Annotated in this window: 93 protein-coding genes, 1 other RNA gene, 5 pseudogenes, 1 riboswitch and 2 other annotated features; of the genes and pseudogenes, 10 read left to right on the top strand and 89 right to left on the bottom strand. The window is 46.6% G+C overall.

The features are described from left to right. Nucleotides 1-210: 210 nt before the first annotated feature. The 33 genes and pseudogenes from H2C83_RS00005 to H2C83_RS00165 form a co-directional block, all read right to left on the bottom strand. Nucleotides 211-489: a hypothetical protein gene (locus tag H2C83_RS00005; RefSeq protein WP_181736518.1), complete on the bottom strand. Its 279-nt coding sequence runs from the start codon at nt 487-489 to the stop codon at nt 211-213. Between the two features lie 120 nt (nt 490-609). Then, nucleotides 610-1,026: RNase P RNA component class A (rnpB, locus tag H2C83_RS00010), an RNA gene on the bottom strand. A gap of 66 nt (nt 1,027-1,092) precedes the next feature. Beyond that, nucleotides 1,093-2,217, bottom strand: a complete 1,125-nt coding sequence (locus tag H2C83_RS00015) for a Nif3-like dinuclear metal center hexameric protein (RefSeq protein WP_246333653.1) — start codon at nt 2,215-2,217, stop codon at nt 1,093-1,095. Beyond that, complete coding sequence (locus H2C83_RS00020) at nt 2,175-2,918, bottom strand: tRNA (adenine(22)-N(1))-methyltransferase (protein ID WP_181736520.1); 744 nt, start codon at nt 2,916-2,918, stop codon at nt 2,175-2,177. Before H2C83_RS00020 ends, H2C83_RS00015 begins: the two co-directional genes overlap by 43 nt. A gap of 13 nt (nt 2,919-2,931) precedes the next feature. Then, the gene (locus H2C83_RS00025) at nt 2,932-3,093 is read right to left on the bottom strand and encodes a hypothetical protein (RefSeq protein ID WP_181736522.1); all 162 of its coding nucleotides are present in this window, start codon (nt 3,091-3,093) and stop codon (nt 2,932-2,934) included. Nucleotides 3,094-3,167: 74 nt separating this feature from the next. Beyond that, nucleotides 3,168-4,631, bottom strand: coding sequence for a M1 family metallopeptidase (locus H2C83_RS00030; protein ID WP_181736524.1), 1,464 nt, complete (start codon nt 4,629-4,631; stop codon nt 3,168-3,170). A gap of 129 nt (nt 4,632-4,760) precedes the next feature. After that, nucleotides 4,761-5,878: pseudogene (hppD, locus tag H2C83_RS00035) on the bottom strand (4-hydroxyphenylpyruvate dioxygenase). 74 nt (nt 5,879-5,952) lie between these two features. Further along, nucleotides 5,953-6,567: a GNAT family N-acetyltransferase gene (locus H2C83_RS00040; RefSeq protein ID WP_220183925.1), complete on the bottom strand. Its 615-nt coding sequence runs from the start codon at nt 6,565-6,567 to the stop codon at nt 5,953-5,955. A 138-nt stretch (nt 6,568-6,705) separates the two neighbouring features. Next, nucleotides 6,706-8,334, bottom strand: a complete 1,629-nt coding sequence (locus H2C83_RS00045) for an AMP-binding protein (protein WP_181736681.1) — start codon at nt 8,332-8,334, stop codon at nt 6,706-6,708. Between the two features lie 35 nt (nt 8,335-8,369). After that, the gene (locus tag H2C83_RS00050; protein ID WP_181736526.1) at nt 8,370-9,509 is read right to left on the bottom strand and encodes an acyl-CoA dehydrogenase; all 1,140 of its coding nucleotides are present in this window, start codon (nt 9,507-9,509) and stop codon (nt 8,370-8,372) included. Nucleotides 9,510-9,710: 201 nt separating this feature from the next. Continuing rightward, nucleotides 9,711-10,832 carry an RNA polymerase sigma factor RpoD gene (rpoD, locus tag H2C83_RS00055; protein ID WP_181736528.1) on the bottom strand — a complete coding sequence of 374 codons (1,122 nt, stop codon included), beginning with the start codon at nt 10,830-10,832 and terminating at the stop codon, nt 9,711-9,713. A 29-nt stretch (nt 10,833-10,861) separates the two neighbouring features. Next, a complete protein-coding gene (dnaG, locus tag H2C83_RS00060) occupies nt 10,862-12,703 on the bottom strand; it encodes a DNA primase (protein WP_181736530.1) in 1,842 nt (613 codons plus the stop codon). A gap of 374 nt (nt 12,704-13,077) precedes the next feature. After that, complete coding sequence (gene ppdK / locus H2C83_RS00065) at nt 13,078-15,723, bottom strand: pyruvate, phosphate dikinase (protein ID WP_181736532.1); 2,646 nt, start codon at nt 15,721-15,723, stop codon at nt 13,078-13,080. Further along, nucleotides 15,720-16,541, bottom strand: a complete 822-nt coding sequence (locus H2C83_RS00070; protein WP_181736534.1) for a pyruvate, water dikinase regulatory protein — start codon at nt 16,539-16,541, stop codon at nt 15,720-15,722. The genes ppdK and H2C83_RS00070 overlap by 4 nt, the downstream gene beginning before the upstream one ends. 34 nt (nt 16,542-16,575) lie before the next feature. Continuing rightward, nucleotides 16,576-17,205 (bottom strand): transcriptional regulator CcpN, encoded by a 630-nt coding sequence (ccpN, locus tag H2C83_RS00075; RefSeq protein WP_181736683.1) that lies wholly within the window; start codon nt 17,203-17,205, stop codon nt 16,576-16,578. A 613-nt stretch (nt 17,206-17,818) separates the two neighbouring features. Beyond that, entirely contained in the window at nt 17,819-19,897 is a 2,079-nt protein-coding gene (glyS, locus tag H2C83_RS00080; protein ID WP_181736536.1) for a glycine--tRNA ligase subunit beta, read from the bottom strand. After that, nucleotides 19,890-20,780: a glycine--tRNA ligase subunit alpha gene (gene glyQ, locus H2C83_RS00085; RefSeq protein ID WP_181736538.1), complete on the bottom strand. Its 891-nt coding sequence runs from the start codon at nt 20,778-20,780 to the stop codon at nt 19,890-19,892. Before glyQ ends, glyS begins: the two co-directional genes overlap by 8 nt. Nucleotides 20,781-21,105: 325 nt before the next feature. Beyond that, on the bottom strand, nt 21,106-21,849 hold the full coding sequence (gene recO / locus H2C83_RS00090; RefSeq protein WP_181736540.1) for a DNA repair protein RecO: 744 nt from the start codon (nt 21,847-21,849) through the stop codon (nt 21,106-21,108). 25 nt (nt 21,850-21,874) lie between these two features. Beyond that, on the bottom strand, nt 21,875-22,009 hold the full coding sequence (locus H2C83_RS00095; protein WP_181736543.1) for a YqzL family protein: 135 nt from the start codon (nt 22,007-22,009) through the stop codon (nt 21,875-21,877). Nucleotides 22,010-22,111: 102 nt separating this feature from the next. Next, complete coding sequence (gene era, locus H2C83_RS00100) at nt 22,112-23,071, bottom strand: GTPase Era (RefSeq protein WP_181736545.1); 960 nt, start codon at nt 23,069-23,071, stop codon at nt 22,112-22,114. A 101-nt stretch (nt 23,072-23,172) separates the two neighbouring features. Further along, nucleotides 23,173-23,862 carry a diacylglycerol kinase family protein gene (locus H2C83_RS00105; RefSeq protein WP_181736547.1) on the bottom strand — a complete coding sequence of 230 codons (690 nt, stop codon included), beginning with the start codon at nt 23,860-23,862 and terminating at the stop codon, nt 23,173-23,175. Between the two features lie 16 nt (nt 23,863-23,878). Next, nucleotides 23,879-24,352: an rRNA maturation RNase YbeY gene (gene ybeY / locus H2C83_RS00110; protein ID WP_181736549.1), complete on the bottom strand. Its 474-nt coding sequence runs from the start codon at nt 24,350-24,352 to the stop codon at nt 23,879-23,881. Next, the gene (locus H2C83_RS00115; protein ID WP_181736551.1) at nt 24,349-26,490 is read right to left on the bottom strand and encodes an HD family phosphohydrolase; all 2,142 of its coding nucleotides are present in this window, start codon (nt 26,488-26,490) and stop codon (nt 24,349-24,351) included. The genes ybeY and H2C83_RS00115 overlap by 4 nt, the downstream gene beginning before the upstream one ends. A gap of 13 nt (nt 26,491-26,503) precedes the next feature. Then, the gene (locus tag H2C83_RS00120; protein WP_220183926.1) at nt 26,504-27,487 is read right to left on the bottom strand and encodes a PhoH family protein; all 984 of its coding nucleotides are present in this window, start codon (nt 27,485-27,487) and stop codon (nt 26,504-26,506) included. 4 nt (nt 27,488-27,491) lie between these two features. Next, nucleotides 27,492-28,703 (bottom strand): sporulation protein YqfD, encoded by a 1,212-nt coding sequence (gene yqfD, locus H2C83_RS00125; RefSeq protein WP_181736553.1) that lies wholly within the window; start codon nt 28,701-28,703, stop codon nt 27,492-27,494. Between the two features lie 15 nt (nt 28,704-28,718). Then, nucleotides 28,719-29,015 (bottom strand): YabP/YqfC family sporulation protein, encoded by a 297-nt coding sequence (locus tag H2C83_RS00130; protein ID WP_181736555.1) that lies wholly within the window; start codon nt 29,013-29,015, stop codon nt 28,719-28,721. An 89-nt stretch (nt 29,016-29,104) separates the two neighbouring features. After that, complete coding sequence (locus H2C83_RS00135; RefSeq protein WP_312853812.1) at nt 29,105-29,296, bottom strand: alpha/beta-type small acid-soluble spore protein; 192 nt, start codon at nt 29,294-29,296, stop codon at nt 29,105-29,107. Between the two features lie 143 nt (nt 29,297-29,439). Then, nucleotides 29,440-29,601, bottom strand: coding sequence for a hypothetical protein (locus H2C83_RS00140; RefSeq protein WP_181736559.1), 162 nt, complete (start codon nt 29,599-29,601; stop codon nt 29,440-29,442). Then, nucleotides 29,601-30,554: a flotillin-like protein FloA gene (floA, locus tag H2C83_RS00145; protein ID WP_181736561.1), complete on the bottom strand. Its 954-nt coding sequence runs from the start codon at nt 30,552-30,554 to the stop codon at nt 29,601-29,603. Before floA ends, H2C83_RS00140 begins: the two co-directional genes overlap by 1 nt. A gap of 30 nt (nt 30,555-30,584) precedes the next feature. Then, a complete protein-coding gene (locus H2C83_RS00150) occupies nt 30,585-31,247 on the bottom strand; it encodes an NfeD family protein (RefSeq protein ID WP_246333659.1) in 663 nt (220 codons plus the stop codon). Nucleotides 31,248-31,312: 65 nt separating this feature from the next. Continuing rightward, complete coding sequence (locus H2C83_RS00155; protein ID WP_181736565.1) at nt 31,313-31,756, bottom strand: GatB/YqeY domain-containing protein; 444 nt, start codon at nt 31,754-31,756, stop codon at nt 31,313-31,315. A gap of 14 nt (nt 31,757-31,770) precedes the next feature. Continuing rightward, complete coding sequence (gene rpsU, locus H2C83_RS00160) at nt 31,771-31,944, bottom strand: 30S ribosomal protein S21 (RefSeq protein WP_181736567.1); 174 nt, start codon at nt 31,942-31,944, stop codon at nt 31,771-31,773. A 268-nt stretch (nt 31,945-32,212) separates the two neighbouring features. Further along, nucleotides 32,213-32,557, bottom strand: coding sequence for a histidine triad nucleotide-binding protein (locus tag H2C83_RS00165; RefSeq protein ID WP_181736568.1), 345 nt, complete (start codon nt 32,555-32,557; stop codon nt 32,213-32,215). Between the two features lie 96 nt (nt 32,558-32,653). Here H2C83_RS00165 and H2C83_RS00170 point away from each other — a divergent pair, with 96 nt between their 5' ends. Beyond that, nucleotides 32,654-33,046: a hypothetical protein gene (locus H2C83_RS00170; protein WP_181736570.1), complete on the top strand. Its 393-nt coding sequence runs from the start codon at nt 32,654-32,656 to the stop codon at nt 33,044-33,046. A gap of 106 nt (nt 33,047-33,152) precedes the next feature. After that, on the top strand, nt 33,153-34,097 hold the full coding sequence (locus tag H2C83_RS00175) for a Na/Pi cotransporter family protein (RefSeq protein WP_181736572.1): 945 nt from the start codon (nt 33,153-33,155) through the stop codon (nt 34,095-34,097). Here H2C83_RS00175 and H2C83_RS00180 read toward each other — a convergent pair. From H2C83_RS00180 to gpr, 14 genes are all read right to left on the bottom strand, one after another. Next, a complete protein-coding gene (locus tag H2C83_RS00180) occupies nt 34,094-34,534 on the bottom strand; it encodes an NUDIX hydrolase (protein ID WP_181736686.1) in 441 nt (146 codons plus the stop codon). The two genes, H2C83_RS00175 and H2C83_RS00180, sit on opposite strands and share 4 nt — an antisense overlap. A 72-nt stretch (nt 34,535-34,606) precedes the next feature. Beyond that, nucleotides 34,607-35,953, bottom strand: a complete 1,347-nt coding sequence (gene mtaB / locus H2C83_RS00185; protein ID WP_181736575.1) for a tRNA (N(6)-L-threonylcarbamoyladenosine(37)-C(2))-methylthiotransferase MtaB — start codon at nt 35,951-35,953, stop codon at nt 34,607-34,609. A 1-nt stretch (nt 35,954) separates the two neighbouring features. After that, nucleotides 35,955-36,695 (bottom strand): 16S rRNA (uracil(1498)-N(3))-methyltransferase, encoded by a 741-nt coding sequence (locus H2C83_RS00190; RefSeq protein ID WP_181736576.1) that lies wholly within the window; start codon nt 36,693-36,695, stop codon nt 35,955-35,957. Between the two features lie 17 nt (nt 36,696-36,712). Further along, nucleotides 36,713-37,657: a 50S ribosomal protein L11 methyltransferase gene (gene prmA / locus H2C83_RS00195; protein WP_181736579.1), complete on the bottom strand. Its 945-nt coding sequence runs from the start codon at nt 37,655-37,657 to the stop codon at nt 36,713-36,715. A gap of 59 nt (nt 37,658-37,716) precedes the next feature. Then, nucleotides 37,717-38,835, bottom strand: a complete 1,119-nt coding sequence (gene dnaJ / locus H2C83_RS00200) for a molecular chaperone DnaJ (RefSeq protein ID WP_181736581.1) — start codon at nt 38,833-38,835, stop codon at nt 37,717-37,719. Nucleotides 38,836-38,957: 122 nt separating this feature from the next. Beyond that, on the bottom strand, nt 38,958-40,805 hold the full coding sequence (dnaK, locus tag H2C83_RS00205; protein WP_181736582.1) for a molecular chaperone DnaK: 1,848 nt from the start codon (nt 40,803-40,805) through the stop codon (nt 38,958-38,960). A 45-nt stretch (nt 40,806-40,850) separates the two neighbouring features. Continuing rightward, a complete protein-coding gene (gene grpE, locus H2C83_RS00210; RefSeq protein ID WP_181736584.1) occupies nt 40,851-41,465 on the bottom strand; it encodes a nucleotide exchange factor GrpE in 615 nt (204 codons plus the stop codon). Nucleotides 41,466-41,499: 34 nt separating this feature from the next. Then, on the bottom strand, nt 41,500-43,026 hold the full coding sequence (locus H2C83_RS00215; protein ID WP_312853813.1) for a TCP-1/cpn60 chaperonin family protein: 1,527 nt from the start codon (nt 43,024-43,026) through the stop codon (nt 41,500-41,502). A gap of 83 nt (nt 43,027-43,109) precedes the next feature. Next, nucleotides 43,110-44,144, bottom strand: a complete 1,035-nt coding sequence (hrcA, locus tag H2C83_RS00220; protein WP_181736586.1) for a heat-inducible transcriptional repressor HrcA — start codon at nt 44,142-44,144, stop codon at nt 43,110-43,112. Nucleotides 44,145-44,237: 93 nt separating this feature from the next. Further along, nucleotides 44,238-45,389, bottom strand: coding sequence for a radical SAM family heme chaperone HemW (gene hemW / locus H2C83_RS00225; protein ID WP_181736588.1), 1,152 nt, complete (start codon nt 45,387-45,389; stop codon nt 44,238-44,240). 56 nt (nt 45,390-45,445) lie between these two features. Then, a complete protein-coding gene (lepA, locus tag H2C83_RS00230; RefSeq protein WP_181736590.1) occupies nt 45,446-47,263 on the bottom strand; it encodes a translation elongation factor 4 in 1,818 nt (605 codons plus the stop codon). 137 nt (nt 47,264-47,400) lie between these two features. Continuing rightward, nucleotides 47,401-47,754 (bottom strand): DUF3679 domain-containing protein, encoded by a 354-nt coding sequence (locus H2C83_RS00235; protein ID WP_181736592.1) that lies wholly within the window; start codon nt 47,752-47,754, stop codon nt 47,401-47,403. A gap of 22 nt (nt 47,755-47,776) precedes the next feature. Then, the gene (gene spoIIP, locus H2C83_RS00240) at nt 47,777-48,913 is read right to left on the bottom strand and encodes a stage II sporulation protein P (protein ID WP_181736594.1); all 1,137 of its coding nucleotides are present in this window, start codon (nt 48,911-48,913) and stop codon (nt 47,777-47,779) included. Nucleotides 48,914-49,129: 216 nt separating this feature from the next. Next, complete coding sequence (gpr, locus tag H2C83_RS00245) at nt 49,130-50,239, bottom strand: GPR endopeptidase (RefSeq protein WP_181736596.1); 1,110 nt, start codon at nt 50,237-50,239, stop codon at nt 49,130-49,132. Between the two features lie 156 nt (nt 50,240-50,395). Here gpr and rpsT point away from each other — a divergent pair, with 156 nt between their 5' ends. Further along, complete coding sequence (gene rpsT / locus H2C83_RS00250) at nt 50,396-50,662, top strand: 30S ribosomal protein S20 (RefSeq protein ID WP_181736598.1); 267 nt, start codon at nt 50,396-50,398, stop codon at nt 50,660-50,662. Between the two features lie 81 nt (nt 50,663-50,743). On the opposite strand, the gene trpS is transcribed toward rpsT, so the two are convergent. The 8 genes from trpS to H2C83_RS00290 form a co-directional block, all read right to left on the bottom strand. Next, entirely contained in the window at nt 50,744-51,721 is a 978-nt protein-coding gene (gene trpS / locus H2C83_RS00255; RefSeq protein WP_181736600.1) for a tryptophan--tRNA ligase, read from the bottom strand. Nucleotides 51,722-51,762: 41 nt separating this feature from the next. Further along, nucleotides 51,763-51,986, bottom strand: a binding site (T-box leader). A gap of 187 nt (nt 51,987-52,173) precedes the next feature. Continuing rightward, a complete protein-coding gene (gene holA, locus H2C83_RS00260; protein WP_181736602.1) occupies nt 52,174-53,196 on the bottom strand; it encodes a DNA polymerase III subunit delta in 1,023 nt (340 codons plus the stop codon). A gap of 17 nt (nt 53,197-53,213) precedes the next feature. After that, nucleotides 53,214-53,891: an anti-sigma factor gene (locus tag H2C83_RS00265; RefSeq protein WP_181736604.1), complete on the bottom strand. Its 678-nt coding sequence runs from the start codon at nt 53,889-53,891 to the stop codon at nt 53,214-53,216. After that, nucleotides 53,873-54,430: an RNA polymerase sigma factor gene (locus H2C83_RS00270; RefSeq protein WP_181736606.1), complete on the bottom strand. Its 558-nt coding sequence runs from the start codon at nt 54,428-54,430 to the stop codon at nt 53,873-53,875. The genes H2C83_RS00265 and H2C83_RS00270 overlap by 19 nt, the downstream gene beginning before the upstream one ends. A gap of 121 nt (nt 54,431-54,551) precedes the next feature. Then, a complete protein-coding gene (locus tag H2C83_RS00275; protein WP_181736608.1) occupies nt 54,552-56,945 on the bottom strand; it encodes a DNA internalization-related competence protein ComEC/Rec2 in 2,394 nt (797 codons plus the stop codon). A 230-nt stretch (nt 56,946-57,175) separates the two neighbouring features. Further along, nucleotides 57,176-57,733 (bottom strand): dCTP deaminase, encoded by a 558-nt coding sequence (gene dcd / locus H2C83_RS00280; protein ID WP_181736610.1) that lies wholly within the window; start codon nt 57,731-57,733, stop codon nt 57,176-57,178. Between the two features lie 88 nt (nt 57,734-57,821). Further along, entirely contained in the window at nt 57,822-58,982 is a 1,161-nt protein-coding gene (locus H2C83_RS00285) for an aminotransferase class I/II-fold pyridoxal phosphate-dependent enzyme (RefSeq protein ID WP_181736612.1), read from the bottom strand. A gap of 14 nt (nt 58,983-58,996) precedes the next feature. Beyond that, nucleotides 58,997-60,151 (bottom strand): aminotransferase class I/II-fold pyridoxal phosphate-dependent enzyme, encoded by a 1,155-nt coding sequence (locus tag H2C83_RS00290; RefSeq protein WP_181736615.1) that lies wholly within the window; start codon nt 60,149-60,151, stop codon nt 58,997-58,999. 88 nt (nt 60,152-60,239) lie between these two features. After that, a riboswitch (SAM riboswitch) is annotated at nt 60,240-60,352 on the bottom strand. Between the two features lie 176 nt (nt 60,353-60,528). Here H2C83_RS00290 and H2C83_RS00295 point away from each other — a divergent pair. Continuing rightward, nucleotides 60,529-61,722: an ornithine--oxo-acid transaminase gene (locus tag H2C83_RS00295; RefSeq protein WP_181736616.1), complete on the top strand. Its 1,194-nt coding sequence runs from the start codon at nt 60,529-60,531 to the stop codon at nt 61,720-61,722. A gap of 51 nt (nt 61,723-61,773) precedes the next feature. On the opposite strand, the gene H2C83_RS00300 is transcribed toward H2C83_RS00295, so the two are convergent. The 16 genes and pseudogenes from H2C83_RS00300 to H2C83_RS00360 all read right to left on the bottom strand — a co-directional run bounded on the left by H2C83_RS00300 (nt 61,774) and on the right by H2C83_RS00360 (nt 73,659). Continuing rightward, entirely contained in the window at nt 61,774-62,421 is a 648-nt protein-coding gene (locus H2C83_RS00300) for a helix-hairpin-helix domain-containing protein (RefSeq protein ID WP_181736619.1), read from the bottom strand. Nucleotides 62,422-62,522: 101 nt separating this feature from the next. Then, nucleotides 62,523-62,858 carry a PEP-utilizing enzyme gene (locus H2C83_RS17530; RefSeq protein WP_312853817.1) on the bottom strand — a complete coding sequence of 112 codons (336 nt, stop codon included), beginning with the start codon at nt 62,856-62,858 and terminating at the stop codon, nt 62,523-62,525. Continuing rightward, complete coding sequence (locus H2C83_RS17535; protein ID WP_246333654.1) at nt 62,812-63,120, bottom strand: hypothetical protein; 309 nt, start codon at nt 63,118-63,120, stop codon at nt 62,812-62,814. Before H2C83_RS17535 ends, H2C83_RS17530 begins: the two co-directional genes overlap by 47 nt. A gap of 11 nt (nt 63,121-63,131) precedes the next feature. Next, nucleotides 63,132-63,908 (bottom strand): PEP/pyruvate-binding domain-containing protein, encoded by a 777-nt coding sequence (locus tag H2C83_RS17540; RefSeq protein WP_246333655.1) that lies wholly within the window; start codon nt 63,906-63,908, stop codon nt 63,132-63,134. Between the two features lies 1 nt (nt 63,909). After that, complete coding sequence (locus H2C83_RS00310) at nt 63,910-64,533, bottom strand: TetR/AcrR family transcriptional regulator (protein ID WP_181736620.1); 624 nt, start codon at nt 64,531-64,533, stop codon at nt 63,910-63,912. Between the two features lie 43 nt (nt 64,534-64,576). Next, nucleotides 64,577-64,831 (bottom strand): transposase, encoded by a 255-nt coding sequence (locus tag H2C83_RS18405; RefSeq protein ID WP_376766321.1) that lies wholly within the window; start codon nt 64,829-64,831, stop codon nt 64,577-64,579. Beyond that, nucleotides 64,828-65,555: pseudogene (locus H2C83_RS00315) on the bottom strand (transposase). The gene H2C83_RS18405 and the pseudogene H2C83_RS00315 overlap by 4 nt, the downstream one beginning before the upstream one ends. Before the next feature lie 392 nt (nt 65,556-65,947). Further along, nucleotides 65,948-66,262, bottom strand: a pseudogene (locus tag H2C83_RS18410) (transposase); the annotation flags it as partial. A 176-nt stretch (nt 66,263-66,438) separates the two neighbouring features. Then, nucleotides 66,439-68,901, bottom strand: a complete 2,463-nt coding sequence (gene leuS, locus H2C83_RS00325) for a leucine--tRNA ligase (RefSeq protein WP_181736625.1) — start codon at nt 68,899-68,901, stop codon at nt 66,439-66,441. Between the two features lie 73 nt (nt 68,902-68,974). Beyond that, nucleotides 68,975-69,206, bottom strand: a binding site (T-box leader). Nucleotides 69,207-69,332: 126 nt separating this feature from the next. Further along, the gene (gene rsfS, locus H2C83_RS00330) at nt 69,333-69,674 is read right to left on the bottom strand and encodes a ribosome silencing factor (protein ID WP_181736627.1); all 342 of its coding nucleotides are present in this window, start codon (nt 69,672-69,674) and stop codon (nt 69,333-69,335) included. Further along, nucleotides 69,671-70,261 (bottom strand): bis(5'-nucleosyl)-tetraphosphatase (symmetrical) YqeK, encoded by a 591-nt coding sequence (yqeK, locus tag H2C83_RS00335; protein WP_181736629.1) that lies wholly within the window; start codon nt 70,259-70,261, stop codon nt 69,671-69,673. Before yqeK ends, rsfS begins: the two co-directional genes overlap by 4 nt. Continuing rightward, nucleotides 70,251-70,835, bottom strand: a complete 585-nt coding sequence (locus tag H2C83_RS00340; RefSeq protein ID WP_181736631.1) for a nicotinate-nucleotide adenylyltransferase — start codon at nt 70,833-70,835, stop codon at nt 70,251-70,253. Before H2C83_RS00340 ends, yqeK begins: the two co-directional genes overlap by 11 nt. Nucleotides 70,836-70,852: 17 nt before the next feature. Further along, entirely contained in the window at nt 70,853-71,698 is an 846-nt protein-coding gene (aroE, locus tag H2C83_RS00345; RefSeq protein WP_312853814.1) for a shikimate dehydrogenase, read from the bottom strand. Nucleotides 71,699-71,722: 24 nt separating this feature from the next. After that, the gene (yqeH, locus tag H2C83_RS00350) at nt 71,723-72,856 is read right to left on the bottom strand and encodes a ribosome biogenesis GTPase YqeH (RefSeq protein ID WP_246333656.1); all 1,134 of its coding nucleotides are present in this window, start codon (nt 72,854-72,856) and stop codon (nt 71,723-71,725) included. Then, nucleotides 72,853-73,371 carry a YqeG family HAD IIIA-type phosphatase gene (locus tag H2C83_RS00355; RefSeq protein ID WP_181736635.1) on the bottom strand — a complete coding sequence of 173 codons (519 nt, stop codon included), beginning with the start codon at nt 73,369-73,371 and terminating at the stop codon, nt 72,853-72,855. The genes yqeH and H2C83_RS00355 overlap by 4 nt, the downstream gene beginning before the upstream one ends. Nucleotides 73,372-73,491: 120 nt before the next feature. After that, the gene (locus H2C83_RS00360; protein ID WP_181736638.1) at nt 73,492-73,659 is read right to left on the bottom strand and encodes a hypothetical protein; all 168 of its coding nucleotides are present in this window, start codon (nt 73,657-73,659) and stop codon (nt 73,492-73,494) included. A gap of 181 nt (nt 73,660-73,840) precedes the next feature. Here H2C83_RS00360 and H2C83_RS00365 point away from each other — a divergent pair, with 181 nt between their 5' ends. Further along, nucleotides 73,841-75,073, top strand: a complete 1,233-nt coding sequence (locus H2C83_RS00365; RefSeq protein WP_181736640.1) for an MFS transporter — start codon at nt 73,841-73,843, stop codon at nt 75,071-75,073. A 112-nt stretch (nt 75,074-75,185) separates the two neighbouring features. Here H2C83_RS00365 and H2C83_RS00370 read toward each other — a convergent pair whose 3' ends face one another. The 3 genes and pseudogenes from H2C83_RS00370 to H2C83_RS00380 form a co-directional block, all read right to left on the bottom strand. Further along, nucleotides 75,186-75,773: a DedA family protein gene (locus tag H2C83_RS00370; protein ID WP_181736642.1), complete on the bottom strand. Its 588-nt coding sequence runs from the start codon at nt 75,771-75,773 to the stop codon at nt 75,186-75,188. A gap of 154 nt (nt 75,774-75,927) precedes the next feature. Continuing rightward, a pseudogene (locus H2C83_RS00375) lies at nt 75,928-76,228 on the bottom strand (OsmC family protein). Nucleotides 76,229-76,339: 111 nt separating this feature from the next. Beyond that, nucleotides 76,340-77,437 carry a M24 family metallopeptidase gene (locus tag H2C83_RS00380; RefSeq protein WP_181736644.1) on the bottom strand — a complete coding sequence of 366 codons (1,098 nt, stop codon included), beginning with the start codon at nt 77,435-77,437 and terminating at the stop codon, nt 76,340-76,342. 278 nt (nt 77,438-77,715) lie between these two features. Here H2C83_RS00380 and H2C83_RS00385 point away from each other — a divergent pair, with 278 nt between their 5' ends. Next, a complete protein-coding gene (locus H2C83_RS00385; RefSeq protein ID WP_181736646.1) occupies nt 77,716-77,901 on the top strand; it encodes a hypothetical protein in 186 nt (61 codons plus the stop codon). Nucleotides 77,902-78,495: 594 nt separating this feature from the next. On the opposite strand, the gene H2C83_RS00390 is transcribed toward H2C83_RS00385, so the two are convergent. Beyond that, nucleotides 78,496-79,668 carry a pyridoxal phosphate-dependent aminotransferase gene (locus H2C83_RS00390; protein WP_181736648.1) on the bottom strand — a complete coding sequence of 391 codons (1,173 nt, stop codon included), beginning with the start codon at nt 79,666-79,668 and terminating at the stop codon, nt 78,496-78,498. Nucleotides 79,669-79,764: 96 nt separating this feature from the next. On the opposite strand from H2C83_RS00390, the gene H2C83_RS00395 reads away from it, so the two are divergent. Then, complete coding sequence (locus H2C83_RS00395; protein ID WP_181736650.1) at nt 79,765-80,547, top strand: carbon-nitrogen family hydrolase; 783 nt, start codon at nt 79,765-79,767, stop codon at nt 80,545-80,547. Nucleotides 80,548-80,604: 57 nt separating this feature from the next. Here the strand turns inward: H2C83_RS00395 and H2C83_RS00400 are convergent, their stop codons facing one another. Next, complete coding sequence (locus H2C83_RS00400; protein ID WP_281364060.1) at nt 80,605-81,387, bottom strand: aldo/keto reductase; 783 nt, start codon at nt 81,385-81,387, stop codon at nt 80,605-80,607. A 286-nt stretch (nt 81,388-81,673) separates the two neighbouring features. On the opposite strand from H2C83_RS00400, the gene H2C83_RS00405 reads away from it, so the two are divergent. After that, nucleotides 81,674-81,901 (top strand): hypothetical protein, encoded by a 228-nt coding sequence (locus H2C83_RS00405; protein ID WP_181736654.1) that lies wholly within the window; start codon nt 81,674-81,676, stop codon nt 81,899-81,901. A gap of 74 nt (nt 81,902-81,975) precedes the next feature. Here the strand turns inward: H2C83_RS00405 and H2C83_RS00410 are convergent, their stop codons facing one another. Beyond that, the gene (locus H2C83_RS00410; protein WP_181736656.1) at nt 81,976-83,007 is read right to left on the bottom strand and encodes an acyltransferase; all 1,032 of its coding nucleotides are present in this window, start codon (nt 83,005-83,007) and stop codon (nt 81,976-81,978) included. Nucleotides 83,008-83,526: 519 nt separating this feature from the next. Between H2C83_RS00410 and H2C83_RS00415 the strand changes: the two genes are divergently transcribed. Next, entirely contained in the window at nt 83,527-84,912 is a 1,386-nt protein-coding gene (locus H2C83_RS00415; RefSeq protein WP_181736659.1) for a peptide MFS transporter, read from the top strand. A gap of 164 nt (nt 84,913-85,076) precedes the next feature. Here H2C83_RS00415 and H2C83_RS00420 read toward each other — a convergent pair whose 3' ends face one another. From H2C83_RS00420 to H2C83_RS17980, 6 genes and pseudogenes are all read right to left on the bottom strand, one after another. After that, entirely contained in the window at nt 85,077-86,624 is a 1,548-nt protein-coding gene (locus H2C83_RS00420) for a limonene hydroxylase (RefSeq protein WP_220183929.1), read from the bottom strand. Beyond that, nucleotides 86,582-86,848: a hypothetical protein gene (locus tag H2C83_RS17280; protein WP_220183930.1), complete on the bottom strand. Its 267-nt coding sequence runs from the start codon at nt 86,846-86,848 to the stop codon at nt 86,582-86,584. Before H2C83_RS17280 ends, H2C83_RS00420 begins: the two co-directional genes overlap by 43 nt. Before the next feature lie 526 nt (nt 86,849-87,374). Beyond that, nucleotides 87,375-87,557: a hypothetical protein gene (locus H2C83_RS18285; protein ID WP_312853815.1), complete on the bottom strand. Its 183-nt coding sequence runs from the start codon at nt 87,555-87,557 to the stop codon at nt 87,375-87,377. Nucleotides 87,558-87,624: 67 nt separating this feature from the next. After that, nucleotides 87,625-87,690: pseudogene (locus H2C83_RS18290) on the bottom strand (AzlD domain-containing protein); the annotation flags it as partial. Beyond that, nucleotides 87,683-88,105: an AzlC family ABC transporter permease gene (locus tag H2C83_RS00430; RefSeq protein WP_281364056.1), complete on the bottom strand. Its 423-nt coding sequence runs from the start codon at nt 88,103-88,105 to the stop codon at nt 87,683-87,685. The gene H2C83_RS00430 and the pseudogene H2C83_RS18290, both read right to left, overlap by 8 nt. A gap of 43 nt (nt 88,106-88,148) precedes the next feature. Further along, nucleotides 88,149-88,304 carry an AzlC family ABC transporter permease gene (locus H2C83_RS17980; RefSeq protein ID WP_181736663.1) on the bottom strand — a complete coding sequence of 52 codons (156 nt, stop codon included), beginning with the start codon at nt 88,302-88,304 and terminating at the stop codon, nt 88,149-88,151. A 255-nt stretch (nt 88,305-88,559) separates the two neighbouring features. On the opposite strand from H2C83_RS17980, the gene H2C83_RS00440 reads away from it, so the two are divergent. After that, nucleotides 88,560-88,796, top strand: a complete 237-nt coding sequence (locus tag H2C83_RS00440) for a hypothetical protein (protein WP_181736664.1) — start codon at nt 88,560-88,562, stop codon at nt 88,794-88,796. A 96-nt stretch (nt 88,797-88,892) separates the two neighbouring features. Here the strand turns inward: H2C83_RS00440 and cydC are convergent, their stop codons facing one another. The 6 genes from cydC to H2C83_RS00470 all read right to left on the bottom strand — a co-directional run. Then, nucleotides 88,893-90,647 (bottom strand): thiol reductant ABC exporter subunit CydC, encoded by a 1,755-nt coding sequence (gene cydC, locus H2C83_RS00445; protein WP_181736666.1) that lies wholly within the window; start codon nt 90,645-90,647, stop codon nt 88,893-88,895. Next, a complete protein-coding gene (gene cydD, locus H2C83_RS00450; RefSeq protein ID WP_181736668.1) occupies nt 90,644-92,371 on the bottom strand; it encodes a thiol reductant ABC exporter subunit CydD in 1,728 nt (575 codons plus the stop codon). Before cydD ends, cydC begins: the two co-directional genes overlap by 4 nt. Beyond that, complete coding sequence (cydB, locus tag H2C83_RS00455; RefSeq protein WP_181736670.1) at nt 92,371-93,387, bottom strand: cytochrome d ubiquinol oxidase subunit II; 1,017 nt, start codon at nt 93,385-93,387, stop codon at nt 92,371-92,373. Before cydB ends, cydD begins: the two co-directional genes overlap by 1 nt. After that, nucleotides 93,374-94,774: a cytochrome ubiquinol oxidase subunit I gene (locus H2C83_RS00460; RefSeq protein ID WP_181736672.1), complete on the bottom strand. Its 1,401-nt coding sequence runs from the start codon at nt 94,772-94,774 to the stop codon at nt 93,374-93,376. Before H2C83_RS00460 ends, cydB begins: the two co-directional genes overlap by 14 nt. 388 nt (nt 94,775-95,162) lie before the next feature. Next, on the bottom strand, nt 95,163-96,548 hold the full coding sequence (locus H2C83_RS00465) for an MFS transporter (RefSeq protein WP_246333664.1): 1,386 nt from the start codon (nt 96,546-96,548) through the stop codon (nt 95,163-95,165). After that, nucleotides 96,535-98,271: PEP-utilizing enzyme (locus H2C83_RS00470; RefSeq protein ID WP_181736676.1), on the bottom strand; the 1,737-nt coding region annotated here is incomplete at its 5' end. The genes H2C83_RS00470 and H2C83_RS00465, both read right to left, overlap by 14 nt.

Here is a 98,271-nt window from a genome sequence, read left to right on the forward strand (position 1 = left end):
TTTGTCAACAGCCTCAGAGAAGGAACTGATTCCTTCTCTCATACAAGTTTTTTACTCCTTCAATTGGGAGTTTTTTTGTCACTTCGCCCTGAGAACCGCTCTTCCAAACGTTGACGATCAGACGGCTGATCCGGTTTGTTTCAGATAGAAGGCGTCAAGCATCAAAGGGCCCCTGCACTAACGGCACAGATCCCCTTCACATGGATATATTCAGAAATGGGTCAGCTTGACATCAAAATTATCCGATGCATCGGCGATGGCCAGTTTATTTTCCAGGTCATTGATCACGCTGCTGTAATAATTGGCCGCCTGTTCCATATGTCCCAACTGGGCCATCTCCTTATAGGTTTCATAACTTTCCTTCAACAACTGAAGCAACCGGAAAAATTGCTCGCGCTCCAAAATGGGCGGCCGATTGTCTCCCTCTTCATCATAAAACGTTTTGTATCGTTCCAGATAAGCCTCGTAGGAATAAAAATCGTGATTCATGTTTTTCAACTCCGATTTTATGAAATCTATTCCTAGCTTGGCTTTTCCATTGATTCCTATACATGCAAAAGTGCCCAAAACAAAAAAAGACGCACCACTCGCGTCTTTTGACAAGCCCTGCCAGAAAGCAAACAATAAGCCGAGTTCTGTTCTCCAAGTGGTCAGTTCGACGGCTTGCTCGTCTCCCACTGTCTGGAGTGGCAATCATCTATCTAGGTTGTGTATTGCTACACAACTCAAGCGACCTACCCGAGATTACTGCGGGCCACAGCTGCATCCAGAGATGCCAATCTCCTATCAGGTCTTGCTCCGGGTGGGGTTTACCTAGCCAGCATGTCTCCATGCTGCTGGTGCGCTCTTACCGCACCGTTGCATCCTTGCCTGTGAGGCGATGCCTCCATCGGCGGTCTACATTTCTGTGGCACTAGCCTTAGGGTCGCCCCCACCGGTCGTTAACCGGCACCCTGCCCTATGGAGCTCGGACTTTCCTCCCGTGGGACCTCTCGGTACTCCACCGGCGATTGCCTTGTTTACTTTCTCTAAGCAGCAAATGATATTATATCAGTTAAAAAAATGGAAATCAACAGGAATATCATGGAATTGTCAAATAAAACGAAAAGGATTGGTATCCACCCGGGATGGTTCAACTTCCACCTGACGATTCAAGCGCTCTTTCAATTTCTTGCAAACCTGGGGAACCACCCAATGCTCAATATAATGACCAGGATCAATCAGGGAAAGTCCCTGGGCCAATGCTTCCTGTGCGGTATGGAAGTCCAGATCGCCCGTAATGTAGACATCGGCTCCCTGCCTTTTTGCATCGGCGATATAACGGCCGCCCGATCCGCCCAAAATGGCAACTTTCCGGACTTGTTCATGTGGATCTCCCACCACGCGCACCCCGTCGCAGGCGTAAGCTTTCTTCACCAAACCGGCAAAGTCGTCCAGCTTCATGCGCTTGGGCAGATCACCGATTTTGCCAAAGCCAAGCGGAGTCCCTTTCAGGTGCAATGGATAGATATCATACGCAACTTCTTCATACGGGTGTGCCTCTAGCATCGCCTGGATCACTTTACTTTCGAGCGAGGCAGGCATGACAGTTTCCAGGCGAATTTCCCTGATCCGCTCCAGTTCGCCTGCTTTTCCGACATAGGGATTGGCACCATCGCGCGGCAGAAACGTACCAGTTCCTTCCACATTGAATGTACAATGGCTGTAATTGCCAATCCAGCCGGCTCCCGCTTCACTGACAGCTTGCAGAACGGGCTCGTGATGATCCACCGGCACAGTTACCACCAGTTTTTTCAGAGGATCTTCTTTATAGGTGATAAGCGTTTTGGTGTTTTTCAAACCAATTTTTGCTGCCAATACATCATTCACGCCATTTACGGCGGCATCCAGATTGGTATGGGCAACGTATATATTTATATGGTTGGCCAAAATCCTGGCAAACATGCGGCCGACCGGCTGATCAGTCCGAATTTCCTTTAGCGGCTGGAAGATGACCGCATGGTGGGTCACAATCCAATTGGCCCCAATCCGAATGGCTTCATTCACCACTTCCTCATTGACATCCAGCGTTACCAGCACTTTCCTGATTTCTGACTTTGGGTCCCCCACCTGCAAACCAATCCGGTCTTTTTCCACTGCGAGCAGTGACGGGGCATAGTCCTGCATCGCTGAAATCAGGTCAAATCCGTACAAAGGCATTTTTTCACCCTCTCCCATTCCTTCAGATCTGTTTCCAGTTCCCGTCTTTTATCAATCGCTGTTTGCGATTTTGCATTTTGAAGCCCGTTGAAAATGCGCTGTTTTGCATTCCAGATCTGTTCCACTTTCCATTTTAATAAAGGATGCCGATTTTTCCACAACAGGGGGCCAATTTCGGCAAGGGTCTCTTCCGACAATTCCCCGATTTCCTCATAGACCGTTTCTTCCCCGTGCTTTGCGACCAGCGCCTCATATAAAATTCCACCATCATCCACCAACATTTCTCCCGCCAGACGAAAGCCATTTTCTTTCAGCCAGAGACGGACACTCCGCCCGCCAATATTGGGCTGTAAAACCAATCTTTTTGCGTTCTCAAGCTTTTCTTTGCCTTCTGCAAGGATCTGGCAAATCAAACTGCCTCCCATTCCGGCGATCACAATCACATCCACTTCATTCTTTCCTAATACTGACAACCCGTTTCCCAACCGCACATCAATGAAGTCTGCCACCCCAAATCCGGCGATACTTCGCCTGGCATTTTCATAAGGACCATGGTTTAATTCGCCAACGATCCCGTGTGACAGACGGCCGGTTTTCGCCAGATGAATCAGCAGATAAGCATGATCTGCACCAATATCTGCCACACGCGAGCCTTCAGGGATCCACTCTGTCAATGCCAGCAGGCGTGGGGATAAAACGAATGGATCACAATCCAGCAAACGTCTTCCCTCCTTACAGAAACGTCCCTTTTCTCACGCCTTTAAGCATAGCATGATCACGCAGAACAAAAAAGGGCAACCTTCCGAAATAAATTTCAGGATCCGCCAAAGCTCCATCTTGCAAGGATGCAGTCAGGACGCTTTCGCAATTGCTCCAGCTTTGCGGCGCTTCCAAAATCACTTCACTCCAAACATTCTCTTTAATATTAATCGGAAGTGGGCCAGTCTGTCCCTGCCCACTTCCGATTTTCAGCCCTGTTTTTCAGCCGAACTGAAATATAACCATTTCCGGAAAAATGGTGTCAGATCCTTTCCGGCCACTTCACTGGCCGTTTTGATAAAATCCTGCGTTGTCGCCACTTTAAACCGGTACCGCTGATAATACGTCTTTAGGATCTCCATCACTTTTTCTTTTCCGATTTCATCCATAAGGCCGTAAAACATCGCTGCCGGACGGATATATACCATCAATCCGTAAACTGTATCCGGGTAATCATACAACGGTTCCACCGACGTAATTCCCGCTGCCTTATGAATTTCATCCGTTTTCTTTACCGCTCTTTTCAGGAGACCCCGTTCATCTTCATTCATTTTTTCCTGCATATACAAAAACTCCGAGAAAGTGGTCAATCCCTCATCCAGCCACGGTTCTTTCACCTGGTTGTTTCCGACCACACCATACCACCATTGGTGGGCCAGTTCATGCACAACCACATTTACCGCCGGGCCAACCCCTTTTTTGGTGCCAATTTTCGGAATGGAAGTTACCAGCCCAGGGTATTCCATACCCGCGATGCCCACACCGGTTTCCCCCAATACGACATCAATCTCCTGATATGGATAGGGGCCAAATTTTTCACTGTAGAATTTCATTCCGGAGATGGCCGCTTCATGCAATGGTTTTGCCACATCTTCCATTCCGGCCAAATACCAGAGGTTGACGTGAACATCGTTCATCATTCCGCGCACAACCTGATAATCTTTCGTCAGGACTGCCACAAAGTCACGGACATTTTCCTGCCTGATCGTAAGTACAGGGCGGTCGGCCTGGTCGCGATCCCTGCCTGTTGTGATGGCCCGGTAACCTTTCGGCAAATGAAAAGTAACTTCAAAGTCTGACATCTGTGAATAAAACGGATCTCCTGTCGTTGTATACGGTTCGGTATGCCAACCATCCCGGTCCCTGACCGCGAGCATCGGATACCATTGTGCCAGGAATGCCGTATTATTGAAAGTATTCAAACGCATTCCCCCACGCGGCAAATGCAACTGGAAATCCATCTCAATCCGGGCAGCTTCCCCATCACGAACCGCTTGCGGCAAAATCACTTTCATCACTGTTTCCTTGATGATTGCTTGAGCGGACCGACCATCAACTTTCACCTGAGATACCTTGATATAACCCGGTTTTTTCGGTTTTGACTCTTCACCATGTTTCCAGTTGCGGAATGCGTTTGGATAGAGCCGGAAAAACACTTCCTTTTGCGTTTCGGTCCTTTTTTTCGGCAATATGACAACCATATGGCCGTGCACTTCATCTTTTTCCGGATGATAGCGGGCATCAATTCTGTAAAAAGGGCGGTCGGTTGCCGCTTCCGGATTGGCTCCGTAAGCCGTAATCCCTTTCTGATGTTCAAAACAGGGCACCATTCCCGCCAACAGGAGCACAGCCAGCATCAGCGACAGGCTGAACGAAAAAAAACGGCCTTTCATCTGCAATCACCTCAATTGGTCAAATAGATTCTTAATTAGGATGACCGTTTTTCGAGGATTTATGACAGATGGCAGCCGCCTCTTTTAAAACCGAAACAACCGTTTTCTACAGCCAACCTGATTCCTGGTCTACAGATTTCCCCGCCGCTGTTGCTCCCTTTCGATCGATTCAAACAAGGCTTTGAAGTTTCCTTCGCCAAATCCGTGCGCTCCTTTGCGCTGGATTATTTCAAAGAACAGGGTGGGTCGGTCTGTAATCGGTTTAGTGAAAATTTGCAGCAGATACCCTTCTTCATCACGGTCCACCAAAATCCCCAGCCGCTTTAAGTCTTCCACCTTTTCGTCAATTTCGCCGACCCGGCCAGTCAATGTTTCATAATAGGCTGCCGGTGTACTCAGAAATTCCACCCCATTTTGCAACATCGTTTCAACCGTGCCCACAATATCATTGGTAAGGAGCGCCACATGCTGCACCCCTGCTCCATGGTAGTATTCCAAAAACTCCTGGATCTGTGATTTGCGCTTTCCTTTCGCCGGTTCATTGATCGGAAACTTGATGCGGCCGGTTCCGTTTTGCATCACTTTGGACATCAGTGCCGAATATTCCGTGCTGATGTCCTTGTCGTCAAAGTGAATCAATTCCCTAAAGCCCATCACTTTTTCGTAGTAGGAAACCCAGACATCCATTTTTTTACATTTCCAACCACATGGTCGATCCCGGTAATACCTGCCGAACAAATGGGGATCTCTGTCTTGCAAGCGGTAAAACCCGGTGCAAATAACCCTTTGTAATTTTTGCGTTCAACCAGCGTGTGGACGGTATCCCCATAGGTGCCGATCACCGCTTTTTTCAAAATTCCCTGCTCATCCTCCACCACACGAGGCTTCTCGATGACAATTGCCCCCCGTGACACTGCTTCGGAAAAAGCGCTTTCAACATCTTCAACGCGAAGGGCTATGTCCTTGATGCCGTCTCCATGCTTCTTTACAAAAGAAGCAATTTCATGGTCAGGAGAATAGGCGCCGGTAATCAAAAAACGTACATTTTCCTGTTCCACCAGATAGGAAGTTGTTTCGCGGTTTCCCGTTTCCAGCCCACTATAAGCTGTCGGGCAGAAGCCGTAAGTCTGGCAAAAATAATGGGCAGCTTGTCTGGCATTTCCTGTATAATATTCTAAATAGTCTACATCAGCAATAGGAAAAAAGTCCGTATTCATTTTTTCTGTCAAAGGTTCGGTTTTGCTCATAACAAAAATCTCTCCTCTTTTATATAATATTCTTTATATTCAGAATACAATGCCTGAAAAAACGACGCAAGCATCTACATTGATGCGCTGTCGCTTTTACGCAATGAAAGACTGTAAAAATCTTCTGGAACCATAGCATAAACGCAAATATTTTCCAATTGCTGATCAACGGAAACATTAAAATTCCGAAAAATCCCTTCCAGTTTGAAGCCTAACCGTTCGGCAACCTTTCGGCTTCGTACATTTCGCTGGTCACAACGTATTTCAACCCGGTTTGCTTTCAGGATCTCAAACGCAAACACTGTCAATCCCCGTACAGCCTCGGTTATATATCCCTGCCCCATATAGGATTTGCGACACCAGTATCCGATTTCAAACTTTGGCACACTCCAGTCAATTCGATGCAATCCGCTGCTCCCGATAAAAACCTTTGTTTTCCTGTCAAACAGATGAAACCGCAAATCTGTTTTCTCCAGAAATTTGCAATGTGCCTGTCGAACATTGATTTCAGTTTTTTCTCTGGATGGGGGCGATTGCGCCCATGGCATCCATTGTTTCAATTGATCCATGGTTTCCAGCATAGCCTCATACACCAATTCCCCATCACCGGGCAAAGGCAACCGAATCCATAACCGCTCCGTTTCAAATGAATGTGGAAAATCCATTAAGATGGGGGGAATTTGTTTCATTGGCTAGACTCTCCGTTTCTTCCTGAATTTCAATCCATCTCGTCAACCTAATTTTACCGGGCAGATGAAAAAAAACAAGCCGAATCTGGAAGAGATTCGGCTGAACTGTAAAATAAACCGTATATAAAGGCAAGTTTTTCAGGTTTGGTATTTTTTGATAAAAGCTTCCCGCAATTTGTATTTTTGGATCTTTCCATTCGCCGTAACAGGATATTCTTCGACAAAGATCACTTGTGAAGGGATTTTATAATTGGCAATTTTCCCTTTACAAAATTGAACGATCTCCTCCTTGCCACACTCGACGCCTGCTTTTTTTCGCACAAACGCCACCGCAATTTCCCCGTATTTTTCATCAGGAACACCGACAATCTGACTATCCAGAATTTTCGGATGCTTATAGAGAAATTCCTCAATTTCACGCGGATAAATATTTTCTCCGCCTCGAATGATCATATCTTTCAACCGCCCGGTAATTTTATAAGTGCCGTCTTCATTTCTGACAGCCAGATCCCCGGTGTGCAGCCATCCTTCTTCATCGATCACTTCCCTGGTGGCATCCGGCATCTTGTAATAGCCTTTCATCACATGGTAACCACGTGTGCACAACTCACCCTGCTCTCCGTCAGGAAGGGCTTTTCCGGTAGCCGGATCAACAATTTTCACTTCCACATGCGGGTGTGGTCTGCCAACAGTATTAATCCGGATTTCAAAGGAATCATCCGTCCTGGTTTGCGTAATAACCGGCGATGACTCTGTCTGACCATAAGCGATCGTCAACTCGCGTATTCCCATATCTTCCGTAACTTGCCGCATAATCTCGGCAGGACAATTGGACCCGGCCATAATTCCTGTCCGCAGATGCGGAAACTTTTTCCCCCGAAAAGAGGGGTGGTTCAGTTCCGAAATGAACATTGTCGGAACCCCGTGCAAGCCTGTACACTTTTCCTGCTCCACAAGATCCAGTACCTTGCCTGCATCAAAAACCTCCAGGGGAACAATGGACGCCCCGACACTGAAACAGGCCAGCGTCCCCAGAATGCTCCCAAAGCAGTGAAAAAAGGGAACGGGAATGCATAAGCGGTCTTTTTCGGTCAACTTCATACATTCCGCAATATTTCGCGCGTTGTTGATAATATTGTGGTGAGACAGCATCACACCTTTAGGAAATCCCGTTGTCCCGGAAGTATACTGCATATTGATGACATCATGGGGATGAAGGGAAGCCTGGCTTGCTTTCAGCTCTTCGTCACTCACTTCCTTCCCCATTTCAATCAGGTCTTTCCAGCAATACATCCCGCGATACCGATGGTCGCTGAGAAGTATTACATTTTTCAATTTCGGAAATTTTTCGGATACAAGTTTTCCAGGCTGGCATTGCTTTAATTCGGGGCAAACTTCATACAACATTTCGACAAAGGAAACACCTTTCACTTCCTCTTCCAGAACCAGCGTTTCTGTATCCGACTGCTTTAACACAAATTCCAGATCATGAGTCCGGTAGCTGGTATTAACCGTAACAAACACGGCTCCCATTTTGCCTGTTGCAAATTGCATAATCAGCCATTCCGGTTGATTGGAAGCCCAGATGGATAAATGGTCTCCCTTTCTGATCCCCAACCGGATCAATCCTTTGGCAGCCTGGCAAACTTCTTCCTGAAATTTCCCAAACGTCCATCTGATTCCCTTTTCCGGATAGATCACCGCTTCCTTATGCCCATAAAGCTGTACTTGTTGATCCAACAAATCTCCCAAAGTACCATTGTACAATTCCACTACGTTTCTGCCCTCCCGTACTCCGTAGATTAGCAACCGATTTCACGCGCAATGATATTTCTCTGGATTTCCGATGTGCCTTCCCCGATTTCCGTCAATTTGGCATCACGGAAAAACCGTTCCACTTTATAATCATGCATATATCCCCAGCCGCCATGAATCTGCACAGCCTGATTGGCAACCTCCATGGCAATCTCTGATGCATACAGTTTGCAAATGGCCGCTTCTCTGATATACCTCCTGCCCTGGTCTTTCAGCCAGGCTGCTTTGTATACATAGGTACGGGCCAGTTCAATTTTCATATGCATATCTGCCAGCTTATGCTGAATGGCCTGAAATTTGGACAGGGAACGGCCAAACTGGGTTCGTTCCTTTGCATATTTCAAGGCAAGTTCATAAGCACCCTGGGCAATTCCGACTGCCATCGCCCCGATCCCGATTCGCCCTCCGTCAAGCGTAATCAGGAATTGCTTGAACCCTTTGCCGATTTCCCCCAAAATATTATCATCCGGAACACGGACGTTTTCCAAAACCAACTCTGTGGTATTGGAACTATGCAAACCCATTTTTTCATAATTGTCTATCACTTGAAAACCGGGAGCATCCGTTGGAACAATAAACGACGTAATCTCCCGGGCCCCTCCGACTTGTCCGGTTACAGCAGTCAATGCCAGATACCTGGCATAGCTGGCGTTGGTGATAAAGCATTTGTTCCCGTTAATCACCCATTCTTGTCCATCTTTTACAGCCTTTGTCCGTGTGCCGCCCGCATCGGAGCCCGCGTTTGGCTCTGTCAGACCAAATGCACCCAATGTCTTCCCTTCACACAAAGGAACCAGATACTTTTCTTTCTGTTCCCTGGTTCCAAACATGTAAATCGGGGCACACCCCAATGAAATATGGGCAGAATAGGTAATTCCTGTTGAAGCACATACCCGGCTCAATTCTTCAACGGCAATAGCAAAACTGACCGTGTCTCCCCCGGCACCCCCGTATTCTTCGGGAAAAGGCAATCCAAGTAATTTGAGCCCGGCCATTTTCCGCATGATCTCTTCGGGAAACCGTTTTTGGCGATCCCTCTCATCTGCTTCCGGTGCAACTTCTCCCTCCGCGAAATCCCTCATCAAAGATCGGATCATTTGTTGTTCAGGGGTCAAATCATAATTCATGCTCTCCGCTCCTTTTATTTATTTGTTAGCGTTTCCAATTTAATTATAGATTAATTTGTTTAGTTTATTCAAGAATTTTTAATTATTCTGATAATTATTGCCCCATAATTGCCGGAAACTTATTTGCAATGGGAGTTGAAAAGGGATAAAATTGAATCAACAAAAAACAAACGCACCCGTTTGGGTGCGCTTGTGGCTCGATTATTCCAGGAAATCCTTAAGTCGTTTGCTCCGGCTGGGATGACGCAATTTCCGGAGAGCTTTTGCCTCAATCTGGCGAATCCGCTCACGGGTTACGCCAAATACCTTGCCCACCTCTTCCAATGTGCGGGTGCGGCCATCATCCAGTCCAAAGCGCAAACGCAAAACATTTTCTTCCCGTTCTGACAATGTATCCAGTACCTCTTTCAGCTGTTCCTTCAGCAACTCGTATGCCGCGGCATCAGCTGGCGCCTGTGCATCATCATCAGGGATGAAGTCCCCCAAATGGGAATCGTCTTCTTCGCCGATCGGAGTTTCCAAGGATACAGGTTCCTGGGCAATTTTCATAATTTCCCGTACTTTTTCCGGGCTTAACCCCATTTCCTCGGCAATCTCTTCCGGCAACGGCTCCCGGCCCAATTCCTGCAACAACTGGCGGGATACACGAATCAATTTGTTAATGGTCTCCACCATGTGAACAGGAATGCGAATCGTTCTTGCCTGATCAGCAATTGCTCTGGTAATGGCCTGGCGAATCCACCAGGTTGCATAGGTACTGAACTTGAATCCTTTTCGGAAATCAAACTTTTCTACTGCTTTGATCAGCCCCATGTTTCCTTCCTGAATCAAGTCGAGGAATAACATGCCTCGTCCAACATAACGCTTGGCAATGCTTACTACCAGACGCAGGTTTGCTTCCGCCAGTCTCCGCTTCGCTTCTTCGTCACCTTGTTCAATCCGTTTGGCCAACTCCACTTCTTCCTCAGCCGTTAACAGCGAAACGCGTCCAATTTCCTTCAGATACATGCGAACCGGATCATTTATTTTAACACCTGGCGGAACAGACAGGTCATCATCCAGGTAGTCTTCTTCTTCATCATCCACATCCGAATCATCAAATGGATGGTCGTCAGAATCATCGTTGATTACTTCTATGCCTTGTTCACTCAACTGTTCAAAAAATTCATCCATTTGTTGAGAACTCTGGTCAAAAGGTGCCAGTTTTTCCATAATCAGTTTATAAGTAATTCCGCCTTGCTTTTTTCCTGTTTCTACCAGTTGTTCTTTCACCTGATCCAGATTGAGTTCCAACTCCGGATCCAATTTTTTTCCTTTGGCCAAGTTTCTTTCCTCCTCTCTGATGAACTCGTTTATCTCATCCGCACGTGCAACTGTTTACGCAGTTGTGTAACTTCCACTGACAACCTTGCGGCTTTGACGGGTTCATCAGCACGCGATAGTTGTTCGATTTGTCTCTCCTTTTCTGCAATCTGTTCCAGGAGAGGAACATTTCTTATATGTTGAACGTAATCCATCAATGCCTCTTCCGAAATATCATCGGGCAAATCCATCAGAGCCAGCCGGCTCGCTTCCGATTCCAGGGCTGAATCAGACAGCATACTGATAAAACAGCCCGGATCTTCCGGATGTCCCTGGTCGTAGTATGAATAAAGATAGGCAGCCAATGCGGCGTATTTTTCCGTAACAAAATCTGCTCCCAAATGGTTTTTGACCCATTCAGTAATTGATTTGCTCTTTATCATATAAGCAATCAAATACATTTCCGATTTTTCGGCGATCGATTGAGGCTGAGAATTCCCGATCAAGTGTTTGCTAATCTCCTGATACCCATTATTCCACGCGATGCGGTCTTTATCCCTTTTACTTTTCCTCTTTCTCCTTTTCGTTGCTTTCCTCTGTTCTTCCTTTAAAGCATCCAATGAAAGTTGAAATTCTTCAGCCAGACGGCGCAGATAATGATCCTGTTCAATGGCTTTGGGCAATTCTGCAATCACTTCAATCGCTTCAGACAAATACTTCATGCGCTGGTCTTCATCCTGTAAATGATATTTTTTCTTGAAACTTTCCAGTTTAAAAGCAGTCAAAGACATGGCTGTTGCCAAAATCTCTTCTTTAAAGGCTGTTCCTCCAAATCGCCGGATGTAATCATCCGGATCCATTCCGGCCGGCATTTGAGCCACCTTAACGGTAAGTTCTTCGCTCTTCAGCTGTTCCAATCCTCTCATCGCTGCAGATTGCCCGGCAGCATCGGAGTCATAGCACAAAATGACCGTGCCAGCATTTCGCCGAAGGATTCGCGCCTGGTTTTCATTCAATGCCGTTCCCAAAGTAGCAACGACCTGCTCTACACCAGCCTGCCAGGCAGTAATTACATCCATATATCCCTCAAACAGGACTGCTTGCAAATTTTTACGAATGTGAGAACGTGCACGATGAAGATTATATAAATGATTCCGTTTATGAAACAGTACAGTATCCGGGCTGTTCAAATATTTAGGGTGCCCATCTCCCAACGCTCGTCCGCCAAAACCAACCACCTTTCCCTGTGAATCATGTATTGGGAACATGATTCGATGACGAAAACGATCATAAAATTTTTTATTGTTCCCACGTTCCCATGATGTAATTAAACCAACTTTTTCGAGTATATCCTCTGAAAATCCTCTCGCTTTAAGAAAAGACAATAAAAACTGAAAAGATGAAGGCGCATATCCAAGTTGAAATTCTTTGATGGTCTCAGGCCGGACTCCCCTATTTTCCAAGTACTCTCGGGCAATGCGGCCATGCTTTGTGGAAACCAGCACATAGTGGAAAAGCTTTGTCGCAAGATCGAGGGCTTTTCTCATTTGCTGCCGTTCCCGTTCTTCATGATCGGGAAGTACATCAACTTCCGGCCTGGGAATGTGAATTCCTGCATTTTCTGCCAAATGCGTGACTGCTTCAATATATGTGTATTGCTCCGTCTCCATCACAAACTTGATCACATCTCCGCCCTTGCCACACCCAAAACAATAAAATATTTGCTTGTCCGGGGCAACAGAAAAAGAAGGAGTTTTCTCGGAATGGAAAGGGCATAATCCAAAGTAATTTCTACCGCTTTTTTTTAAAGAAACCGTCTGTTGAACAACGTCGACAATGTCATAATGTTTTCTGACTTGATCAATTACTTCGTCAGGAATCCTATATCCCATTCAAACCACTGCTTTCTTCAGAATTCCCAATCAAGGATCGATGGATCTGATTTACGCAACGAATGTTATCTATTCGCCAACATTCGTCAAACTCCTCCCAAACCTACCAAATTTTTAAATGGTAATCTTTGACAAAAAAGTTTGCTTGTTTTTCTTATCCTTCTATTCTACATTAAAAATTACTTCTCCTTCAAATATCCTTTTTTTACAAAAGAGGAGGATAAAAAAAATATCAAAAAAAATCATTTCCTACAAGATCTGTTTTATATGATTTATGCAATATTATTTAGAAAAAAATACCCAACTGTTGGGTATTTTTTGTAATCATTTCTTTTTTATTTATCTTATTCCTTTATATACTCTGGCATACATGCTCATTTGTTTAAAATGGCAGCCTGTGCCGCCGCCAGTCTGGCCAGCGGAACACGGAACGGAGAGCAGCTCACATAATCCAGCCCCACTTCATGGCAAAACTGAATTGACGCCTTTTCTCCCCCGTGTTCTCCACAGATCCCGGTTTTCAAACCGGGTTTCACCTGTCTTCCTTTTTCAACACCGATGCGAACCAGTTCGCCTACTCCTTCACGGTCAATGCTGATGAAAGGATTGTGCGGCAATACTCCCTGTTCCACATAAATGTGCAGGAACTTGCCCTCTGCATCATCACGGCTGTATCCAAATGTCGTTTGGGTCAAATCGTTGGTTCCAAACGAGAAAAAGTCTGCCTTTCCGGCAATTTGGTCAGCCGTAAGCGCGGCCCGTGGAACCTCGATCATCGTTCCGACCTTGTAAGAGACAGCCATCTGGCTTTGTCGCATTATCTCCTCGGCCACTTCTTCCACCAGGACACGCATCCGCTTCAGCTCCTGAACGTGTCCAACCAGCGGAATCATAATTTCCGGTTCCACCCTTACCCCTTCTTCAATACACTCGACTGCAGCCTTAAAAATTGCTTCAACCTGCATGCGGTAAATTTCAGGATAAACCATTCCCAGCCGACATCCCCTGTGTCCCAGCATGGGATTGAATTCATGGAGAGCCCGTACTTTTTTCATTAAATTTTCTTTTTGACGGTATTCCGGTGTTGCTTCCTGTCCGGTAACCTGCAGTTTGGTTATTTCTACCAGCAGTTCTTCCAGATGTGGCAAGAATTCATGGAGCGGCGGATCCAGCAAACGGATATTTACCGGGCAGCCATCCATCGCCTGGAAGATTCCTTTGAAGTCCTCCTTTTGTATGGGCAACAGCCTGGCAAGTGCCTGTTTTCTCTCATCTTCGTGTTCAGCCAGGATCATTTCCTGCACGATCGGAACTCTTTCCGGATCCATAAACATATGTTCAGTGCGGCACAAACCGATTCCCTCGGCCCCCAGTTCCCGGGCTTTTCTTGCATCAGACGGATTGTCAGCGTTCGTGCGCACAGACAGCTTGCGCTTTTCATCCGCCCAGGCCAGCAGTTCCTGGAACTCAGGTGAAAGTTCCGGATCAATCATCGGGACTTCTCCAATAAATACCTGCCCTGTTCCTCCGTCAATGGACAAGAGATCCCCTTCACGCAGCGTGATATCCTCTGTGGTCACGGTTTTGTTGCGCAAGTCGATTTTCAGCTGTTCGCAGCCACAGACACAGGCTTTTCCCATTCCCCTGGCCACAACTGCAGCGTGGGAAGTCATACCTCCCCGGCTTGTCAGAATCCCCTGGGCAGCCAGAATGCCATGAATGTCTTCCGGAGTTGTTTCGGGACGGACCAGGACAACTTTTTTCCCTTGTTTCGTCAATGCCTCAGCCTGATCTGCGTCAAATACAATCTGTCCGGATGCGGCTCCGGGTGAGGCCGGCAATCCCTTGGCCCAGGTCTTGAGGCTGGCATCGGGATCGATTCGCCGATGCAGCATATGGTCCAGCTGCTCCGGCTGAATTCGCATCAGTGCTTCTTCACGAGTCAAAATTCCTTCACGCGCCATGTTGACGGCAATCCTGATCGCTGCCTGTGTCGTCCTTTTGCCCGATCTGGTTTGCAAAATGTACAAGTGCCGGTTTTCAATTGTAAATTCGATATCCTGCATATCCTTGTATGACAATTCCAGTTGGTTGCAGATCGCCACCAGCTGCTCATAGATATCGGGCATAGAATCCTGCAATTCAGCAATCGGCTGCGGCGTGCGAATTCCGGCCACAACGTCTTCGCCTTGCGCATTGAGCAAAAATTCCCCGTACAGTTTCTTTTCCCCTGTGGAAGGATTCCTGGTAAAGCAGACTCCTGTGCCCGACTCTTCTCCCGTATTACCAAATACCATTGTCTGGACATTGACGGCCGTTCCCAGGTCATCGGGAATGTGGTTCATTTTGCGGTATATTTTGGCCCGGGTATTGTTCCATGAAGAGAAAACGGCATGAATGGACTGTTTCAACTGCTCTATCGGATCTTGCAGAAATTCCTGTCCGGTTTCCTTTTTGATCAGTGTTTTATATAAATCAATCACTTTCTTCCAGTCATCCGCATCCAGTTGTGGATCCAGCTGAACTCCCCGTTTTTCCTTTACGTCCATAATGATTTCTTCAAATTTGTAGTGTTCAATCCCCAATACGACATCTCCAAACATCTGGATAAACCGCCGGTAACTGTCGTAAGCAAAACGGGGATTACCGGTCTGTTCTGCAAGCCCGGCAGCAGTTTGGTCATTCAACCCGAGATTTAGAATCGTATCCATCATTCCCGGCATTGAAAATTTGGCGCCGGAACGTACTGATACCAACAGAGGATTTTCGGGATGGCCCAGTTTTTTTCCGGTTCTGTTTTCAAGATCGGCGATGGCTTGCGTCACCTGCTCCATTAATTCGTCAGACAAAACTTCCTCATTCACAAAAAAATCGTTGCAAGCCTCTGTGGTAATGGTGAATCCGGGAGGAACCGGCAGTCCGGCATTGCTCATTTCGGCCAGATTGGCCCCTTTTCCCCCCAACAGATCCCTCATCCCAGCATTTCCTTCGTCAAACCGGTATACCTTTTTTTCGCTCATCGGATTAGTCCTCTCTTTCTCAATATATCAAGGATTAAATTGGCTGTTTCTTCCACGGCTTTCTTCGATACATTGATCATCGTGCACCGCAAACGGCGCATCACCCGTTCTGCATAATCCAGCTCTTCCAGGATCCGTTCCATGCTTGCATAATTTGCTTCTGAATTCAGGCCCAGAGATTTCAACCGTTCCATACGGATACTGTTTAGCTGTTTCGGGTCTATGGTCAAGCCAATGATGTGATAAGGGGGGACCTGGAACAATTCATCCGGCGGCTCAACTTCAGGAACCAGCGGAACATTTGCCACCTTATAGCGTTTGTGCGCCAGATACATGGATAACGGGGTTTTCGATGTACGTGAAACCCCGATCAGGATCACATCTGCATTCAACAATCCCCGAGGATCTTTTCCATCGTCATACTTTACAGCAAATTCAATAGCTTCCACTTTTCGGAAATAATCTTCGTCCAGCTTGTGAATCAAACCCGGTTTATGCTTGGGCACATGTTTGTATAACGAGGCCATTCCATCAATCATCGGCCCCATAATATCGACATAGATAACCTGTTTTTCTGTCGCTTCGTCTATCAACCGTTGCTGCAATTCGGGAACAACGAGTGTAAAAGCAATCAGGGCGTTTTCTTCCTTGGCTGCCTGTACCACTTCCTCAATCGTTTCCGTGTCGGTAACATAAGGAATGCGCCGGATTTCGATATCCCCTCCATTAAACTGGCTGGATGCCGCCCTTACTACAAGCTCGGCTGTTTCCCCAACTGAATCGGACACTACATAAACGACCCGCTGCTGATCTGACATAGAAATGAATACCCCCTCCTTTTATTTGCATTCTCTATGGCTGTCCCAACTCGACAAATGCTCTGACGAGTGTTGTCTTGCTAATGCGGCCAATTACTTCCAGTTCGTTCTTGTCTTTGTCTATTGGCCGGACGACAGGCAGGGAGTCCACTTCATGGCGCATCATCTGCACTGCCGCATAATATAATGTATCTTCCGCATTGCAGGTAACGATATTCGGCATTCTCGTCATAACCACGCCAATCGGAATGGATTGCAAATCCTGTTTGCCCATCGCAATTTGCAGCAGATCTTTCCGTGAAACCACACCGACAAGATTGCCCTCTTTTTTTACCACATACAAGGAACCAACATCTTCCAGAAACATGGTGCAAATCCCGTCATAGACCGAGGTGTTCTCCTGCACAACGATCGGATGGGATTTGTAATCCTTTACCAACAGGTTGCGTATATGTTCGCCCAACAACTGGTTTGTTGTTTTCCCGGAATAAAAATAGCCTACCCGCGGCCGCGCTTCCAGCAAACCAGCCATGGTTAGGATTGCTAGATCAGGACGTAATGTCGCTCTTGTCAAGTTCAGCTTGTCCGCAATTTGTTCACCTGTGATCGGACCTTTTTCCTTAACAATCTCTAAAATTTTTTTCTGTCGCTTTGTAAGCTCGATCTTGCCACACCTCCCACAAAACTGTTTGCATGGTAAAAACCTGTTAATTGTGACATACTTTTAAGCTGAAACACAAATATAGTATATAATATTCCCCTCCCATATTACCAGTACAATTTTTTTCTTTCAAGTTAATTAATAATCGAATTGTAATAAAATGCCTTTATTTGTCAGATTTATTCCAAAAATATTATTTGAATTTTCCAGTAACCGGTTTCTTTCCTGCCCGGTTTCCAATGATGGTGTTCATGTTCAATGATATGAAACAAATACTTATTATTTTTAAAAGAAACCAAGAGGAACAGCAATATTTAAAAGTTTAAATGATATTAGCAAAGATTGCTGTGTAAGTTATAGCAAATGGAATACAAAATTGAATGTTATCATGCCATTGTCTTGGTTTCACGAATTTATAGACAGGAAACTGCCGTAAATCGGAAGTATTTAATGAGTAAGGCAAGTTGATAAAACCACCTGAAAAATCGCTTTAGCCCACTGACTGCTTTCTTGAAAGAGGAAATGAAATCAATTCCTAAAAAAAGCGCCTGCTTTATGCTTTTTTAGACTAAAAAAGGAAACGGCTTTTGCACCGTTTCCTTTTTATCCACACATTTCAGGCAAACACAATCCGGCCAAAGTCAGCAAACTGGCTCGTGCACTGCGTAATTTTTCTGAGCAGGGCCAGTCGGTTATTCCTGACACCCTCTTCCTCCACCATAACCATCACCTGATCGAAAAACTGATGGATCTCCGGTGCCATGGCCGCAAGTGCACGGTACATTGCTTCCGCATCTTTTTGCTGTCTGGCCCGTTCATATTGCTTTGCCGCTTCCTGCAAGCTCCGGGCCAGTATACGTTCCGCCTTCTCCTGGAACAGCGACGGATCGAACTGATCGCCTTCCGCTTTGGCAGCCAGATTGGCAGCCCGTGTAAATCCTTCGACTTCCTGTTTGAAAGATTCCCGCCCGGTTTGTTCCATCAGGACTTTTGCTTTTTCAACAATCTGAACGGGATAAGACAGATCCGCCTTCAGGACAGCATCGATGATATCGTAACGAATTTCCTCTTCCTGCAAGACGGTGCGCAACCGCAAGGCAAAAAAGTCATGCAATTCTTTCTCAACGTCACTTCGGCTGACTTTGAGCAGTCCCGTCTCTTCCAACCGGTCCAGGGCGTTTTGCCACAAACGGATCAGCGATAGCGGGTAATAATCCTCCTCCAACAGAATTTGAACGATTCCGGCCGCCTTTCTCCTCAGTCCATACGGGTCCTGGGAACCGGTTGGCTGAATTCCGATCCCGAAACTGGATACGATCACATCCATTTTATCAGCGAGGGACAGCAAACCGGCAATTCTCAATGTCGGAAGCGCGTCTCCGGCATATCGCGGCAAATAGTGCTCATACACAGCCTGGGCCACTTCCTTTTCCTCTCCGGCATGGAGGGCATAGGTTTGTCCCATGACGCCTTCCAGTTCAGGAAATTCCCCGACCATTTGGGTGGCGACATCAAACTTGCATATTTGGGCGGCCCGTTTCAATAATGCCTGTTCTGAGACCGGAAGCCGGATCGATTCTGCCAGGCCTAGCGCAAGCTGTTGTATGCGGCCTACCCGCTCTCCCAGACTGCCCAGTTCATCCTGATAAACAATCTGATCCAGTTTTTTCACCGCCTCTTCCAGCGGAACTTTCAGATCCTCCTCAAAAAAGAAGCGGGCGTCAGCCAGGCGTGCGCGCAATACCTTTTCATTTCCTTTGGTCACGTTCTCGATATAACGGTCATCTCCATTGCGTACGGTCACAAAATAGGGAAGCAGTTGGCCATTCCGGTCCTCCACCGGGAAATAGCGCTGATGTTCTCGCATCGTTACCACCAGCACTTCACGCGGCAAACGCAGAAATTCTTCTTCAAACCGCCCGTACAGGGCTGTCGGGTATTCGACCAGGTGAATCACTTCATTCAGCAGTCCCTCGTCAACGGGAATCACCCATCCGTGTTTTTCCTCCAATTGCCGCAGTTGGCTCAAAATCCGGTTTTTTCGTTGGTCTGCCTCCACCAGGACATATTGCTCTAGCAGGATCTGTTCATACTCTTTGGCTTCGGAAATGGATATGCTTGAGCCCAGGAAACGATGCCCTTCTGATTGATTCCCCGCTGTCAGTCCTGCCCAGGAAAAAGGAATTACTTCATCTCCCAATAAACACATGAGCCAGCGAACCGGTCGGATAAACCGCACACGTGAATTCCACCGCATTGTTTTGGGAAAATGGAGGTGATCCAGAATGGAAGGAATACCGTTAACAAGTAACTCCCTGGTATGATTCCCCTCATGATGGATACTGGCAAAAACGTAATTTTCACCTTTTACCTCTTTAATGACCAATTGATCTGCGGAAATGCCCTGTTTCCTTGCAAACCCCTGAGCCGCCTTGCTCCAGGTTCCATCCGCCTGTCTGGCAATTCTCTCGGCCGGGCCTTTCACTTCTTCATGCTTATCTTCCTGGCGTTCGTTAACATCAGAAATTCTTACCGCCAGTCGCCGCGGTGTGGCAAAAGTGCGGTATCCGCCGTAACTGATCCGGTTTTCCTTCAGCCACTCAGCCAGCTTTTCCCCGAGTTGGCTGACCGCTTCATCGACAAAACGGGCAGGGATTTCTTCGCAGCCAATCTCCAGCAACAAATCTTTAGACACGTGCTTCCCCTCCTTTTTGTTTCAACAAGGGATAACCCAATCTTTCTCTCCCTTCAATAAATGCTTTGGCAATTTTCCGGGCAAGGTTCCGGACTCTTCCAATATAGCCGGTCCGTTCGGTAACGCTGATCGCTCCTCTTGCTTCCAGCAGATTGAATACATGGGAACATTTCAAAGCATAATCATAGGCGGGAAAGACCAATTGTTCATCCAGGGCACGCATCGCTTCCCGCTCAAAATCGTCAAATTGGCGAAAGAGCCAGTTCTTGTCCGATACTTCAAAGGTATATTTGGAATGCTCATATTCCGGTTGGCTGAATATATCCCCGTATTTGACACCGTCAACCCATTCAAGATCAAATACATTTTCTTTTTCCTGAATATAAGAAGCAAGACGCTCCAGTCCATACGTCAGTTCAACTGAGACCGGATCCACATCCAGGCTGCCCACCTGTTGGAAATATGTAAACTGGGTTACTTCCATCCCGTCCAGCCAAACCTCCCATCCCAGTCCGGCCGCTCCAAACGTGGGATTTTCCCAGTTGTCCTCCACAAAGCGGATGTCATGCTCGACAGGATTGATCTCCAGGGCTTCCAGGCTCTTTAAATAAATTTCCTGAATATTGTCCGGGGCAGGCTTTAGAATCACCTGAAACTGATGATGCTGATAGAGACGATTCGGGTTCTCTCCGTAGCGCCCGTCGGCGGGTCGGCGGGAGGGTTCAACATAAGCGGCCTTCCAGGGTTCAGGACCAAGTGCGCGCAGAAAAGTCATCGGATTCAATGTTCCGGCCCCTTTTTCCGTATCATATGGCTGACAGAGAATACATCCCTGCTTTGCCCAATAATCCTGCAATTTTTTGATCATCGTTTGCATATTCATCTAATCCACCTCCAACAGTTTCCTCTCAAGCTTCTTTTTCATCAAAAAACCTCTCATCCCTGACAAAACCATTGGTTTTCCCATAGGGACGAGAGGTAATTCCCGCGGTTCCACCCTATTTGACCTGAAGGGTCCGCTTTCTTACGGCACAGCGCTCTGGAACTGCCTTCGCCAAATGCCTGAACCAGGCTTCCACCATCCCCGGCTCGCTAACTCCAGACTGTTTTGGCTACTCCTTTTCCCTCATCGCGCAGATCTAAAAATTTTAATTTAAGGTATAGCAAACATCTGTGAAAATGTCAACTCTCTTTAACCGTTTGCTCACCTAAGTCCACGTTTCTTTTAACTGCTTGAGCAAATGCAATGATTTCAGGCGAACAGGAAGATATTCATCGATAAAGCTCCGGATCACTTTTTCCAGCTGCTGTCTGGTTTCCTGTCTTATCTTTACCTCACCCAGCCGGCGAAGATCCACATGCAGTAAAATCCGCAGGATACGGACACTTGCGTTTGAAACCGGAATCGCTTTGGGGTCTTGCGCCTGGCAGTTTTCACACAAAAAACCGCCCTGACGAATGCTGAACCGTACAGGACGCTGACCGGCATGGCAGGATACACAGCGGTCCAGCACCGGAGTATATCCAGCCATTTTGAGTATTCTCAACTCCAGAATAAAGGTCAGGATATCAGGATCGGTTTCCTGCTCCAGCCGGTTCAAAAGAAGAACCAGCATCTCATATAAAGGTGGATGGGGTTCTTTGTCCTCTGTTGTTTTGTCAATCAGTTCCACCCAATAAGCGCCGTATGCTGTCAACAGCAAATCGGAACGCAACAGATGATGAGATTTGATAAGGTCCGCTTGTGACAAGGTCACGATGTTGCCGGTTCCAAAGGTCACAAAGTGTGCCTGGGTAAAAGGCTCGGTCACCGCTCCAAAGCGGCTTCTCGTCTTCTTGGAACCCCTGGCCATAATGGCGATTTTGCCTTGATGTCTGGTAAAAACGGTTAAGATTTGATTGCTTTCCCCGTAATCACGGGCTTTAAGGACAATTCCCTCAAATTTGTTCAACACTGGTTAACCGCCCTTTCCCGTTTCAGCCACTTTCCTCCTCATCCAGCTCCTCTTTCGCCTGTTCCTCCGATTCATGGATTGCTTCCAGGTTCTTGTATAACAGGTAGGCGTCGATACTGCCGGTTACCTGAAAACAACTCCAAACGAAATTGCGCAACTAGCATCATCCCTTTCAGTTTGAACGACTGATTTACAACTGTTAGGATGACCGAAAAGTTTTGAGAGTATAAGAAAGAAAATCTGTCACTTTTTGCATCGGCTAGTCATCATCTTCTGTATAACCAAATCTGCGCAACATCAGTTCTTCGTTCCGCCAGTCTTTCTTTACCTTGACCCAAAGGTCAAGAAAGATTTTTACACCCAGCAACCTTTCAATATCTTTGCGGGCCCGGCTTCCCACCTCTTTAAGCAGTGCCCCTTTTTTGCCGATCAGAATTCCTTTTTGCGAAGGGCGTTCGGTATAGATCGTCGCCATCACATCGACAATTCTGTTATCCGGCCGGGCCTTCACTTCTTCCACCACAACCGCCACGGAATGGGGAACTTCTTCGCGTGTCAGCTCCAATACCTTTTCCCGGATCAACTCCCCGACAATAAAGCGTTCGGGGTGATCGGTCACCTGGTCTGCCGGGTAGTACATGGGTCCTTCAGGCAAATAGAAAAAAATCTGTTGCAAGAGCGCATTTGTATTATTTCCCTGCAATGCCGAAATGGGCACGACCTCGGCAAACGAAAACCTGTTCCGGTACTGGTCAATCAATGGCAACAGATCATCCGGATGCACCTGGTCGATTTTGTTCACCACCAGAAACACAGGCGTCTTTACCTCTTTCAGGTTCTCCATGATGAACTGGTCCCCGGGCCCCGCCCCTGCGGCGGCATCCACCAGAAACAGGATCAAATCGACTTCTTCCAGGGCATTGCGGGACGTGCGGACAAGCAACTCTCCCAATTTGGACTGTGGTTTATGGATTCCCGGCGTATCCAGAAAAACAATCTGTCCTGTCTCATCGGTATAGACACCCCGGATTTTATTGCGTGTTGTTTGCGGTTTATCCGACATGATCGCAATCTTCTGGCCAATGACATGATTCATCAATGTCGACTTTCCCACGTTTGGTCGTCCGATCAAAGCGACAAATCCTGAACGAAACTTCCGTCCCAAAATCTGATTGCTCCTTTCAAAAATTGCCTGGCAACCTTCTTTTCCAAGGATCATGCCAAGCAATTCACCTCCGTTTTCACATTTATCCGTTTCTGAAGCTTTAACCGTTTTAAAAAACGGTTCCGTTCTTTCATTATAGTCGGGTAAAATGCGATTTACAATAATTGCACACCAACCACCGCCACCAAAAGTCCCAGAATAACCCCGGCCACTATCGGTTTGCGCGAAGATTGGTAGCGAAGGCGGGTACCGATCAGCATGGTCAAAAGAACCAGGACCAATAGTGTAATCAGCAGGTTGCCAATCACTGCGATCAGCAAAACGGAGACACAACTGGCAATGGAGGCAATCATGCTGGGCTCCCAAGCCTGGTGTTCTTTTCGTTGCAACCAGCCTTTTATAAGGAGAGTAAGGAAAAAATCAAGGACGACAATGACGGCCAGGCTGATATTGGCCGGGACGGTTGATTGGCTGAGAGCCAGCCTGAACAGAGAATCGAGATACGGATAAAAGACACTGATTCCGACAATGACAGCAAAGCCGGCTGTAATAAGCACGGCCCCGGCCGCCACATCTTTGGCCACTTTGGCAAGCGGATGATATTCTTTGGTCACCATGTCCGCAACGGCTTCAATGGCCGTATTAAACAATTCCGCTGACAGAACCAGGACGATGGTCACAAACAATACAAGAACTTCCACTTTACTCATTGGCAGATACAAACACAAAAGCAGCACACACAGGGCACTCAAAAAATGAAAGCGCATGTTCCTCTGGGTAACTACCGTATATTTCAACCCTTCCAAAGCATAGACAAAACTTCGCAACAGCTTGGTCAACCACATGGGACTTAGCCTCCCTTTACCTCCTGAGACCGGCAAGATACAAAATCTCCTCCTGTCGCCCGAACATTTCCTGTTCCTGTTCCGGTGATTCATGATCATAGCCCAACAAATGCAAAAAACCATGTACCGCCAAAAAGCCCAGCTCCCGCTCCAGTGTATGGCCATATTCTTCAGCCTGTTCCCTGGCTTTTGGGAGAGAGATGACAAGATCTCCCAGAGGAACGGTTTCCTCATCCTCCACAATGACCCAGTCTTCATCCGGTTCCCATAGCGGAAATGACAGAACATCCGTCGGGCGATCCACTTGACGGTACTCTTTATTCAATTCATGAATCTGTTCGTTGTCCACAATCATAACCGAAACATCGGCAGCAGAAAGATTTTCCATTTTGGCAGCTTGCCGCAAAGCTTTTTCAATTGTTGAAAGCAGTTGCTTTTCCTCTTCCTGACTGACTGGAATTTTTACTTGAACATCAATACGCAAATTCATGCTTTTTTTGCTCCTTTGAGATTTACCGGTTCATCGGGATATTCAATCCGTGAATGGAAAATCCCCTGCAACGTTTCGCAAACCGATTTCCCAATCAATTTCAACTCTTTCAGCGTGATGTCGCACTCATCAAATTGCCCGTCTTCCAACCGGTCCTGAATGATTTTTTTCACCATGTTTTCAATACGCGACGGTGTCGGCCGCGAAAGGGAACGGACAGCTGCTTCAACGCAATCGCAAATCCCCACGATCGCCGCTTCCTTGAACTGGGCTTTCGGCCCCGGATAACGGTAATCTTCCGACCGCACCTGTTCATGATCCAGTTTTTCCCTGGCTTTAACATAAAAATATTTTAAAAGGGTTGTTCCATGATGTTGGGCGGCAATATCCTGAATTGGTTTGGGAATATTATGCGCCTTTAACAGTTCCACGCCATCCCTCGTATGCGAGATAACGATGCTCTTGCTTAAGTTTGGGGAAATCCGGTCGTGCGGATTGTTGCCGTACAATTGATTTTCAATGAAAAACTGCGGCCGCTTTGTTTTCCCTACATCATGGTAGTATGCACCAACCCTGGCCAGCAAACCGTCCGCACCAATCGCTTCGGCAGCGGCTTCCGACAGGTTTCCCACAATGATGGAATGATGGTAGGTGCCAGGGCTTTCCACCAGTAATTTGCGCATTAAGGGGTGATTCGGGTTGGCCAGTTCCAACAGGCGCAATGGTGACAAAATCCCGAACAATGTCTCAAAATATGGCAAAAAACCAATCGTCAGGACTGCCGAAAAAATCGCGCCCAACATGGCGAATCCGACCGACTGCAGCCATTCCCTCAAAGTAGCCTCTGTCGGCACCATCAAATTAAGCGCCAACACAGGAACGACAGCAGCCACGGAAGAAATGAGGCCCGCCCTTAAAATCGCACTTCTCTTCCGGGCATTCGCCAGTGCATATGCTGCCGTCACACCGCTTACCAATGAAACGAAACCCAGGCGAAAATCAAACAGCATATGGTTTTCCCCATTAAAAATCACACTGCAGAAAATCGCCAAAATCACTGTGCTTACAAGCGACAGGCGAATGTTTAACAACAATGTGACCAGCATCGATCCCAGGCCAATCGGGGCAAGGTAACCAATCATGTACCACTCGAGATTCTGACCGTAGGAAATTACTTTCATTCCCAGCAACGTCAACAGCATGACCATAAACAGCAGGAGGAGATTCATATTGTCCTGATGGATTTTGGGTTCGAAACGGTAAATGTAATAATACAAAATGCCAATAATCGTCACGATAAATAACAGCATTCCCATATGGGGCAAAATGTTGGATTCTTTTTTCAACAGTCCCAGTTCCTGCAGTTTGCGATACTGGTCATCGGTAACCACTTCTCCATAAGCTACAATAATTTGTCCTTTATTGATCGGAATCGGTTTAATCGCATCCTGGACTGCCTGTTTCTGCTGCTCTGTTTGCTTCTCATCGTAAAACTCATTCACGATGAGGCTTTTTTTGGCCAGCTCGCTTACCAATGCCTGTTCATTGCTGTTTAAGGCATTTACGCTCAAATATAATTTTTCATCCACATCTTCCTGCTTTTCACTTAATTGATCCTTGCGGACCCCTTGCTGCAGAATGTCGGATACCAGCTGGCGAGTGGTCAGGCGGATCACCTGCAGACGGTCTGGAGAAATCTTCAGTAACCGCTGATAAAACGAATCCGAAAAAGTCTGCGAAAACGTGGCCTCAAATGCAGCTTTAAATTGCTTTGCATCTCTCCTGTCTTTTTCAAGCCAATCCTTCACGGTCACAAATATGCTGTCAATCTTTCCAATCTGCTCAATTGTCAAGCGATCATTTTTAATATAGACCGGTTCCACCGATTCGGCGGCTTCGCGTTTCGCCTGATTCGTGGCATAGGTATCAACTTTGGTTACAGGTGATACCACGGTGGCCGGGCTCGGTTTCCCCAGCCTGATTTCATATTGTTTTGGCAATATATGATTTATCAGCAATAAATATAACGCGATCGCAAAGATCGCGTATATGAACAGTTTTATGCGTAAACTTGATTTCCATCCCTCCGAACCGAACCAACGGCTGAACCCAGGGATCGGTTCCTTTTTCTCTTTCATGTGAACCGACTCCTTATCTGTTTTGCAATATGGAATCCTTTTCATAGGCATCGATGATTTTTTGCACGAGTGTGTGTCTTACTACATCTGATTGTTCCAAATAGACAAAGCGAATGTCTGGAATCGATTTCAGGATACGCTCAGCTTCTTTTAAACCGGATTTCTTCCCTTTCGGCAAATCAATTTGTGTCACATCTCCCGTAACCACCATTTTCGACCCGAATCCCAACCGCGTCAAAAACATTTTCATCTGCTCCGGAGTTGTATTCTGTGCTTCATCCAGAATTACAAACGAATCCTCCAACGTCCGCCCTCTCATATAGGCGAGTGGAGCTACCTCGATTAAGCCCCGTTCCATCTTCTTGCTGATCTGTTCTGTCGTCAGCATGGTGGATAAACTATCATAAAGCGGGCGCAGATACGGATCCACTTTTTCCTGCAGATCTCCCGGCAGGAAACCCAGGTTCTCGCCGGCTTCAACCGCAGGCCGGGTCAATACGATCCGCATGACCTGATGCGCCTTTAACGCGGAAACAGCCATAACAACAGCCAAAAAAGTTTTTCCGGTTCCGGCCGGCCCCACACCAAAGACAATGTCCGACTTTTTGATTGCCGTTACATAATGACGCTGTCCCAGGGTCTTGACACGAATCGGTTTCCCTTTTTGCGTAACGCCGATTTCCTCCTGGTACAGTTCCAGCAATTCATCAGCCAGACCTTTTTCCGCCAAGCGGTGGGCATAGATAATATCGCGTTCGTTTACCTGGTTCCCGCGTCGGATTAAAGTAAGAAGCACTCTGAACAAATGGTCCAGTACTTCCAGTTCTTGGGAGGAACCTTTGATGATTACCTCTTCTCCCCTCGAAATAATTTGGGCATTGGTGTTTGCTTCAATTTGTTTGAGAAAAGCATCATGGGGCCCAAACAGACTCAGCGCCTCTGTGACGTTGCGCAAATGAATTTTCTTTGTCCTGATTTCAGAATTAGGATTTTGCAATGGCTCATTCTCCTTGCAGAATCGGTTGTATTCTTGCGATATTCTCAATCACATCAAAGTGTACTTTCAAATAAACTTTACCATTCTCCAGACGCTTCTGCAAAACTTTTTCCCCTAAAATCCGCCCATCTAATCCAATTTTTTGCAATAAATCTTCTTTTGCATGAACCAATCCTTCCTGGACAGCCTGATTGACTGTCAATTTTTCGGCCATCCATTCCGCTTCCAATTTTTCAACTACCACCCACCCGAGCGGCAGCGTCCATTCTGCCAGTTTCAGAAAATGGAAATGTTCAATCACATCGACATTTTTTAAAGCCGGTTCTTTGACGAAAGGATTCTTGACGACATAGGAAAACAGATAAGGATATTGCGCCCTGTCCCGTTCACCCGTATAAACTTTTCTTTTTCTCTCCAGGGGAATGACTACACTCGACTCATACCAGACCTCTCCCCATACTTTTCCTTTGGCCCCCACGATTCTTCTCGATTTGGAATCTTCCACATCGCCGTAAATGCCGGACACCAACGTCTGTCCTTTCTGCACGACATCATTTACTTCAACGAGCGGATATCCCCGTTCAATTTGCATATCGTAAATCAACGCATTCTTGGTTGCGACCAGATGGACCGGCCCTGCATCCGGGACGGCATCAGAATCCGGTTCCGCCAGTTTCTTTTCGACTACGGTGACGACAACGCGCGTTCCTTCCACGCGATAACCTACCCACGACGCCTGGGGCAATTGCGACAGCAGCTGATGCTGAACTTCTTCCCGTTCAGGCAGACGCATTTTCCATTGCCCCGGATAAATCCCTTGCTTTTTTAACATAGCTTGTACATGTCTGGAAGGAATTTTTTCCGTTCCCTCAATTTTTACATTCCATACAAAAGATGTGAACAATAGAATCAGTATAAAGAAAAGGATAAAACCAAGCACAAAAAATTTCCTTTTTTTTATCCGTTTCCATAAAAAAGGAAAACCTTCCCTTTTTGTGATCCGTACCCGATTCCCTGCCTGTCTCATCAATTTGTAGAAAGAAAAAAACTGGGACAAGGGAATGCTCAGACGAATCCGATGCTCGTCCAACCATTCAATGTCCTCGATTGTTATTCCCGTTTGCACAGCCTGATTGATCAAGGGAGTCAATTGTTTTCCCTCACAGGTACATTCCATTTTCCCTTTCAATACTGTTGGTAACATGTTGAATGGCACTTTCGGGTCCTCCCTTTATTTCTTGTATCGGATTTCAAGGATTTGCCCTTCAATCAGAACAATCTCCGGATCAATCGCCTTTATCTTTAACTGCTCTCCTTTAATTTCCAGTATTCCGTCCTTTACCTTTATCTGCAATTCACTGAAGTTGAATTTTTCCAGCTGCAGGTAGTTTTCCACCTGCATGGCCATCGTGCCGATCATTTCAATCCGGGGAGTGTCGCCTGTTACATGTACTGGCAAGTCAAACCAATCGGATACCCATTTTCGCATCAATCCCGCCTTCCTCTCCGGGTGCCTCATCTGTTTCATTCATATGCTTTTTGATTTCCGGTTATGAGCGGATCGAGCCAATAAAAAAGCATGGGCTCACTAATCAACCCATGCTTGTATGAATCCGTTCATTTATTCATTTGTTGTTGTGCTTGGGAAACCAGGCGTTTGGTCATTTCGCCACCTACTGAACCGTTGGCGCGTGCAGTCGTGTCCGATCCCATCTTCACTCCAAATTCGGAAGCGATTTCTTCCTTGAATTGGTTCAACACCTGCCGTGCTCCGGGGACGAGCAATCGATTGGAACGGTTATTGGGCACACTGACCACCTCCTTTGTGTTAGTATTGGAAAACCAGGTCAATCCATGTACAATAGTTGTTTCCATGGGTAGAAATGGAAATAAAAAACCCATTCTGATCAGAACGGGTTAGACATGTGACCCCTGTTTGGGAATCTTATGACTCATCTGCGGCGAAACAAGGTCCATTGAAATGGTTTCAGCGCGCGGGGCGGACCCAGTATTTCTTGTAGCAGGACCCCCCGGCGCAGGTCTGAAACCGTCAATCGTTTCATATCGGCCTGCTTTTGCCCCTTTTTCTTTCCTTCTTTGCCCGGTTGTTCCATCAGGATTGATCTCCTTTCAAATCATCTCCCCCGATAGAACGGCGCATTTTTGAATCAGCTTCAACATTTTGCAGCATATAGTAATCCATAAAGCCCATTTTTCCGGAACGCAATGCTTCCGCAAGCGCCATGGGAACTTCTGCTTCTGCTTCAATCACTTTTGCTTTCATTTCCTGTTCCATGGCAACCGCCATGGCCCGGCGCTCTTCCGCTTTGGCCTGGGCAATCCGTTTGTCGGCTTCCGCCTGGTCAATCTGCAATTTGGCTCCAATGTTTTTGCCGATATCTACATCGGCAATATCAATGGACAAAATTTCAAAGGCGGTTCCCGCATCCAATCCTTTGCTCAAGACTGTATTTGAAATCATGTCGGGGTTTTCCAGCACTTCCTTGTGGCTTTCGGCTGAGCCGTTGGTGGTAACGATTCCTTCACCCACACGGGCAATAATCGTTTCTTCACCCGCTCCTCCAACGAGGCGATCAATATTGGCTCGTACCGTAACCCTTGCCACGACTTTCACTTCAATTCCATCTTTACATACCGCCGATACCACCGGGGTTTCAATCACTTTCGGATTAACGCTCATCTGCACGGCTTCCAGGACATCACGCCCTGCCAGGTCAATGGCTGCGGCCCGTTCAAACACCAAATCGATATTTGCGCGTTGCGCGGCAATCAGGGCATCAACGACACGATCGACGTTCCCGCCTGCCAGATAGTGTGTCTCAAGCTGCGAAATATCTACATTCAATCCTGCTTTGCGGGCCTTGATCAGGGGATTGACGATACGGGAAGGGACGATCCTGCGCAGACGCATTCCGATCAAGGTCGTAAGCCCTACATAAACCCCTGAGGCCATGGCCGTAATCCACAACATTACCGGTACAAATGAAAAGAATAGGAAAATAGCGATAACCACAAGGATAATTACAAAAATAGAACCAAAGTCCATTTATTTCACCCCTTTTTGAGATCCGGAACGTTAATCTTCATTCTGTTCTGCTCTTTTTACCACCACACGTGATCCTTCAACCAGTATGACTTTCACCTTGACATCGCGTGGAATGCTTTCGCCGTCACTGACGACATCTTCCTTATGATCACCAAACTGCGCAAATCCGGAAGGCCGTAACGGGGTAAGCGTTATTCCGACCTGATTTAACAAAGCTTTTCGATCCCTGGATGATGTATAACCTTTTTCATTTGACTGAACCGTTCTTAGTATGACCCGATTCCAGGTAACTTTCCAGCCAAAAAACCGGAACAAGATCCACAGACAGATCCCAGTTATTGCCAGTGAGCCGACCAGAACCAGAACGGCAACATTCAAGTCAGGAATTGCCGCCACAATGGACACAATAACCATGATGATCCCGATGATTCCCAAAATCCCCAATGTCGGCAGCAACACTTCGATCACAATCAGGATACTTCCAACAATAAACAAAAACACTTCAAACATGCTTGCTGATCCCAGGTGCATACAGGTCCCGAAAAAAGTGGCGAAACAGCCAAGGCCTATAATGGCGGCGATACCAACTCCCGGTGAGAGAAGTTCAATCATCAAACCAAGCAGGCCGACCGCCAGAATAATCATCATCACAACGGGATCAGCCAAAAAGTCTGTAAACACCATGAAAGCCATCAACTCCTCTACATCCCGAACCCTGTTAAAAAAACAGCGTGTTGTACGAAACACGCTGCATTCGATTAACCAAGCATCTCCTGAACGATGCGATTTACCTGTCTGCCTTCTGCACGTCCTTTTACTTTCGGAATAATTGCGCCCATTACCTTGCCCATGTCCGCTTTGGAAGCCGCTCCTACTTCCTGGATGACTTGCTTTACCAAAGCTCTCAGTTCTTCTTCCGACATTGGTTCAGGTAAATAAGCGGAAAGCACTTCAATTTCGGCTTTTTCCTTATCTGCCAAGTCATCTCGTCCCGCTTTTTCATATTGGGCAATCGAGTCTTTGCGTTGCTTGACCTCGCGCATAATAACGGCAATCACTTCATCATCGTTTAATGAGCGTTTTTTATCAATCTCTTCCTTTTTTATGGCCGATTTCAGCATACGAATGGTGGAAAGCCTGTTTTTATCCTTGTTCTTAAGAGCCAACTTCATATCTTGGTCCAATTGTCTAGTCAGACTCAAAAGTCTACACCTCTCTAACGGCGTTTTTTGCGAGCCGCTTCCGATTTCTTCTTGCGTTTAATGCTCGGCTTCTCATAGCGTTCACGCTTTCTATATTCTGCCAAGATCCCGTCTTTGGCGCAAGAACGCTTAAAGCGGCGCAATGCGGCATCGAGTGACTCATTTTTACGTACACGAGTTTCTACCATGCTATTCCCTCCCTCCACGGGTCAGCTAGACCGATTTGGGCCGGCAGCCTAACAAAGGAAAAAGACCCACACATTTCAGGCAAAAAACAACAAGAGAGCGGCCTTCCCCCAGAGGAGGGTCAGCACAACAACACCTGCTTTAATAAAAATCTACCAACGATGCCCAAAAAGAAGCTTTAAGACAAGTTTAACCTTATCCTATTGCCAACCGTTGGAGACACAAAAATTCATTATACATTATAGCTTACATGGCCAAATCATGTCAAAATCAACCTGGAGGCCAGGTCATTGTCCTTCCGCCAAGCAGGTGAAAGTGGAGGTGGAACACGGTCTGCCCGCCTTCTTCCCCTACATTGTTGACAACCCGGAACCCTCTTTCATCCAGTTCAAACTCCCTGGCGATGTTTTGGATCGCCATCATGATTTTGCCGATCACCGTATGGTCTTCCTCTTTTAACTCCATCAGTGAGGAAATATGCTTTTTCGGAATCACCAATACGTGGGTCGGGGCAGCCGGAGAAATGTCATGAAATGCATAGACGTACTCATCCTCGTACACTTTCTTTGAAGGAATTTTCCCTTCAATGATCTGGCAAAAAATGCAATCATCCATACGGTTCCCTCCAATATCTCTGGATCTGTGGTATTCACCCATTTTTCCAGCTTATCATATACTATAACACGCTTCATGGAAAAAGGGGTGAAATCATTGGCACAACAAAATGTTCCCCATGAATCCCACCTTCGAAGACTGATTCGAAAAATTGTCCTGGAAGAATTAAGCCAATTTCTGCCTGAGGCAAAAAAAGCGAAAGATTCAGCTTCTTCACAGCCCGAAACAGAATCCTCCAAAAATGAACCAACTTTTACTCCGCCGCGAATGGCAGAAGATCTGCATACAGGGACATGGGCCATCTTCGGTACGCCTGAACTGGATCCCGTATACTCACAATCAAACGATCACCCACGGGCGTTGCCTGGTTTTCCGGAACTGTACCGCCCAGACTTTACCGGGTTTGATGCCCCGCCTTTTATCCCCAGGCATCCCAAGGGAAAAGCTCCCCTTGAAGAGTCTGGCGGATCAACCAAAGAAAACCGGTAAATTTATGTATACACAGTCCTTCATTCGAAGGGCTTTTATTTATTTTAGCGGTCATGCCTCTTTCCTGTCCACCATATATATAAAAAAGACAGGGAGGAATATACCGATGCCGTTCAATATTCTGGTTCCATTCGGATTTGGACTGCTTGTTTTTCTGCTGGGACTGTCCAGGATGCGGACTGGCCTGGAAAAGCTGGCTCGCGACCGGTTGCATGACATATTGCTTCAATTTACAAAATCTCCGTTAAGAAGTTTTTTCACCGGCACGGTTACCACCGCTTTCCTGCAATCCAGCAGCGCGGTCACCGTTTTGACGATTGGTTTTGTCAATGCGGGAATGCTCAGCTTTTCCCAATCGTTAGGCATTATTTTGGGAACCAATGTCGGGACTACCATCACCACTCAAATATTGGCGCTAAATATTGAAGATTTGGCCATCCCGCTCATGGTGCTGGGAGGCGGGTTATATCTGCTTCCCCATCCTGTGCTGAAAAATTTTGGTTCTGTTTTTTTGGGATTTGGCGCCATTTTCTGGGGGATTGAATGGATGCAGAGCATCGCTTTTCTGCTTAAGGAGCAAGGCTGGATTTCCTGGTTGCTTCATCATGGTGGAAATCCCATCGTTTCCGGGTTACTTGCCGGAACGGCCATAACAGCGCTGATTCACAGCAGCAGTGCATGTATTGCAATGACGATGGGTTTTTTTGCTGCTGGCGCTGTTCCGCTCCCATTTGCCATCGCCGCCGTTTTTGGCAGCAACATCGGTACCTGCATTACCGCGCTCATGGCTTCGATCCGCACGATTCCTGCCGCCAGGCAAGCGGCTTTTTCCCATCTCGTCCTGAACGTGGCCGGGGTCATCGTGTTTACTCCCCTGATTCCGGCAATCAGTGCGGTTACACCCTATTTGTCCAACGATCCGGCAACCCAGATTGCCCATATTCAAACACTGTTTAATCTGATTTGTTCCATTGCCGTACTGCCATTCTGCGATCAGTTCGCCCGCGGTATTACCTGGCTGATCCCGCAAAAATCGGCACCCATCCGTTAAACTTCAGCGTTTTCCTGAAGAATGGAAATGGCCTTATCCATCACAATTTCATTATTCCCGTAACCAAACGCCTTTTGTTTTGCCCGTGCTTCTTCAAGGGTCAGCCATTTTACACCGTTAATCTCTTCCACTTGCGGTGTTTCTTTCCCTGTCAGAGCTTCGACCAGAAAGTAGTGAACTGTTTTTTCCACTTCACCAAAATCCTGATGTTCATAAGTATATTGAATCGAGACCAATGATTGAACAATCCGGCCTTTGATCCCCGTTTCCTCCCTGATTTCCCTTATAGCTGTTTCTTCATCGGTTTCCCCCTGTTCCTGCTTGCCTTTGGGCAGCGTCCAGTGGCCAAACCGATCTTCAATCATCAGGATCTGAACCAGGCCGTTTTCTTTGCGAAATACCACACCACCGGCCGAATTCTCCTTCAACGTGATCATCCTTTCCATAACAGAAACGAACTTGAAACAAAAAAGGTTGTCAACATGCACCGTCAACAACCTTGCAATCCATCATATAACCTGAGCCGGACGGGGCGCATCATTCACTTTCCGGATAAAAGTGCCATAGCAATATTCCGGATCCACCTGATTAATCCGAACCTGACAGATTTTTCCTGTCATTTCTTCATCAGCGGGAAAAACGACTTGCAGGTAATTGTCCGAATACCCCATGTAGAGACCGCTGTCCGGATCTTCTTTAAACGGACGTTCCGGAATCACCTCAACCACATCGCCGATAAAACGCCCGGCATAGTTGCCCGTTAGCCGTTTCGACAATTCGATCAGACGCGTAACCCGTTCGTGCTTCACTTCGTCCGGTACCTGATCGGGCATCCGGGCCGCAGGCGTGCCAGTTCTTCTGGAATACGGGAACACATGCAGCTGGTACATCTTCAAGTCCTCAATGAAACGGTACCCGTTTTCAAACTGTTCCTCTGTTTCTCCCGGGAAGCCAACAATCACGTCGGTTGTAATCGCGATATCGGGCATCACTTCGTGCAACTGCAGGATTTTTTCCCTGTATTCCGCAGTCGTATATTTTCGCCGCATCCGTTTCAATACCGTATCGTCTCCGGCCTGCAACGGAATGTGAAGGTGGCGGCACATTTTTTTGGACGTATTCAACACTTCAATCATCCGGTCATCAATTTGACTGGCTTCAATGGAACTGATCCGAATCCGGTTCAGACCTTCTATTTGATCCAGATCCCACAAAAGATCGGCCAGCTTGTAATTTTCAAAGTCATCTCCGTACCCGCCGGTGTGAATCCCGGTTAAAACAATCTCCTTGTACCCGGCGTCAACAAGCGTTTGTGCTTGTTTCAGGACATTTTCCGGTTTCCGGCTGCGGGACAGTCCTTTTGCCCACGGAATAATGCAAAAGGTGCAAAAGTTGTTGCAGCCTTCCTGAATCTTGAGGAAAGCACGGGTGCGGTCGGAAAAGGAAGGTACATCCAATTCTTCAAACTGACGTTGCTTCATGATGTTTGCCACCGCATTGATCGGCTGCCGTTTTTTCATATATTGTTCAACATAATCGAACAGTTTGTCGCGCCCCTGTGTTCCCACGACGATATCAACTCCGGGAATGGCCGTTACTTCTGCAGGAGAAGTTTGCGCGTAACAGCCGGTGACAGCAATTACGGCATTCGGATTGCGCCGGATCGCCCGCCGGATTACCTGCCGGCTTTTCCGGTCACCTGTATTGGTAACGGTACAGGTGTTGATCAGATATACATCTGCCACTTCCTCAAATTCCACCCGTTTGTAACCGGCTTTCTTGAACAGTTGCCAGATTGCCTCTGTTTCATAAGCATTCACCTTGCACCCCAATGTATGAAAAGCAACGGTTTTCACTTTATTCACCTCCCAACTCGTTTCTGTAAAAAAGCATGCACGAAAGTGCCACAAGCGGAGCGGTTTCGGTACGCAAAATGCGCGGACCCAATGTAATGGGAATGGCCCCCTTTGCATGCGCCCCGTTCACTTCATCCTCGGTAAATCCGCCCTCAGGACCGATCAAAAGCAATATCTCATCCGCCTGGGACCCCGCCATCGCCTGATTTATAGGAATGCCTCCCTTTTCATAGGCAATCAGGGACAGCGGAAATTTTTCGATTTTATCAAGGATTGCATTCCACGGCAAAACCGGCAGCACCGCCGGCACCTTTCCACGATGCGACTGTTCTGCTGCCTCCTTGGCAATGCGCTGCCAACGTTCCCGCTTTTTCATTTCCTTTGGGGCATTTATTTTTACAATCGATCGTGCTGAATGAAACGGCTGAAAAGAACTGGCACCTATTTCCGTCCCCTTCTGCACAATCCATTCAAGTTTGTCTCCTTTTACCAAAGACTGGGCAATAGTAATCTTCGTTTGCGGTTCGCCTTGTGAAGGGAACTTCTCCACTACTATGCAATCAATCTGATGATGGTTCAGATCCTGAATTTCACAAACGTAATCGTACCCGTCTTCAAAGCAAACAATGATCCGGTCTCCCGGTCTGTTGCGCATCACATTCCTGATATGATGAACTTCATCCCCGGTCAATCGAACATGTGAACCATTCAAAACGTCTGCTGGTATAAAATATCTTTGCATTTGACACTCCTGCCATTTTACCATTTTTTTGCGGCAATGGCTACCCAGCCCTCCTGTTGTTTGGCTTCCAATACCTTCAGTCCGCATGAAACCAATGCCTTCTCAACGATTTCCGCTTTTTCCCTGACGATTCCCGATCCGATAAATATGCCACCAGGTACCAATACCCGCGGCAAATCATAAACCATTTTGGCGATGATTTCCGCCAGTATATTGGCAACGACGACATCGGCTGTCTCGCTTACTCCCTTCAGCAAGTCTCCTTCTTTGACAACAATCTGGCTGTCAAGCGGATTAAGCCGGATATTTTCGCCTGCTTTTTCCACTGCCAACGGATCCTTGTCAAGCGCCAGGATTTTTCCGGCCCCCAGTTTCCCGGCGACAATGCTCAATATTCCGCTTCCGCATCCGACATCGATCACGCTGGCCTGTGACGGCATATATTTTTCGAGCAATTGGATACTCAGCCTTGTCGTCGGGTGGGTTCCGGTTCCAAATGCCATACCGGGATCCATCTGGATGATTTTCTCGCCGGAACCCCTGGCTTCATAATTCTCCCATACGGGTTTGATGGTGATTTGCCCTGATACTTGTACCGGTTTGTAATATTTTTTCCATTCATTTTCCCATGATGACTCACTGACCGTCCGGACTTCAACCCTGGCAGGCCGGACATCAAGTCCGATCTGCTCAAGAGATTTCAATTTCATCTCAACCTGCCGAATGAGCCCTGATCCATCCAGCCGTTTCAGATCAGACAGGTAAGCCTTTACGATGACTCCTTCCTCCGGATAATCTTCAGGAGACAATTCAACGATTTCACCGAAATGATCTGCAAACGTACGATGGAGTACCTCCGAATCTTCGATTGCTACGCCCCCGGCACCCAGATCCTGCAGGAACTGGCTCACCGCCTCTAACGCTTCCCGACCTGTATGCACACTTATTTCCAACCAGTTCAAATGGACACCCTCTTTCGCATTGGTAAAGAAAAAACGGGCGAATGTGCCCGTTCTCTTCTTTATTCACCTCGAAACGCCTGCTTCATTTTATCAAAAAAATTGGTGCTTTGCTCCTGTTTGATGTATTCACCGCACAAATGGCTGAAATTGCGCAAAGCTTCCTTTTGTTCCGCAGTCAATTTGGTAGGAGTTACAACGCGCACTTTGACGCGCAAATCCCCTTCTCCATAACCGCGCAACCGGCGAACACCTTTTCCCTGCAGACGGAATTCAGTTCCCGTTTGTGTTCCGGCAGGAACTTTTAATTTGGCACGGCCTTTCAGCGTTGGAACAATTACTTCATCTCCCAGTGCAGCCTGCCCGAAAGTAATGGGCAGTTCACATACCAGGTCGTCGCCGTCCCTTTTAAAGAACTCGTGAGGCTTGATATAAACTGTAATATATAAATCCCCCGGAGGCCCGCCATTTTGCCCCGGTTCTCCTTCACCGCTCACACGCAGCTGTGCTCCTTCATGGATACCGGCGGGAATTTTGACATTGATCTTTTTCTTCCGCTTCACCTGACCGGTACCGGCGCAGCTGCTGCATTTCTCACGGATGATTTTACCGGTGCCATTACATACCTGGCAGATCCGCCGATTAACAATTCGGCCAAACGGAGTATTCTGGATCACTTCAGATTGTCCGGTTCCCTGACAGGTGGAACATGTCTCCGGCTGGGTTCCCGGTTTTGCCCCGGTGCCATGGCATTTGTCACATGTTTCGGTGCGTGGAATAACGACTTCCACACTTTTCCCGAATACGGCATCCTTAAACTCTACTGTCAAACGGTATTCCAGATCGGCACCTTTGCGGGGGGCATGCGGATTGCTGCGGCGACCGCCGCCAAAAAACATATCAAAAATATCTCCAAATCCAAAGTCGGCATCAAAGCCACCGCCGCCTCCGGCAAATCCGCCGGGATCAGCATGCCCAAACTGGTCATACCGGGCTTTTTTCTGCGGATCACTCAGTACTTCATAAGCTTCTTTTACTTCCTTGAATTTCTTTTCAGCATCTGGTTCCTTGTTTACATCCGGATGGTATTTACGGGCCAGCTTACGATAAGCTTTGCGAATCTCATCTTCCGAGGCGTTTCGGCTTACACCAAGCACCTCATAAAAATCGCGCTTGCTCACTGGGTCACCTCCCCTTCATAACACGAACAGCTGGAAGTCTCACAAAAAAAGGGAAAGCCATGCCAAGGCAGAGCCCCGACACTGACTTTCCGGCCGAGGAGAACTCTTTCCCTCTCTCCTCATTATTTTTCTTCGTCCTTTACCTCTTCATATTCCGCATCTACGACATTGTCATCTTTCCTGGTCCCGGACCCTTCATTGGCGCCCTGATTTTGTGCAGCCTGCTGTTGCATCTGTTCATAGAGTTTGACCGAAAGTTGCTGTACAGCTTGTTCCAATTCTTCCACGCCTTTTTTAATCGCTTCATCGTCATCCTGTTCCAGTGCCTTTTTCAATTGTTCCTTGGCCTTTTCTGCCTTCTCTTTATCCTGGGCATCCACTTTGTCGCCAAGATCCTTGATGGTTTTGTCAGCTGTGAAGATCAATTGATCAGCTTTGTTCCGGAGCTCTACTTTTTCTTTGCGTTTTTTGTCTTTTTCGGCATTCATTTCGGCATCCTTGATCATGCGTTCAATCTCTTCATCGGATAATCCGCTGGAAGATTTGATGGTAATATCCTGGCTTTTGCCTGTTGCTTTATCTTTGGCCGACACATTGACAATCCCGTTGGCATCGATTTTGAACGTGACTTCGATTTGCGGAATGCCGCGGGGTGCTGGCGGAATGCCGGTCAATTGGAAACGGCCGAGTGTTTTATTGTCGGCAGCCATTTGACGTTCTCCCTGCAGAACATGGATATCTACTGTTGTCTGATTATCAGCAGCCGTAGAGAAGATTTGTGATTTCTCTGTTGGAATCGTTGTATTCCGCTCAATCAATTTTGTAAACACGCCACCCAGGGTTTCAATACCAAGAGAAAGCGGAGTTACGTCCAAAAGAACAACATCTTTTACATCCCCGGACAATACGGCCCCCTGGATGGCAGCACCCATGGCAACAACTTCATCGGGGTTAACCCCTTTGCTCGGCTCCTTACCGATAAAACGTTTGATGGCTTCCTGCACGGCCGGAATCCGGGTTGAACCGCCAACGAGAATGACTTTGTCAATTTTGTCCGGGCTCAAACCGGCATCGCTCAGGGCACGGCGTGTCGGACCCATACACCGCTCAATCAGATCAGAACTCAATTCTTCAAATTTGGCCCGTGTCAGGGTTACTTCCAGGTGTTTCGGGCCTGTTTCGTCCGCGGTCAAGAATGGCAGGGAAATGGTTGTGGTCAAAACACCGGACAAGTCTTTTTTTGCTTTCTCGGCTTCATTTTTTAACCGTTGCATGATTTGGGTCTCATTTGGATCCTTGCGCAAATCGATGCCATTTTCCTTCTCAAATTGTTCGATCAGGTAGTCGATGATCACCTGGTCAAAGTCGTCTCCGCCAAGTTTGTTGTCCCCGCTGGTTGCAAGCACTTCAAAAACGCCGTCGCCCAGTTCCATGATAGAAACGTCAAAAGTGCCTCCGCCAAGGTCAAAAACAAGTACTTTCTGGTCATTTTCCTTGTCCAGTCCGTAAGCAAGTGCGGCTGCGGTCGGCTCGTTGATAATGCGAAGCACTTCAAGCCCGGCAATCCGTCCGGCATCTTTGGTTGCCTGGCGCTGGCTGTCGTTGAAATATGCAGGCACTGTAATGACGGCTTGCGTCACTTTTTCTCCGAGGTAACTTTCCGCATCCTGTTTCAATTTTTGCAGGATCATTGCAGAGATTTCCTGGGGTGTATATTCTTTTCCGTTGATTTTTTCTTTATGACCGGATCCCATGAAACGTTTGATGGAAGCAACCGTTTTGTCCGGATTGGTAATGGCCTGACGTTTGGCCGCTTCTCCCACCAAACGCTCGCCTGATTTGGAAAATCCCACAACGGAAGGAGTTGTCCGTCCCCCTTCAGCATTGGGAATAACCACAACTTCTTTACCATCCATAAAAGCGACACACGAGTTGGTTGTACCAAGGTCAATACCAATAACTTTGCTCATAAACTCCTACCTCCTGCCTTCACTGACAAATAATAAGTATATCATCTATTTGCTCACTTTTACCATAGAAGGACGGATCACACGATCCAGAAAACGATATCCGGCTTGCAATTCCTCGACCACAATACCGGACTCGACATCTTCTGCCTCAACTTGTGCCACTGCATTGTGTTCGTGAGGATTAAATGGTTTTCCTTCTGTTTCGATCATTGTAAGTCCTGCCTGAGACAATACATTAAGAAACTGGCGATACACCATTTCGATGCCTTCTTGCAACAACTGTGCATCCTGACTGAAGTCAGCTGCATCAAGCGCTCGCTCAAAGTTGTCAAGCACAGGAAGCAAACTTTCCAAAAGCGGAACTACTCCGTATTTCAGCGCGTCTTCTTTATCCTTGCGGGCACGGCGCCGGTAATTTTCAAAATCAGCCAGTGCCCGCAAATACTGTTCCCTGTTCTGTTCTGCCTGTTTTTTCCAATTTTCGGCGGCAAGTTTTGCTTCTTCCGCTTCCTTTTGTAATTTTGCAGTTATTTCATCTTCTACAGATTCCGCCTTCATTTGCTCCTCTTGGCTATGTAACTTCCCTTGGCCTTCCGATTCAGGCTCATCAGGAGAAGCCTGTGTCGAAGTATGCTGGAGCTCATCTTTTTCCTGATCCATCACTGATCCTCCTAAAATATTATGAAACAGGCTGTTATTCTTTCATATTCACAATGGTATGGATCCGCAAAATCGCTGTGGCCACTTCACCAGCGGTTTTCAGGGCATGTGCCTTGACGAGAAGCGGATCAACAACGCCCATTTCTATCATATCTGCTATCGTACCACGATCACAATCAATTCCCAAGGAGTCGGAGTGCCGTTTAACCTGAAATGCTTTCACGGACTCTATTTTCTCCAGCGGATTGAATCCAGCGTTGGCTACGACCTGGCTCATGGGTCTCTGGAGTGCCTCTGCTACGGCTGTCACTCCAAAACGTTCCATCCCCTGGACAGTTTCCCGGTAATGTGCCACATAATGTGAAAGCGACAGTTCCATTGCACCGCCTCCCGGAACAAACCCGCCGCGAATGGCAGCCTGTACAGCTGATGCTGCGTCTTTGGCAATCCGTTCATACTCTGCCAGGATTTCTTCGGTCATTGCCCCCACGACAATTGTGGCAAACGGTTTTCCCTGGCCGCCGATAATACGCACACGACTGATGTCTCCACCATCAACGGCCTCTTTGCACATCCCCAGGGCAGCTTCTATTTCTTCGGGCGAATTGTACAAAACATTTGTTTTCATGATCCTTGCATGGGTATGCTCAGCCACTTTTCTCAGTTCATCCTGGGGTACATTTTGAACAACCATGATCCCCGCATCTGTAAAAACACTTTCTGCATGGGAATCTACTTGACCTCCCACAACAACAAGGCCTGCTTCGAGATGAATGATATGTTCCAGCGTAACATAAAACTCTTCTTTTGATCCTTCCTGCTGGCTGGCGGATTCGTCAGATCCGTTTGCATTGTTCGGGGCGGTTTGCGGTTCAAGCGAGTCGGCCAGTACCAGTACACGAACATTTTCCTTTTTGCGCGGCATCTGTTGATTCATACGGGACCGGCTCAGGAGAACGCCAGGAATCACCCGATTCTCCACCCTCGGAAAAGCCTTGACACAGGATGAAAATTTAAATCCTTTTTTCAGCATTTTTTCCCGGCCCAATACATGAACGGCTTCAATCACTGCCAAAGTAATATCTTCATTTTCCCGGCAAGCCGTAAAAGCAATCCGTTGCAGCCATTCATCGTTCAGTTCATAAATGGGACGGGCTTTTTCACGCATCTTGTGCAAAGCAAACCCGATTCCCCGATGGATTCCTGCAATCACTTTCGTTACAGGAACTCCGCGCATTACCTGCTTCACTCCTTCGTCAACGAGCGCTGACGCAAGCAAAGTGGCCGTTGTCGTTCCATCTCCCATTTCCTCTTGTTGTGCTTTGGCTACATTTACAATCATTTTAGCGGCTGGATGTTCAATTTTCATCAGCTCCAGGATCGTGACCCCGTCGTTGGTAATCACCACTTCATTCTTCGAGTTTACCAGCATGGTATCGAGACCCTTGGGGCCAAGCGTGGATGAAACGGCCATAGCCACTTTTTTAACAGCTTTTGCATTACTTTCCAATGCCGAAAGCCGCCCCTCATCTGCTTGATAGAAATGATCACTGTCGGGCACCTGCTATTCCCCTTTCTGTACATAGGGATAGGGGTTCATGGCCTGAACCCCCACCACTTGCGGAAAAAGCCGCTTCAAACGACCTATTCGCCACAGTCAAATAATGTGTCCAGTCGTTTGGAAAAATCTTTTGCCAACAAATCAATGATCCCGATGACCCGGCTGTAATCCATCCGGATAGGGCCTAATACTCCAATCGTGCCAACGGGCTGACCGTTAAACATATACGAAGCAGAAATAATGCTGCAATCTCGCACTGCCTCCAGATGATTCTCATAACCGATGCGAACTTGCACGCCTTCCGTAGCAGGTTCAAGAAGCTGGATAATAACTTCGTTTTCCTCCAACAGGTCCAGCAAGGCTTTCATTTTTTCAACATCCTGGAACTCTGGCTGTTCCAGAATCCGGGTTGTGCCACTTGTATATAAACGTTCATCCGGCTGGGCTCGTAAAATCTGATCAAGCAAGTTGGTCAGCTTTTCAATGTGTTCAACATATCGTTGCAATTCTTCAGCAAGCTTCTTGACAAGGATTGGCTTCAATTTTGAAATTGGGCAGCCGTTCAGGCGGGTGTTGAGAAAATTTGCCCATCGTTCAATTTCAGATAACGATACTCCTTCAGGAACCTTTACGCGTTGTTGGTATACATGACCTGTATCGGTTACCAATATGGAAACTGCAGACCGATCGTAAAGAGGAACGATTTGCAGATGCTTCAATTTGCTTTCCGTTATTTTTGGCCCCAGGATAAAGGTCATATAGTTGGTTAACTGGGACAGTATTGAATTTGTTTGCTTGATCGCCTGTTCCACATGGTCCATTCGTGTTACATGAAAATCATGCAAGGCAATCAGATCCTGTTTTGACCACATATACGGTTTCAACAAATAGTCAACATAAAAGCGATACCCTTTTTGTGAAGGTATTCTTCCGGCAGATGTGTGCGGTTGCTCCAAATATCCCATTTCTTCCAGATCAGCCATGACATTGCGAACCGTGGCCGCACTGAAATCAATTCCCTTTTTCTTGGATACAGTGCGCGAGCCAACGGGTTCTGCTGATACGATGTAATCGTTGATGACTGCCCAAAGGATCAATTTCTGCCGCTCCGTTAACATCTGCCTCCCCTCCTTGTTAGCACTCATAATGAACGAGTGCTAAAATGCTATTTTTAAATTACCAAACGACCAATATGATGTCAATGTATGACATTATAATTCCACACTTCCCAGAAATGATGCAAACACATGATTGCCAAACAAAAGACCTTGATCTGTCAAACGAATCCAATTATCATCGACGGTGAGCAAATTACTTTGTTGCAAATTTTTTAAAGTTGTTGCAAAAACTTCTCCGGCGTCAATCCCGTAACGCTGGACAAAACGTGACCGCTTCACTCCTTTCAGCAGACGGAGTCCCAAAATCATATAGTTTTCCATATCTTCCGAAGTACTTACTACATAAAATTCTTCTACTGGTAAAGAGCCAGTTTTTATTTCATAAATATATTCCTCTACTCCTTTTACATTAGCATATCTTACCCGATCCACATAGCCATGGGCTCCTGCACCCAAACCATAATATTCTTCATTAAGCCAATACGTTATGTTGTGCCGGCTTTCAAATCCCGGTCTGGCAAAATTGCTCACTTCATACTGAATATATCCTTTTTTATTTAAATAGGAACGTGTCCATTGGTACATTTCCAACTCTTCGTCTTCATCCGGAAGGACCAGCTTATTTTGCTGCTGCAAAACATAAAACCTTGTTCCTTCTTCCACTTTCAGGCTGTAACAGGAGAAGTGCTCCGGTTCCAGCGAGACGGCTTCACGCAATGATTGCTCCACATCTCCGACGGTCTGTGTCGGCAGTCCAAACATGAGATCAAGGGAGATATTGTCAAACCCTGCCTTCCGCGCCTGACCGACACTTTTCCTGATCTCTCCTGCCCCGTGAATTCGCCCGATTTTTTTTAACAGATCCTGCCGAAATGTTTGTGCGCCAAAACTGATCCGGTTTACACCTTCCTCTCGCATCACGGAAAGGAGTTCAGGCCCTGTAGTACCGGGATTGGCTTCTACCGTAAATTCAAGATCTTCCGCCCGGTCCGGAAAATGGAACTTCAAATCCCGGAGCAGTTTTTTCATTTGCGCTGGAGTCAATATGGTCGGAGTACCGCCCCCGATATAAATGGTCCGGATCTGTTCCGGTTTCGTTCTGGCAGCTGCCATTTCCATTTCGAGTGCCAGCGCATCCAGGTAATCTTCAACCGGTTGCCCGTTCACGACATAAGAGTTGAAATCGCAGTAATGGCATTTATTCGCACAAAAAGGAATATGAACATAAATTGCTTTAGGGGGCAAAATCCGAACCTCCTTGACAAAAAGCCGCAAGCGGAATCCGCCTGCGGCTTTTCTGATTATTTCTGTTCATCGATCTTCAGAACTGCCATAAAAGCCTCCTGGGGAACTTCCACATTGCCAACGGCTTTCATGCGTTTTTTCCCCTCTTTCTGTTTCTCCAGCAATTTTCTTTTACGGCTTACATCTCCACCATAACATTTTGCCAGCACATTTTTGCGCATCGCGCTGATTGTTTCCCTGGCAATCACTTTATTGCCAATGGCTGCCTGGATCGGTACCTCAAACATCTGGCGCGGAATCAGTTTTCTCAATTTTTCCACCAGTGCCCGTCCGCGCTGGTAGGCACGCTCGCGGTGGACAATAAAGGAAAGGGCATCAACCACTTCGCCATTGAGAAGAATATCCATCTTGACGAGATTTGAAGCCTTGTACCCAACCAGTTCATAATCATACGAAGCGTAACCTTTGGTATTTGATTTCAACTGGTCAAAAAAGTCATAGACAATTTCGGCCAGGGGCAATTCATAAACCAGATTGACGCGATTGGTATCGAGATAGTTCAAGGTAACATACTGGCCTCGTTTGTTTTGGCAGATCTCCATGACCGCCCCCACAAAATCATCGGGAACCATAATGCTTGCTTTTACATAAGGTTCTTCCACCCGTTCAATTTCCTGCACTGGCGGCATCAGGGTCGGATTTTCGATTTCCAGCATCGTCTGATCGGTTTTGTAAACCTTGTATACTACACTGGGAGCGGTCGTAATCAACTGGATTCCAAATTCCCGTTCAATCCGCTCCTGAATAATCTCCATGTGCAACAGTCCCAGAAAACCGCACCGGAATCCAAACCCGAGTGCCTGCGAAGTTTCCGGTTCGTAGGAAAGCGAAGCATCATTCAGTTCCAGTTTTTCGAGCGCTTCCCGTAAATCATCGTAATCTGAAGAATCAACGGGATATAAGCCGCAAAAGACCATGGGATTGATGCGCCGGTAACCGGGCAGCGGTTCTATCGCTGGGTTGTCGGCATTGGTGATGGTATCACCTACACGCGTATCACGCACATTTTTGATATTGGCGCAGACAAAACCGACTTCCCCGGGCTTCAGTTCGTCCAGGGTGATAGCGTTGGGCGTAAATGCGCCTACTTCTGTTACCTCAAAGGTTTTGCCGGTTGACATCATTTTAATCGGCATCCCTTTTTTAATCGTTCCTTCCACTACGCGGGTATAGATAATAACCCCTTTGTAGGAATCATAGAGAGAATCAAAAATCAATGCCCTAAGCGGAGCCTTTTCATCGCCTTCCGGCGGGGGGACCTTTTCGATGATCTGCTCCAGGATCTCTTCAATTCCGATTCCGGATTTGGCCGATGCCAAAACGGCATTACTGGCATCCAAACCGATGACATCTTCAATTTCCTGCTTGACCCGTTCCGGTTCAGCGCTTGGCAGGTCAATTTTATTGATGACGGGAATGATTTCAAGATCATTTTCCAGAGCCAGATAAACATTTGCCAGCGTTTGTGCTTCCACTCCCTGTGATGCATCCACGACAAGCAATGCCCCTTCACATGCCTGCAGGCTTCGGGAAACTTCATAGGTGAAGTCAACATGTCCCGGAGTATCAATCAAATTCAGAATATATTCCCGGCCGTCCCTGGCTTTATATGGCAGGCGGACTGATTGCAACTTGATGGTAATTCCCCGTTCTCTCTCCAAATCCATCCGGTCCAGAAACTGTTCCTGCATTTCCCGCTTGGTCAGTGCTCCGGTCTTCTCCAGAATCCGGTCAGCCAGTGTGGATTTTCCATGATCGATATGAGCAATAATTGAGAAATTGCGGATCCGTGCTTGTTTCTCTTTGTTTTCCATTCCCGTTCCTTTCCCTCCTGCATAAAAAAGCAAGACTGCATTATTTAATTATAACAGTCTCATGGCCGGGATTCAATTGTCACAAAAGAAAGCACAAGGTGATTCCTTGTGCAACACATCGCCTATGGGTGAGAACATTACGATTGTGTCCATACAAACATCAAATCGGCCAATTTGCGCAAAACCTGGCGAATTGCTGTTCCCAACTGATTTCCGACCAGTGCCAGGTAATTGGTTCCCTCTTTGGGAGGCTGGTCTATTGTGACGGATTCATTTTTGGCGAGTGCTTGATCATCCGGTTTTCGTGTCTCGATTACCTGTCCAAATACCGAGATTTCAATTTTTCCGTCTTTGGGTGTTATCTGAATGGCACGTTCCGCTCCTTCCGTTCCCTGCATCTTGTGCATGTTGCGCTCTGCCAGATCGATCCCGACAAAAATCCCCAATCCCAGCATTGTGAAAAGAGCGATTACCTGCACCCATACGCGCATGTTCTTCCACCTCTGACACGCTTTAATTTTTTTTCTTCATTACTGGCGTGGCTTCATGGATCCTTTCTGCCAATACCTCTGCAAATACTTCGATCGACCGGAATGCCTCTTCAAATGAGTTATCCACTCCTCCAACTTCCACAAGCATACTGTTGGGGGAAAGAGACTGGTTATATTCACCGTTGTTCCCATTTGCCCGCTCTTTAATAATCACTGCACGGGACAATCCGGGATACCGGTTATTAATTTCCTTGTGCATTTCCCGGGCCAATTTCAGATTCTCTGCATAATTCTTGCTTGATTTTCCGACTACAAACGCCAGTCGTGCGTAAGATTTGCCGCCATAAGATTTGGTCGTTTTGTCCCTTCTCTGCGCATCCCGGTGCAAATCAATCAGGTACGTGATGTCGCCGTGCTGTTTCATCACCGATTGCACCATTGCCCTTGACTGCCGGTAAGCGCCGGAATCCCAGGTATATTTGCGTTCAGCCGTTACGGCGCCAATTCCCATTTTCTCCAGCACACTTGCCAGATACTTCGATACCCGGGTAATGTTCTTTTCGACATGTGTCGCCTTGCGCGGGTCCTGTTTCCCCAGTTCCGGCAAATAAGACTCCCAGAAATGTGTTGTGTAAATCAATACCTGTTTCCGCTTGATTCCGTCATTGGAGGTGCTTGTCCGCCCTTGCTCCGGCTTTTCCATCGCCTTGATAATTTCTTTTTCCAGTTCGGGCGGCGGGGGCGATTCGATCGGAATGGAAGTGTAATCCACGTCAGCACTGGCCACATCGATTTCGCTGTCGAAAAGCGCATACAGAGGAAGTTCCCTGCCCAGAAAGGTTCGGGGATCCTTGAGATCAATGCTGGTCGCCAATTCAAAAGTCATGCGGGAGACGATCTCATCCAGTCCCGCTGCCCCCATCTGTTCCTTCAGGTAAGGAAGATTTTCACCCATCAGCATTACCAGGGTTTTGGCGGATATGTGAGAAGTCACCTTGCTTAAATCGGAACCCTGCAATCTGTTTTCAGCCTGTACCATTACCCATGCGCCCAGGAAAGAAAACATCACCGCCACTGCCAGAAATACAAACACCAACACCTGTCTCGTTCTCGGACGGGCCATGTTTAATGTGAGAAACCCGCGATACCGGTTATTCATCAGGTTCACCCTTTGTTTGCTTCTCTCTCGTTCCTAAACTATGAAAAATCTAGCAAGAGTAGAACCTGTGAAATTTGAAAAAGCAGGATTCAAATTGATAGAAAAAACAACAAAAAAGCCTGTGCACAGGCACAAGCCCAGACTGTAGAAAAATATAAACAGAACCTTTGCTGTTGCAAAAATACAGTTCAACAAAAGCCTCCCGGTTAATGAAGTTCACCATACATGCGAAGCGACATTTTCCATATTGACCGACTCGTGCAAGGCACAATTGACGCTGTTGGCAATGATTTTGGCAATCGCTGCCATAAAGGAATCTACTTCTTTGGGCGTCACAATAAGATTTTGGCCCAAAGGAGAGAGCACTTCATGAATCAATTGCCTTTTTTCGTCGTCCCCCAAAGCACCAAACAGGCCCATCATGCGGTGGACGGTTTCATCTGGAGTCCGGTAGTCTTGCAGGTCTTTTACGGACGGCCGTTTGTAAGGATCAAGTGGATTGCTTTTTACCCCGTGAATTTCACGGCCCAAATGAGCAGTGACAAAATCGATCGTATCGAAGGCAATGGTAACCGCATCCACGACTGTGGGCACGCCAATTGCAATCACCGGGATGCCCAGGGTTTCTCTGGTTAAGGCTTTTCGTTTGTTTCCAACGCCCGATCCCGGATGAATCCCGGTATCTGCTACCTGAATGGTAGTGTTGACCCGCGTTAATGCCCGGGAAGCCAGCGAATCAAAAGCGATGACAAAATCCGGCCTAGCTTTTTCCACCACTCCCTTGATGATGTCACTCGTTTCGATGCCCGTCAGTCCCAATACCCCGGGGGACAATGCACTGACCGGGCGATAGCCTTCTGCCACCGCTTCCGGTTCCAGTTCAAACAGATGGCGGGTAACCATGGTATGTTTTACCACCAGCGGACCAAATGCATCTGCGGTCACATTCCAGTTTCCCAATCCTACAATGAGACAGGAATCATTGGGGCCAATCCCTGCTTCCTGCAAAAAACGCTCAAACTGGTCGGCAAAATGACCGGCGACTTTCTGGCCGAATATGGAATCTCTCGACCTTAGCCCCGGCGCTTCAATTGTCAGGTAAGTGCCCGGAACCTTTCCTATTTCCCGGGCGCCCTGCTCATTTTTGATCCAGATCCAGCTGGTTGTAATTCCTCCATCAGTGTTTTCCCAGATTTGCACTCCCGGAATAGAGCTTCCGTCTGACCGCTTTTTGGCGGCCATCTCATGGGATTCCCGAGCCAGGTCAGTCCGGACAGTATATTGACTCAAGTCGATCTGATGTTCTTGCGGACGATTCTGATTCATGCATTTTGCTCCTTCCATCACATCCCAGACTTAGTCTGCCTCAAGCAGTTTTATTTATTCTCCTGCCCGATTATTGCTTTTTATACCTTCACGTGCTAGAATATTGCATGTTGCACTAAAGGGATGCGGAATCCTTTTTAATGGGAGGTGAATGACTTGGCAAACATCAAATCCGCAATCAAACGCGCCAAAACCAATGAAGTGCGGCGCTTGCGCAATTCTTCCCAGAAATCGGCAATGCGTACCGAAATAAAAAAATTCTTGACTGCCGTAGAAAATCAGGATAAAGAGCAAGCAACAATTTTGTTGAACCAGGCAACCCGCAGTCTGGACAAAGCTGTCACCAAAGGATTGATCCACAAAAACACTGCTGCTCGCAAAAAATCCCGTCTTGCTAAAAAATTGCAAACCATGAATGCATAAAACATATTTTTTCCCTATAACTCGGCTCATCCATCAAAAAAGATGCCATTTGAACAGATTGGCATCTTTTTTGATGGATAATTACAAAACTCCCATCGCCTCTTTCATTTTACGCAATGTTTCCTCCGCAACAGCATTGGCCTTTTCTTTTCCTTCTGCCAACACCTGATCCAGAAGGGAGGATTTTCGAATCTGATAGTAACGCTCCTGAATCGGCTGCAGATGATCTACCGTCACTTCGATCAGATCTTTTTTAAACAATCCGTAGCCGACCCCTTCATACTGTTTTTCCAGTTCTTTGATCGACTTTCCAGACAGCGAGCTGTAAATGCCCAACAAATTGCTGATCCCGGGTTTGGTGGCCGGATCATGGCGAACCTGGTTTTCCGAATCGGTCACCGCCCGTTTCAATTTTTTCTCAATCATTTTTGGATCATCCAGCATGGCGATATAGTTAAAAGCGCTGTCTGCACTTTTACTCATTTTTTTCTCCGGATTGTCCAGGCCCATGACCCGGGCACCCACCTGGCCAATCAAGGGTTCTGGAACCGTCAGCACTTCCTGGTAATCCCGGTTAAACCGCTCCGCCAGATCCCGTGTCAGTTCCAGATGCTGTTTCTGGTCTTCACCGACCGGAACCTGATCCGCCTGATACAACAGAATATCTGCCGCCATCAGAACCGGATAGGTATATAAACCGACCAGTGCCGAATCCGAACCTTTCCCTTTTTCCTTAAACTGGATCATCCGGTTCAGTTCACCGACACGGGCGACGCATTGCAACAGCCAGCAGGCTTCCGAGTGCGCCTTAACCTGTGACTGGACGAACAGAGTTACCTTTTCAGGATCAAGTCCTACCGCCAGGTACATGGCAACCACATCTCTGGTCCTTTCGAGAAGCTCTTCGGGATTTTTCGGGATGGTGAGAGCGTGCAGATTGACAACACAGAAATAACAATCTGCCTCATTCTGCAATTTCACAAACTGTTTGATCGCACCCAGATAATTTCCCAAATGCAGCATTCCCGTCGGCTGCACACCGGATAAAACGCGTTTCATCCATACCACTCCTTTGCAAGATATAAAAAAACCCGCCCCACCAAAGGGACGAGTTTACTCGCGGTACCACCCTCGTTCATCCGCAGGCTCCCCCGCGGATGCACTTTCCAAAATAACGGTTTTGTCCGTTTTTTCCTACAGGAGATTCTCTCCGTTCAGAAAACCAGCTCCAAAGTCCATTCACACAGTTTGCTGATTGGCTCGCACCATCCGCCAACTCTCTTGACAGCCTCCCTGTGCTACTACTCTTTTTCAACGCTGTTTGAGATATGAACTTTTGCTGACCGCAAAAAACAGGTTATATTAAGCTATATTCTCAGGCAATCATCTTTAAAAGTCAAGCATTCTGTGTCAGGATTCCTGTTAAGGAGTCTGAAAATATGGCTCTATCCTTGCAGACCGTTTTGCCGCCGCTTTTGTGACTTTATTGAGACGATTTAGTCTGGCAGCTTTTAAACAAACGCTTGATGAATGGAAAGCAATAACCGTTCAACAGCCAGCACCTTGTCCATCTTGCCCGATTTAATTTCCTGATCTGCCAAAATAGCCGACATCAAGAGTTGGCACAGCTGGGATTCCGAAAACCTGGCCCCATGCCTGAGAGCAAGTTTGACCGGATAGGGATGCACTTTCAGAAACCGGGCCATTTCCTTGTCGGACATCCCTTTTTTCGCCAATGTCTTTACCTGCAGCATTAACCGGAACTGGCGCACAATCAGGGCAAGAATCCGAACCGGCTCTTCCTTTTGGAACAACAGGTCCTGCCAAATCATGAATGCCTGGCCGATCTGGCGTTCGGCTATTTTTTCCGTCAGCTTGAATACATCATGTTCCAATGTACGCGGAACCAGCATTGAAACCGCTTCCGCCGTAACCGTGCCTTCCTTTCCGGCGTAAGCAGCCAGCTTCATGCACTCCTGATTCAGCAGTTGCAAATCGGAGCCCACCAGAAGGATGAACTCTTTCAAAGCTGCAGTATCAATGTGGACATCAAGCTGTTTAAAGCGCCGATCCACCCATTGCATCAGCTTTTTGCCTTTCAGGGGGGAGAATTCGATGGTACAGGCTTTCTTCAGCAATGCCTTTACCACTTTTTTGCGCTTGTCCAGTTGTTCGGAGTTAACCGTAATTACGACAATACTGGATGAAAGAGGATCTTCCAGATATTTGAGAAGGGAATCCAGGTCATGTTTGAGGCCGGTTTGAGTCTTTTTTGATGTAAGAAATTGTGCATGGTTACCGACAATAAAGCGGCGGTCGCCAAAAAAAGGAAGGGTTTCGGCTTCCTGAACCAGCGTTTGCACCGGTGTCTCCTCCAGATCCAATGAGACAAAGTTGCCAAATGGATCATCAGACGGCATCCATTTCTTTTTCATCCATCGCACAGTTTCTTCTATCAAAAACGATTCCGTCCCAAAGAAGAAATAAAAGGGATATCGTTCCCCTTTTTTCAGTTTCTGCAAAGACTGATCCACTTTTTACACCTCTTGCTCTATTGAACTTCTTGCTTCTTCACCACATCTACCGTTATGATTTCCGGAACTTGCCGGTCAGCATGGATCAGCGTCACTTTTACCACCTGATCCGTTAACCACTCAATCTTTTGCAATTGAAGCTGTTCTGAATTGAATAATCGTTCATACTGCAGTGCACCATCCGCCCTGACAACCACCAGTTTCCTCTCTTTCCATTCTGCGCGATAAGTTTGGTTTGGCGACCATATGACGGAATTTGCTTTTTCCATATTCGCATCTTTTTCTTCTAATTGTGAATATACACCTGCTTCATTCGTATCCCCCATCTTTTGTCCATTTTCAAGATCAGAGGATTGAAACTTCATTAACGCAAACAGGCCGGCAAAGCTTACGATCACCGCCGCGGCCACCGCTCTTCCCACAGACAGCCACCTGGTTCGGCTCGGGCTGCTGACTGTTTTCGAACGGGATGTTTCCTCCCTTTCAATCTGATCGAGTACTTGCGGTATCACACTATGCGGAGGATCTGTCCTGGGAAGAAGGGACAATTGACGGGAAACTTCCATCAATTCATCGGCATTCTGTCGATCTTCCGTCGATTCTTGCAAATGCTTCTCAAGCATGCTTTTTTCCAATTGGGACAAGTCATTATCCAGATTCCTCTGGGACCATTCCATTATTTTTTCATCTGCCATGAGAAGTCCCCTCCTTCCTGGTATTCTGACAGCCATTTCTGCAACTGTTTTCGTCCCCGGAAAAGGTGAGATTTGACCGTATTGAGCGGCAGTCCCATTGCTTCAGAAATTTCCTTGTAATTGTACTCCTGTACATACCGTAAAATAATGGCTGTTTGCTGAGGCATGGGAAGGCGTCGAATTGCCTGCTTCAAATCGGAGATCACTGCCCCCTTTTCAACTTCTTTTCCTGCATTGCGGTCTTCACGAATTGCATCTTCTTCCATTAAGACCACCTTCTTCCGTTTGCGGAACATATCCATACAAACATTGGTCACAATTCGTTGGGCCCATGTATAAATCATTGCCTCTCCCTTATATGAAGGCAGATTTCGATAAACTTTCAGCAGAGCCTCCTGAGTTGCATCCAGCGCATCCTGTTCGTTTCCCATCAGATAAAAAGCGGTACGGTAGAGCGGTGTTTCCAACTTGCTCAGGATTTCAACCATTGCCTTTCGCTCCCCGGCTTGTGCCCGCTGTATCAATTCCGAGTCAAGCAAATAAATACCCCCTATATTTATTGACCTGTTTCCCATCATGTAAGTTGCAACAGGAGATATGTATAAAAGTAGTATATAGAAAAACGTTGTTGTTTTTAATAAGGAATATTACTTTTCCGGATCAATTATGGGAACTGATTTTTACGCTTCTTTTTCCGACTTCAAAAATCACCGCTCCATGCACATCCGTCCGCCAAATGGAAATTCCCCTTTTTTTCAGGCGGGAGATGATTTCGGGAGCGGGATGGCCGTACATATTGTTCTTTCCGGCAGAAATCACGGCATACCTGGGACCGAGTTCAGAAAGCCACTGTTCATGAGTAGAGGTTTCACTTCCATGATGGGCAACTTTCAGCAAATCGATTTTCGGCCAATTCCAGCGCCTGAGCAATCTTTTTTCCGTCTCGACCCCGATATCCCCGGGAAGCAGAACCTGAAAGCCGTGAACTGACAGCAGAATGACAACCGAATCATCATTGGTCTCCTTCCGGTCTTTAGCCCCCACATCCGGTTCCGGATGCATAAAAGTCAGCAAAACCCCTTTATCAATCTGCCATGTCTTCCCCGTCCTGGGCACATTAACGGGGATCTCCCGTTTTCCCAACTCCATCATAATTTTATGCTCAATCTCATTTCGCGGTAAATGGAAATTACACACCACGCTTCGTACCGGAAACCGCTCTATCACATCAAGCAAGCCATTAATATGGTCTGTATCGCCATGTGTCATGATGAGCAAATCAATTTGCCTGATTCCGCGTGACTTCAAATATGGCACAATGATATCAGCGCCCGCTTCAAACGGATCTTTGCGTTTTCGCCAGCTTTCCCTGGCAAAAACAGCATTTCCCCCTCCGTCGATCAGGGCGGTAAATCCATTTTCTGTTTCAATCACCGTCGCATCGCCTTGTCCCACATCCAAAAAGGCCAGACGTACTGTGTAAGGGTCTTTTCCTGTAATCAATACCGCAATCAGGATGGACAAAAGCAAAACACTTCCCGCACGAACCGTTTTTCGGCCATGCGGCTGAAGCCATCCCCACAAGCCAAGGGCAGTGGTCACATAATAAAGAATGATCCACCACCCGGGCGGAGATCTCCATGCCAGATGGAATCCCTGCCATCTGGTCATCCATTCTGCAAGAATTTGTACCGACAAAATCATCCCTTGCAACAGACCGGCCAGCAATTGCGCCCCTGCTTCAAAAACCAGCCCCCAGACCAGCGATACAAAAGCTGACGGAAGAATCACAAAACTGAACAAAGGAACCAGCAGGAAATTGACCAGCCAGGAAAGGACGGAATATTCATGAAAATGATAAATAACGACAGGAAAGGATAACCATTGGGCAATAAAATTGCTCGCGGCAAGATAACAGAAAGTTGGTCGGGAAACAGGCAATCTGCGGGCAATCGGTTCCGTCAGGGTAATCAGCCCGGCCGTGAGCATAAAACTCAGTTGGAAACCGGCCTCGAAGATTTGATAAGGATTCCACGCCGATTGAAGTAAAAAAGCAACACCCAAAAAAGAAAAACTGTCTTTTGGTTTCTGAAAAAACAGTGAGATCATGGCCAGTCCAGCCATGATCGTCGCACGGACAACTGGTGCATCAAGTCCGGCCAATACGGCATAGACAGGCAGAAACAACAGCACAAACAGTGCCGCTTTTTCCCTGGTTAAACCAATCAATTTAAAAATGAAATAAACTGCTCCTGCCAGCACAGTAACATGTAATCCCGAAATTGACAACAAGTGTACTATTCCAAGGGTAGAAAATTGCCTCTCCCAAGCAGGCTCCACTTCCGTTCTTTCTCCCAACAGAAGCCCTTTCAAAAAACCGGCCACCGACTCGTCATACAGGGCATCCAGTTTGCCGGACAACCGCATTCTCCATTTTTCAATCCACACAAGCGGATGCATCCTGGTCTCCGTAACTGCCGTTACATTTTCAAACCTTCCTTTGCCGATCCAGTGAATCTGGTGGCGAAACAGATAGGCCTGATAGTCCATCCCGCCCGGATTGCGCGGTTTAGCCGGTTTTTCCAGTCTGAGTGAAAGCCGGATCACAGACTGGCTGCGCAACTGTTTGGCGGCCTTTAACTCCTCTTTTGTCCCGAGACGGATAAAAACCTGAATTTTTTCTCCTTTCGGGTAGAGATCAGTGCGGCCATGGCACAGACTGTCCAGCTTCATGGCGAAACTTAGCGCATCGCCGTCTACCCGTGGGGAGGATTTAATTTTCCCCAGGGCCGTCAACTCTTTTCCGGCTAAAGCTAGCGAAATCCGGCTGACATTTTTCTGATCCACCCAGGAAAAATGGGCTGCTGCCAGAAACAAGGCAGCTGTAAAGACAAGAATTGCACGCCCTTCCCGGAACAGGTATTCATACAGCCCGCCCACAACAACAATACAAATAGCCAATCCCAGATAAAAGGCCGGAGCGGAGTCCATCCAAAAAGCTAATACAATTCCGCTTCCCCATCCAAATCCGGCAGCAACAAAGGGGCGCTGCAAACCAATTCCCTCCCAATCCACACCTCAACTCCGGACTATTTCTGCCAATTTTTACTATTTCCTCCTGGTTTTGAAGATGAATTGAACGATTTCTGTCAAATTTTGTTGCCAGGCAGAAAAAAAGCGCGGTTTCCCGCGCAGAGTCATTAATATGACATGCCGAAACGGAGCGGTATCTCCGAACATCACCTTCAGCTCAGGCCGCACAGTCAACCATGAAAGTGCAATTTCTAAACCGTAGGCAGCGTGATTCCTTTCTGGAATTGATACTTTCCTTGTTTTACCCGATAAGAAACCTCACATACCTCATCACTTTCCAGAAAGAGGATCTGGCAAAGCCCCTCATTGGAATAGATTTTGGCCGGCAAAGGTGTAGTGTTGGAGATTTCCAGCGTCACATAACCTTCCCATCCCGGTTCAAGCGGAGTAACATTGGTAATAATGCCGCAGCGGGCATAGGTAGATTTCCCGACACAAATCGCCAGCACGTTTTCCGGGATCCGGAAATATTCCACCGACCGCGCCAGGCCAAAGGAATTGGGAGGGATGATACACACATCCCCCTGATAATCCACAAACGAATTGAAATCAATTTTTTTGGGATCGATCACTGAATTCAAGGCATTATGGAAAATCTTGTATTCATCCGAAACACGCAAATCATATCCATAACTGCTCAAACCATAACTGACCGCTTCACCCTTTCCGACATTCCGATCAATAAATGGTTCAATCATTCCATGTTTTTCTGCCATTTCACGTATCCATTTGTCTGATTTGATCGTCATTGTTATAAGAACCCCTTCTAACTCTGTTTTTTCTTTCTCATTTTACATGATGATGGCAGAAAGAAAAATGTCCCCTTTTGGAGGCGAATTATTTTCCAGCAAAAGAAACGGTCACTTTTCTGTCAATGGCTTGTGCCAAGTCCGCGATCAGATCATCGGAATTTTCCAGTCCGGCAGAGAACCTCAACAATCCGTCGGTAATTCCGTGCCTTTTTCTTATCACGGGGGGAACAGAAGCATGCGACATTCTGACAGGATATGACAAAATGCTTTCTACGGCTCCCAGACTTACGGCAACGATTGGCAGCCGGACGCGTTTCAGGATCTGCTCCGCCTTTTCCCTGTTGCCCACATCAAAAGAGAGGACCGCCCCGTGTCCGCTGGCCTGTTTACAATGCAAAGAGTGGCCTTCATGTGAGGGCAGGCCGGTATAATATACCTTTTTCACATCGGGATGCCGTTCCAGCCATAAAGCAATTTTTTCCGCATTTCTGGTGGAACACTCCATCCTGGCCTGTAATGTTTTCAGCCCCCTGAGCAGTAACCATGAGTCATGGACACCCAAAATGGCCCCAAAATCATTTTGCAGCCGTCCCACCTGTTCAGCCAGTCCCTTGTCCCTGACCACTACCAATCCGGCCACAACGTCGCTGTGGCCGCCGATAAACTTGGTGGCACTGTGGATGACAATATCCGCTCCCAATAGCAGTGGACGCTGATAACAGGGACTTAACATCGTATTGTCCACAATGGTTAACAGCCGATGCGCCTTTGCGAGTTGGGAAATGACGCGCAAATTGCTGACTTTCAGAAGAGGATTGGAAGGAGTTTCAACATATATGGCTTTGGTGGCCGGCCGAATTGCCTGTATGATCTGGTCGATTTGAGTGGTGTCCACAAAAGTTGACTCAATCCCCAGTCGCTGAAACACCCGGGTCAATACCCGATAGGTTCCGCCATAAACATCCCGCGACACAATGAGGTGATCTCCGCGCGAGAATAACAGAAACACCGTTGAGACCGCTGCCATGCCGGAAGCAAAAGCAAAACCTTTACAGCCTGATTCCAGTTTGGCAATCGTATTTTCCAGCGCCTGACGAGTGGGATTGCCCGAGCGGCTGTAATCAAACTGGCCAGGCTGATCAATCTGCTGATGAAAAGTTGAGGTTTGGTAAAGGGGAATGCTGGCCGCTCCTGTCACCGGATCAATTTCGTTTCCATTGTGCAAAAGCCTTGTCTCAAAATACATGTTTGTTCCTCCTTTTATTTCCAGCCAGTTTGGATGGCTGCCTGCTCCAACGCCTGATCAAGATCGGAAACCAAATCATCAATATGTTCAATCCCTGCGGACAATCGCAACAAACGGTCACAAACCCCCGTTTTTTCCCGGATTGCCGCAGGAACATCGGCATGAGTCTGCGTTGCGGGATATGTCAGCAAACTCTCCACACCCCCAAGACTCTCCGTAAATGCAATCACTTTCAAATTTTTCAGGAAATGCGGCACCTGGCCGGCATCCTTCACCCGGAATGAAATCATGCCACCATATCCCCTGGCCTGTTCGTCCAGGATTTTTTTCCCGGCCGGGTCAAGAGACGGATAGAACACCTTATCCACCAGCCGGTGTCTTGCCAGAAAATCTGCCAGAAGCTGTGCATTTTGCTGATGTTTCTGCATGCGAAGCGCCAACGTTTTCATTCCTCTCATCAACAACCAGGAATCAAGCGGTCCCAATGTTGCCCCGATTGAATTCTGGACAAACCGGATTCGTTCCGCCAATTCCTTTTCTTTTGCCACAATAAGACCTGCCAGTACATCATTGTGCCCTCCCAGATATTTGGTAGCACTATGGACAACAATATCGGCCCCCAGTAAGAGAGGCTGCTGGAAATATGGAGTCATGAACGTATTGTCTGCAATGACGCACAGCCCCTGTTTCTTTGCCCATTGGCAGATCGCTTTCAAATCGATGACCCGCATGAGCGGATTGGTCGGGGATTCGATGAAAATCCCCCGGGTATTTGGCTGAAGCGCCTTTTCCACTTCCTCAGGATTGCGTAAGTCGACAAAAGTAAAGGATAAACCGTAATGGGACAATACTTTCTGAAACAGGCGGTAGGTTCCGCCATACAAGTCAATTGAAACAATAAAATGATCCCCCTTTTTAAACAGACCCATTACCGTATGAATGGCTGCCATGCCGGAACTGCACGCAAACCCCTCGTCACCGCCTTCCAGACGGGCAATGCTTTCTTCAAGTACATCGCGCGTCGGGTTTGCCGTTCTCGCATAGTCATAGCCGGTGCTTCCCCCGGATCTATGTTCATAAGCAGTTGAAAAATATACCGGAAAACTGACAGCGCCAGTTCCTGTTTCCTTTTTCGTGCCGATTTGAGCCAGTCTTGTTTCCAATCTCATGGATGTTCCCCTCCTGATGTTGATCAATGTAAAAAGCCCCTTCTGCAATAAGAGAAGAGGCTTTTTATCCCGGTCAAGTCAGCTTCTTCCCTTATCTCTCAGAAACACAAGGCTTTCTGCAGGAATTAGCACCTTCCGGTGAATTGCCACCGAGGTTGCCGGGCTTCATCGGGCCAGTCCCTCCGCCGCTCTGGATAAGAGAAATTTCATAAACATATTCTGTTAACATAATTTTAAAACAATTATATTTGTTCTCCCGAAAAAGTCAAGTTTTATATCAATATTGAAAGAAATGACACTTCATTGATTTTGCGCAATCTTATCCATTACAATGGATTTGAACAGTCGGAAACTTAATTATACAGGGGGTAATGCCGGTGTCAAAAAATCAAGCGATCATTGACCTAACAGCCAAATACGGAGCCAACAACTATTACCCGTTGCCCATTGTCATTTCGAAAGCGGAGGGAATCTGGGTCGAAGATGCCGATGGAAACCGGTACATGGACATGTTAAGCGCTTACTCTGCGCTGAACCACGGACATCGCCATCCACGTCTCATCCAGGCATTAAAAGAACAAGCCGACAAGGTTACACTTACTTCCCGCGCATTTCATAACGATCAACTGGGCATTTTTTATGAAAAAGTGTCAAAATTGACTGGAAAAGAAATGGTATTACCCATGAATACCGGTGCCGAAGCTGTTGAAACTGCTCTCAAAGCGGTACGGCGCTGGGCCTACGATGTTAAAAAAGTTCCTGACAATCATGCTGAAATTATAGTTTGCACAGAAAATTTTCACGGACGAACCATTACAGCTGTTTCCCTGTCGTCGAATGATGAATACAAGCGCGGCTTTGGCCCGCTGACTCCGGGTTTCAAAGTTATTCCTTACGGCAATATCGAAGCGCTTACAAATGCGATCACACCGAACACCGCAGCTTTCCTTCTCGAACCGGTTCAGGGAGAAGCAGGTGTTATTGTTCCGCCGGAGGGGTATCTGAAAGAAGCCTTTGAAATTTGCAGGAAGAACGATGTTTTGTTTGTTGCCGATGAAATCCAGACCGGTTTTGGCCGGACAGGGCAGCTTTTTGCATGCGATTGGGAAAATGTAAAGCCGGATATGTATATTATGGGAAAAGCCCTGGGCGGAGGAGTCATACCCATCTCCGCCGTTGCTGCTGACCGGGAAATCCTTGGTGTATTTGAACCTGGCTCTCACGGTTCCACCTTCGGGGGAAATCCGCTTGCCTGTGCTGTGGCTATTGCAGCAATGGATGTTTTGATGGAAGAGGAACTGCCAAAACGGTCACGGGAGCTTGGCGAATATTTTATCAAGGAACTCCGCAAAATCAATCACCCGGCCATTAAAAAAGTGCGCGGAAAAGGCCTGTTTATTGGCATGGAACTTTATGAACCGGCACGCCCGTATTGCGAAGCCCTGATGAAGGAAGGACTGCTGTGCAAGGAAACGCACGAAAACACGATTCGCTTTGCACCTCCTCTGATCATTACCAGGGAAGAACTGGATATGGCCCTGGAAAAAGTGCGCAAAGTGATGAGCAGATAATCATGCTTCTATCAAGCGGAATCTGATGTTCCACCAGATCCCGCTTTTCTGTTATGACAGGATGATCTGGTCTCTAAACTGATCCAGCATTTTTTCCCCAATTCCCGGAACCTTTGCAATTTCGTCCACACTTGAAAAAGGGCCATTTTCTTCACGGTAGCGCATAATGGCCTGCGCCTTTTTGGGCCCTATTCCATCAAGCTGCTCCAACTCTTCCGCTGTCGCTGTATTAATGTTGATCTTGCCTGTCTTTTCACTGCCATCCGCGGGAATCGACTGTCCTGTCCAGGCACTCCCGTTCACCTCCTCCCCCTTTTTGGCAACATACACCACTTTTCCGTCTGACAGGCGCTCAGCCAAGTTCACTCTCATCAGATCCGCTTGCGGCAAAGTTCCCCCGGCCATCCCAATGGCGTCATGAACACGTGAATTCCTGTCAAGCCGATATATTCCCGGTTTTCTAACAGCCCCTTTCACATCGACAACCACCCATTTTTCCTCCCCGAACGAAGAGGATTGCTCCGGCTTCCGTTCAGTAACCACAGGTTGATAAGGAGTTAGTGGCGTTTCGGAAGCTTGCGCCGGTTCTCCCTGCCGCCACAGGAAATACAGGCAGATAACCAGAGCCAGTCCCAATCCCGCCGACACAAGGACCAGCTTCTTTTCAAGCGATGTCAAATCCCATTCCCACTGGACCATACTTCCACCCTCTCACGATTGACAAAAATAGCCATGATTTAACAAACAATTCCATAAACCTGTCAAAAATCCTCTTTAATTCATTGAAAAAAAGACAATGTTCAGGACTCCGTCTGGTCTTCTGATTCACGGATTTTTTCCAGGATTCTGACCGTTCCCTGTCCTCCATCTACCACAATCCGATCGCCTGTCACAAGCTTTGCTGTGGCATCCCCGCATCCGACTACAACCGGAATGCCAAGTTCTCTTGCCACAATAGCAGCGTGGGACAAGGGAGCCCCTACATCCGTCACAATTGCGGCAGCTTTGGGAAAAAGCGGCGTCCAGCCAATGTTGGTTGTGGATGTCACCAGGATTTCCCCCGGCTGGAGCTGGTCTCCATCTTCCGGCCTAGTAAGAATCCGCCCATTCCTTCGGCCTTGACCTGTTAAAGGGATAGACGGGAAAACTTGTTTTTTCCGGGACCTGTCCGAAAAAAGTGCCCGACAATTTCAGGGCAGACCCGATACTGATACCAAACAGTGCATAGGCAGAAACCTTCCGGCTTAAATTGGTGTAGATTCTCCCGCATATATTGCCCGACCAAATATAATAGCCCCTGTCAAACGTTGTTTCCTGGTCAAGCATTCTGATCAGGCTCCAGGTAAAAGGGGTAATCACGTCTGGAACGGCTTCTTCAATATTGGTATTTACCCACAATTCGTCTCCTGTCAGTGAGTCATTGATCTCATACTTGTCCAGGTTCCCGGGAACAATGTGGTGATGGGCCTGGCCTGAAGCAAAACCAATTTTTTATCTGCAACAGCCCATTCGAGATCCAGGGGAAGCCCCTGCTTTCTTTCAAGGCTTGCCGCATACCGGTACAGTTTCCGGGAATACTTTTTAAACTCAGCCGGTCCCCGATATGATCCGCTCGGCCTGATTAATATAAATTCATACGGATTGGCTTCGCCTGACACCAGTTGTTCGCCCAGGCCATGTACATAATTGCCGGCCATGTTCTGGCGGCTTCCCGTAATTGGATCTGCCGTAAACAGCACACCTGAAATTTCGGGTTGTACCATCAATTGGACAACCACGGAAAGCTGATAGGATTCATCCATTCCCTGCGCCAGACTGTATGCTTTTACCCGTTTTTGAAAAACGGTATGAACGGCATCCAGAATTTCTTCATCCGTCTTTACACCAAGGACCGTTTCAAATTCTCCGGCGTAGGATGCCCGGGCCGAATCCTCGCTTAAGGCAGAAGATCTTACCGCAAACCGGGAACTAACCTCACGCTTTCTCATTTTGGTTAAACAAGCCCTAATTTCTTCCACTGCGGCTTCAGTCAGTCTTTCGTTTTGAAAGGCTGCGGGAAAGATAATAAAACCATCCGGAACAGGATATCCTTCCTGAACCATTCTTGCCAGCATACTTCCCTTGCCGCCGGCCAAATCCCGGAACTCCGGCCTGAACTCTTTAAAAGTTATCACTGTCTGTTTCATGTCAATTCTCCCCTTGACTTTGGATACCATACCGTACCATGGCAAGAAAGGAATTTCGCTCTTTGAGAAAACGTTGAAAATACGACCTGTTCAACACATCATTTTCTGTCGCCTCAGAAATATATTTACGGTCAAAATCATCCAGTACCAGCATAACAAGCCGAAAAGCCTGTCCGCGGTCCACCCCGCTTTTAAGGGAAACTTTATTAAACAGGTCTTTCCACAACTTGTTCAAGCCCGTTTGCAGTTTGCCGTATCTCTCCTTTACTTCTTTGATTATAGCTTCAGGCGTCTCAACCAGCGCTTCTTTTAAAATCCGGTAAGCATCGGGGTTGGTTTGAAAAAAATTGAATTTCAGCCGGCTAAATTTCTCCCTGGCCTCAAAAAAGTCCTGATAACCGGAAAGATTTGCTGTCTCCAATTCCTGCCTCCCTTTCGCCAGGCTTCGGTCCACTATCTCCAGATACAATTCCTTCTTGTTCCTGAAATGATGAAACAACAGCGCTCGGGAAACCCCTGCGGCCTTTGCCAACATGACGGTTGAAGTTTTTTCATAACCATGGAGTGCAAAAACATGCTGGCATATCTCCAGGATCTGGTCTTTATCATAAAGTTTTGCAGGCATCCTGAACTTCTCCTTTTTTACTGACAATCCTGTCAATAAAATATCATATACTGACACCCCTGTCAACAAAACAGAATCTGCTGGCAAATCCGAACCTGGTAAACTTTTTCCCTTCCCGTAAAAATCCCTTGACTTGCTTCCAAAAGAATCGGCCCAAAAAGCAAAGGCATTCCCGTATACAGACATGCAATTCAGCACGCAGGGCTTTTGGCGTAGCATCCGGCAAGTTCCTCAAAAAATGCGTCTGGCATTGTTGCCAGGTTACGCCTTGAAAATGCTGGCGAATCGTTCGGATCAAGCCGGCATGGTGGTTGAAACCACCAAGTCCATCCTACAAAGTCCACGGCTTTTCAACCAGCTGAAAAACTCACTCCAACTCGCCTCGGACTCACTATCCCCCAATATCAAGCCAAGGACTTCCCGGTATCCTAATGCCAATCTCCATGAGAGCGCCTCGAGCGCGCACACGCCCCTCCTCACGGACTTCTCGCACCATGGCATCCACAATGGGAAGGGATAGCGCTCGTCCTGCAAGGGACGAGCGTTCCAGGCCGTCACGATCGGGCCGGCTGTTTTGCACAGATCCGAAACCGTCGACTTGGAGAACTCCGTTCCACAAATCTCTACCGTCACTTGAGCTACCTTTCGAGTGGAGACACCATTGCCCACCCTCTCCATCAATGCCAACACCAAAGCCTGTTCGCTCCGCTGGTAACGGGCAAACAGATCTTCGAAAACTTTCCATCCCGAATCCGTGGATCGCGAAGCTTGATTGTTCCTGCACGGGTCGTCAACTGGTGAGGATAACCCTGGCGTTCCTTCGTGCGTTCATAGCGATCGGATAACAGTTGTTCCGTTACCTGTGCCTTTAGAATCTGTTTCAGAACCGATTCCAAGAATTTTGCCACTCCATCATCTTTTGAATCTTTCAAAAATAATTGATGAAAAATCTCCGAATCTACGGTAATCTGATACTGAGCCATTGTGAAGCCTCCTCGTTTGGCAGTTCTTTCCACATCCATTCCAACTGAGGAATTTCATCATGGCTCACTTATTTTTTGAGAACCATTTTTACACAATGATATGGACTTAACTTCGTACCATGGTAACAACCATTCCGCAAAGGGCATTCTTGACATTTTGTAACATCAAAATAGAATGCGGTGAATGAATTTTTTTTGCTTCTTGTTTTACCTGTTCAGCAAGAAGCACCAAGAAAACCATCTCTTCTTCCGGGACTCTTTGACCAGGGAGTTTATTTGGTTTCTCAATTAATTTTGGTTGATATTTCCTGACTGCACGTCTTGGACGTGCAGCGGCTGTAATGAGGACTCCTTCAGGTTTTGTCCAGAAGCATTTGCCATCGTATGCGTTGAATCAACAATGACACTGTTAGATCGAATAAGACCCTGTTTTACGCATTGTTGCACGATATGAGCAAGCACTCGTTCAACGCCAGCTTCCCCGAGTCGGTTTCGCCGAAATCGAGAGAGTTTGGAGAAGGATCATGAAGAGGATCTTCAGGATTGAGTTTCAAAAACCATTTATATGTCAGGTTTACTTGACAGTCTGTGATTACTTGTCGACCTGATAACTGGTACAGATTTTGCGGAAAAAGAAGTCGAAACAGCACTTCGGGATCATTAGCGGGTCGTCCATAATACACATCACAGGATTCTTTGACTAACTCGTGGATAAAGCTGAAATCAATGGCTTCGCTGATTTTTTCAGAAAATGGTTTTCTGGGATCGGGTTATACAGTTCATTGTGGATAGAGCTTCTCCTGATGTTTTGGTCTTTTGACATAGTCTTCACCCAATTCAGTGTAAAAAAAAAGTGCCCGAAGGCACTTTTGCAAAAGATGTTATGCTATTGCACCAGTCTTTTTTAAGCGGGCTTTTGCCATTATTTTACCACGATATTCACCAGTTTTTTTGGCACAACAATTACTTTGCGAATCGTTTTCCCATCAATCCAGGCCTGAACGCGTTCATTGCGGAGTGCCTGTTTTTCAATCTCCTCACGGGAGGCCTGTGTGGATACAATCAGTCGCTCACGAATTTTTCCGTTTACCTGGACAGCTATTTCCACTTCATCCAAAACCAGGGCGGATTCATCATAGGTTGGCCATTTGACCAGATGGACGCTGCCTTCTTTCCCCATCAATTGCCACAGTTCTTCCGTGATATGGGGAACAAACGGGGCCAACAGGACAACCAGGGTTTCGAGAGCTTCCCTGTAAATGGCCCGGTCAGCATTTTTGTCGTACTGGTACAAACCATTGACCAATTCCATGATCCCACTGACTGCCGTGTTGAAATGGTTTCGCTCCCCAATTTCGTTGGTAACCTTTTTGATCGTCTGATGCAAGAGGCGGCGAAGTTCCCTGGCCTCTCCCTCCACCTTGGAAGGATACTCCATGCTCTGCTTGAACAGTTCCTCATTTTGAACAATCAGGCGCCAGACCCGGTTCAGGAAGCGGTGGCTTCCCTCAACGCCAGCGTCACTCCAGTCAAGATCGCGATCAGGCGGAGCAGCAAACAGGATAAAGAGACGGGCCGTATCTGCCCCGTACTTTTCGATTATTTCCAGAGGGCTGACAACATTTCCTTTGGATTTGGACATTTTAAAACCATCTTTGAGCACCATTCCCTGAGTCAGCAGGCTTTTGAACGGCTCATCCACCGAAAGCATCCCTGCGTCATAAAGCACTTTTGTAAAGAAGCGGGAATAGAGCAGATGCAAAACCGCATGCTCAATGCCGCCAATGTATTCATCCACATTCATCCAACGGTCTGCCTTTTCTGTTGCAAAAGGCAGTCCATCATTTTGCGGATCGGTATAACGCAGGAAATACCATGAAGAATCGACAAAGGTATCCATGGTATCCGTTTCGCGCCGTGCCGCTTTGCCGCATTTGGGGCACGTTGTATGGACAAAGCTGTCCGAAGTAGCCAGCGGATTGCTTTTGCCGTCAAAAACCACATCATCAGGCAGAACAACCGGCAAATCTTCCTTCGGCACCGGAACGGTTCCGCATTCATCACAATAAACAATCGGAATCGGGGTTCCCCAATAACGTTGCCGGGAAATGAGCCAATCCCGCAAACGGTAATTGACCGTCCATTTGCCCAAACCTTGCTCATCAAGGTACTTGGCGATTTCCCGAATCGCTTTCCGGTTGTTCATTCCATCAAACCGGCCGGACGAGAAAAGCACACCTTCCCCGGTATAGGCTTCGGTCAAGGGTTGGCTCAATTCCGCGTCAAGAGGACGGATCACTGCCCTGACGGGCAAATCGTATTTTGCGGCAAATTGAAAATCCCGTTCATCATGGGCGGGAACTCCCATAACAGCTCCCGTTCCATAATCCATCAACACATAGTTGGCTAACCAGATCGGGATCAGTTTCCCGGTCAATGGATGCCTGGCGTACGCCCCTGTCGGATACCCCACTTTTTCGGCATCGGTTGAAGTTCGCTCAATTTCAGACTGTTTCCGCATTTGCTTGACAAAATCAAGAACTGCCGCTTCATTTTCTTTCCCCTGAATCAACCGGGGAACCAGCGGGTGTTCCGGAGCCACCACCAGGTAGCTCACGCCGTATAACGTATCAGGACGGGTGGTAAATACGGTAATCTTTTCATCCTGCAATTCCGGCACCGTGAAAACCACCTGTGCTCCTTCACTGCGTCCGATCCAGTTGCGCTGCATGGTTTTGACCCGCTCCGGCCATTTCGACAAGCGATCCAGTCCTTCAAGCAAACGGTCAGCATAATCTGTGATGCGGAAAAACCACTGTTCCAGTTCTTTCCTGGTTACTTCCGAATCACAGCGCCAACATTTCCCCTCTTCCACTTGCTCATTGGCCAGTACCGTGTTGCAGGAGGGACACCAGTTGACTGAAGCTTTTTTGCGGTAAGCAAGTCCTCGCTCATAAAAAAGCAGGAAAAGCCATTGGTTGAATTTGTAATAATCCGGCAAACAGGTGCCTACATATCTGTCCCAGTCATAGGAAATGCCAAGTACCTCCTGTTCCTTGCGAATCCGCTCCATGTTTTTCAGAGTCAATTCGCGCGGATTTACGCCACGCTGAATGGCGGCATTCTCAGCAGGCAGTCCGAACGCATCAGCCCCCATCGGATGCAATACGTTATACCCGTTCATGCGGCGGAACCGCGCTACTACGTCACCAATTGAATAGACACGCACATGACCCATGTGCAATCCTTCACCCGACGGGTAGGGGAATTGTTCCAATGTATAATATTTTGGTCTTCCCTCATTTTCTGCCGTTTGATAAAGTTTTGTATTCCTCCAGTAAGTTTGCCATTTGGCCTCCACTTCATTCGGAGAGTACGGTTTCATGTCTTTCTCCTCCATAAATCTAGGTTAAAACAACCGGAAACATTAAAAAAACCTCCCACCCCCAGCATCAACGGCTAGGGACGAGAGGTTGTTTCCGAATTCCCGCGGTACCACCCTAATTAGTGTTCTTTCCGAACACTCACTTGAAGATCCGGTAACGGGGATAAACCGCCAAAAAGTACTTACCTTGTGTTCCCTTTTGGAGCGATGAGGCGAGTTCATTTGCGTTCCGGGTTGACTCGCACCTTCCGTCAACTCTCTGTGCCGAAAGTGAGCAAATTACTATTCCCCATCATGACTTTTGTTCGTGAAAAGTTGCTGTTTAACATTATATGAAATTGAACAGACAAATGTCAACATTTTTTTATTTATTTTAAAATGGGATGCCTGCGTTAAATGGCCATTCACTCTATACCGAATCAATGAAACGGTTACTGGACATTTATTTGCCTGGCGTCACCCCACAAGCGCTCCAAGCCGTAAAATTTGCGTTCGTCTTTGTGGAAAACATGGACAACCACGTCACCGAGGTCGATAAGAACCCAACGGGCATCCTGGTATCCTTCAATTCCTTTCAGAGGAATGTCAGATTCTGTTACTTTTTCCTTGATTGCTGTGGCAATTGCCTGGACCTGGGTCTGTGAATTACCATGGCAGATCACAAAAAAATCCGCAAAGATGGATAATCCACGAATATCCAGAATCACAATATCCTGGGCCTTTTTCTCCTCGGCAGCGTTAGCTGCTAACTGGGCGATTTCCACTACTTTCAAATAGACTCCTCCCTTGAATTCTTTTGAGTAACCCGATCAAGCAGATCATTGCGGGCATCAAGCGTAAGCGGATAGATCTTTTGGGACCGATTGACCAGAAAGATGATCGTATTGTCCAATGCTTTCAGTACAGCCAAATCCAAATGTTTTTCAGCAATTCGCCGCACTTCCCCGACCTCCGGGAAGCGGCGCCCTGGCTCAATATAGTCAGCCAGAAAAATGATTTTTTCCAGCTTCGACATGGCTGGACGGCCTGTAGTATGGTACCGGATTGCATTTAAGATCATCTCATCCCTGATTCCAAATTTTTCACAGGCCACTGCCGCACCCGCGGGTGCATGCCACAATTCCTTGTTGTATTCAAGAAATTCCTGCGGCAGATGTTTCTGTTTTATCCAATGAACAAGGTCCTGTTCAGACCAACTTTTGCAGTAGTCATGCAAAATCGCAGCAATTTCCGTTTTACAGGGGTCCACTCCCTCACGCTTTGCCAATCCGATTGCCGTTTCGGCTACCCGAAGAGTATGTTCCCATCTTGATCGTGGCAACTCTTTTTTTGTAGCTTGCTTTAAAAACTCAAGATCCATACAATCCTTGCTCCTTTATATACTTGTATACTGCATCGGGGACAAGGTAGCGAATGGTTTTTCCCAACAAGAGGCGCTTGCGGATCTCGCTCGATGAAACATTTGTTTCAATGGCATCAGGAATCCACATCAATCGTTCCTTGACACAACCTGGCAAATGATCCTGATCAATTCCGGGACGTCCAAGGCCAATTACCCGGACATATTGAAGGATTTCCTTTATTTTATACCATTTCGGTAAATCTTTCACCATGTCCGCCCCAACTAACAGAGAAAATTCAATATTTGGGTATTTGTTCTTCAACTCTTCAATGGTATCAACCGTATAGGATGGCCCCGAGCGCTTCATCTCAATCTGGCATAACTTGAACCGGGGATGTTCTGCGATCGCAAGCTCAACCATCCTCTTCCGGTCTTCCGCCAGCGCAATCGTTTTTCCCGGTTTGTGAGGAGGTTCTCCTGCGGGGATAAACCAAATTTCGTTTAATGAAGCTGTATCCAGCGCCTGTTCAGCCAGTAACAAATGTCCGTAGTGGATCGGATCAAATGTACCACCGAAAATTCCCACTTTCATAACGACTCATCCTTTATCTACGTGTCTTTCAGGGAAGCGGCCAAAACCTGTTTCATCAAGGAAACTGGCGCCTCTTTCTCCGTCCATTTTTCAAAGGCGATCACAGCCTGGTATACCAGCATGTCCAAACCGGACAGGACACGAGCCCCGCGGGCTTTTGCCCCTCTCAATAAAGTGGTCTCCCGGGGATGATAAATCAGATCACTCACATATTGCCCCCTTTGAAACCATTCCACCGGAACCGGAGTCTCATCACGGTCGGGAAACATTCCTACAGATGTCGTATTAATGATCAAATCTGCTTTTTCGATTACTTTCTTCCCCTCGGTTAAAGGCAACGCTTCCGATCGGGTCAGGGAAGACAAATGTCTGCCCAAAGCCTCGGCTTTTGCCAATGTCCTGTTCAAAACCGTAATCCGGGAAACCCCCGCTTTTGCCAACGTATATCCGACGGCCCTTGCAGCTCCGCCTGCTCCAATGATCACCACGTTCAACCCGAAAAACGGGAGAGACCATGCTTCCTCAACGGAACGCAAATAACCAGGTCCGTCGGTATTGTAACCTACCCATTTCCCGTGTTCATAAACAACCGTATTGACGGCCCCGATTGCCTGAGCAGTTTCATCAACCGCATCCAGATAATCCATGATGGCCACCTTGTGAGGAATGGTCACATTCCAGCCTTTTACCCCCAAAGCGCGGAAACCGGCCACCGCATCCTTCAAATCGGAAGGCGCCACTTTAAAGGCCAGATACACATTTGGCAACTGCACTTCCCGCAAAGCCGCATTCATCATATCCGGAGACTTGGAATGTCCAACCGGATCCCCGATCAGGGCAAACAATCCCGTTCTGCTATCCACACGGTTTCCTCCTCTTTGCATTTTTTATATGATCGACGGCCTGGTGCTGACACCGATACCTTCCGGCGCCCATACTTCGATCCAGGCTTTCTCTCTGCCTGCCGCGATCCATCCCAGGCCGGAAATGACAATATCCTCTTTTTCAGTCCCCTTTAAATGAATGACATGTTTCTGAAGCGGCAGAAGTGTGGATAGATCTGCCGGCGGAGACAGCAGTTTCCCGCGGTGTTTTTCCCAAATCGCGTCTGCCTGTTCCAATTTGGTCCTGTGTATATACAGCCGGTTTGACAAATAACAGACAAACGGCTGTTTTTTTCCTCTGACAAAATCAAAGCGGGAAAGTCCGCCAAAAAATAGCGTCTGCTTTTCATTTAACTGATAAACCCTGGGTTTGATCGTATTTGAAGGCAAAACTTTTTTCAATTCTTTGGGAGAGACCCACTCACTCATCCGGTCGTTCCGTACAATCCCGGGAGTATCGATCAGGTATTTCCCGTCACCCTGCGGTATCCGGATCGCATCCAGAGTGGTTCCCGGATACGGGGAAGTTGTAATCATCTCTTCTTTCGCTCTGCCGGCTTTTTTCAGCAATTGATTGATCAGTGTCGATTTGCCGACATTGGTTGTACCAATCAGATAGACATCGCGTCCTTTCCGCAAAGACTCAATTGTTTGCATCACCCGGTTTATTTTCAATCCCTTCCAGGCGCTGCACAATACCACATCGGCCGGATGGAGACCCATTTCGTCCATTAACTGGAATACCCATTCTTTAAGCCGACCTTCCTTGACGGATGGGGGAAACAAATCCAACTTATTTGCCACGACCAACAGCGGGCGATTGCCGATCCGGCGCGACAGGCCCGGAATCCAGCTGCCTTCAAAATCGAACAGATCTGTAACCAGAACAACCAGGCAATCTTTCTCCGCAATTTCGTCCAACCGTTTCAAATAGGCATCAGGATCCTGCTCCACGCTTCCCGTTTCCCCATAATGGCGAATACGGTAACAGCGTCTGCACAAAAAAACATCCTGTGTTAGTGCTTTTTCCGGAATATATCCCACCTGACCTGGATCTGCGGTTTGCAGCGCAACGCCGCATCCTTCACAACGTTTCTCTGTCAAACTGACCACCTTGCCCTTTTTGTCTCTTGTCAACCCTGATCCCAGGGAATCAATCCTCTTCTTTCCAGCAGCCGAAAAACAAATCGTTCCATTCTACGGTTAACTCTTGTAAAAAACCCGTCAACTTCGGAAACAGGAACAACCAGTATGGTATAAAGCCCCATCCGATTTCCGCCAAGCACATCGGTTAACAACTGGTCACCAATGACAACCGTTTCCATTTTGGTACAACCCAACTTTTTTAACGCACGCCGAAACGCTGAAGCCAGCGGCTTTTTGGCCGCATGAATATAGGGAATGTTCAGGGGGGCAGCAAATCTGGATACACGCGTTTTGGTATTGTTGGATACGATCATGACCTTGAAACCCAGTTTTTGCACCGCATTCAGCCATTTCACCAATTCAGGGGTGGCGTTGGAACATGTTGTCTCCACAAGGGTGTTATCCAGATCCACAATAACCGCCTTGATTCCCTGCTCCTTTAATTTGATGAAATCAATGTCATAAATCGATTGAACAAACAGATCCGGTATAAGTATTTTCAGCAAGGGCTACACCGTCCATTTCAGGCTTATCGGCAAATAATATATCACAGCTTTAAAACAGTTTGCAAAAAACTGTACATAAAAAAAATCGGTTCTTTCAACCGATCTTCAGGTGATCCTGTTTCATCCCTGATCGACTTGCTCCTGTTCATTCAAGACCGTTACAAACAAATCCGCATCGGACAAATATTGAAACCATGCGATCACTTCACCGACTTCATTGTCCTTAACATTGTAGCCTTTATTCTCCAAAGGCTCCCCGATTCGTTCGATCACATATTTAGAACTCATATTGATCCCCCTAATATTTTGTTCTTTCCTGATTTTGATTGTACTTCTAGTTTTTAGCGCAATCAAGTAAGCTTAAGCAAGAAAACATATTTTTTCGGGATGATTTCAATTTTAATAAATGTTATAATTTTATTTATGCACATCCATTTTTAAAATTTATATTCCAATGGGGTTATTAGCCATGAAGTATTCTTACTCTTTCAAATTTTTGTGGTTAGGGCAATCTTTGGCCAATCTGGCAGACGCTTTTTATATGATTGCCATTGTAACCTTTATTTACGGAATTACTGATTCAGCAGCCATTTCTGCTTTAATTCCGGTTATTCGTATCGTTGCCAAATTTATCAGCAACTTTTTTTCTCCTTTATTAACGGAAAGGTATCGCCTTCTTCCTTTACTGATCGCTTCGCAAGGCAGCCAGACCCTTTTGCTGATTATGTTTATTTTTTCCATTCTCCAATGGAAAGAAGAACACTTTTTAATCTGGATCGTTTGGCTGTTTATCATCTTGCTGGCCTTTTTCGACGGCTGGAGTAATCCGGCGCGAAATTCCCTTGTTCCGCGGCTGGTAAAAAAAGAACAGCTTGTCAAGGCCAACGGCCTCCTATCCACTTCTGACCAGACCGTTTTGCTGATTGGCTGGGCATTCGGCGGATTATTGGTCGATCTGACGGGATCGCAAACGGTACTTGTCCTGACAGCGATCTGCTTTATGATTTCAACGGTCTCCCTGTTCTGGATTCATGATCCGAACAACACAAGGAAACCGTCAGAGAAACGCTCTCACATGGAAATCATGAAAGAAGGGTGGCATCTGCTGTTTTCGCATTCATTGCTCAAACGGGTGGCGATGATCGATTTTCTCGATTATACCGCTTCTTCTGTATGGATTGGCGCCATCACCCTTACTTATGTAGACAAGGTTTTACATGAACCGCATTCATGGTGGGGGCTGTTAAACAGTGGTTATTTCCTGGGAACCATGATTGCCGGGGTTCTTGTCATTCGTTATAGCAAATATATAGAAAAGAAATTAATATCAACATTGTTTCTGATGAGCTTTGTCGCAATTCTACTGAAATTGATCTTCGGTTTTGTCACAATTCCGATTGTTTCGCTGATTGCCATTTTTTTGCTTGGCTTTCCCTATCAGGCCAAGGGAATTGCCAAAAAAACCATGTATCAGCTTCATACCAGTTTTGACACCATGCCAAAAGTATTCTCCGCCCAATATGCATTATGTCTGGTAGCCTATGGTTCTTCCTGTTATCTGATGGGCTGGGTTGCTGACCACTTTTCGGTTCAATGGGTTTATGTAATTGCGGCATTGGCCACCGCAGGATCTACCGTCGTTTCCTATTCCCTGAAGAAGGCACAGGCAAAATCAATCCCGTTTCATTCACAACAGGCGTGATCTCCGTATAAAAACAATGAAGCCAGATCAAATCGATTCTGGCTTCATTTGATAATGCATATGGGTCAGGGAGCTTGTTTACTTGCCTACATCATCAGTGGATGTCCATTTTTCAGGAATGTTGATTCTGTTCTTTCGTTTTTTTTGTAATGATCCACCAGGCCAGGACAACCATCACCAGCATAATTGCAAGAATATAGCCGAATTTCTGGGAGACTTCCAAAAAACGCTGCACTCTTTCCATACTTCCCGAATTGCCAATGAATAAAAGAAGAGTATTCCATGGAAACACGCCCAGATAGCTCAACAGGACAAATCGCCATAAAGCAATGTTACTGATGCCCGAAATATACGAAATATAGTTTCCAAAACCGGTGGGGCGCGATAACGGAATACTCCATTCTCCATATTTCTGAAACCAGGCCTGCGCCTTTTTCACTTTCTTTTTATCCAGTTTCTTTTGTGAAAAATCCCCCACACGTTTGCCGATAAAATAGGGTATCAAGCTGAACATTACATAGATGAGACTGTTTATCACACCAATAATGACAAGTTGCCAGGGACTCACATCCATCAAATAGCCGTAAATCAAAACAAATAGCGCACCGGGAAAAGGAATCGATGAAGCTTCGATGGCAGTTGCTGCAAAAAGCCCCCATACACCGCCTTTTTCTAATATGTCTAACGCAATTTGCAGCATAACTCCACTCCTCATTGACTGTATCTTGAAGCCGGATGGCCCTGTATTTTGGGATTTATAAAAAAATTCTCGCTTGATCAAACTATCCACTTGTAGTATATCATATTCCCGCTTCATCGAACATGAGAGTATTTTGAACCGGAGCGTTTTATAATTATTTTGTTACAAATTGGGCCTCCACTTCCAGCCGGACATTTCCCCGCAAAGCATTGGAAATCATGCAATTTTTTTCGGCAAGCGACAGTTCTTCGACAGGCAAATTCTTCCGTTCAATCATTGCGTCCAAGGTAATCAGATAACAGGTAGCCGCCGCTCCAATTAACAATTCATCAGGATTCGTGCCGACTCCCGGACCGCCCATTTCTTCAGGAATCGAAATGGTTTGCCTCAATGGTTCCTTGTCCGTTCCGTCCGCCTTGCCAGGTTGCTTTCAGATAAAAGTGATGTTGGGTCAAGTTTTATCACCTCTTTTCAAAAACCTGCCGGCTGATCCTGAAAGCGATATTTTCCGAATCACCGGCTGTTGCAAGTTCACAATTTTCCAGCATGTGTCAAGGATATAAAAACTATACAATGACAAGCTCTTTGGTGAATGAAGTAAGAATTTCCGCACCATCTTCAGTGATACAGACATCATCCTCAATACGGACTCCTCCTGCTTCAGGCACATAAATCCCTGGTTCAATCGTAAAAACCATGCCTTCCTTAAGCAAATGGTCATTGGTCTCGTTGACCGACGGGAATTCATGCACACTGATCCCCAAACCATGTCCCAGGCGATGGGTAAAACAGTTGCCGTAACCGGCTTTGGAAATTCTGTTTCTCGCGATCCGGTCGAGGTCGCCCACGCGAACGCCCGGTTTTAATGCATCAATTGCCGCTTGCTGGGCCTCTTTCACAACCTCGTAAATTTCCCGCTGCTGTTCACTTATCCGATCGAAAGCAACCGTCCGGGTAATGTCAGAACAATACCCGTTCCATACCACACCCAGATCAAATAATACAAGATCTCCCTTTTTCAGACGGCGCAATCCCGGATGTCCGTGCGGCAGCGCAGATTTCTCGCCAAACAGAACCATGGTGGGGAAGGACATATCCGCAACACCTTTTTTCTTCATCGCCAGTTCAATAGCAGCCAGTACATCCATTTCCGTACAGGCTTCTGTCAGATGATCGATCCCGACCTGGATCGCTTCATCCGCCAAACGGGCTGCTTCCCTCAAAATCTCCAGTTCAGCGGCATCTTTCACCAGTCTCAATTGATTCAGGGTATCATCAAGGGAACGAAATTGTACCTTTTTGGAAAGCGTTTGCAGTTTTTCTGCCCGGGCATAAGAAACCACATCTTTTTCGATGGCTATTACAGATTCTTCCTGCAGGGAGCGATGTTTCCACTCAGTCCGAATCATTTCCCACGGATCTTCGACATCATCGTAACTGATGATCTTATGAGACCACCCGGCATCTTTTGCCGCTTGCTCTTCCATCCTGGGGCAGACCAGAAACGGATCGGATTCGGCAAACACGAACAATCCCAGTAACCTTTCATTCGGATGGCACATAAAATTGGATAAATAAAAAACATTTTCCGATGAATGGACAAAAGCAACATCAATCGATTCATTTTTTAACCATGTTGTAATTTTATCAATTCGTTGATTCATCTTTTTCCCTTCCTTTTTTCTTGAATTTTGTTTTAAATGATTCAATCGGCTGCAAACTGCGCTTAAACCAGGAGAAGCGTAAGTCCCGGCAGCCCACCTGAAATCATCCTGTCAACAAACTCCAAGCTTTTATAATTAAAGAATATCATATTGAAATGAACATCCACAAACTTGTAAATTTCTTCAGTAATGTGAAAAGAGGTTTGGAAACCAGGAAAATCGGGAAATTATAAAAATTATACGAATCAAATGATGAACATCAAGGGAGGTTGGTAACCATGAAAAAACGGAAAGGATACTTATGTGAGCATTGCGGACAAAAGAAGGCCAAGTATGAAACGCGGTCGGTGATTGAAGGAACAAACCATTTGATTTGTGAAGAATGTTTTAAAGAATTAATGGTTTCATCCACGGTAATCCATTCGCAAGCGGAGTTGAACAGTTTTGCTGAAGAAAGAGTATAAGATTCTCGTCGTTAATCAGTATGTTGATCTTTTCATGTCGTCTCCTTTCCCAAACCTTCCGACTTCTTCCTTCCATCGCTTCTTGAGATCAAATCAGGTGTCTGAATTTTTATGACAGAAATGGGACAATTTCCTTGCATGATCGTAACTTTCTTTAGATAACGGATTTTTATGAAGCCTTGGAAAGAAAAAAGAAATGAATGTAACGATAGAAGATAAAGCAAAAGGGCAGTCCTGTTACTGTCTTTTTGCTTTTTTAAATATCAAAAAATATACGAAAATAGAGAACAATGGAAGTCAGCGTTAAAAAATCGGATGTTCGCTTGCAATCCCTGATCATAACCTTTACGGCAGAAAACAGGACAGGCGCGTGTGCAACATTGTTGGGCCGGCTGGACAACAGATATCGAAATTCGACCTCTTTTTTTGCTCAACAAAAAAAGATTCTGAATCAGCACATATGCCACGCTGCAAGTTTCGGAAGAACAGGTGTTCCAATCGGACAGGGAAATTTGCACAACAAATCGGCTGCGATAGAAACCGTCCCCTTCTGCCGCTCAAGAGGCCGGCGACTCAGGCATATATTTTTCTTTCTTAAAAAATACCCAGTCCTCCAATTCGTTTCGCCGCCTCTTGCAGACGCTCTTCCGAAGTTAACAACGCGGCCCGCACATACCGGTTGCCCTCCTTGCCAAACCCGATTCCGGGAGCGACCACCACATGCGCACGCTCCAACAGCAAATCGGAAAATGATTCAGAAGAATAACCATTGGGAACTTTTAACCAGCAAAAGAATGAGCCGCGGGGTGCTTTCACATTCCATCCGATTTCACGCAACCGGCTGATGAAAACATTCCGCCTCCGTTCATACATATTGACCAGATCCTGAACACATTCCTGCGGACCAAGCAATGCCGCTGCCGCGGCTTTTTGAATGGCCCCGAACAGGCTGCAATAAAAATGGTCCTGGAGCAGATTAATCGCCTGAATCACGTCTTCATGACCGATGGCAAACCCGATTCTCCATCCCGCCATATTATAGGTTTTGCTCATTGTATAGATCTCCACTCCGACCCGTTTTGCCCCCGGTGTTTGCAGAAAACTGTGCGGCTTTTCCCCGTCGAAGCCAATGGATGAATAGGCAAAATCATGTACAATCAGCACATGATACCGTTCTGCCATCCGTACCGTTTCCTCAAAAAATGAAGCAGGTGCCAGTGCCCCCGTCGGATTGTTGGGATAATTCAGGAACATCAATTTTGCCTTCTTCCAGACAGAAACATCAATCTGCCCATAGTCAGGCAAAAAATCATTTTCACCTTTAAGCGGCATCATATGCATCCTGGCACCCGCCATCAGAATACCCGACCAGTAATCCGGATAGCCTGGATCGGGCACCAGTGCCACATCCCCCGGATTCAAATAACATTTGGAAATCTCAACCAGTCCCGCTTTACCTCCAAACAAGACAGCAACTTCTTTGTCGGGATCCACCTCCACGCCATATTCCCGTCGATAAAACCGGCTTACAGCTTCCTTTACAAACCGGTAGCCCTGAAAAGGGGGATATTTATGGAAACCGGCTTTTTCAGCGGCTTGCTGCAATTCCCTGACAATATGCGGAGGAGTAGGCTGATCCGGATTCCCTTGCCCGAGATTGATAAGATCATGTCCCGAAGCTCTGGCACAGTTGACCTTGTCCGTCAGTTTCACAAAGTACTGTTCCGGCAAACGTTTTAATGCATCTGCTATTTCAAATCTTTCCATGCGTGTCACTCCCCGCCTTCGCGAAATATTCTTGAAATTATAATGAATTATGTTATATGTTGAAAGAAAATCTGTCAAAGTCTCAGGAGGACTATCATGAAAAAAAAATGTGCCATCATCCAAATGGATATCGCTTTTGGACAGCCTGAAACTAACCGGAAAAAAGTGGAGGAAAAAGTCGCTCAAGCCATGAAACGGCAACCTGATTTCATTTTGCTGCCCGAGTTGTGGGATACGGGCTATGATCTGAAACGGCTCGATGACATTGCCGATGATCATGGGCAAAAAAACAGGGCACTCCTTACACGCCTGGCCAGAAAGCACCAAGTGGCAATCATTGGCGGATCGGTTTCCAACCGGGAAGCGGCGGGAACCTATAACACCCTGTATGCCGTTGACAAACAGGGAAACCTGACTGGTGAATACCGGAAAGCTCATCTGTTTCGCCTGATGAATGAAGAAAAATATCTATCAGCCGGCAAAGAGCCCTGCCGGTTTGTGATGGAACACATCCCATGCACGGCGGTCATTTGTTACGATATCCGGTTTCCTGAATGGATTCGTAAAAACATTCTTCATGGAGCACAGATTTTATTCGTTCCTGCTGAATGGCCCAGCCCACGCCTTTCCCATTGGCGCCATCTCCTGATCAGCCGTGCCATTGAAAACCAATGCTACGTGGTAGCGTGCAACCGGGTTGGGCAGGATCCGGACAACACCTTTGCCGGCCATTCAATGGTCATTGATCCATGGGGAGCAATCATCGCCGAAGCAGGAGAAAAAGAAGAAATTCTCCATGCAGAACTGGATCTGTCTTCCGTTCAGGAAGCCCGCACCCTTATTCCCGTCTTTGACGATCGCCGGCCGGACCTGTACTGACAGGCTTTGCAGAAAACCACTATTGAATCCTATCAATAGTGGTTTTACAAGATTTTATCAGAAGTCAAAATTATCCGGATCTGGTCCAAACCGATGATTCCGGTTTAACCCATCCAGGCAATTCATATCTTCCCGGCTCAATTCAAAATCAAACAGATCGGCGTTTTCCTGAATCCGATGCGCTTTGACCGATTTGGGAATTGTTACGACCCCATGTTGCAGATCCCAGCGAAGAACGATCTGGGCCGGGGTTTTTCCGTACTTTTCGGCCAGCTCTTTCAACAGATCAACCCGGACAAATTCCCCTTGCATCAAAGGACTCCATGCTTCCATCTGAATTTGTTCCTCTTTGCAGAAAGAAAGCAGTTCCTGTTGTGTCAGGTAAGGATGAAATTCCACCTGATTGACCATTGGCTTGATTTCAGCTTCCGAAATCAGGTCTTTTAAATGATGAATATGAAAATTGCTGACCCCGATGGCTCTGACCAATCCTTCTTTGTAAAGTTTCTCCATCGCTTTCCAGGTTTCTTTATATTTTCCTTTTACAGGCCAGTGAATCAGATAGAGATCAATGTATTCCAGTCCCAGTTTTCTGCGGCTTTCCTCAAAAGCCTTCAGTGTTGTCTCATACCCCTGGTCGTCGTTCCACACCTTGGTGGTAATAAACAGTTCTTCCCGTGGGACCTCGGCCTCTGCCAGCGCGTTGCCTACCCCTTCTTCATTTTTATATACAGCAGCTGTATCAATGCTGCGATACCCAGTTTTCAGCGCTGCTTTCACCGCATTTTCCACTTCCTCACCCACCTGTGCTTTCCAGACTCCCAATCCCAGCCATGGCATTGCCACTCCGTTTGCCAAAACGGTTTTGTCCTGAATATGTTTAGCCAATTTTAACCCTCCATCTTCATCATTGGTTTTGTTTATTTCATTTTATTCCCTTTGAAAAGGATATCAAACAAAAACTGAACCGATACCCATTGTATAGGCAGGTTTTCGGAATGAAGCGGAAAATCGCCTCCAAAACTTGACTTGTCTTCAGTCTGATCACGGTTATTAAGGGAAAATAATAAGAAAAGAAGAAGAAAAAAGGTCGCCTTTTGCTCAGACCTGGAAAGGAGGTTTCCCCATGAAACGGGAAATTGTGCTCCAATTGGATTATCAGGCAAAACAGATTTTGCTGAATGCATTAAAAAGCCATAAAACCATCCGTAAAGTTGAAATAAATCGAAATTCGAAAAAAAATCTCCCTTCATATTTTGATGAGGCGCTTATTTTGGAAGATTTAATGAGTCAGGTAAATGAACAGTGGAACAAGGCGTTGCCAAGCAGTTCTTCCTCTCAGCCCCGGAGTTAGCAGCTTTTTTATCACCAAAAAAGGGGAATCATTTCACAGCCGATTCCCTTCAAGCATATCACAAGATGTGAAAATTATTTACCCAGAATCAAGTGACTGTATGGCAACTTCCTGATCAACTTGGCAAGTGCCAGTGACGACAGGGTGACCACAAACAGCATAAACCAGAATTCAATCCATGAAGCGGCCAGGAAAAGTTTAGAACTGATCTTGCTGAACAGATTCAGCAGCATCGGGTGGATCAGGTAGAGGCCGAATGAATAGCGTCCCAATGTAAGCAGCCAAGGCACTTTCCACTTGCTCGTGACCTGGTACCACAGTAGCAAGGAAGTAACCGAATAAAAAATAACTGAATAGTTAAAAAAGCCGGTGTGCTTTCTGGCCAGACTTTCAAACAGCATGACAACAGCGGAAGTCAGGAAGAAAACGAAAGCAGCCGGAAACGGAATTTTGGTCATAAAACGATGGATCCGGTTTCCCTGTTGCCCAATCCAGCCGCCCAGGCAAAAGTAAAAGAGCCAGGCGGGAAAATAGCGCATTGCATCTTTGGCATAAGTCTGCAACCATGAAAATTTCCGGGTTACTTCCCACCATGTCATACTCTCGGCAGCCACACTGATTAACAATGTGACAGAAACCACCGTCATACCGCCAAATTTGCGGAAAGCCCGGATCAAACCGGGCAACAGCAGATAAAACTGAACCATTACAATCAAAAAATACAAATGATAGTAGGAATTCCCTTTAAAAATCGCTTCTATGCTTTGCAAACCAGTCGGAGCCATTCGGGGATGCGTCAGGTTTCCATAAAGCAAATAGATAACAGACCAGGTCAGGTACGGAATCAAAATATACATCGTCCGTTTTTTATAAAATCTTTTCAGCGGAAAAGATTCATTCTCATAGTATCGATAGAAAAGAAACAAGCCGGATAACATAAAAAACACCGGAACGCTAAACCGTCCCAATTGATTCAGAATAAAAAACAGACCACCATCCGTCAGTGATTCAAACGGGCGCAGGCAGAAAGCGGTAACATGTATAAAAATAACGCCAAGTATGGCAATCCCTTTGATGTAATCCGCTTCCTCAATTCTTTTTTTCATCAAATCCTCCTTTTCTGTTCTATTCCTAAATACTATTTTTTATCATAATTCTTTTTATATATTAAATCTTCTCTACTTTATTTTTTCATAAATTGGACATTTATTCTATTTAAACAGACGAAAACCACTTATTGTTTGTTGCAAAAGCTTTCGCCAGAATTAAAATAAAAAAATTTATGATCCCTTTACATTCATCATAAATTTTCATCAGAATAACATAGATTTTCCTTGTTTTTAATACTTAAAGCAAATAATATTTTATTGCCAAAAGTGTCATATGCCATTTATCGAATATTTTTATTGATTGCAGATAGAAAAATAATTTAATAATGGCATAAAAATATTTTTTATTCCATTTTATTCCTTTGACGAGGGCAAATTTTTCAATTACAATTTTTAAAGGAAATTGTATTATTTTTTAAAAAATGTTAAAAAATTTACATTATGATGTTCAATTTACTCTTAGCTTTTTAAGTGCAATTTCATAACTTCTAACCGATTCAGAGGGGGATTACACTTATGGATGCAGCTGTAAAACTTGAAGAAAATCTTCAAGAAACTTCGTCAAAAAAGAAACATCCTCCTGGGCTAAAACTGCTTTTCTTTACGGAAATGTGGGAACGGTTCAGCTATTATGGAATGAGAGGACTGTTATTTCTTTATTTGACAGTCAGTTTTGTCAGCGGTGGATTGGGATTTTCTGATGCTACGGCCTCCATGATCTACGGTTTTTACACCGGGGCGGTCTATTTCGCACCGCTTGTCGGGGGCTGGCTTACCGACCGCTTTATTGGAAAACGCCTGGCCATTACCATGGGTGGAATTACCATGGCCGCCGGGAACTTTGTTCTCTTTGCATTTCAGACACACTGGGGTTTATATTTGGGATTGTCGTTGTTGATTATTGGTAATGGTTTCTTTAAACCAAACATTTCTACACTGCTTGGCGACCTTTACGGTGAAAATGATCCACGCCGTGATTCCGCGTTCACCATTTTTTATATGGGAATTAACTTTGGCGCACTGTTTGCCCCGATCGTTTGCGGATTCATGGCGGAAGATTTATTTAAAACAACCATAAATGGAATTGAACACTTTGGATTCAGATTTGGATTCCTGACAGCCTCGATCGGGATGATTATCGGGCAAATCGCCTTTAACCTTCTCGGCAACCGTTACCTGGGTGATGCAGGAAAAAAACCAAACGCGAAAAAAACCGTGGAAAATCCAAAAGCGGATGCTCCACTTACCAAAAAAGAGAAACAACGCACCTGGGCGATCATCATTATTACCTGTTTTGTTGTCTTTTTCTGGGCCGGTTTTGAACAGGCAGGCACTTCATTGACCGCCTATACCCGAGACTTTGTTGACCGGAATATTTTTGGCTGGGAAATGCCAATTTCCTGGTTCCAAGCGGTTAACCCGTTCTTCATTATCATGTTGGCACCACTCACATCCATGCTGTGGACAAGACTGGCCAGATCCAAACGGGGAGACCTGCCTGTTCCGATTAAGATGGGTCTCGGTATGATCCTGCTTGGATCAGGATTTATTGTGCTGATGTTAGCTGTTATGCAAACCGGAAGTGATCCGGACAACATCGTTATAAAAGCCAATCTGCTCTTTATTGTCTTTACTTATCTACTTCACACCATCGGTGAATTGTTCCTGTCACCAATCGGCTTGTCCCTGGTAAGCCGGATCGCACCGGTGAAACTTGCTTCTCTTTTGATGGGTGTCTGGCTCGCCAGCTCAGGTTTTGCCAACATTTTGGCTGGACAAATTGCCGCTTTAACCGCCACTCTGGGATACCTGGAAATTTTTGCAACCATCGGTGGTGTTGCCATCACAATTGGTTTGCTCCTCATTTCCATTAACCGCATCCTCGTACGCATGATGGACTGATTCACAAAGTAAAGAAGGGGGATTTCCCCCTTCTTCTTATCATCCTGCTTCAGGTTACATCATTTTGCCAACCAATACAACTCTTTTTTAAGCGAAACTCCTCCCAACAGGCAGGGGATTGCTTTTCTTCAGATTCCCAACAAAATTTCCGCTTGAGGAACGGGTTATTGAGACACCCTTTTCAACAGTTTCCGGGCGCTTAAGCGAACATCCTCATCAGGGTCACTTTGGGCCAGATTGGCTACAAGATGAGAACATTCCTGTACCCACTCAGACACCTCCCATGCTTTTAGCGTATTTAACGCGACAGTTCGGTTTCTGATCACAGGGCTTTGCAAGGAGGCCCGGATTAAAGGGATGCCTGTCCCTGCAAACCGGTTCAAGCCCTGAACTATCGTCTCGATACAGCAATGAAGCTTGTACTTATGAACCTTTTCCCCAAATGTTCCTCCCTCAAGGGCCGGACCGGTTGTGATCTGATCCAGAGGCAATGTTTCTTCAACCAAACGAACCAGGTGACGAATGCGATCCAAATCTGTTGTGCGTATTAACACATGATAGATATCTTCATTTAACAGGTCTTTTTTCAATCGTCCCAGCAAATCAAACCAGATATCCAGAGAAAGTTCTTCGGCAACCTGAACAGCAGCATGGAGATTGCATTGTTCAGATTGCAATTCCCTTAAGATCACAATTTCCCATTTTTCATCGGCAAGAAATGAACGGACTTCTGAAACCAGTTCCTCTCGTTGTTCCGGAGTCCAGCCCTGTTCATAACGTTCCCTCCACTGCTCTTCCTCCTGTTCCAAAAAACGTTTGATCTCCACGATAACATTCAGGTCGGTCGCGGTTTTGCACTGTATACGGGAATGCCTTAGATAATCAGAGAGAACAGAATATGCATGAAGGTAATCGTCGATATCTTCGGCCGCCCATCCGCCATTAATCAAAGCGGAAATGATTATACCGGCCCCATGGTATAAATCCGTATCAATCTTTTCAGCCTTTAACGCCATGTGTAATTTCCCTTTTTCGGCACAGGTATAAGCCAAATATTCATCCATGATGCTGTTTCTGCATCCTTTTCGAAGCAGCCAGTCCCTGATCTCCTGCGTTTCCGGCTGCAAACGCTCAACGATATGAATTTTCCCCCATCCATCTACAAGCTGCACCAATTGAAAGAGATGCAAATCGGGATCAGCTGTTCCATTTTGAATGGCAACCGAGACATACAGCGTAAATTCGTCATGCCGGCCAATAGTAAATAACAAATCCAGGTCATCTTCACATTGGAAAAGACCCAGCAATGCGATGCCAAGTTTGACAACTTCTCGATGCGCACTGTTTTGGATAAACCAAATCGCCTCTTGATAAAGCCAGTCCGGATTGAGATCTGACTGGATTCTGATTTCTTTTAACAGCACATCGATATATCCCAGGATCTTGTCATCCATAACCGCCAGATAAGTGGCTCTTCTTGTTTTATTGCCCGGGTTTGTCACCTGTTGCCTGATACATTTTACAAGCTTCTTGATCCTGGCATCATCCTCCTCCGTTCTCATGCCGTGATGTTCCAACATTCCATCGATTGCACCAGGCGCGAAAAGAATTTCTTCATTGGAAGAATCTTCGTCAGGCAAAGTATCCTTGACAATCTTCCCATACTGATCTATTTGCTCTTTAATATAATGATAGACAGAAGGTTGTCCCACCCAGGGAAGCAATTGGCATTCTTTAGGGAAAGTATTTCTGCACATATGATCACCTTATCACTCATTTTCAGGATTGATTGTTCAATTTTCGGATGTTCCGGGAGAAACAATAAAGCCAAAAACGTATGGAAGTCCCAAGAGTGCTCCTGCTCGAGGCTGGCATTATCAATATCAACAAGCTGAAAAACACCATTATGAATCCAATATCCAAAAGCATCACCCATGCCGTAGTCCCCGACCAGCCAGGTCTCTTCTACCTTTCATACTCAAGCGGATCTTCTTTCTGCAACTCTTCGTAATGATAAATTTCGTCAGCTTTTATTGGTCCGCTATAGAGAAAGACTCCCATCATCTCCGCAGCCACACTCGGAGAACATCCAGATAATCCTCAGGGATCCCCGGAAAATCATTGCGAATGTTTCTGTTCACTGCCTGACGAAACAGGTTTCTGTAAAACATCTTCATCTTCCAGTACTTTTCTCAGTCTCCTGATATTCAAATATTCTCTCCTCTCCTATAAATCAATTATGATATAAGTATATCGAAAGATTTTAATTAAGCACTGCTACTTTTAACTTTTTAACAAAAACTGTTGATCTTTTGGTCAACAGCGGATCAAGAAACATTTTATCCTGTAAAATTCTCTATAACGACTATGTCGCATATCTGAGATAATTTTTCAACTCCCCCGGTGCAATTGAAAAATGTCTCGTTTTTCATTACCTGAATTAACATACTTACATGAAATAGCTACACCATGATTTTCAGGATCATCACAGCAAGAATGGAACCAAAAATGATCAGAATAATATGGCTGTGAAAAATATGGCTGTGAAAGGCTGCCAGCAGTACCGCCGCCAAACCGCCGATGATCCCCAGGGATGGATTGTCGGGGTCTATATTTAGAATACCGGGGAATATCAGTGCGCCCAATGCGGCGTATGGAATGATTTAACCATTGATTCAGCCACCCGGGAAAAGATATCTTCCCGATAATGAAGACAGGCAACCATCTGGAAAGCAGCGTAACAAGGGACATACCCAGAATGACAAGAATTTCATTCATGCTGATCCCCCCTCAAAAATAATAATTCCGCCAAACTCCCCAGAATGGTAGCCAGGACGATCGACCATCCGCTGCTGAGAAAAAAACTGAAAAGATAACACAATAACATGGAAATAATGCTTATCAAACCAATGCGCCAATTTTCGCGGACGGAGGGAATCAATAATCCGATAAACATTGCATATAACGCAATGGACATGCTTTGCGGAATCAGGTCACCCAGCAAACAGCCCAGCAACGTTCCAATCACCCATGAGCAGTAGGCGGAAAGCATGATTCCCCCGATAAACGGAGGTGTCGCTTTTTCTTTATGAAAAAAGGTGAGGGTAAAGGTTTCATCGGTTATTCCCATCGATAAAACCGACTTCCACCTGGTCGGGATAGATTTCAGCATATTTATCAAGGATAAGCCCATGATGAAATGCCTGAAAATAAGAATAAAGGTGGCCAGGATAATTTCAACAGCCGATTACGGCCATGAGCATGGATACCGCCATAAACTGGCTGGCGCCGGCAAATACCAGCATGCTCATCAATACGATATAAAAATGGGAAATGCCTGATTGTGTGGCGATCAGGCCCAATGGAACAGCAACGGGAACATAACCAAGCACGATCGGAATCGATATGACAACCCCTTTTAAAAAACTGTTTTGATCGGGTTGTTCGGTTACCTGTCCTTTTTTGTAGACATCTTATTCAGGATTGGCTTTATAACGAACGGTTTGTTTCCGCATGACAAAAAAGAAAAACAGGTACCAGTAACAGGCTTTATCATGGAAGCGATTTTCAAAGAGGTGTGAGAGATTCTTTATAAACATGTTAAAATACAAAAGCAGTAAATGGTATTGATGAAAGGGACACCCATCTTGAACAGATTCATGCTTTTTCTCCACGTTCTGGGGGCGATTGGAATGGAATTTTATTTATTATTGCCCTTTTTTCAGCAAAAAAATATCTGCAAAAAACCGGTTCTTCAACTGATGTACCGAATGAATTTTATCACGCAATGGATTCTGGTAATCCAGTTTGTAACCGGCAGTTCCACATATTTTACAGGGAATTATCCTTATATCTGGATTGTCCTGGATCCCTACGGGTTTTAAACTGGCGCCTCACTATTTTTAAAAGTAAATAACTGCTTTGGAAAATTTAAACTCCTTTGTGCCAAAAAATCCTGACACAAAGGAGTTTTTTATCTGTCAGATATCTGTTAATATCGGCCGGTCAAGATGATACAGATGACAATAGCGGGGGACTTTCTTCAGCAGTTCTTCATGAGAACCCCGCATTTCAATCCGGCCATCCTCAATAAAGACTACTTCATCCATCTGTTCTACTCCAACAAGATGGTGCGTAATCCAAATCAGCGTTTTTCCCTGAATGGTTTGAAAAACGGTTTGAAGCAAATCCCTCTCCGTACGGGGATCAAGCCCCACCGTCGGTTCATCCAGGATAACGACCGGCGTATCCTGGAGCAAGATGCGCGCCAATGCGATCCGCTGCCGCTCCCCGCCAGAAAAACGGTCTCCCGTTTCCAGCATCGGTGTGTCATAACCCAGAGGCAACGATTCAATCAATTGGTCCAGTTTCACTTGCTTTGCCACTTTCCTGATTTCTTCACCGGTAGCTTCAGGTTTTCCAAGCCGGATGTTGTTTGCCACCGTCGTATCAAACAGGTGAGGACGTTGATTCAACACCGCGATCACTTTTGGAATATCGCTGCCAAATTGATCAACACTGACTCCGTTTATAGTAGCTTTGCCCTGTTCTGGAACAATGACACCCTGAATCAACTTCAGCAATGTTGATTTTCCGGCACCGCTGCGCCCGATCACGGCGACCTTTTTCCCTTGTGCGATATCAAGGGACAGATCACTGACGCTCCGTTCATCAGAAGCTTCATAGCGGTAACTCACATTTTCCAGACGAATATGTGCCTGTTTTTGAGCTTCCTCCAGTACCTGATCCGAAACCTTGCACTCAGCAGACAGCGCCTCTGAATCCATACCTCTCAATGAGTGGATCCGTTCAAGGGAGTCCTCGTATTGCGGAATTCTTTCAACCGCTTCAGAAATGGGAAGAAATACGTCCATCAACGGAAAAATAACCAGAACAAATGCCGCAATCAAAGTGCCCTCAAGCTTTCCATCCGCAAATTGCTGTCCCGCCCAACCGGCGGTCAAAATGACTAGCACTCCGACCACAAGATGGCCCAGAAACGTTCGAAAGTTTATCCAGCGATGCAGGCTGTTTTCCACAGAGGTTACTTTCGCTTCGTCCGCCTCATACGATTGAACAAAGTTTTGGGAGCGTCCGCTGATGACCCAGTCGCTCAAGCCAAGCACCGCATCTGTCAGTTTTTGGTACAACCTGTTTCGACCACGCTTCATTTGTTTTCTCTTTCTGTACGTAATCCATAGAGACACTGAAGGAAGAACCAGAATGAGGATCACCAGGTACAGTGCCATCAATAGCGCAAAAGAAAGATCAAATCTCCCCACAAATGCTACCCACAGAACATACATGACCACCGCTGTTGAAACAGGAAAAATCGTACGCACATACACATCTTGCAAATGCTCAACATCGTCAGCAAGGGTACCGAGAATATCACCAGTACGATAACGGGAGCGAATAAACAGTGCCTGGGGTTCCAGCATGCGATAGAGGCGGACTCGCATTCTGGCCAGAATGCGCAAGACCGTGTCATGTCCCACCAGCCGTTCAGTGTAGTGAACTGCGGCACGCCCGATCCCAAACGCTCTTACGAGGACAATCGGCACATACACCATTAAAATATTTTCCGGACGCAACGACGCTTTGGAAATGAGGTAACCAGAAGTAAACATGAGCCCGCTGGCACACCCCGCTGTTAATAAACCTAAAAAGATTACCAGTACAAATCGGAAGCGATGGGTCCGGAGATAAAGGCCAATCCATTCTTCCCGCTTCATATGATCCCTTCCCTTTGTGCAGTTAGCAACCTGTAATACACACCTTTATGCGCAACGAGTTCCTGATGCGTTCCGGTCTCGGCCACCTTTCCTTTGTCCAGCACGATGATCCGGTCCATATGCGGCATCCAGTGCAAGCGGTGGGTGGCAAAAAAGACAAGCTTGTTTTCAAACAGACGGAGCATCGTTTCTTTCAATTCATACTCGGTTTCGATATCCAGATGAGCAGTCGGTTCATCCAGTAACAGAATCGGACGCGCACTCAAAAATACACGGGCAAGTGCAACACGCTGTTCCTGGCCGCCGCTCAACTGGCGACCGCCGTTGCCGATCAATTCATCCAGCCCGTTTGGCAACCGCTCGACCAGACTGGATAAACCTGCAGCCGAAACAGCCCGCTTCACCTCTTCATCAGTAGCATCTGGTTTATAAAAGCGAATATTTTCCGACAGCGATACATTAAACAGATAAGGATGCTGCGGAATATAGGTTGTTTCTTTGCGCCATGCATCATTGGTGAGTGACTGCTGCCTGATGCCGTCGAGTATGATTTCCCCGGAAGATGGATTCCGGAATCCCGCCAACACATCAATCAGGGTTGATTTGCCGGCACCGCTCTCTCCAATAATACCAATTTTGCCTGTTCCCTGGATTTCAATAGATACATGTTCCAGGGAAAGCTGACCCTCTTTCTCATATTGGACACCTATTGAAGACAATTTCAGTATGCTTTTGTCCGTCCAGGCAAAGGCAGCGGGCAATTCGGACGAACCCGTTTCTTCTTCCTGCCGGTTGATGATCGACTGAATGGATTTTCCCGCTTCTTTTCCGTTTAACGTCGCATGATAATCGACTCCCATCATCTGCACAGGCAGGAAATACTCCGGTGCCAATATCAGGACGGTAAGTGCCGGCAATAGCGACATATCCCCGTCGATTAAACGGAATCCCAGATTGACAGCTACAGAGGCCACCGACAGCATCGTGAATAATTCAAGCGCGAAGGAAGATAAAAAAGCAACGCGCAGCGTACGCATTGTCGCTGCGCGGTACTTATGACTTACTTCCCCGATCGCTTCACTGTGCTGACGGCTTTGACCGAGAAATTTCAGTGTCTCCAAACCACGAAGTGAATCGACAAAATGGTTAGACAGTACCCGGAACGACTTCAACTGCTTTTCCGTATGTTTGCGCGCTGCCAGGCCAATCAGGATGAGAAAACCGATCAGAATCGGCATCGTCACAACCAAAATCACGCCTGACATGATATCCAGCGTAAAAACATAGATTACAATCAAAGCTGGTGTGATGGCTGTGCTGATCATGCGTGGCAAAAACAACTCCAGATAAGTGCGGAACTGGGTCACGCCTTCCAGCACAAGTGTGACAAGATTTCCTGTCCCTTCTGCTTTCGCAAACCGCGGCCCATACTGAAACAGCTTATCCATGAGACGCTTCCTCACGTCCGTTCCGGTACGCTCAGCAAAACGATAAGCCAGCCTTTGCTGGAAAGACGCCGCTCCGTAGCGGAAAAGAAAAGCCAGCAGGAACAACCCCATTTTCAAAAATTGTTCCTGCAACGGCTCTCCAGAAAACAAGGCAGTAATCACTTTCGCCAGCCACGTTGCTGCCAGGATAATGGAAACGCTTTGTATCACAGTTAGAAATGCCAATTCCAGGAGTAAAAATTTTACTCCTGGAAGTTTCAACAAATTGCGATCCATCAGTATTCGAGGTGCTCCTTCTCACTGAGACGTTTTTTGAAAACGTAATAGTTCCAGATTTGGTACCCAAGCACAAAAGGTAACAGGGTAAATGCAACAATGGTCATGATTTTCAGTGAATACGGTCCCGAAGAGGCCTGATACAGGGTCATGTTGTATGCCGGATCGATCGAGCTGATCATGACATTCGGGAACAGAGCTGTGAACACTGACGCAATTGCCAATACAATGACGACTCCGATCATGGCAAATGCCCAGCCATCTCTTTTCTTGTTCATGAGTGCGCCGGCAATTACATAGGCTGCGATGCCGAGCACCAGGATGACTGCCAGGATTCCGCCGCGTACTTTAAATGCATCCGTCATGAAGAAAGTCATTGCTCCAAACAGAAGCAGCAATACAGCGAGTGGAACGAGCAGACGTTTTGCCAGGCTGCGTGCGCGATCCTGAAGGTCACCGGTTGTTTTGAGCGCTGTAAACATGAGTCCGTGAACCAGGCACAGAATGGTTACGACCACACCACCGGTTACCGTATACAGGTTAACCATGTCGAACAGTCCTGCATTCAGTTCCATGTTTTTATCAACCGGCAGTCCTTTGAGCAAGCCGGCAAAAACAACACCGAACAAGAATGGTACCAAAAGACTGCTGGTGAAAATTACGTTATCCCAATTCTTTTTCCATTTTTCACTATTTACCTTGCTTCTATACTCAAAGGAAACTCCGCGTCCGATCAGGAGAAGCAATACAACCACGAGCGGTACATAATAACCGCTGAACAATGTTGCATACCAGTGTGGGAAAGCCGCAAACATTGCTCCGCCAGCTGTCAGCAGCCATACTTCATTTGCATCCCAGAAGGGACCGATTGAGTTAATCAGAACACGCCGTTCACCCTCGGTTTTTGCAAGGAACTTTGTAGACATCCCAACGCCAAAGTCAAATCCTTCCAGGAAGAAGAACCCGACAAACAACACGCCGACAAGAACAAACCACAACTCATTAAGAGACAGCATGGTGTTCCCTCCGATCAAATGGATCATTTAGTGAATCGTCCTGAGCCGCTTCCTTCGGACCTTTTTTGATGACACGGACGAACAGGTAAATCATTACAATCATCAGCGCAGTGTAAATAGCCAGGAAGGCAAGTAGCGAGAACAGAACCTCCGGACCGGAAACACTGGGCGAAACAGCATCCGCCGTAGTCATCAATCCCTGGACCGTCCACGGTTGACGTCCGATTTCCGTCATAATCCATCCTGTTAGGTTAGCGATATGAGGCAAGAAAATACTCAGGAACATCGCACGCAGGAACCATGGTTTCGCTTGCCCCAATTTATTTTTGGCTGCCAGATAGGTTCCGTAAGCAGACAGGATAATCATCAATACTCCAGCAAGAATCATGAGCCGGAAGCTCCAGAATGTTGTCCGTACCGGAGGAATGTAGTTGCCCGGGCCATAAGTTTCTTCATACTGAGCTTGAATATCTTTTATCCCCGGCACTGATCCGGAAAATTTGCCATAAGCCATAAAGCTGAGAACACCTGGAATTTTGATTTCCGCAGAATTTTCCTGTTTTGCAGGGTCAATGACCGCAAACAAGGTCCAAGGTGCCGGATCTTCACTGGTTTCCCACAGCCCTTCACTGGCTGCCATTTTCATTGGTTGCGTTTCTACCAGGTATTGTGCTTGCCAGTGACCAACCACCGCAACCATTATAGAACCAATCAGGCCAAAGATAACGCCCAGTTTGAATGATTTTTTAAAGAAGTCAACATCTTGCTTTTTAAGTAATTTCCAGGCACTGACCCCCGTGATCAGGAATGCTGATGTTGCCAAAGAAGCAAAAAGCACGTGTGGGTACTCAACCAGGACTTGACCGTTGGTGATTACGGCCAGGAAGTCGTTCATTTCTGCACGGCCGTTATTGATTGTATATCCGACCGGATGTTGCATGAACGAGTTTGCGGCCAGAATCCAGAATGCGGAAAGTGCCGTACCGATCGATGTCAGCCAGATTGCGGCCAAATGCACCTTCTTGGACAATCTGTTCCAACCAAAAATCCATACACCGATAAATGTAGATTCCATAAAGAATGCCAGCAGTGCTTCGACTGCAAGGGGTGCTCCGAATACGTCCCCTACAAATCTGGAGTAATCAGACCAGTTCATTCCGAATTGGAATTCCTGAATGATCCCGGTCACAACACCGACGGCAAAGTTGATCAGGAACAATTTTCCCCAAAACTTTGCCATATCTTTGTACTCTTCTTTTCCCTTGACAACATAAATTGTCTCCATGATCGCAATGATAAATGCCAATCCGATTGACAACGGCACAAAGAAGAAGTGGTAAACCGTTGTTGCTGCGAACTGGAGTCGAGCCAAAAGAAGCGCTTCCATACTTTTTCTCCACCTTTCCCGCCAGTTTTTTAACCGCGTTGACAAAGTTTAACTATACAAAAAATTTAGCGATTCACCATCATTATGTCACAAGAGTAATCTGTAAAGTGTTCAATTTATGACATATTCGTTGTGAAAAAGTGAACAAAATGAGAACTTTTTGTTTGTTCTATTAAATTTTCTGCTTTTTATATGATAACCACTATTAATATACAATTAATTATTGTAAGGACAAATTATTATGTGTGTTTGTTAACATTTTTAAAATTTTGATACCTGGGGATCCTTTTGCCGAAACGGGTAAAAATATAAGACCGGGGAGCCGTTTTTGCCACTCCGACATTTCCCCGATCATGATCCGCAATTCTGCTATTGCAATTCCAGATTCTTACTCCTGTTTTTCCTCCGGTCTGGCTGCTCCCTCAAACCGGCTGCCGATGAAAAAGCCGGTAATGCCAAGAATGAACAGAACCAGAAACACAATCCCGTAGGAAGTCAATTTTGAACCCCAGGCTGACGAGAAACCGATAATACTGGTAAGCAGGGGAATGCCCGCCGCTCCCCCGATGTTTCTGCTAAGCTGAATCATTCCTCCAATGGTTGCCTGGGATCTTTCGGAAACCGCATTCTGAGCCGGCAGCAGAAACGTCGGTACCAGACTGCCAATGCCAAAACCAATGAGAAAAGCAAACAGGTAATTGAAATATACAGGCAATCCGGTAAAAATAATTACGCTCATGAAGGCCAGACTGCCAGCGGCGATCAGCCAACCGGTCCGGGCCAGCATTTTGTACGGGAATCTGTGAATCATTTGTCCCGAGAAGATAATGCCCACGCTCAGGCCAAGAACCAATGGCAAAAGAAACCGGGCACTGTCTGCCGAACCGCCATTAAATGTCGTTGCGGCATATAACGGCAGGATGGCGATGGCTCCATGCATCAGGACTCCCGTTAACAAAGCGCTCCAATTGGCCAGTTTGACATTGGTGATTTTGATCAGGTCAGGCGGCAGAACAGGAGCGGGATGCTTGTCCTCCTGAAAAACAAACCAGATCAGAAGCAAAAGGCTGCCTGCGAGAAAAAGGAGCGTATTCAGCGACCAGCCGGACTTCTCAAAAATCGTCCAAGCCTGAACGAAAAGTGCAATGGAACCACCCAGCAGCAAGGCTCCCCAATAGTCAATATTTTTCAGAGATGAGGGAGGTTCCGGTTCCCGATCAGTCCGGGCACGGGAAAACCGGATGGTAATCAGGGACAAAAGTCCCAGTGGAATAACCATATAAAAAGCAAAAGGCCAGCCAAAAGATGAAGCGACAAACCCGCCGGCAATCGGACCTGCCAGATTGGAAAAAAACTGAACGGCAGCAAAGGCGCTCAGCGCTTTCCCCCTATTCTCAACCGGGAACAGGACACTGATCAAAGCGATGGACACAGGCCCCAGTACACCGGCTCCAACTCCTTGAACAAGCCGCGCCATTACCAGGAAGTGAAGCGATGGAGCCAATCCGCAAAGAAGAGATCCCACCAGAAAAACAGTCATGCCGATGGTAAAAAACAATTTATAACCATAAAGATCGGCTAATTTGGCAAATAAGGGAATTGTAATGGTCGACATCAGCAAATATCCGCTAAAAACCCAGCCATACAGGTGGGAACTTCCCAACTGACTGACAACTTGGGGGAGGATGGTGGCAACGACCGTTTGCATGATCGTGTTGGCCGCTGCCCCAAACAAAATCCCTGTTAAAAGAATGGACCGTTTATTCATTTTCATCACTGATAATCTCCACAATCCCAAGATTTCCGTTGACACGGATCATTTGCCCGTCCCTGATTATTCTGGTGGCATCATCCACTCCCACCACGGCCGGGATTCCGTATTCCCTGGCTACCACAGAACCGTGGGTCATCAATCCCCCGACTTCTGTTACCAGTGCTCTGGCCGACTGGAACAAGGGGGTCCAGCCGGGATCGGTATAAGGCGCCACCAGAATCTCCCCTTCATGAAGTTCAGCTTCTTCCGGTTTTAAAACAATACGAGCTTTTCCTTCAACCACTCCTGCCGAAGCCGGGGTCCCCACCAAGGCACCTTCGGGAAACTCTCCATCCCTGTGTGAACCGGTGACAATTTCCCCTTCACTTGTCACCACCCGGGGCGGAGTCAATGTCTGGTGCCAGGCAAATTGACTTTTGCGATTTGCAATCAGAGTTGAGACATCGTGGGCAAACTTTCCTTTAACCAGTTGAGTCAACTCTTCCAAAGACAGGAAAAACACATCTTCTGCCTGGTGCAGAACCCCTTTTTCCACCAGTTTTTCCGCTTCGGCCAGGATCACTTTCTTGCATTCATCCATCAGGAAGATTAACAGATATTTGTGGTGTTCCCGAAGCCCGCCGGTATTCCGGTATATTTCTATCAGGCGTTTGAGCAATTTGGCCTTGAATCTGCTGCGTTTTGCCTGCTCCAGGATCTGGCGCGCAGCTTCCCGGGCAGTCTGTTCCCCTTCAGCAAATTTTCGCCGGTGTTCTCCCGGCTTCACACTGCGCATATGCCCCAAAATGGCCGGAACCAGCTGGGTTGGCGCCTCACGCCAGCGAGGTCTGGTCAGATCAATTTCTCCCGGGCAGCGATGGCCGTATTTGTCGATAAACTTCTCAAATTCCCGTTTAAACCGCCCGCCTCCTTTAACCTTCAGGAGTCCCTCAAAAAACATTTCGTCATTGGCCTGTTTCAGATATGCTTCCACTTCCGGCAGTTCCCGAACCAGATCCGCCAGATCGCCGATCTCCAGACCCATCCGGCTGGTAATATTGCCAGGAAGCGATTGGTTTAACTGGTACAATTTTTCTTCATCACCCATCAACCGGTTAATCATTTTCTTCAGAAGGATGGATGAAGCAAGATAAGGCAGGATATAAGGCAGGATATTTTGTGCAATATCCTTTAACAAGCTGCCCAACTGAACCTGAACCGCCTCCAGCTGTTGGTGTTCATTTACTCCCTGCAAACCTTCACGAAACGTGACCATCTTTTTTTTCATATATGCCTCTACGTCGCTTCTGGCCGTTTTCAGCCTGTCTTTTCCGAAATTTTGGCGCGCTTTTTTTACGATAGGAGCCAGGATATGGCGTTTTGACCGGAACAATCCCGGTTTTGCCGGAACCTTCCGGAACTCCGGCCGCTCAATCACTTCAGTGATGGCACGGCTGATTGTTTCATCAAAAGCATTCTTGAGTGCAATAGGAAATATTTTTCCTCCCAGTTTCGTACGAAGAAGTTCCGTAGGATTGACAAACAGGCGCCCGCCCGCTTCCAAAAAAACACTTTTTGGAAAAATGGTTTGCAAGATCGAAATCCCCATCGGTTTCATGGCATCGGTCATCATCTGGATATGGCCAAATGAAATCATAACCTGAAGCGGTTCCTGCGGAACGTCCGGCAACGGATAGAGCGATGTGACCGGCCGGCTTTGTACGACATAAAACTCCCCGTCTTC

Source organism: Thermoactinomyces mirandus (assembly GCF_013868055.1).
Classification (GTDB): Bacteria; Bacillota; Bacilli; order Thermoactinomycetales; family Thermoactinomycetaceae; genus Thermoactinomyces; species Thermoactinomyces mirandus.

Coding starts and splice junctions, on each gene's coding strand:
- H2C83_RS00460 (WP_181736672.1), bottom strand. CDS start 94,774: ATGGAAGCGCTTCTTTTGGCTCGACTCCAGTTCGCAGCAACAACGGTT.
- H2C83_RS00165 (WP_181736568.1), bottom strand. CDS start 32,557: ATGGATGATTGCATTTTTTGCCAGATCATTGAAGGGAAAATTCCTTCA.
- H2C83_RS00130 (WP_181736555.1), bottom strand. CDS start 29,015: ATGAAACAGATGAGGCACCCGGAGAGGAAGGCGGGATTGATGCGAAAA.
- H2C83_RS17280 (WP_220183930.1), bottom strand. CDS start 86,848: ATGGGTGATGCTTTTGGATATTGGATTCATAATGGTGTTTTTCAGCTT.
- grpE (WP_181736584.1), bottom strand. CDS start 41,465: ATGGATCAGGAAAAAGATGAGCTCCAGCATACTTCGACACAGGCTTCT.
- H2C83_RS00365 (WP_181736640.1), top strand. CDS start 73,841: ATGAAGTATTCTTACTCTTTCAAATTTTTGTGGTTAGGGCAATCTTTG.
- H2C83_RS00190 (WP_181736576.1), bottom strand. CDS start 36,695: ATGCAAAGATATTTTATACCAGCAGACGTTTTGAATGGTTCACATGTT.
- H2C83_RS00465 (WP_246333664.1), bottom strand. CDS start 96,548: ATGAAAATGAATAAACGGTCCATTCTTTTAACAGGGATTTTGTTTGGG.
- glyQ (WP_181736538.1), bottom strand. CDS start 20,780: ATGAATATGCAAACGATGATCAAAAAATTGCAGGATTATTGGGCAAAG.
- floA (WP_181736561.1), bottom strand. CDS start 30,554: ATGGACTTTGGTTCTATTTTTGTAATTATCCTTGTGGTTATCGCTATT.
- H2C83_RS00040 (WP_220183925.1), bottom strand. CDS start 6,567: ATGAAACAAATTCCCCCCATCTTAATGGATTTTCCACATTCATTTGAA.
- lepA (WP_181736590.1), bottom strand. CDS start 47,263: ATGGAAAACAAAGAGAAACAAGCACGGATCCGCAATTTCTCAATTATT.
- dnaG (WP_181736530.1), bottom strand. CDS start 12,703: ATGGGATATAGGATTCCTGACGAAGTAATTGATCAAGTCAGAAAACAT.
- H2C83_RS00105 (WP_181736547.1), bottom strand. CDS start 23,862: ATGTGGTTGACCAAGCTGTTGCGAAGTTTTGTCTATGCTTTGGAAGGG.
- H2C83_RS00050 (WP_181736526.1), bottom strand. CDS start 9,509: ATGAATTATGATTTGACCCCTGAACAACAAATGATCCGATCTTTGATG.
- H2C83_RS00175 (WP_181736572.1), top strand. CDS start 33,153: ATGCCGTTCAATATTCTGGTTCCATTCGGATTTGGACTGCTTGTTTTT.
- H2C83_RS00290 (WP_181736615.1), bottom strand. CDS start 60,151: ATGAGATTGGAAACAAGACTGGCTCAAATCGGCACGAAAAAGGAAACA.
- H2C83_RS00385 (WP_181736646.1), top strand. CDS start 77,716: ATGAAAAAACGGAAAGGATACTTATGTGAGCATTGCGGACAAAAGAAG.
- spoIIP (WP_181736594.1), bottom strand. CDS start 48,913: ATGAATAACCGGTATCGCGGGTTTCTCACATTAAACATGGCCCGTCCG.
- H2C83_RS00005 (WP_181736518.1), bottom strand. CDS start 489: ATGAATCACGATTTTTATTCCTACGAGGCTTATCTGGAACGATACAAA.
- era (WP_181736545.1), bottom strand. CDS start 23,071: ATGATCCTTGGAAAAGAAGGTTGCCAGGCAATTTTTGAAAGGAGCAAT.
- H2C83_RS00115 (WP_181736551.1), bottom strand. CDS start 26,490: ATGAAAGAGAAAAAGGAACCGATCCCTGGGTTCAGCCGTTGGTTCGGT.
- H2C83_RS00070 (WP_181736534.1), bottom strand. CDS start 16,541: ATGTCAGATCAGCAGCGGGTCGTTTATGTAGTGTCCGATTCAGTTGGG.
- ppdK (WP_181736532.1), bottom strand. CDS start 15,723: ATGAGCGAAAAAAAGGTATACCGGTTTGACGAAGGAAATGCTGGGATG.
- H2C83_RS00415 (WP_181736659.1), top strand. CDS start 83,527: ATGGATGCAGCTGTAAAACTTGAAGAAAATCTTCAAGAAACTTCGTCA.
- H2C83_RS00430 (WP_281364056.1), bottom strand. CDS start 88,105: ATGGGCTTATCCTTGATAAATATGCTGAAATCTATCCCGACCAGGTGG.
- H2C83_RS00140 (WP_181736559.1), bottom strand. CDS start 29,601: ATGGAACAACCGGGCAAAGAAGGAAAGAAAAAGGGGCAAAAGCAGGCC.
- cydD (WP_181736668.1), bottom strand. CDS start 92,371: ATGGATCGCAATTTGTTGAAACTTCCAGGAGTAAAATTTTTACTCCTG.
- H2C83_RS00015 (WP_246333653.1), bottom strand. CDS start 2,217: ATGGGAGAGGGTGAAAAAATGCCTTTGTACGGATTTGACCTGATTTCA.
- H2C83_RS00340 (WP_181736631.1), bottom strand. CDS start 70,835: ATGAAAGTGGGAATTTTCGGTGGTACATTTGATCCGATCCACTACGGA.
- trpS (WP_181736600.1), bottom strand. CDS start 51,721: ATGAAACGCGTTTTATCCGGTGTGCAGCCGACGGGAATGCTGCATTTG.
- H2C83_RS00400 (WP_281364060.1), bottom strand. CDS start 81,387: ATGCCATGGCTGGGATTGGGAGTCTGGAAAGCACAGGTGGGTGAGGAA.
- rpsU (WP_181736567.1), bottom strand. CDS start 31,944: ATGGTAGAAACTCGTGTACGTAAAAATGAGTCACTCGATGCCGCATTG.
- H2C83_RS00395 (WP_181736650.1), top strand. CDS start 79,765: ATGAAAAAAAAATGTGCCATCATCCAAATGGATATCGCTTTTGGACAG.
- dcd (WP_181736610.1), bottom strand. CDS start 57,733: ATGACGATCAAATCAGACAAATGGATACGTGAAATGGCAGAAAAACAT.
- H2C83_RS00285 (WP_181736612.1), bottom strand. CDS start 58,982: ATGTATTTTGAGACAAGGCTTTTGCACAATGGAAACGAAATTGATCCG.
- H2C83_RS00405 (WP_181736654.1), top strand. CDS start 81,674: ATGAAACGGGAAATTGTGCTCCAATTGGATTATCAGGCAAAACAGATT.
- yqeK (WP_181736629.1), bottom strand. CDS start 70,261: ATGGATCTTGAGTTTTTAAAGCAAGCTACAAAAAAAGAGTTGCCACGA.
- H2C83_RS17540 (WP_246333655.1), bottom strand. CDS start 63,908: ATGAAACAGACAGTGATAACTTTTAAAGAGTTCAGGCCGGAGTTCCGG.
- H2C83_RS00180 (WP_181736686.1), bottom strand. CDS start 34,534: ATGATCACGTTGAAGGAGAATTCGGCCGGTGGTGTGGTATTTCGCAAA.
- gpr (WP_181736596.1), bottom strand. CDS start 50,239: ATGAATCAGAATCGTCCGCAAGAACATCAGATCGACTTGAGTCAATAT.
- leuS (WP_181736625.1), bottom strand. CDS start 68,901: ATGAAACCGTACTCTCCGAATGAAGTGGAGGCCAAATGGCAAACTTAC.
- cydC (WP_181736666.1), bottom strand. CDS start 90,647: ATGAAGCGGGAAGAATGGATTGGCCTTTATCTCCGGACCCATCGCTTC.
- H2C83_RS00150 (WP_246333659.1), bottom strand. CDS start 31,247: ATGGCTTTCATGGTGTTTACAGACTTTTTGGCTGATCCCGTTGTGATG.
- H2C83_RS00300 (WP_181736619.1), bottom strand. CDS start 62,421: ATGGTCCAGTGGGAATGGGATTTGACATCGCTTGAAAAGAAGCTGGTC.
- H2C83_RS00380 (WP_181736644.1), bottom strand. CDS start 77,437: ATGAATCAACGAATTGATAAAATTACAACATGGTTAAAAAATGAATCG.
- dnaK (WP_181736582.1), bottom strand. CDS start 40,805: ATGAGCAAAGTTATTGGTATTGACCTTGGTACAACCAACTCGTGTGTC.
- H2C83_RS00265 (WP_181736604.1), bottom strand. CDS start 53,891: ATGGCAGATGAAAAAATAATGGAATGGTCCCAGAGGAATCTGGATAAT.
- H2C83_RS00235 (WP_181736592.1), bottom strand. CDS start 47,754: ATGCGCGTATGGGTGCAGGTAATCGCTCTTTTCACAATGCTGGGATTG.
- H2C83_RS00310 (WP_181736620.1), bottom strand. CDS start 64,533: ATGCCTGCAAAACTTTATGATAAAGACCAGATCCTGGAGATATGCCAG.
- ybeY (WP_181736549.1), bottom strand. CDS start 24,352: ATGAATTTGCGTATTGATGTTCAAGTAAAAATTCCAGTCAGTCAGGAA.
- hrcA (WP_181736586.1), bottom strand. CDS start 44,144: ATGTTAACGGAGCGGCAGAAATTGATCCTTTGGGCAGTCATCAACGAT.
- H2C83_RS00390 (WP_181736648.1), bottom strand. CDS start 79,668: ATGGAAAGATTTGAAATAGCAGATGCATTAAAACGTTTGCCGGAACAG.
- H2C83_RS00370 (WP_181736642.1), bottom strand. CDS start 75,773: ATGCTGCAAATTGCGTTAGACATATTAGAAAAAGGCGGTGTATGGGGG.
- H2C83_RS00030 (WP_181736524.1), bottom strand. CDS start 4,631: ATGAAAGGCCGTTTTTTTTCGTTCAGCCTGTCGCTGATGCTGGCTGTG.
- H2C83_RS00410 (WP_181736656.1), bottom strand. CDS start 83,007: ATGAAAAAAAGAATTGAGGAAGCGGATTACATCAAAGGGATTGCCATA.
- H2C83_RS00360 (WP_181736638.1), bottom strand. CDS start 73,659: ATGAGTTCTAAATATGTGATCGAACGAATCGGGGAGCCTTTGGAGAAT.
- cydB (WP_181736670.1), bottom strand. CDS start 93,387: ATGCTGTCTCTTAATGAGTTGTGGTTTGTTCTTGTCGGCGTGTTGTTT.